Genomic DNA, 104,730 nt, shown 5'->3' with positions numbered 1-104,730 from the left:
TCGTCCGTGCGGGGTTGTAGGACCGGCATAAGTGATTCGCGAGTAGGCAGGGGAAGGAAGCTGGAAAGCTTTGCCAAAGCGGGTGAAAGCCCCGTACCCGAACCTGAAAGCGACGCGGCCGGCGCCTGAGTACTGCGAGGCACGTGAAACCTCGTGGGAATCCGGGAGGACCATCTTCCAAGGCTAAGTACTAACCGACGACCGATAGTGCACCAGTACCGTGAGGGAAAGGTGAAAAGAACCCCTGTCAGGGGAGTGAAATAGAATCTGAAACCTGATGCTTACAAGCTGTGGGAGCCGCCATGAGCGGTGACCACGTGCCTTTTGCATAATGAGTCAGCGAGTTGATCTGTACTGCGAGGTTAAGCGCAAGTGGAGCCGTAGCGAAAGCGAGTCTGAACAGGGCGAAGAGTAGTGCGGATCAGACCCGAAACCGGGTGATCTATCCATGAGCAGGTTGAAGCAAGGGTAAAGCCTTGTGGAGGACCGAACCAATAACGGCTGAAAACGTTTTGGATGACTTGTGGATAGGGGTGAAAGGCCAATCAAACCCGGTGATAGCTGGTTCTCCCCGAAATATATTGAGGTATAGCCTTGTGAATTGTCTGCCGGAGGTAAAGCACTGACAGAGCTAGGGGTCCTACCAGATTACCAAACTCTTTCAAACTCAGAATGCCGGTCAGATGTATCACAGGAGTCAGACGGCGGGTGCTAAGGTCCGTCGTCGAGAGGGTAAGAGCCCAGACCGACAGCTAAGGCCTCCAAATGCATGCTCAGTGGTGAAGGTGGTGACGTTGTGTAGACACCCAGGACGTTGGCTTAGAAGCAGCCATCGTTTAAAGAAAGCGTAACAGCTCACTGGTCTAATGACGTTGCGCCGAAAATGTAACGGGGCTAAGCATGCTGCCGAAGCTTCGGATTTCCCGCAAGGGATCTGGTAGGGGAGCGTTCTTCTTGGGCTGAAGGTGTGGCGTAAGCCATGCTGGACTGAGGAGAAGTGATTATGCTGACATGAGTAACGATAAAACGGGTGAAAAACCCGTTCGCCGTAAACCCGAGGTTTCCTGGGTAAAGGTAATCTTCCCAGGGTTAGTCGGCCCCTAAGGCGAGGCTGAAAGGCGTAGCTGATGGGAAACGTGTTAATATTCACGTACTTGTGTATTCGCGCGATGGAGGGACGCAGGAGGATAGACGGTCCGGGTGTTGGATCCCGGTGTAAGCGAGTAGGCTTGTGTGCAGGCAAATCCGCACACTTCAAGGCTGAGACGCGAGTCCGTGACCGCAAGGTCTGAAGCCGTTGAGTCCATACTGCCAAGAAAAGCTTCTAAGTATAGGATACGCAAACCGTACCGCAAACCAACTCAGGTGGGTGGGATGAATAATCCAAGGCGCTCGAGAGAACTCTGGCCAAGGAACTCGGCAAAATAACCCCGTACCTTCGGAAGAAGGGGTGCTCCTTCAGGTGAAGCGATTTACTTGACGAGCTTGAGGGAGCCGCAGAGAAATGGTGGTGGCGACTGTTTACTAAAAACATAGGTCTGTGCGAAGTCATAAAGACGCCGTATACGGACTGACGCCTGCCCGGTGCCGGAAGGTTAAAAGGAGAGGTCAGCGCAAGCGAAGCCTTGAATTGAAGCCCCGGTAAACGGCGGCCGTAACTATAACGGTCCTAAGGTAGCGAAATTCCTTGTCGGGTAAGTTCCGACCTGCACGAATGGCGTAACGATCTCCACACTGTCTCGGCCAGAGACTCGGTGAAATTGAAGTCGCGGTGAAAATGCCGTGTACCCGCAGAAAGACGGAAAGACCCTGTGCACCTTTACTATAGCTTGACATTGGGATTTGGACCTGCATGTGTAGGATAGGTGGGAGGCTGTGAACCCTGTACGCCAGTATGGGGGGAGCCGTTGTTGAAATACCACCCTTGTTTTTTCAGGTCCCTAACCCGACGCCGTTATCCGGCGTGGGGACAGTGTCTGGCGGGTAGTTTGACTGGGGCGGTCGCCTCCTAAAGAGTAACGGAGGCATGCAAAGGTTCCCTCAGGCTGATTGGAAACCAGCCGTTGAGTGCAAACACAGAAGGGAGCTTGACTGTAAGAGAGACATCTCAAGCAGGTACGAAAGTAGGTGTTAGTGATCCGGTGGTCCCGTATGGAAGGGCCATCGCTCATTGGATAAAAGGTACGCCGGGGATAACAGGCTGATCGCATCCAAGAGTTCACATCGACGATGCGGTTTGGCACCTCGATGTCGGCTCATCACATCCTGGGGCTGAAGCAGGTCCCAAGGGTACGGCTGTTCGCCGTTTAAAGTGGTACGCGAGCTGGGTTTAAAACGTCGTGAGACAGTTTGGTCCCTATCTTCTGTGGGCGTAGGAGAATTGCAAGGGCCTGTCCCTAGTACGAGAGGACCGGGATGGACGCGCCCCTGGTGGACCTGTTGTCGTGCCAACGGCACAGCAGGGTAGCCAAGCGCGGAAGGGATAACCGCTGAAAGCATCTAAGCGGGAAGCCTGCCTTAAGATAAGTTCTCCCTGGAGCAATCCCTGAAGGGCCGAGGTAGACCACCTCGTTGATAGGCTGGGTGTGGAAGCGCCGCGAGGCGTGGAGCTGACCAGTACTAATAGCCCGTGAGTCTTGTTTGAAAGAAACTCCTTCCTTCCCTGTCAATTATATATGGCCGAGCTTTTGGCAGCCATGGAGAAGAGGGTACACCCGATCCCATTCCGAACTCGGCAGTTAAGCTCTTCATCGCCGATGATACTGCATGCTTTTTGTGGGAAAGTAGGCCGCTGCCAAATTGTTTGAGAGCCCCCGTACAACGCCGGGGGCTTTTCTTTTTCTCCCCTCTCCCTCCATAACATGCCTCTGCAAAAATACCTGTCAATTGCGTTTTGCAATGTAATTGTATACACTTCCCTGTAAAGGGTTTCTCAGCAGTGTGGAAGCAGTGTGGAAAAGGAATACATATGGCAAGGCGATTATTAATTCTCGCGTTAATAGGCTGTTTGATGGCGCTATTCATCAACTTTGCGCCGGCGGCTGGACAAAGTATTAAAATAGGCTTTCCCATTCCGCTGACTGGCGAAATCCCCATGGTGGGCGAATCCACCAAATACGCGGCGGAGATGTTTAAGGATGAAGTGAACGCCGCTGGCGGGCTTCTGGTGGGCGGCAGGCGTTTTCCGCTGGAATTCATTTACGAGGACAACGAGTCCAAGCCGGAATCTGCGGTAAACGCGACCCTGAAGCTCATTGACCGCGACAACGTTATCGTCATAGTCGGGCCGCAGTCTTCGCGTCAGGCTGTTCCGGCGGGCGGCGTGGCGGATGACAATGAAGTCCCCATGATTACCCCCTGGTCCACCAACCCGGAGGTCACCAGAGACAGGCCTTGGGTATTTCGGGCCGCCTTCCTGGATTCCTTCCAGGCTCCGGTGGCTGCCAATTTCGCGGCTAAAAAATTCAGCGCTAAAATCGCTGCCGTCATGTTTGAGATTTCCAACGATTATTCCAAAGGTCTGGCCGATAATTTCAAAAAAAGCTGGGAAAGTCTGAACGGTGCCGACTCCATTATCGCCATGGAGTCGCATGGCCCCAAAGACCAAGATTTTTCCGCCCAGTTGACCAAGATTATTGCCATGAAACCGGACTTTATTTTTCTGCCGGAAAACTACAATTTCGTAGCTTTGATTGTGCGTCAAGGGCGGGAGCTGGGTTACAAGGGGCCGTTCATGGGCTCTGACACTTGGGGTTCCGCCGAATTGATGAAACTCTGCGGCAAGGACTGCATCGGACAGTTTTTTTCCACTCACTACGCCGCTGCCAGAGCCACCGGCGCGACCAAGGCCTTTATCGACAAATATAAAGTTAAATACGGCTATGTGCCAGACGACGTGGCCGCCCTTACTTGGGACGCAGTGCTGATCATCACTCAGGCCATCCAGAACGGCGGCAAAGTGGACAAGAATGTCCGCACTATGCGTAAACTCATCCGTGATAACTTGGTGTCCATGAAAAATTTCGACGGCATCACCGGCAGCATGCACTTCGACGCACAGGGCGACCCCGTAAAATGCGCCGTTGTCGTGGAAATTGACCAGAGCAGCCAGTTTTCCTTCGTGGAATCCGTTTGCCCCCGGTAATGAGTATAAATCCACAAGACTGAAATCAGCCTGGGCACGGCCGTGTTTGCTTACAGCGGTTCAATGCATTCCACGCCGCCCATATAGGGAACGAGAATTTCGGGCAGACGCACGCTGCCGTCTCTTTGCTGGCCGTTTTCCAGAATAGCGGCCATGGCGCGTCCAGCGGGCAGGCCGGAACCGTTAAGCGTATGGACAAAAGCGGCTTTGCCGCCTTTGGGCTTGAAACGTATGTCAGCCCGTCTGGCCTGAAAATCCGTGCAGTTGGAACAGGAGGATATTTCACGGTACACGCTCTGCGCGGGCAGCCATACTTCCACATCATACGTTTTTGCGGCGCTGAAGCCCATATCTCCGGTGCAGAGCGTGACAACCCTGTAGGGCAGTTCCAGAAGTTCCAGCAGCGCGCATGCGTGGCCGAGCATGATTTCAAGTTGATTGAAGCTGTCGTCAGGGTGGGCAAAGCGCACCATCTCAACCTTGGCGAACTGGTGCATCCGTATAATGCCTCTCGTGTCCTTGCCCGCCGCGCCTGCTTCGGAACGAAAACAAGGCGTGGCCGCGCAGTAGGCGCACGGCAGGTCCGCCTCGTCAAGGCTTTCGCCGGAGTGCAAATTTGTCAGCGGCACTTCTGCGGTGGGAATTAGATAATAATCCCTGTCGCGCAACGCAAAAAGGTCTTCCTCAAATTTGGGCAACTGGCCTGTGCCTGTCATGGAAGCACGATTAACCATAAGGGGAGGGCATATCTCAATATAACCGCAGCGCGCGTGCTGATCCAGAAAAAAATTAACGAGCGCCCGCTCAAGACGCGCTGCCCAAGCGAAAAAAAATACAAAACGGCTGCCGGTGATCCGCCCTGCCCGCTCAAAATCAAAACCGCCAAGGCGCGCGCCCAGATCACCGTGTTCCCTGACCGGGAAATCAAAATCACGCGGGCGCGCCCATCGGCGCAGTTCCACATTTTCCGATTCGTCACAACCGGCCGGCACGGAGATAGCCGGAATATTGGGCACGCGCAAAAGCCAGGCCTCAACATCGGCTTTGGCCCGCGCAGTTTCAACATCCAGCGCCTTGATGCGGTCAGAAAGCCCGCCAAGCTCCGTCTGCATGGCCGAAATATCCTGCCCTGCGCGCTTGAGGACGGCAAGCTCGGCAGATGTGGTATTGCGCCTGTTTTTCAAAGCCTCTACCTCGGCGAGCAGAGAACGGCGACGGGCGTCCAGCGCAAGAAATTCACTTACATGAATGGCAGAATGCCGGTCAGCCAGAGCTTTTGCCAGCACTTCCGGCTGTTTTTGCACAAGCTTGAGATCAATCATGGTCGTCCCGCAGTTGGATCAACCCGCGCTTGATGAGGTTGACATTTTCAATGCCGATCTTCACCCGGCAACGCAATGACATGGTGCGGGCTGTATACCACGGGCAATAACCCCTTGCAAGACGACTGTTTTCAGGTTAGCATCAAGTATTGTATATTTTTTACAAATCTCTCAAACCTGCACGAGGCCGTCATGAATTACGTTCGCGTTGTTCTTCCTCTTTCTCTGCTGGTCACACTGCTGCTCACGGCGTGCGGGCCAAGCAACAACGTGCGGCTGCTGAATCAGCCGCCGCTGGACGCAGCCGTGCTTCCCGCTCCCAACGCCGTACATGTATGCGTAGTGACTTTTGCCGACAGTCGCTCTGACATGACGCGCCTTGGCGTGCGGCGCGACAACAGCGTCTTTGTCACCGGCGACAATATTGCAGACTGGGTCAGCCGTGCGCTGGCTGACGAACTCGCGCGCAACGGCGTGCAGGTTTCGTATTCCACAACGGTAAAACAGGCGAGCAGCGGCAATCCGGACTATCTCGTCACAGGCGAACTGAGCGTCCTGTGGCTGCGTGAAATCTCAGCCACAGACCTTGCCACAGAGCTGAGCATTAACTATACGCTGGCCAATCGTCAAAATCGTATTTTGCGCGACGCGTATCATTCTTCACAATCGCGCAGCGGTCTTCCCTCATCTTCTGCGGCGGAAAATCTGCTGCTGGACACCCTGTGCGATCTCGTGAAACCCGTAGCCCGCAAAATAGTCCAGACTATTGAAGGCAAAAAGTAGTTTTTTCGGGCGATTGCCGCTCTGTCTGATCCTGCTTTTGTCGGTATTCAGCCCTGCGCGCGTCTGCATCCGACTAAGGTGAAACTCTCCGCATTCGAAATCAGAGAGGCATGAGCCATGAAATTGTGTATTATCGGCACGGGGTATGTTGGTCTTGTGAGTGCCGCATGTTTTGCTGAAATGGGCAATACCGTGACCTGTATCGACGTTAATCCCGCGGTTGTGGAAAAGCTCAATATCGGCACAGTTCATATTTTTGAGCCTGGTCTCGAAGACATGGTGCGGCGCAGTCATGCAGACGGCCGTCTGTTCTTCACTACCCGACTCGCAGAGGGCATTGCCGGTTCGGACTGCGTTTTTATTTGCGTGGGCACGCCTTCTCTGCCTGACGGTTCGTGTGATCTGAGTTATGTGCAACAGGCTGCCCATGACATCGGTCGCGAGATGCAAAATGAGCTTATTGTGGTGGACAAGTCCACTGTGCCGGTAGGCACGGCCGACATGGTGCGTGAAATCATAGAAAATGGCCTTGCGGCGCGAAAGAGAACTGATATCGTCACGGTGGTTTCCAATCCGGAATTTCTTAAAGAGGGCGCTGCAATAGCGGACTTTATGAAGCCGGATCGCGTAGTGCTCGGCACGAATTCTCAGAAGGCTGCTGCTTTGTTGCGTGAACTGTATGCGCCTTTTGCCCGCACAAGGGACAAAATTTTGATCATGAGCCCGCGCAGCGCAGAGATGACAAAATATGCCGCCAACTGCATGCTGGCGACAAAAATTTCTTTTATCAATGAAATAGCAATGATATGTGAACATGTCGGCGCGGATGTGCGTGATGTGCGCACCGGCATCGGCTCGGACACACGCATTGGGTATCAGTTCATTTATCCAGGCCTTGGCTATGGCGGATCCTGCTTTCCAAAGGATGTCAAGGCATTGATTCATACTGCCGGCAATGCCGGCGTAGTGCCTCTGCTGCTCAATGCGGTTGAGGCGGTCAACGCCCGTCAGAAACAGCATATGGCGGTGCGCATTCAGGAATACTTTGCTCCGCAGGGCGGCGTGAAAGGCAAAACCTTGGCGCTTTGGGGTCTAGCTTTCAAAGCCAATACCGACGATATGCGTGAAGCCGCGTCAGTGAGCATTGTCGGGCTGTTGACTGCAGCGGGCATGCGGGTGCGCGCTTTTGATCCTGTGGCGAGCGGAAATGCGCAACGCATATTTAAAGAGAACAGTCTTGTTGAAATATTGGATGATCAATATTCTGCCTGCGACGGTGCCCAAGGCCTACTTGTGGCAACTGAATGGAATCAGTTCCGTAATCCGGACTTCGAGCGCGTCAAATCCCTGTTGACAGCCCCCCTGCTTTTTGACGGACGTAATCTCTATGCGGCTGCATCCATGGCGGAACGTGGTTTTGCCTATTTTTGCATCGGGTGTTCGGCGGAACTTTAAAGCAATTTATCTTGCTGTTTCTGCCATATGTTTTTTGCTGCAACAGGCAAGCGCGTGCAGGTGCGGAATCGTCAGGCCGGTTCCGTCGCGGGGCTGATGCCGCGGCGGGCCAGTTCATCCATCGTCTTGCGGCAGAATTCCGGCAGGCGGGCTTGGGCTTGCGGGGTCAGTTCCACGCCCATTGTTCTGCAGTCAAAGGGCTCCATACCGATGACAAGCGCGTCCGGCTTATGTCCGGCGAGTTCACAGGTGATGAGCGTGTCCAGCAGGTCTGTCTGGTGCATGGAATCACGAAAACTCAGACTTTTCCGCAGGTCTTCGCCTTTCAGCAGATACACCGTGCCGGGGGCTTCTCCAGCCAGCACTACATCCAGCACGACGAGCAAGTCGCAGTCCTGAATTTCAGGCATGAGCATCAGCCCCTGCGTGCCGCCGTCCAGCAGGCGTATGCGTACCGGCCAGGTGTAGTTGGCCTGCAGATACTCAACAGCCCGCACGCCAAAGCCTTCATCTGTCAATAAAATATTGCCGACGCCCAGAATCAGAATTTTTTTGTTGGCATCCATAGGTGAATCTCGCGAAGCTGAGTTTCGCTGCCCATCTCACCGCATTGTGACAGTGACAGCACGTGACAGGGCAACGGACCTTCCAATGCGCGCGGCCCTTAAGAGAATCTTTGCGCTGACGCCGGATATCCAGGAGCCGCTCCCGAGATGAGCATTCGTTAAAATGCTCAGAGATAATCCTCTCTGCCGGGCATGACCTTTATTTAAAATGGAATCAAGGGGATAACGGACGATCTGAATGCGGCGGCGTTTCACTGTAGGAGACGGGATTTGAGCCCGTGACTTCAACCTTGGCAAGGTTGCACTCTACCACTGAGTTGCTCCCGCGTTTGCATGCAGCGACGAAACGCAAGATTGCGCTGGAGGCGGCATCCAGATTTGAACTGGAGATGGAGGTTTTGCAGACCTCTGCCTTACCACTTGGCTATGCCGCCTTTATGCATTGAAAACGTTGGAGCGGGAGACGGGATTTGAACCCGCGACTTCAACCTTGGCAAGGTTGCACTCTACCACTGAGTTACTCCCGCTCAGAAGTTGCCTTTTTACGCCGCGCGCATGCCTCTGTCAAGAGGTTTCGCGTTGTTAGACAGGCGGACCATCTAAATTTCTTGAAGCCGCAACAGGCCATGCTTTTGAACCGTTCGTTTTATGGCTGTCTGAAATCGGGCATGATGGAACGAGCCGTTACGTGGAGCTAAAATTTGAGATGCGTCCTGCTTTCCGTTCGCAATGCCGCTTGACAGCCACCGCGTTTTGTGTGTAAAAGTAGCAACTACTTCACCGGACTGTTTTTGCATTGTTCGGCTTGGTTTTCTTAAAGGACGTAAAGGCATAGTGCATGTGGTCAGGGCAAGGACAAATTTTCCCGCGCGGAGCGGAGAGAGATTCGGGCGAAGCTGACGGTTTCGGCCCGATTCTTGCTACACACACACTAACTCCGCAGTGCCGCGCTGTCCGCCGCAAGGTTCAGCGCGGCTTTCGGCGTTTCCTTCGGACATGGTGAATTCAGCATTATCGTTTACATATAAAAACAGGGGAAGGAATTTATGAAAAGAAACTACGTAAAGCAGTTTATGGTTACTCTGATAACCATAACCATGTTTACAGCGTATCCGTTTTTTACCCGGGCGGAAGATCTTAATGGTGGTGGAAAGTTGCCTTCAGACTTGTCCACCGGCTTGATTGATCTAGCAAGAGGGGAAACGGGCGGTTTGAAAAAACTTATTTCTGATGCTGTAGAGCTTGCTATAACCAGTTTTGGTGGTACAGCTTTTCCGTCAGATGCGATGATTGAACCAACAACAAATCTTGGTGGATACCATTTCAAGGATTATGCTGGTAACAATGCTGTACTATATGGCAATATCGGCAATCTTAGTGAAATTGTGTTCAACAATAATACAGTAACCTTTGAGGTGGGCGACAATCTACGAGGCGGCGGCGTATTAAGAGCTGGTGAGAATCAACAGATAGGCGCCATCGACAATGCTATTTTCAGTAATAACACAGTAACAAAAAATGGAGACGGCGATTTCCAGGGTGGCGGCATTATCGGAGCCTATCGGGGAACTATAGGCGATATCAGCAACAGTATATTTAACGATAACATCGTAACAGCCACCGAAATAATGCGTGGTGGTGGGATAGTTGGTGTTTATGGTGTTCAGGAAGCTTCAGCCATTGGTGCCCTTAAGAACAATATATTCAGCGGCAACACGGTAACAATCGCCGACACTATGGCAGGTGGTGGGATAGTTGGTGTTCATAGTAGTCAGGAAGCTTCAGCCTCTATTGGTGCCGTTAAGAACAATATATTCAGCGACAATACGGTAACAATCGACGCAGTAATTCGTGGTGGTGGGATAGTTGGAGTTTACACTGATAACCTGCAAAGTGCCGATGGGACATATATAGGAGATATTACAGATAACATATTCAGCGGTAATACGATCATTGCTTCTGGAGTTGTTGGTGGTGGTATTGTTGGTGCTGATACATACAGCACAATAGGCGATATTGTCAATAATGTTTTCGATAACAATACTGTAATTACCACGGGCTCACTTTGGACAGGTGGTATTGTTGGTGCTTTAAATCAGAGTACTATTGGCGATATTATTGATTGTACGTTCACCAACAATGTTATTTCTGCTATAGATATTAATGGCGGTATTGTTGGTACTTTAACAAGTACAATAGGCGATATCAGTGGCAGTATATTTGCTGATAATACAATTACAGCAAGAGGTAATATACGTGCCGGAATACTGTATCTTGAAGATAGTTTGACAGTCACTGATAGTCAGTTTACAGATAATATATTTACTTCTTTGCAGACGTATGATTCGGGTCGTGTATACGGTGGTGCCATTACACTGGATACCGGCACCGACATCGCCGCTTCTTCTGGGACTTTGTCCTTAACTATAGTTGCAACTGCCGGCAACACAACGATTTTCCGGAACAACGAGATTAATGATATTGATGGAAAACGGACCAATTCCATCTCTATCCGATCGACGACACCGATAATCGAACCCCATAGCAATGCTGACGCGACTCTTGTCATTTCCCCATTCTCGGGTGGTGATGTATATTTGTATGACCCCATCTATGTGGAACAGGACAACGGTAAAACATTCGGAATGGAAGTTACTCAGGATGGATACTTTTACTGGGGCGGCGATAACAAGTTTATTGTAGACGCGCCCGATGCTGAAAAAAATATTGTCAATTTGCGTCAGTATACTAATACATCGTTAATGAGCGGTTTCAATTTGGATGCGCCCAATCACGATTTTAATATGAGTCGTTATGCAAATCTGCATATATATCCTGGAAGCAGCATGACTGTGCATGCGGCCGATTTAAGAGGAATGTTAGCATTTTATCTGCGAGGTATTCCAGTCAATAATCAAGATAATCCAGTGTTAACTGTTACAGCGGACAGCATCAGTATTGATGGAATGTGGCCACAACTAGATTTCTCTGGCGATGTTGAACCATTGCAGTTTGGCGACAAATACTATCTGCTTCGCGGAAGTACAGAATTGGCAGGTAATATTAAAGACAGCGGAATTCAAACAATACAACACGGTTCTCTTCTTGAATTCACTTTTCAGTTGAGGAAAGACGGCGACAACGACTTCGTTGCTGAACTTATTGAATCTGACGGCCCAGGCGGCGGTGGTACTCCTGTTGTACCCGGTGCCAAATCGATAACCGAAGGAGCCTCTGTTGGGGCAGCTCTTGCCAATCAGGGTGCGGACCTTGCGGCAGGCGCAGGTATGGGAAGCGCAATCAATTCTGCGAAAGAAGATGCCTGGGGTGCTTTCGCTGTTGTTGATGCAAGCAGCATGCGTTATAACACCGGTTCATATATTGACACAAGCAGTGTAAATTTGATGGCCGGTATTTCACGTAATATAAATACGGAAATCGGTAAACTGACTGCCGGTGCCTTTTTTGAATATGGTGGAGCTTCATACGATATTCATGGAAGCGGCAACACTTCCTATATTGGTGGCGGTTTGCTGGGTCACTTAAAGTTCAATGATGTCGGCCCGGGTCACTTCTATACAGAAGCCGCGGCCCGCATCGGTGGACTCAATAATGATTATGAATCCACCAGACTGAAGGATGTTTCCGGACGCAAGGCCTCGTTTGATACGGAATCGACGTATTACGGTATTCACGCCGGTGTGGGCTATGTGTGGAACATCACCGAGGAAGCCTCTCTTGATGTGTACGGCAAATACTTCTGGTTGCACCAGGACGGCAATGACGCAACAATTTCCACAGGCGAACCGGTAAGTTTTGATCCGATTGATTCTCATCGTCTGCGTGGCGGAGCTCGATTTGCCTATGCAATCAACGAGTATATCAGCCCTTATATCGGTGCGGCCTTCGAATATGAATTTGACGGCAAGGCAAGAGCGTCTGTATGGGGCTATGATCTCAAGGCTGCGAAGTTCGAAGGAGAGACGGGCATTGGTGAAGCGGGTTTGGTTTTTAAACCTTCCAGCAAATCTCCGTGGCTCGTTGATCTCGGCGTGCAGGGCTATGTCGGCAAACGCGAAGGCGTGAGCGGTTCCCTCCGCGTGGGACTGGAATTCTAGGCGTTAACCGCCAACGTCACCAGATGCGGCGCGGTGTCGGCCCTTACGGGACGGCCCGCGCCGCATCTGTTTTGCGCCTCAACTGCCGTGTGCGCTACCCATTGTATGTACTTTCATGTCCATGACCAGCTTTCTGTCAGAGCGGCTTGTCCATAAGATCGTGTAACTCCGTGAGGGAATTTCTCCGTCCTGTGAGCTTTGAGCTGACCCGCCTGCTTTGACACTCTGCGCGGCAATCGGCAATACAGGACTTTACAAAAATGCCCTTGCGCGACTATGCTGCCGGTCAGTAAAATGCGCCGATGGGAGAAAACCATGGAAGAATTTCCACGCATTCAACGCCTTCCCCCCTATGTTTTCGCTGTAGTCGGGGATCTCAAAATGCAGTTGCGCCATCAACATATTGATATCGTTGATTTCAGTATGGGCAACCCCGATATCCCCACCCCCGCGCATATTGTGGACAAACTGACGGAAGCGGCGAAAAAACCGGTCAACCACCGCTACTCGCTTTCCAAGGGCATACCCAATCTGCGCAAGGCCGTGTGCAACCGATACGTCCGCCTGTACGACGTGCATCTTGATCCGGAAAGCGAGGCCATTGTAACCATGGGTTCCAAAGAGGGACTTGCTCACCTTTCCCTTGCCATGCTTGATCCGGGCGATGTGGTACTGTCACCGGACCCCACCTATCCCATACACAAATACGCGCCCATTATTACCGGCGCGGACGTGCGAAGTGTGCCCATAGGCCCTGGGCGGAATTTTTTTGAAAACCTGACAACGGCGACACGTCAGGCATGGCCAAAGCCGAAAGTACTCTTTCTCTGTTACCCGCACAATCCCACGACAGAAGTGACGGATCTGGATTTTTTTCAAAAAATTGTTGATTTCGCAAAAGCAAACAACATCTGGGTCATTCATGATCTGGCCTACGCCGATCTTGTGTTTGACGGCTACAAGGCGCCGAGCTTTTTACAGGCCAAGGGGGCAAAGGACGTGGGGGTGGAATTTTACACCATGTCCAAAAGCTATTCCATGCCCGGCTGGCGTGTTGGTTTCTGCCTCGGCAATCCGCGGCTCATCCATGCCCTTTCCCGCATCAAGAGCTATCTGGATTACGGCATCTTTCAGCCGGTGCAGATTGCAGCCACTGTGGCGCTGAACAGCCCGGACGACTATGTGCATGAAATATGCGATATTTACCGTGAACGACGCGACAGACTTATTGAAGGTCTTGGACGTATAGGCTGGGAAATCCCTTCGCCCCAAGCCACCATGTTCGTCTGGGCGCGTATTCCTGAAGCGTTTCGCAAAATGGGTTCGGTGGAATTTTCAAAACTCCTCCTGCAGGAAGCGCATGTGGCCGTTTCTCCGGGCCTTGGTTTCGGTTCCTACGGCGATGAATATCTGCGCTTTGCGCTGATAGAAAACGAGCACCGCACCCGGCAGGCCGTGAGCGGCATACGCCGCCTGCTTTCCGGCGCGTAACGCGGGATCTGTAGGCGCGGTCGCGCCGCGTATATCTTATTTTGGACAGAGCATGAAAAAAAGTCCTGCAAGCAAACCGCTTGTCGTCGGTTTGGCCGGTTTCGGCACAGTGGGCGGCGGTCTGGCGCGCCTTGTCGCCGAAAATGCGGATTTGAACCGCCAGCGTTCCGGCCGCGATATTGTTATAAAACGCGTGCTCGTGCGCAACCCGCGCAAAGCCCGTGGTGTGCCCCTGCCTGAAGGCGCGGAATTGACCACAGACCCGGCCGCGCTCTCTGACGACCCGCAGATTGACGTGCTTGTGGAGCTTATGGGCGGCATAAAGCACGCCCGCGCGCTTATTGACAGGGCGCTTGATCAGGGCAAGCATATTGTCACGGCCAACAAGGCGTTGCTGGCGGAAGAAGGTATTGCCCTGTTCAAAAAGGCTGAACGCAAAAAGCGCATACTGCGCTACGAGGCCGCCGTTGCCGGGGCCATACCCATTGTGCAGGTGCTGAAGGAAAGCCTGACCGGCAACCGCATTGTCTCGCTCATGGGCATTTTGAACGGCACAAGCAATTATATTCTTTCAGAAATGACCACAAACGGCCTCAATTTCAACGTGGCTCTTAAACAGGCGCAGGAGTGCGGCTACGCGGAGGCTGACCTTACGCTTGATATTGACGGTCATGACGCGGCGCATAAGCTCATTTTACTGATACGTCTCGCGTATGGCGTGCACTATCCGTATACGGCCCTTTCCGTGCGCGGCATACGGGGTCTTTCCGCCATGGATATATGCCTTGCGCGGGAATTCGGCTACAGGATTAAACTGATAGGTCAGGTCAGGAAAATTCCGGACACCGGGAGCACGGCCGTGACGCGTCTTGAGGCCGGCGTTTTTCCGGCGCTGCTGCACCATCACCATCTGCTCGCCAAGGTCGGCGGCGTCTACAATGCCGTCAGGGTAGAGGCGAACGCCTCGGGATCGTTGTTTTTTCATGGGCGCGGCGCGGGAGGCATGCCCACGGCCGGCGCCGTGCTCTCTGACCTGTTGGCCGTAGCGCGCGGAGAATTGGCCAATAATACGGGTTTTGTCCGGCAGGAGCTTCCCGGGGCTGTCGTTGTTCCTCACGAAGAGTGGCGGTCATGCTGTTATGTGCGGCTTACTGTGGAAGACATGCCCGGTGTGCTGCGCGACCTCGCCGGCTGCATGGCCGTGGAAGGCATAAGCGTGGCGCAGATGATACAAAAATCTGCAGAAGGCCGCGGCGTGCCCTTGGTGTGCATGACCCACGAAACCACGACGCGGGCCATGCATAACGCTTTAAAACGCATGGCCGACGCAGGTCTGCTTATGGAACCTGCCGTGTGCTATCGGGTGCTGTAGACACACCGTCATGTGGAGGATTATCTTATGCAGATTTCCGAACGTCTTCGCAACGTCAAGCCTTCCCTGACTCTTGCTCTCAACGCCAAAGCTATGGAACTTAAGGCGCAGGGAATCGCGGTAGTAAGCCTTGCTGTAGGCCAGCCGGATTTTCCCACGCCCGCGCATATCTGTGACGCGACCAAGGCAGCCATTGACGCCAATTTTTCAAAATATACGCCCGTGCCCGGCATTCCGGAGCTGCGCGAGGCTGTCGGCGGCTATTTTAAACAACAGTACGATGTGCCCGTGCCGAGGGAATCCGTTATTCTCTCGGCCGGGGGCAAGCAGGCCCTGTTCAATTTTGTGCAGGGAACCATCAATCCGGGTGACGAGGTGCTTGTTCCCGCACCCTGTTGGCTCAGCTATCCGCCAAATGTGGAGCTTGCCGGCGGTGTTCCCGTGCTGGTGCACCCCGGCGTGGAGCATGCCTTCAAAGTCACGCCGGAGATGCTGGAAGCGCACAGAACCCCAAAAACGCGGCTGCTCATTCTCAATTCTCCAAACAACCCCACAGGCGCTGTCTACGCCAAGGCGGAACTCGACGCCCTTGTGGACTGGGCCGTCAGCCACGGCCTGTCTGTGCTGAGCGATGAAATCTACGATCAGCTCGTCTGTGATCCGGCGAAGCCGACCAGCGTCATTGATTGGTTTGTAAAATTTCCGGAGCAGGTAGCCGTGCTCGGCGGCCTTTCCAAAACCTTTGCCATGACGGGCTGGCGCGTGGGCTATCTTGTCGCGCATCCGGATCTCATCAAAAAATTTTCCACCCTTCAGGGGCAGAGCACGGCCAATGTCTGTTCCATTGCCCAAAAAGCCGCGCTAGCCGCGCTGACAGGTCCGATGGACTGCGTGGAAACCATGCGCGCCGCCTTTCAGCGGCGTCGGGACGAGGCCATGAAGGTCATCAAATCTTGGCCTTTTGTCGTCTGCCCGCAGCCGGACGGGGCGTTTTACCTGTTTATAGACGTCCGCCGGTGTTACAATGCAACGGTGCAAAACTCCACGGACATATGCGCGTACCTGCTTGACAAGGCCCGCGTCACGCTTGTGCCGGGGGTCGCCTTTGGCGATGACAACTGCATCCGTCTGTCTTACGCTGTGGCGGACGAAGTGCTTGCCGAGGCGCTTGACCGCATTGGTGCGGCACTGGCGGAACTTGTCCGTCAATAACGTTTCAAGGGCAAATGTGGCGTCAAAATGCTTTCTTGCTAGAATTCATACAACGCGCCTCCCGCCGATCCAATGGCCTTTGACGCGCCCGTGCAGGTTTTGTCCCAAAAAAGGCGTGTTGCGGCTTTTGGAGTGCATGGTGTCCGGGCCGGGCGTCCAGACCTCATCAGGATCGAACAAAAAGAAATCCGCAGGATCGCCGGGCGCGAATCCATTCCAGGGCAGACGGAAAATTTCCGCAGGCCGCTTGCACCAAAGGCGGTGCATGTCCGCCTCGGCAAGCATGTTTTCGCGCACGAGATTCCAAGTAAGGCTCAGAGCAAGATCAAGGCCTGTTATGCCGCAGGGGGCTTCATCCAGCGTGCCGTCTTTTTCATGGGCAGCGTGCGGCGCGTGGTCAGTGACGAGAATGTCTATGAGCCCTTTCTTCACTGCGCGGCACAGGGCCTCGCGGTCTGTCGCGCCGCGCAGGGGGGGGCTCACCTTGGCCGCCGTGTTGTAGCCCGCAAGGGCGCTGTCGTCGAGCAGCAGATAATGGGGGCAGGTCTCGGCACTCACCTGCACGCCGCGCGCTTTGCCCCAGGCTATCACATCCAGGGTAAGGCCGGCGGAAACATGCGCGATATGCACGGGCAGACCCAGATATTCAGCCAGCATGATGTCGCGCGCGGCCTGCGCGGCCTCGCTCACGGCCGGCTGCCCCTTTACACCTAGAAAGCCGCTGACCTCGCCCTCGTTCATCAGCCACCCTCCGGCCAGACGCGGGTCTTCACAGTGATCAATAAAAATCAGGCCGAGATCCGCCGCGTATTCCATGACGCGCCGCACCAGTTCCGCATTTTCCACAGGGCGGCCATCGTTGGAAACGGCCACACAGCCCGCCTCCTTCAACTCCGCCAGAGGGGCCATTCCCTCGCCGTTCAGGCCTACGGTGGCCGCCGCGACGGGATGCAGACGCGGCCCGAACGGGTGGCTTTGCGCGGCGCGCTCCAGCATAAAGCTGGTGACAGATGCCGTATCGTTGACGGGTTTGGTGTTCGCCATGCACAGCACGGCGGAAAAGCCGCCGTGTGCCGCCGCCGCCAGGCCGGAGGCAATGTCTTCCTTATATTCAAAGCCGGGCTCGCGCAGATGAACGTGCGCGTCAATAAACCCCGGCATCAGAACAAGACCGACGGCGTCGAACACTTCACAGCCGTCAGGTGCGGGATGCTGCCCCGCAGGTGTCATTGTCCGTACCCTGTCCCCGTCCACCAGTAAATCTACCGGTGCGCCCAGATGGCGTGCGTTTGTGATGCACAGCGTCATAATTCCCCCCCGATCCCCAATATGTTTGCACCCAGGGCGGGTACTTATGTCGGTTTGCCGTCTCTGCGCGTCGCAAGCAGATAAAGCACCGCCATACGCGTGGACACGCCGGCGGCCACCTGATTGAGCACAAGGCTTGCGGGCGCGTCGGCAATGTCATCGGCAATTTCGAGCCCTCTGTTCAGCGGGCCCGGATGCAGCACCTTGACATCCGTCCCGGCCATAGCAAGATGCGCAGATCCCAGACAATACCGCCGCGAATACTCCGCCAGATCCGGCAAAAGCCTGACCTGCTGGCGCTCCAGCTGCAGGCGCAGGCACATCACCGCGTCCACATTGCGCGCGGCGCGCGAAAGATCGGAAAAGATCTCCACAGGCCAGTTCTCCACACCGGCGGGCAGCAGTGTGCGGGGCGCGCACAGGCGCACGCGCGTTCCAAGCATGGAGAACAAATGCACGTTTGATCTGGCAACGCGGCTGTGGGCTATGTCGCCTAAAATCAACAAGGTGCGGCCCGCAAAACGGCCTTCCCACGCCTCGCGCAGGCTGAAGCAGTCGAGCAGGGCCTGTGTGGGGTGGGCATGCCAGCCGTCACCGCCGTTGACAACGGCGCAGGAGAGCCCCTTCGCCAAATAGGCGGCCGCGCCGCTGCTCGCGTGACGCATGACAATCACGTCCGGCCCCATAGCCTGCAAGGTCAGTGCCGTGTCCTTGAGGCTTTCTCCCTTGTTGAGACTGGAACCGGATTTTGTCAGGGAATACGTGTCGGCCGAGAGCCGCTTGGCGGCCACATCAAAGGATGTTTTGGTACGTGTGCTGTTTTCCACAAAAAACAGCACCACTGTTTTGCCCTTGAGCGTCGGTACTTTTTTGAGCGGACGGCGGTTGATCTCCTGAAAACTGGCGGCCAGATCAAGCAGATGCAGGGTGTCCATCCCGCTTAATTGGGTCACGTCCAGTAAATCCTTGTGAGGCCAGTAATAGCGATTGTCGGCGTTCATAGCTGCTGCGTCTGAAGAGTAAAAAAAACCCCCGCTGAAACCAACGGGGGCGGGAAAAATCCGAAACACTGCTGCAGTTGTGTGGCAATGAGCTTCATGTGTAGCCGTATACAGCGCGCAAACCGTTTTTGTAAAGTAAAAATTGATGCTCGCCGGCGCGGCCCGGCAGGATGCAAACCTGTTTCGGCGCGCGCCGGGTCAGAGGCGCAGGGTCAACTGCGAACATCTTCACAATGTGCCGGATTTTTATCTCACCAATTTCTGAACGTGTTTTTCCCACATGCGGCGGTCAATCTTTATTTCGTCAATGCCTGGGCTTCTTCCGAAAGGGTTGCGACCATAACGGCTTTAATGGTGTGCAGGCGGTTTTCCGCTTCTTCAAATGCCATATTGCGGGGGGATTCAAAGACCTCGTCAGACACTTCCATACAGTCAAGGCCGAAACACCGGTATATGTCTTCGCCGATTGTCGTATCGCGGTTGTGGAAGGCCGGCAGGCAATGCAGAAATTTACAGTCGTCATTGCCGGTTTTTTTCATAACAGCCATATCGACCCGATAGGGCGCAAGCAGGCGGATGCGTTCTTTCCACGCCTCGTCCGGTTCACCCATGGAAACCCAGACGTCGGCATAAAGAAAGTCACAGCCCCTGACTCCCTCATCAACATTTTCCGTGCGCGTGATGCACGCTCCTGTTTTTTTCGCTGTTTCGCAGGCCAGAGCAAATACCTCATCCGACGTCCAGAACTGACGGGGGGCCACAGAGCGGAAATCCACGCCTAATATGGCAGAACCCATCATCAGGGAATTGCCCATATTGTAGCGTGCGTTGCCAAGATAAGCCAGCGTCTGGCGGTTCAGAGGCTTTATACAGCCTTCGCGCATTGTCAGCATGTCGGCCAGCAGTTGCGTCGGATGCCACTCATTCGTTAAACCGTTCCATACCGGCACAGAAGCGAATTGCGCAAGAGATTCCACGCATGACTGGGCGAAGCCGCGGTATTCTATGCCGTCAAAAAAACGGGAGAGCACGCGGGCTGTGTCGGGTATGGATTCCTTTTTCCCCATCTGTGAACCTGACGGGCCAAGGTATGTGACGTTGGCGCCCTGATGGTGCGCGGCTGTTTCAAAAGCGCAGCGGGTGCGCGTGGAATCTTTTTCAAACAGGAGGACAATATTTTTATCTTTCAAAAATTTTTGTTCTCGTCCCGCTTTGCGCGCTTTTTTTAGTTCGGCCGCAAGGTCAAGCAGTTGTGTGAGTTCTTGGGGCGTAAAGTCGTTTTCTTTCAGAAAATCCCTGTTGGGCAGTGTATTCACGTGGAGCTCCGTTTGGGGTATTGCATTTGTCTGTATACATGTTTCGACAAAATATCTCAAGCCTGTCGCGGGAAGGACTGACTGCATGCATGTTGACGTCGCCTTGTTGAGCCCTCCATACAGTGAGTTGTGCTATGAAATGCCGCCGGAATTCCCTGTGGAATTTTGGCGATTCGGCCTGCGGGCGGCGGTGCCGCTTGGCCGGGGAGCGCTCAGGGCCGCTGTGATTCTCGCGCTGCGGCATGAATCCGAACTGCCTGAAGGCATAACCTGCAAGCCCATTTGCTGGCCGCTGGAGGCCGACCCCCTGTTGCCGCCTGACCTGTTGTCGCTGGTGCAGGACATGGCGTTGCGCCAGGGCGTGTCTGTCGGCTGTATTTTGGGGCACGTTTTGCCGAAAGGCCTGCGTTCAGCGAGAATGCGTCTTCGTCGTCTCGGCGCGGGAGGAGCGGAGTCGCTGCCCTTGCGCCGCATTCAGGACGCCGCCCCGGCAGAACGCGCGGAATTTGCGCGGGAAATGTGTGCGGGCAATGCCCGCATTCTGGCGCCAGGCGCGGACGCGGCGAGCGAGGAATATTGTTTTTTGCGCGCAGACCCTCCTTGGTCGGTCAGACCATCGGCCGCACGTCAGCTTGAGGTGCTCGAATATCTGCACGAACATGGAGCCGTGAGCCGCCGCCGTTTGCTGCAACGGTTCGGCAGATATGCCTCATCCCCGTTGCAGGCGCTTGTTGCGGCCGGGCATCTGGCGTTCATGCGCGAAGAAGCAGGAGAAACGGAAGAAGCGATTCTGCTGCCACCGCCGTCCCCTCTCACGCTCAATGCAGATCAGGCCGCAGTGCTTGTGGACCTGCGCGCTGCCCTTGCTCTCGAACGGCCTTCTTCCCGCCTGCTCTTCGGGGTTACGGGCAGCGGCAAGACAGCTGTGTATCTGGAGCTTGCCAAAGCATGCCTTGATTGCGGCAAAAGCGTTATGCTGCTCGCGCCGGAAGTGGCTCTGGCCCACAAGCTGCGCCGTGACGCATCTTGCGCTCTGCCCGACGCGTCTCTCTTTTTTTATCACGGGTATCAGTCTCCGGCACGGCGTGAAGCCGTTTTCCGCTCCCTGGCCGGCAGGGACAAGCCCTGTCTTGTTGTGGGAACACGCTCGGCATTGTTTCTTCCAGTGCCGCGTCTCGGCTGCATTGTGCTTGATGAGGAACATGACGCATCCTTCAAGCAGGATGAAATTCTGTCGTACCAGGCCAAGGAACTGGCCTGGTACAGAATGCGCCACAAGCGCGGTCTGTTGCTGCTCGGATCTGCCACCCCCGACATGAAAACGTGGCATGCGGCGCAAAACGGCAACTTGCCCGTGCTGCGGCTGTCGCGCCGTGTGGGGAACCGGCCTTTGCCTCCGGTGGACATGGTGGACATACAGCATGCGCACATGTTTGCCGCAGCCGGAGGGCTTCTTGCTCCGGAAAGTGAGACGGCACTGCGTGAAACACTGGCGAGGGGTGAACAGGCCGTTGTTTTGCTCAATCGGCGCGGGTACGCTCCGCTTATGTACTGTCTTGATTGCGGCAAAACCCTGCGCTGCCCGCAGTGTGAAATCGGTCTTGCCTACCACAAGGGGCGCGAAAAGCTGATTTGCCACTATTGCGGCTACGCGCTGCCTTTTCCGTCGCCCTGCCGGCATTGCAAGGGCATGAACTACCTGCCTCTTGGCGAAGGCACAGAGCGTCTGGCGGAGCGGCTCGGCACGCTCGCGGGAAGGCCCGTTCTGCGTCTGGACAGGGACAGCACGCGCCGCCCCGGACAGATGGAGGGAATTCTGGCAGCATTTGCGCGGCAGGAGGCCTCTATATTGGTGGGTACACAAATGCTCTCAAAAGGGCATCATTTCCCTCAGGTGACGCTTGTCGTGGCTGCTGACGGAGACCTGGGACTTAATTTGCCGGACTACCGCGCGGCAGAGCGCACGTTTCAGCTGCTGGTGCAGTCCGCAGGCCGTGCAGGGCGCGGCGAAAAACCGGGCCGCGTCCTGATTCAGACGCGGGATGTGCGTCACTATTGTTGGCAATACGTGCGCACCGGCGATTATGAAGGCTTTTATCAAGAAGAGCTGGAACGTCGCCGTCTGCGGAGCTATCCGCCTTTTGTGCGCCTCGCTCTCATACGCATATCCTTTGCCGTTGACGACAAAAACGGGCTTTGCGCCCTTGGCGGTCTTGCAGCCGTTTTGCGCGGGCGGGCGCAGGCCCTCGGCGTTCGCATGCTTGGCCCGGCGCCGGCACCTTTATCCGTTTTGCGCGGGCAGCGTCGCTACCAGTGCTTGCTTAAGGCCGAGGATTGGCCTTCGCTTCGACATGTCTTTTTATTCGCGCAGGCGCAGAAAAAAAACGCCGCCTTGCGTCTTTTTCTTGATCTTGACCCCGTTAACATGCTGTAGGCGGCAACCGATAAAATAAGGAAAACGCGTCAAGATCTTAAAGAATAATGCCGCCAAAAGCAAACCCAAAAACAACTGACAAGAAAATAGTCAATATTCCCGGTATAATGAAAGGATGGTTGAACACATACTTGCCGATGCGGGTAGAACCGGTGTCATCCATTTCCACAGCCGCGAGCAGTGTGGGGTATGTGGGTAGAATGAACAGGGCCGACACAGCGGCAAAGGAAGCCACCAAGGTCACGGGGCTTGCGCCGAGGGCAATGGCCATAGGCATCAGCGCCTTGGCTGTGGACGCCTGAGAATAGAGCAGCATGGCAGCGAAGAAGAGCGTGACAGACAGCAGCCATGGCATGGTTTGCAGCACGCCGCCGGCCAGAGCCTTGATTTCGGCTTCGTGCGCGGCAACAAACGTAGTGCCCAGCCAAGCGACACCCAAAACGCAAATGCAGGCGCTCATGCCGGACTTGAACGTGGGCGCATTCAACACCTTGGTGGCGCCTATCTTGCACAACAAAGCAATGGAGGTAGCCGCAGTCATCATAAAGACAATAATGGCGTTATCGCGGGAGAGAATGATGTTCTCCTTGGCAATGAAACCGACCTTGTCGCTGATGAGGGTTGCGTAGAGCATGACCATAACGATGGCGACAGCAAATATGCAAACAGAACGAAGAGCATGAGGCAGAATTTCAATCTTTTGCGTACCGCGGAGTTTCACCAGACCCGCCTCCAGGCGCGCCTGATAAACGGGGTCGTCCTTCATCTCCTCGCCCAGAAAGTTGGTGACGAAAGATGTCAGGATAACGGCCAGCAGCGTTGTGGGAATACAAATGAGCAGAACCTGGAGATAATCAACGCCGAGCGGCTCCATGACACCGGAAAAGAACACCACCGCTGCGGAGATGGGGGATGCGGTGATGGCGACCTGCGAGGCCACAACGGCAATGGAGAGTGGGCGTGAAGGCCGAATACCCTGCTCTTTGGCCACTTCAGCGATAACCGGAAGCGTCGAGAAGGCAGTGTGCCCGGTGCCTGCCATGACCGTCATAAAAAAGGTCACCAGAGGCGCAAAATAGGTTATATACTTTGGATGTTTCCGCAACAGCTTCTCGGTGGCCGCCACAAGCAGATCCATTCCCCCGGCTACCTGCATGGCCGCAATAGCCGAGATTACCGACATGATAATCAGTATCACGTCAATGGGCATGCCGCCGGGTTTGACGCCCACCAAGGCCAGCAGCAGTACGCCGAAGCCGCCTGCAAAACCGATTCCGATACTGCCCAGGCGGGCACCCAGGTAGATTGCTCCAAGTACTATCAGAAGTTCCAGTACAATCATCATACACCTTTCCCGTTGATGTATTGGGGGTTGATTAAATTCTCAAAAGAAAACACTTCATCCCACTTGTCCTGCGTAATCAGCTTCTTTCCCTTGACAGCGATGTCATGTACGGATTTATTCTCCAGGAAAGCCTCGCGGGCAATCTCCGCACATTGTTTATAGCCCAGAATCGGAGAGAGCTGGGTAACAATTCCCACAGAATTCATGACATAGTCTTTTGTGCGTTCCGCGTTGGCCTTAATGCCGGCCACACAGTTCAGCGTCAAACTGCGGATGGCGTTTTGCAGAGTGCCGATGGACGTAAACAAGGAAAAACCAATCACCGGCTCCATGACATTCAGTTGCAACTGACCGGCGGAAGCGGCAAGCGTTACCGTTGTATCCAGCCCGATAACCAGAAAACAGGTCTGGTTGACCACTTCAGGGATAACAGGGTTGACCTTGCCGGGCATAATGGAAGACCCCGGCTGGAGCTGCGGCAAAAGAATTTCATTCAGTCCGCAGCGCGGGCCGGAAGCCAGCATACGCAAGTCATTGCAGATTTTTGTCATTTTAACAGCCGTGCGTTTCAAAACACCGGAAAGTTGCACATAGGCACCGGTATCGGATGTGGCTTCAATGAGGTCGCTGGCAAGGACAAAGTCAATACCGCTGAATTCAGAGAGGTATTTGGTTACCAGGTCAGGATAATTGGACGGCGTATTGACACGGGTGCCGATGGCTGTCGCGCCGAGGTTGATTTCACGCAACAGATTGCGTGATTCCATGACTCTTTCAATTTCTTCACCGATGGTTGTTGCAAAGCCATTGAACTCCGAGCCAAGAGACATGGGCACAGCATCCTGCAAATGGGTGCGGCCCATTTTCAACACACGGGAAAATTCCTTGCCTTTGGCGGCGAAGGCTTCCTGCAGGGCTTTCAGTGCCTCGGCAAATTCTCTCAACCGCATAATCAGGGCAAGGCGAAAAGCTGTCGGATAAGCGTCATTGGTGGACTGCGAGCAGTTCACATGGTCGTTGGGACTGACAGTTGAGTATTCCCCTTTGGGTTTACCCAAAATTTCCAGAGCGACATTCGCGATAACCTCATTGGCGTTCATATTGATGGAAGTGCCGGCCCCTCCCTGGATGAGGTCTGTAACAAACTGATCCGCATATTCACCGGCAATCAGTTTGTCGCAAGCCTTCATGACGGCATCGGCGACAGGATTCTCCAAAGAACCGCATTCCATATTGGCCCTGGCAGCGGCTTTTTTTACAAAGCCGAAGGCTTTTATCAAGGCCTTTTCATGCGAAACAGTAATGCCTGTAATGTGAAAATTTTCTTTGCCGCGCAGTGTCTGCACCCCATAATACGCGTTATCCGGCAACTCTCTTTCACCCAAAGAATCTTTTTCTTTACGACTCATGATTTTCCTCCGGTTTTACCCGCCTTGACGTAAATCTGTTCCGCCATCCGATTTTTCGCGAAAACGGTACACTCCAAAAGCGTTCTCCAGCCAGAGATACAGAAATTAACCAGTCTTCTTTCAGTCCGGCATCAAGCTTGTTACTGTCATAAGCCTTATCACCTAATCAGCCGCATAGGCAATTCATTTGTAAACGTACAGTCAAGAGTATCCTCGACCAAGGTCATTTCATGAGGCGACGCGCTTGCCACGTAAACGGCGAGAGGAAAACCGGCAGCGTCTGCCACTGCTATATGGCATGTCTGGTATGGCGGATACCGCTCAGGTAAATCTTTGCCATGGTGTGCCGGTACGAAGTATCCACAGTGCTCCGTTTAAAATGGAACGTGGATCATTCAGTGACGGCCTGCCTGTCTTGCCCTCTCGGACCTTTTTGTGTGGCGGAAAGCAAAGGTTCATTGGTAATGTCCATTCCTTACTTAATGCAGGAGTCAAACAGAAAAGTCTAGAGTTTTTATAGAGATTAAAACGTTTTGATTATGAGATGGCTTCTAGTATCATATACAGCCCACGCTCCCAACCTCTTACCAGTCGCCACTTAGTCGAATAAATATGCTGGAGGACACATCGGCAAAAAATTCTTTACAACGGGCGTAATGGCGACCGGCAGCCAACGGATCAGCCGGATTTTTGCCGCGTCCGGACCAGCAGTGTCATGCCGCTGTGGAATAACGGGGTGCATGCGGATCCGTCCACAGCGGATACCGGCACGGGGATCGCCATGCCGGAGAATGGCGGGAACAGGAGCCTGATTCCTGAGCCGGTTAGGGAATGATGATTCCTATCAGCGCAGAAAAAGTCCTTCAGCCGGCAGGCGTCTGCCTTGCAGTTCGGCGGCCCGGCCGACAAGCGTTTCTATGGCTGTACTGCCAATCTGCCCGAGATCAAGGCTGAAATCAGTAACAAATGTTTTAATATGCGATGCAATCACATCTGCCTCCATTTCCTGGGCGTAGGCGCGTACAAAATTTTTGGAAGCCTTGGGCGTTGCCAGTGCGTAGGCGAGGCTGGCGGCAATGGCTGTCTGAACAGATCCGGCCGTCGCAAAGGGAATGTCACGGCGTATCGCAATGACCCCCAACGGCAACGGCATGTGAAAGAGAGTTTCCCACCATTCCCCCAAGTCAAGAATTTTTACGAGCCCCATACGTTTGTAGGTGAAGCGGCCCTCATGTATGATCACGCCCATGCCAGTCTCTCCACGCTGCACGGCGGGCATGACATCGCTGAAAAGCATTTCCTTGCGCTGTCCTTGAAAGTCCCCATGCAGATCGAGAAGCAGATTTGCCGTCGTCATCAGACCAGGTATCGCAACGCTTGCCATACGCCTGTCCTGTTGCCGCAAGGCTGCGCGCGCCACTATGAGCGGGCCGCATCCCCAGCCGAGGGCGGCGCCTGAGGAAAGAAGGGCATAGTCGTCCATAATGTGTGCAACAACTCCCAAGGATATCTTGGTTACATCTAGCTGTCTGTTTCGCGCAAGTGTGTTGAGCTCCTCCACATCGGCAATGTGTGCTTTGGTCTTGAACGGCGCGGGCGTCAGCCCGTGCAACAGAGCGTGAAAGATATACGTGTCGTTCGGGCAGGGCGAAAGCCCGAGGGTCAGAGCATTGAGCGGGGAATTCGGCATTTTTCCCTCACATTGACAGTGTGCGTCGGCGGGTTTATCTTACCGGGCGTTGATGCGACCGCCATTCAACGCTCAGGATTGGGCCCATGCTTGACGCAGTATATTATGCCGACCTCGGCCTTTCGTCCATATACGATAAAGTGCTGACAGGGCGCCGTCTGAGTTATGACGATGGCCTTGAACTTTTTAATTGTCCAGATATTACGGCCGTAGGAGCTCTTGCTTTTCATGTGCGCTGCCGCCTGCACGCAGACGCTGCTTTTTATGTCGTAAACAGGCAAATCAACTATACCAATATCTGCGTAAGTACTTGTGTATTTTGCGCTTTTCATAGAAGTGCGGCAAGCGACGCCGGCGCGTTTACCTTGAGCAGGGAAGAGATACTGGCACGTTTGCGTAAGGCTGATCAAAGTCCGTTGCGTCTTGATGAATTGCATATTGTGGGAGGCTGCCACCCGGAATTACCTCTTGCCTGGTTTGAAGACCTTCTGCGCACGGTTCTGGATTTGAATCCACAACTGTCTGTCAAGGCGTTTACCCCTGTTGAAATAGCGCATTTTGCAAATATTGAGGGCGTGAGCTCCCTGGAAATTCTCAAACGTCTCAAGACGGCGGGTCTTGTGATGATGCCGGGCGGCGGCGCCGAAATTTTTGACGAAACGTTGCGTCCGCAGATCTGTCCGCATAAAGCCGACGCAAAGACCTGGCTGCGGATTTCCGGCGAGGCCCACTCTCTTGGCATAAAAACCAATTGCACCATGCTTTTCGGGCATCTTGAAAATTTTGCACAGCGTGTGGATCATTTATGCCGCTTGCGTGAGCAGCAGGATAAAAGCGGGGGCTTTACCTGCTTTATTCCCCTGCCTTTTTTAACGGAAAACAGTGCTCTTAAATTGCCGGACGACAAGCTGGGACCGCAGCGCGGGCTTGATCAACTGCGCACTGTTGCCGTCTCAAGGCTGATGCTGGACAATATACCGCATATCAAGGCCTATTGGATCATGCTGGGACCAAAGCTTGCGCAGACTGCGCTCTGGTACGGAGCTGATGATCTGGACGGCACAATTATTGAGGAACATATCGGCCATATGGCCGGAGCGGCTTCTTCCCGGGGGCTGACCATACAGAATCTGGAAGCCATGATACGAAGTTCCGGTTTCAGAGCGGTGCGGCGCAATGCCGTTTTTGACTGTCTGGGTCCGTACAATGCTGAGGCGCAGCCATGATGTTTGATCGCGCGCGCAGTCCTTTTGGAGAAGACGCCGATGTAGGGGAAGCGGCTGATCTTGCGGCGCGCGGGAAGCGCCTTGATCGACGGGCGGCGGATATCTTGTATTACAGAGCAAGTCCGCACACGCTGGCGTCTCTTGCCCACTCCATGCGTTTGCGGCTGCATCCGAAGGCTTTTGTGACGTACGTTGGGGACCGCAATATCAATTATTCCAATGTGTGTGTGTGCGGTTGCCGTTTTTGCGCGTTTTTTCGGCCGCCGGAGAGCAAGGAAGGCTATGTGATCAGCCGTGAGGAAATGGCGAGCAAGGTCGAGGAAACACTGCGACTCGGCGGCACGCAGATTTTGTTGCAAGGCGGTCATCATCCGGGTTTGCCCCTTGAATGGTACGAAGATTTGTTACGCTGGCTGCGCACCACCTGGCCTGGCCTGCATATCCATGCCTTTTCACCGCCGGAGATTTTTTTCTGGTCACAAAAGTTCAAGCTTTCCGTGAAAGAAATTTTGTCTCGTTTAAGGGCAGCGGGTTTGCATTCCTTGCCTGGGGGCGGCGCGGAAATTCTGCATAATGATGTGAGAGCGCGGGTTTCCCCCAACAAATGTTCAGCCGACCAATGGCTTTTCGTGATGGAAGAGGCGCATAAACAGGGCCTGCGCACTACGGCGACGATGATGTTCGGTCATGTGGAAGAGCCGTCACATCGCCTTGATCACCTTTTTGCGGTGCGCTCGTTACAGGATCGCACTCAGGGATTTACAGCTTTTATTCCCTGGACATTTCAGCCCGCGTACACCCGTATCCGCTGCACTCCGCTGCCGGCACCGGCGTATCTGCGACTGCTGGCGCTTTCCCGACTGGTTCTGGACAATATTTTGAATATCCAGGCATCCTGGGTGACAATGGGCCCGCAGGTTGCCCAGCTTGCCCTGTATTATGGCGCGAATGATTTCGGTTCACTCATGATTGAAGAAAATGTTGTGGCTGCCGCAGGCGTGTCTCACAGCCTGAGCCGTGCCGAGATACACAAGGTCATACGCGCGGCCGGCTTTGCCCCCGTGCAGCGCACTATGGACTACACGCCCGTGGAACCGCAGCCCGAGATGTGATTTCACCACACGGGCAATCTTTTGCAGGGAGGCAGCATGTCCGTGAAACGAGGGGATACCGTAAGAGCCCATTACACCGGCACATTGGCGGATGGCACTGTTTTTGACTCTTCTAGGGAGCGTGAGCCTCTGGAATTTACCATGGGCCGGGGGATGCTGATCCCCGGCTTTGAGGCAGCGGTTGAAGGGCATGAGCACGGAGAAACTGTGACTGTCACCGTGCCGTCGGATCAAGCTTACGGCGACATGGATCCTGAACTTGTCTTCACCGTGTCGCGTGCCCAAGTTCCGGGGCATATTCCTCTGGAGGTGGGCACAGCTCTTCAGCTTTCCAATGAGCAGGGGCAGATGGATGTGGTTATTACGGATGTCGGGGAAGATGAGATCACGCTCGACGCCAACCATCCTTTAGCCGGCGAGGATCTGACGTTTGAAATTGAAATCGTCAGTGTGGGGTGATATGCCGCGGCTGGTGTAAATTTTTCATGGCAAAGCGCGTCCAGTTGCAGCAAAGTACAACATAGAGCATGATGCATGTTTGCAGACATTGTGAACACAGCATAGCCAAAAATACGCCTGCTGCTGTACCCCAGAGGATGTGCCCCAATAACCAGCCGAGCGGAAGACGTACTATCCAAAATGTGCCGCCAAAAATTATCAGGTTGTATCTTGTAGCGCCGGCCCCCACCATAATTCCGCCCATGACAGTGCTTGCGATGGAAAAGGGCGTGGACAGCAGGTTATACGTCAGGTAGCTGATAATCTGTGCTTGCGTACCGGGCGCATGGGAGAGCATTTGCGCTATTTCCTGACGGAAAGGCCAGAGCAGCGCGGCAATGAGGCTCATGGCAAGTGTGCCCGCTCCCACCATTTGCAGCCCCACGCGTTTTGCCTCGCCCGGGTTGTCCGCCCCCAGACAGTTGCCCACTAAAACGGCAACGGACATATTGAACGCCATGCCGGGCAGAAAGAGCAGCGCTTCCATCCGCAGGCCGGCAGTCAGGCCGGCCAGCGCGTTCACACTGTCTAACGGCAGTGCCGCCACCAGCACAAACAGCGTGAGATAGCCTGATTGCCAGACAATATGCGCAGCGCCCGCGGGCAGAGCCACCCGCAGCAGATAGGGCAGGCCTGCCCCGAGCCAGCGTAAAGACGGCAAGACATGGCGTGAGAGATAGCCAGAACGGACAAGCAACAGGCAATTGCAGACAGCTCCCAGCACCTGTACGCTCAAATTTGTCCAGACAAGACCCATATAACCGCATGCGGGCAGGCCGAAATAGCCGAGACCAAAGCCAAGGCAGGCCAGCAGATTGACGGCGCAAACCAGCGCCGCTACCCGGAGCGGCTGCAGAACCTGCCTCGTAGCGCGAAACATGGTGCCCGTGGCGGCGTACAAATACTGAGCCGGCAAAGCAAGCATGGTGACTTGCCATATTTCGTGCACGACCGGCATGATTGTGTTCGGCACCATGAGAAAAACAAGAATGTGATCTCCAAAACAATAGCCTGCAACAGCTACAAAAATGCCGAGGATAAGACTGCCCAGCACCGTCGTGGCTATATAGCGTTGAGCGCGGCAGGTTTTTCGCGCGCCGAGAGATTGTGCGATCGCGGCTGTAGCCCCGCTTGCAAGAGCCATGGCAACAACCATAAGGAAGATGGAAGATTGCGTCACCATGCCGAGAGCAGCCTGCACGTCGGCGCTGATTTGTCCCGCCACCCAGACCATGATGAAACCCATGAAGAATACAAGGTACATCATAAGCATCTGGGGCCAGGTAAGCCGCCAGATTGCGCCTGGCGACGTGCTGAGGTCAGGATTGTTCATTCGAGGCGCGGCTGTCAAAACAGCGGGCAAGATCTTCCAGCGTTTCACGGCGGCGGATCAGATCAGTCGTGCCGTCATGGCGAATAAGCACTTCAGCGGGGAGGCAGCGCTGGTTATAATGTGACGCCATAACAAAACCGTACGCGCCGGCATCCAGTATGCCCAGCACATCTTCTTCCTCAATAACAGGCAACAGACGGTTTTTGGCCAAAATATCTCCGCTTTCACAGATATTGCCTACAATGGTCTGCAACATCGGCGCGGTGTTGCTGCCCCGCCTGTCTGAGGGACGGTAAATTTCCACATCATGAAAAGAGTCGTACATGGCCGGACGCACCAGAACATTGAAACCCAGATCTGTTCCGACATACCGTTTGTCGCCGTTGTTTTTGACAGCGTGCACCCTGCCGAGCAGAATGCCGCATTCGGCAACAATATAGCGACCGGGTTCAATCAAAAATCGACCTTGATACCCTGATTTTTCCGACCAGCTGTTGAGCATGGCGTGCAGACGCCTGCCGAGCTCGATCAGATCGAGTCTTGGTTTTTTTTCATATTTATGATAGGGAATGCCGAAACCCCCTCCAAAATCGATCAGTTCCAATTGTGCAAAAATATTGTCCGGCAGGGCTTCCGCCAGATGTAGCAAAATTTGTGCCGCGTTCAGATAGCCGTCCGATTCCATAAAGAGTGAGCCGATATGCTGGTTGATGCCAGCGAGCGTTAGATGATGGTGTTGGAGCAGGGCAATAACGCCATCCGTCTTGTCAGGTGTAATGCCAAATTTTGTTTCCTTGCCGGCGGTGATGACTTTGGCGTGATGGCCGGCGCCTATGCCCGGATTAAAGCGAACCATCACTTTTCCATGCCGGTTGAGACGGCCCAGCGTATCCAGTTGAGAGAGGGAATCCACACTGATGAGCAGGTTATGCGCCAGAGCGTTTTTCAACTCAGATTCAGAATTATTGTTGGAGATATAAAGTATTTCGCTGGACTGGAATCCTGAGAGCTTATCCAGATAGAGCTCTCCGGGGCTCATGGCGTCGACTACGAGACCTTCCTCACGTATAATTTTCAAGAGAACGGGATTGGTATTTGCCTTGACTGAATAATTGACTCCAAATCCCGGGTGGCGTGAAAGATTCAGTAAATCCCGGCAGCGCTCCCGCAGCAGGTTTTCGTTGTAAACATACAAGGGCGTGCCGTATGTTGCGGCGAGTTCGCAAGGCGTGTAAGAACCGTAGAAGTTCAGATTGTCGGTGTATGCAGATCTGACTTGAGACATAAGACACTCCTATAGAATACCGGCAGCCTTAAAAAAATGAAATTACACTGCGCCTCATTGCCGTCCGGTTAAGGGGTAAAGAAAAATGTCCAAAACCTCTCTGATTTGTGGTATGAATTTGTTGCACAACTTTCTATCACTTAAGGAGATTTTGAACATGGTTCTTACTATCGCACTCTTCTCGCAAACGCTATCTCTCATTCCCGGACATGTTTTTTAAAAAGTTGAGCACAGGCGCACAAAACAGGACAATTCTTCACGCAAATTCTGATTTAAAGAGCAGGCCACAATCCGCGATGGCGAAAAATCCAGAATGATAATCAATTTAACTTGTTATCCCTGCCAGCTTAACTGGGCAGCAGTGTACAAAAAATACAAAATATCGTCCACAAATCAAAGTATACAAAGCGCATTGCTCTTCCTTCTGCTTTGGTATAAAGGCAAGACATGGAAGCAACACTGCCGCAAAAGCGGACAACGACTCCGGCGGAGAAACTGGACGACCTGAAACGTCTGCTTGAAGAACGCAAAGCGGAACGCATTGTCTGCCTTGATCTTGCGGAACAAGGCTTTTTTACCGAATCGCTTGTTGTGCTTACCGCAAATTCCGCGCGGCACGCGAGAAGCCTGGCGGACGATATCGCCGCCTTGTGCCATGAACGCTCCTGGGAATTTCTGCGCGCGGAAGGCTATGTGGTCGGCCGGTGGATTCTGGTGGATTTGAACGATATTGTGCTGAATATTTTTCTTGAGCCCGTGCGGGATCTTTACCACCTGGAATCCCTCTGGGGCTTCGTCAAAGAGTCAACAACATGACTCCCGCACTGCTTCTGATTCTCGACGGCTGGGGCATTGCCCCGCCCGGACCCGGCAATGCAATATCCCTTGCCGACACGTCTCATCTAGATGTGCTCTCGGCACAATGCCCGCATTCCCGTCTTGCCGCTTCCAGCCTTGATGTGGGCCTGCCCAGAGGATATATGGGCAATTCTGAAGTCGGCCATCTGAACATCGGCGCAGGCCGTGTGGTCTATCAGGACATGACGCGTATTGAATTCGCACTGGAAGACGGCTCCCTTGCCGCCAATCCGGTACTGAACAATTTGTTTGCCGACGTTGTGCGTAGCGGCGGCAGGCTGCATCTGGTCGGCCTGCTTTCCGACGGCGGCGTGCACAGCCATATCCGGCATCTCAAAGCCTTGTGCACATTGGCAGCTGAAGTCGGCATGCCTGTGCGCGTGCACTGCGTGACAGACGGCCGCGACACAGACCCCCAAAGCGGCGCCAACTTTATGCGCGACCTTGAGGCGCATATTACGCCGCTTGACAATGTGCGCATTGCCGACATAGTGGGGCGTTTTTATGCCATGGACCGTGACAAGCGCTGGGAACGCGTCTCCATTGCGTGGAATTTGCTGGCACATGGCGCGGGAGAGCCGGCGCAGAATCCTGCGCACGCGCTTGAGATATCTTATCATTCTGATATTACAGATGAATTTATTAAACCCATGTGTTTTGACACGGGCGATGAGTCGGGCATGGCTGATGGCGATGCCGTCTTTTTTTTCAATTTTCGGGCAGACCGCATGCGTGAGCTGACGGAAGCCTTTATTACGCCGGACTTTGCGGCCTTTGATCGGGGCCGTGTGCCCGTGCTGTCCGGGACGGCTTCCATGACGGCATACGATGAGCGTTTTTTTCTACCCGCCGCTTTTCCCAAGGATGTGATACGACTGGGTCTTGGCGAAACGCTTTCGCAATGCGGTCTGCGCCAGCTGCGTCTTGCGGAAACGGAAAAATATGCCCATGTTACCTATTTTTTCAACGGCGGGCTGGAAGATCCCTTTGACGGAGAAGACCGCATTCTCATTGACTCACCGCGTGACGTGTCCACGTATGATCTGAAGCCGGCCATGAGCGCCCGCGCTGTGACAGACGCTTTTGTAACAGCTTGGAACAAAGGCATTTATGACCTTGTGGTCTGCAATCTGGCCAACGGCGACATGGTTGGACACACCGGCGTGCTGCCGGCCGTCATTGAAGCCTGCAGCGTTGTGGACGAGTGCGTGGGACGCATGGCGTCAGCCGTGCGGGCGCGCGGCGGGCGTATGTTCATTATCGCCGACCACGGCAATTGCGAAACCATGCTTACAAAAGACGGCCGCCCACAGACGGCACACACTACCAATCCCGTTCCTTGCATTCTGCTGGAGCCCGGCGGATCCATCACACGCCTTGCCGACGGCAGGCTGGCCGACGTGGCGCCCACCCTGCTGGCGCTCTGGGGCATTGACGCCCCGTCCATGACAGGTCAGAATCTGACTGCCGTCGGGTAAACGGCGAACCGCTGCATGTCCGCCATCGGGTGGATTATGGAAACCCGTTATCACATCATGACAGATTGAGGCAAATATGTCTGGAAAACTCAGACCGCTTACTCCTGTGCCTCCGGACGGCATGGAAATCATCTTTTTTTACCGGTGTCCGCACTGCGGCAAACACGTGCCGCTGATCAACCCCACGGAACCCAAAATGGCCGCGTGTGACGCTTGCTCACTGGCCTTTCCCATTATCCCTGTGGACGAACACGGACTGCAGTATCTGCGCACCATGCTGGCGGGCGGCAAGGCGGCTTCTTCGCCGGATTTTTTGTGACGCCGCAGACGCCAGACCTCCTATAGACTTTTTAGATGTGTCTGCCTTGGGGTTGACCGCCCGCGCTTTTGACAAGCGTGCCGTACGCGGGCATTATTTACAAACGTGGGGGAGCGCCATGCCTCCGGCCTGTCTTTCCCCCCCGCTGTTCCTGTTCGTTGTGGCTTCGGTGGTATGTTCAGGAACATCAGGCCGTTGTGAAAAAAAGGCCTTGTGGAACTTGTGCAGACGAGCAGGCCGCCTTGGCAGTGGGGCCGCCAGCGCTGCCTTTTGTCCGCCCGTTGTGTGAGAATGGAAATGGAAAAGGAGCCGTACCGGTATAATGAGTGAACGATCGCACGTCCTTATCATGGACGACGAAAAAAATTATCTTCTGGTGTTGCAGACTCTGCTGGAAGACGCCGGGTATGTGGTCACCGCCATCAGCGACCCGGAAACCGCGCTGGCCTTTCTGGACGAGAGCGAGGTGGACGTTGTTGTTACAGACATGAAAATGCCGAAGGTCACAGGCCGGGATGTGCTGCAAAGGGCCAAAAAAAAGTGGATCCACATTCCCGTGCTGATCATGACTGCCTTCGGCTCCATTGAAAGCGCTGTGGAGGTCATGAAACACGGGGCCTTTGATTATATCACAAAGCCTTTTTCCAATGATGAGCTTTTGCTCTCCATTCACAACGCGGTCGAGCTTTCGCGAGTGCACCGGCAATACCGTCTTCTGCAGGAAGCCATGGAAGACAGGTACGGCGTGCACAAAATTGTGGGGCGCAGCAGGGCCATACGTGATGTGCTCGTGATGGTCGACCGCGCGGCGCCGAGCCGTTCCACCGTGCTGATCACGGGCGAATCCGGCACCGGCAAGGAGCTGGTGGCGCGCGCCATTCATTATTCAAGCCACCGCAAGGACAAACCCTTTGTTTCCGTCAACTGCATGGCTTTGAACGCGGGCGTGCTTGAAAGCGAGCTTTTTGGCCATGAAAAAGGTTCTTTCACCGGTGCGGTGGCCATGCGCCGGGGACGTTTTGAACAAGCGGACGGCGGCACGCTGTTTTTGGACGAAATTGGCGAACTGACGCAGGACTTGCAGGTCAAGCTTCTGCGTGTGCTGCAGGAGCGGCGTTTCGAGCGCGTCGGCGGCAGTGAGCCCGTTGATGTGGATATTCGCGTTGTGGCGGCCACCAACAAGGATATTGCGGAGCTTGTGACAAATGGCCTGCTTCGCGACGATCTGCACTATCGCCTGAATGTGGTGCAGATTCCCCTGCCGTCGCTACGCGAACGGAGGGAAGACATTCCTTCCCTAGTGGCTTGGTTTGTTGAAAAAGTTATTTCAGAAAACAGTATGCCGTCAAAGTCTTTCAGCACCGAAGCCCTCAATTATCTCACAGGTTATGAGTGGCCGGGCAATATCCGCCAGCTGGAAAATGTGGTGGAGAGCTGCCTTGTGCTTGTGCCGGGGCCGGTTATCAGCGTGGACGACCTCCCGCCAGATATTCGCGACGAAGAGGCGCAATTTAAAAGCGCTGTTGATTTACTGCCGGTACAGCTGGATCTGGCCGGCACGCTGGAAAAAATTGAGGCCGCGCTCATACGCCGCGCCCTGGTGCGAGCCGAACTTGTGCAGGTGAAGGCAGCAGAATATCTGGGCATCTCCAAAAGTCTCCTGCAGTACAAGTTGAAAAAATATGGCATTACAGGTCATTAGATAAAACAGCGGGGGGCCGGAGACAGACCTTCATAATCGTTGCCGTCGAGTCAACCTGCCGCTTCCTCATGCGGGAACAATTCTTTTTCTGACGCGCCGTCAAAAATTTTCTTCCAAGGGCGGCCAGACGAACCAGTCTCCGTCGGATCTGACGCGCCGCTCGTTGCCCGGCGCAAGAAAGACCTGCCTGCCAGCTCGCGTAATGCGCCCCTGCGCCAGCCATTGCAGGGCTTGTGGGTAAATGCGGTGTTCCATGGCGTGCAGGCGCTCCATCAGGCACTCAATATCTTCTCCCGCGTTCACCGGCACCGCAGCTTGAATGATAACAGGGCCGCTGTCCATCTGTTCTTCCACAAAGTGCACGGTACAACCGGAAATGGACACCCCGTACGCCAGAGCGTCAGCGCCGCCGTGCAGTCCGGCAAAACTCGGCAACAGCGCTGGATGAATGTTGATGACGCGTCCCTCAAAGGCTTTGAGGAAACAGGGCGACAAAAGGCGCATATATCCCGCGAGCGCGATGACCTCCGCTCCGCTTTTCCGCAGAACTTCGGCAAGCGCGCCGTCATAGGCCGCGCGGTCCGACCAGGCTGTGTGGTCAAGCACAAGGTGCGGCAAACCGACCTTGCGGGCGCGATCAAGCACGCCGGCACCCTGTCTGTTGCTTACGACAAGGCGTATGTTCACGTCAAGCGTTCCTGCGGCGGCTTTGTCCATCATGGCTTGGGCGTTGGAGCCGTTGCCGGAGGCGAGTATGGCGATATTCAGGGGCATAATGTCCTTTGGCTCATTGCGGCGTTGCAGCCTGAATCTGTACAAAAAAATATTAAAAATTATCCTGTGACCGCAACTTGGCGCGGATTCAGCTTACAGCGCCGAATAATATTGCTTCACCGCCTCAACCAGTGCCGGAATGGTGTACTCCGCGGGCGAGATATGGCAATCAAGCCCATGCTTCTGCAGTGTTTTTTTCGTCACAGGCCCTATGGCGGCAAGACGGATTTCCGGATGTTTTTTCAAAAGCTCCGCCGGAATCAGGGCCAGAAAATTCTCCACCGTGGAGGAAGAAGCAAAGGTCACACAGTCAAGCGCGCCTATCTTAATGCGTGCTAGCATCTCGTCTTTGCGGCTTGCTGCGGGCAGGGTTATATAGGCTTTTGCCATGTCAACCAGCGCGCCCGCTTTGGCGAGTTCTTTGGGCAGCACGTCACGGGATTTTGCCGCGCACGGCAGCAGAATACGCACGCCGGCAAGCGAACCGCTCGTTGCAGTATGCAGACCCTTCAGCACACCTTCAGCCACATAGTGTTTTGGCACAAAATCAGCCGTTATGCCGCAACCCGCTAGGGCAATGGCCGTTGCGGGGCCTATGGCCGCCACCTTGCAGCCCGCCAGGGCACGGCTGTCTTTACCTGCAGCGGCAAGCCGCATAAAAAAATGCCGCACGCCGTTCATTGAAGTAAAAATCACCCAGCCGTACTCGGACAGCCGGGCCACTGCCGCGTCCATCTCCGTGAAGTCTGGCGTGGGACGTATTGCAATAGTAGGAAACTGTATGACTTCCGCACCCAGGCTGCCCAGCGCATCGGCAAGCCCGCTCGCCTGTTCGCAGGCGCGCGTCACCACCATACTTCTGCCGAACAACGGTTTGTGCTCAAACCAGTTGAGCCTCCCGCGCAGTTCAGCCACCCTGCCCACCACAATCACCGAAGGATTTGTAAAACCCGCCTTCCGCACGGCGCCCGGCAAATCCGCCAGCGGACAGGCAAGGCTTCTCTGCCGGGGAGTTGTGCCCCTGTACACGACAGCTGCTGGGATTTGTGGATCCATGCCGACGGCAAGCAGATTCTTCACGATATGCGGCAGATTTTTCACGCCCATCACAAAGACCAGTGTGGAGGCGCTTGCGGCAATGGCGGACCAGTTGTGCGCGGCCGAGCCCTTGTCCGGATTTTCATGGCCGGTGACAATGGTCACGGAAGAGGCGAAATCGCGGTGCGTCACGGGAATGCCCGCATACGCCGGCGCCGCTATGGCGCTGCTTATGCCCGGCACTTCCTCAAAGGGCACGCCGGCTTTTGCCAGCACTTCGGCTTCTTCGCCGCCTCGCCCGAAAACATAGGGGTCGCCGCCTTTCAGGCGCGTGACCACCTTTCCCTTTTTGGCCTTTTCAACCAGCAGGGCGTTGATTTTGTGCTGCGGCAGGGCATGGTCTCCGGCCACCTTGCCAACATACACAAGCTCCGCGCCGGGTTTGGCATATGACAACAGGCCGTCACAGGCCAGCTCGTCGTACACCACCACGTCCGCACAGGCCAGCGCGTCCCGCCCCTTGAGGGTCAGAAGGCCGGGATCCCCAGGCCCCGCGCCCACAAGATACACTTTCACAATGTTTCCTCCAAAAAACACGCCGTTCATAACGGACGGCCGCTGATTCAACTTGCTTTCTTATACTGATCTTGCCAGTTCCAGCAGGGTGCGCACGCCAAAGCCCGATGAGCCTTTGGCGCAGAGCGGCGTTTCCCTGTCCGCCCAGTCCGCGCCGGCAATGTCCAGATGCGCCCACCGCACGCCGTCAGATACGAAATGACGCAAAAAAAGCGCGGCGGTTATAGCCCCGCCTTCCTTTGGGCCTGTGTGGCTGATATCCGCTACTTCGCTTTTGAGGTATTCCTCATAGGGTTTCCAGAGCGGCAGGGGCCAGAAATGTTCGCCGCACACTCCCCCGCAGGCCTGTATGCGCTCGGCCAATGTTGCATCGTCGCAGAAAAGACCGGCCATACCCGTGCCCAACGCCACGGCGCACGCGCCGGTGAGGGTGGCGATGTCTATGATCGCCGCAGGCGTCCACTCCTGCTGGGCGTAAGCGAGCGCGTCGCACAGCGCGAGGCGGCCTTCCGCGTCGGTATTGACAATCTCTACCGTGTCGCCGTTTGCCGCGCGCGCTACATCGCCCGGCCGCATCGCTCCGCCGCCGGGCATGTTTTCCGCACAGGGCATAAGGGCCAGCACCCTGCGCGGCACGCCTTCGCGCGCCAGCGCGGCCACAACGGCAAGCACCGCGGCCGCGCCCGTCATGTCGCATTTCATCTCGTGCATGCGGGCAGCGGGTTTGATGCACAGGCCGCCGGAATCAAAAGTGACGCCCTTGCCGATCAAAATCAGCGGCTTTTCCTGCTCGTGCCCCAAGGGCGCGTGTTCCACGATGACAAGACGCGGCGGTTCGGCCGAACCCTGCCCCACGGCCAGCAAGGCGCCAAGGCCCTTCCCGGCGAGCAGGGTTTCGTCCAGCACAGTGCAGGTGAAGCCGTATTCGCGGGCAAGTTCTTCAGCTCTGGCGGCCAGCGCCGCAGGCGAAAGCAGATTGCCGGGCGTGTTCGCCAGATCGCGGGCAAGTATCACCGCGTCGGCCGCGGTTTCACCGCGCCGCGCCGCGGCGTGCAAAAAATCCTGTTCGGATTTGCCGTCAAAACCCAGCGCCAACCACTGCGGATCGTGTCTGGCGTCGGCCGTCGGCTTTCTCATGGCCGTATAACGATACAGGGCCAGCTTTGCCGCACACACGCTCTCTTCCACAAGACGCTCACGGCCGCCGGGCAGGCGCGCAAGCGCCGGTTCAGGAAGCAGCAGAGAGGTAAAACCCAGCTTGCGGCAGTGCCGCGCGGCGCCGGCTACGGCTTTGCGAAAAACATTCATGTCCAGTTTTTCGCGCGGACCGAGGCCGACAGTTAGCACACGCGGAATGGGCAGCTCAGGATGGCCGTGCAGCAGGGCAATCTCTTCCCGCCCGCCGGTGACGTCGCGCATGCCCGGCGTTACGGCAAGCCAAGGCGCGGCAACGTCCAGCTCTGGACATTGCTCAAGTATATTCTCACCCCCGCAAAGGGGGGCCAGCAGGATATCGGCCTTCCACTGCTCCGTGCCAAAATTTTGGAAACGTATCTCCATGCTTCTCCTCATCATACTTCTTGTACTCCGTGCAATCAGATATATCGGTTGATTGTACCAATAGTCGCCGGAGCGCACAAGCGCGATCCACCATCCTGCCCAGGCAATCGAATGAATTTCCAGATTATATCTGGAAATATGAATATATCTCCGGTATAATAAGGGTTAAACTTGTTGGAGGAATATGTCTGAACGCTTGTTGATGCCATCATTGAGCATTTTGAGGATATGCCGGTCCAGAGCAACAGGCAGTGCTCTATACCGAGGAAGAATTGCGAAATCTGTAATCACCGGAAAACAATTTCGCTATGGCTACCCTGTTCAAACTCGCGTCGATTCTGGACTTCAAGCCGGTAAGGCTTATTGCACAATATGAACGGGATGCTGCTGACAGGTGACTAACACCTGTCATTCTGCCAAAACGGAAACTACACGATACACGGTTTCCAGTTTGCCGGCAGGGAGGTTCTCCGAATTTCGGCATCATCTCGTAAATGTTCAAAGTGAGGGGGACGTTGAACAAGTCACAATTTTCACGTTGTTATTGGCTTGATTTCAGGTTGATCTTTCGCTAATGTTAAGAAATTTCCATGTTGTTCAACGGTGGAGAGATTTTAATGAGAAATTTTTTTGTTTTGATTTTCGCCATATTACTTCTTGCTGCATGCACAGCATCGCAACACCGTGACGCTGTTCGCGACGATACCAAAGACAGAATTTCAGTTGGGACAGTCCAGCGGGAAATCCGTGTCGGCATGTCTGGCGCAGCTGTAGTGGCGACCCTTGGTTCTCCAAATATGGTTACGACCGATGGACAACGCAGGGAGACTTGGGTGTATGATAAAATAGCTACTGAACGTGTCTATTCTTCATCAAATATGGGTGCCGGCGCCGGTGCTGCCGGCGCCGGTGTGAGCGGCAATGGCGGAAGCATTCTTGGTCTTGTTCTTGGCGGTTCAACCCAATCCGGTGCTGCCTCAACAAGTCAGCGGACTCTGACCATTATTATCAAGTTCGATAATGCCGGTCTAGTGCGCGATTTTTCATACCGTCAGTCCAGCTTCTAGGGGAAGTCCATGAAAAAAACTTATCTTCTCTTCCTCTGTGCCTTGCTGATGCTTGCCTCTTGCGCCACCAAGGTTCCGAAGGATGCTCTGACATTGAGCCCAACAGCTCTTGCCGACCGACAAATGCAAACCCGTAGTTTTGAAACGACAAATTTTGAAACAATGCTGTCAGCAGCCTCGGCAGTTTATCAGGACTTAGGATTTAATCTGGACGAAGCCGAATATAAACTTGGTTTGTTGGTTGGTTCGAAGTCGCGTTCCGCCGTGAATGCAGGGCAAGTAACCGGGGCAATTTTTCTGGCCATTCTCACCGGTGTCGCCACACCTGTTGATAAAGATCAGGTTATAAGGGCGTCATTGGTTATGCGGGAACTTGAACCAGGCGACAGTAAAAAAGGCAAGGACGGAAGGTCAGCTGTAAGGATAACTTTTCAACGGATGATTTCTGACGATCACGGACAAGTGACCAAATTAGAGGGTATCAAAGATTCTCTTATTTATCAGGATTTTTTTGACAAACTTTCACAGGCTGTCTTTCTGGAGGCGCACGAGATATGAAGAAATTTTTTCCACTTTTTTTGTTTGCTGTTTTTGTGACCGGCTGTGTCGCTTCAGCGCGCCAGGGCGTGATGGATACAGGCGGTGAATCCCAACTTAAAATCCGTCAAATGCAGACACGGTATTTTGAAACAACGGACAAGAAGAAAATGATGGACAGCGCTATGGCAACTCTTCAGGATTTGGGATTTGTCATAGACAAAGCATCCTTTGAACTGGGCTCACTCAGCGCAACAAAACTTTCAGGGTACAATCTGCGGATGACAGTTAACATTTTCCCCAGAGGCGGCAACAGGATGATGGTGAGGGCAAACGCCCAGTACAACGTCCAGGTGATAGATGACCCAATTATATACCAGCAATTTTTCGATGCGCTTTCAAAATCGGTCTTCTTGGATGCCCATTTGGACGGGTGATTTTCATGGTGAAATTTTTTTGATTTATCGCTCTCGGAGAGCGGCATATGCGGCGCATTAAATTTATTTCCTGGAATGTTAACGGCCTGCGTGCAATATCCGCCAAACCGGACTGGTGCTGGTTTTCCGAGACAGACGCGCAGCTGGTTGCGTTGCAGGAAACCAAGGCAAACCCCAATCAGCTCGCAGACGATTTGATCAGGCCTGCAGGTTGGGAGTCGTATTGGGCTTCGAGTTATGTTAAAAAAGGCTATTCCGGTGTCGCTGTTTTCAGCAGAAACCTGCCGCTTGACGTGCAGGTGGAATTACCTGATGAGGCATATCAGGGTGAGGGGCGACTCCTGCATTTGGAATTTCCTGATTTTCATTTTTTTAACGGCTACTTTCCTAACGGAGGAGCAGAGGAACTGGATGAAGAGGGCAGACCGACAGGGAGCTTCAGACGGCTGTCCTATAAGATGGCATTTTTTGAAACATTCTTGAAGCATCTGGAAGAATGTCGGCAAACAAAACCTATTGTTGTCTGTGGAGATTTTAATATTGCGCACGAGCCGGTTGACTTGGCGCGCCCCAGGCAGAACATAAAAAATACCGGCTTCCTGCCGCAGGAGCGCGCATTCTTGGATCGTTTCATCGCACTGGGATATCTGGACACTTTTCGGCATGTCCATGGCGATGCGGGCGGGCATTATTCCTGGTGGTCATATAAAACGAAAGCGCGTGAGAAAAACATCGGCTGGCGTATAGATTATTTTTTTGTCTCTGACGAACTCAAACAAAATATTCGCGACGCATGGATTGAGTCCGACGTTTATGGCTCAGACCATTGCCCGGTAGGGCTGTTACTGGAATTATAGACCTGTCAAAAAACTTTGTCCTGGAGCTGATTCATTCTGGAACGCTCCCTTCGGTGCTTGACGGCGAAACACGGTTTTGCCTGCGCCCCTGGAGCGGGCGGCGGTTCCGCCGCCGGAGTATTTGCATATTTTAAATGTGAAAGTGCGATGGTCTTGACAATGGCGGCGCTTCAGTGTATCCTTTTAAAAATATTTTGCTTTTGAAGTCAGTTATTGCGGCTGACACATTGGGTGATTTGAAAGCAGGTGGATATTCTCAACAGCAAAATGTTTTAAGACTTGGCTACTGATTAAAATGGTAGTAGATGACAGTATGTTTCTTCCCCCGTTGACGACATATGTTGCTTTTTCTGCTTGGCGGCGTGTGAATATCTGCAAGGGAGACGTGCGGCAATAATTTTCTGTGCCTTCAATATGCTCAAGCGCCGTCTCTCAAATGAGGCGGCGTTTTTTTTGTAAAGTCTAACACAAAAGGACGGCAGAGATGGAAGAAGATACTGTGTTGCCTCCCCTCTTGACGCTGCAACAATCCGCACGTTGGCTGTCTGCTGATATGGACACGCCTATCAGCCTTTTTTTGGATGTTGTGGGCACGGGCAACGGCATATTATTAGAGAGCGCCGAGGTCGACGGGCGCTGGGGGCGTTACAGTGTTTTGGCTTGTGAGATGGCCTTAATTGTTTCGTGCCGTGAAGGCAAACTTGCCATCACTGTTTCAGATGAGCGCACAGCGCCTTTAAAACGTTTTGAAGGGCTTCCTTTTGTGGAGGGACTGCGGGCACTTATGGGGAAACTGCTGATAATTCCGCCATCAAATATTCGAAATTTGCCTCATATCACAAGATCTCTCTATGGGTATATGGGTTTTGGCATGGCCGGACTGTTTAACGCCAGATTGGGAGCAATCATGCCGCCCGGTGAGGCGGATTGTCTCTTGGCACTTCCCGGCGTCGTGCTGTTATTTGATCATCTGTACAATCGTCTTTGTCACATCAGTCTTACAAACCCTGGCCCTTTGCAGAGGCATTCCAAAAAATCCGAACTACCTGCGTGCTGGCAAAGCGAAAGTGGGTTTGATCCGGACGCCGTATGTATGGAACCGGATGAGCTTGGCTATAAAGACTATGTTGTGCGCATTAAGGAGATGCTGCGTCAGGGAGAGGCCATTCAGGTTGTGCCTTCTGTTCGATTTTCAATGCCCTTTGCCGATCACCCTTTTGGCCTGTATCGCCGCATGCGGCGTTTTAACGCCTCGCCCTATATGTTTTTTATGTGTTTTCCTGAACTGACGCTCTTCGGTTCTTCGCCTGAGATCATGGTGCGCTGTACTGACGGTTACTTACAGGTAGCACCGATCGCTGGAACCCGTAGACGGGGCAAAGATGATATTGAAGACGCGCTTCTTGCAGCTGAACTGCGCGATGACCCCAAAGAACGCGCTGAGCATGTAATGCTGGTGGATTTGGGCCGAAACGATCTCGGTCGCATTGCGAGGCCCGGCAGCGTCAAGCTTGAACGATATATGGAGGTTGAACGCTTCTCCCATGTTATGCACCTGGCAAGTCGTGTGACCGCCCGTCTTGCAGATGGATTGGACGCGCTGGATGTTCTCGGAGCGACATTCCCTGCGGGTACAGTTTCCGGCGCTCCTAAAGTGCGCGCAATGGAAATCATTCGAGATATTGAGGGCCGGCCGAGAGGACCTTATGCCGGTTGTATCGGCTGGATTGGTCTTGGTAAAGAAGGCGTCAATCTGGACATGGGCATCACCATCCGCAGTATGTGGACGCGTAACGGCGAGCTTTTCTGGCAATCCGGCGGAGGCATTGTCCACGACTCTGACCCTGTGCTGGAATGGAAGGAAGTTTGTAATAAGTCTGCCATCATGCGTATGGTCATACGGTCGGAGGATGAGGAATATGTTTCTGATTATAGATAATTACGATTCCTTCACATACAATCTGGTGCAGGCCTTTTATGTTTTGGGACAATCCCCTGTAGTGTTCTACAATGACGATCCGACCATTCTGCGCGTCGCGACAGATCCGAATCTCTCTATGGTTTGTATCTCACCGGGGCCCGGTCATCCTGCGAATGCAGGCCTGTGTCTGGAATTTCTGAAACGTCTTGATCCGAGCGTTCCGGTGCTCGGCGTCTGCCTTGGGCATCAGTTGCTGGGCATGGTTGCCGGCACAAAAGTGGATGTGGCTCCCTGTATCATGCACGGCAAGCAAAGTGAAATCGTACATGACGGCACAGGCCTGTTCACAGGTTTGCCCAATCCGATGACGGTAGGCAGGTATCACTCTTTGGTGGTGCGGTCTGATCACGATGTCTTCAATGCCCGTTTTACCGTGACGGCCCGCGCTCCTGAAGGTGAAGTAATGGCCTTGCGTTTCAATGATCGTCCTTGGGTCGGGGTGCAGTTTCACCCTGAGTCTGTACTCACGCCCGATGGTTTGAGACTGTTGGGCAATTTCCCGCATGTTCTGTGCAACGCCGTTGCAGATTCCTCTGATCTTACTGTTATTCTTGAACGATTGAGCAAAAGGGAAGACCTCACAGCGGAGATGGCGTCCGCCGGTTTTGCCGCGCTCATGGATGGGAAGATGACGTCGGCGCAAGCCGGGAGTTTTTTAATGGGCCTGCGTATGAAGGGTGAAAGCGTTCTGGAGCTTGCTCACGCCACGCGTGCTGCTCTTTCACGCGCTGTGCGGGTTGACGGCATATCCGGAACTTGTATTGACGTTGTTGGAACCGGCGGCGACAAACGCTTTTCTTTTAATTGTTCCACAGCAACATCTCTTGTCTTGGCCGGTATGGGATATAAAGTGATAAAACACGGCAACAGGGCGGTCTCTTCAAAGTGCGGCAGCGCTGATGCTCTGGAAGCTCTGGGCATACCTTTGGACAACAGTCCGGATTCTGTGGCAACAATGCTTCAACAAAACAATTTTGCCTTTCTGTTCGCGCCGCGTTATCATCCATCATTTAAAAACATCGGCTCGTTGCGTAAGGAACTTGGATTCCGTACACTTTTCAACATCCTCGGGCCCATGATCAATCCTGCCCGGCCAAGCCATTTGCTCATGGGCGTTGCAAGACAGGAAATGGTTCCCCTGATAGCGCAGACTCTCCTGCAATCCCCGCTCTATCGTGCTGCGGTTGTTTGCGGAGCCGGCGATTATGATGAAATAACCCCTATTGGACCTGCAAAAGCCGCCATTTTGCATAACGGCACAGTAAGCCCAATGGAGCTTAACCCGGCGGATTACGGCATCGCGCCGTGTACCCCGGAAGATTTGTCCGTTACTGACAAGGAACAGGCTGTGACTGTCCTCAAAGAGCTGCTCATGGGGGATGGTCCTCAGCCGATGCGTGATATGGTGACGCTCAATGTAGGTCTGTCTCTGTATCTTTTGGAAGAAAGCCCGGATATGTCCGTGTGCATGGCCTGCGCCCGTGAAGCGGTTGTCTCCGGCGTCGGCAGGAAGGTACTGCATGCGGCTTGAGCGGTTTTACAAAGCCAAGCTGGCAGAAGTCGAAAGTCTGCGTCGAGCGGCAGAGCAGGGCTTTTTGCCGGAAATTTGCAGCGAACCGCGACCTGATTTTTCAGATGCCTTACGTCGGCCTCAACATGGGCGCCCGCTTGCGATTGTGGCAGAGTACAAACGGGCATCTCCTTCGCATGGAGTAATTTGCGAAAAGATTTCTGTGGAAGAAGCAGCACGTCAGTATGCCGCAGCAGGCGCCGCCGCTTTGTCTGTTCTGACGGAAGAAATGTATTTTCACGGCAATATGAATTTTCTGAAACGTGCGGCAACGGTGCAAAACGATTTAGTAAAGCCCTTGCCGCTGCTTCGCAAAGATTTTATTTTCGATTTGCTTCAAGTGCGGGCTACCGCCGCAACACCGGCGTCTGCCGTACTGATTATTGTAAAACTGACGCCCGATGTCCGGTTTTTGCGTCAATTGCGGGAAGAGGCCGAAAAATTCGGCATGCAGGCGGTGGTGGAGGTGTTTGATAAGGAAGACCTGCGGCGCGCTCGTGAAAGCGGAGCGCGTATAATTCAGGTGAATGCAAGAAATCTTGACACGCTTCAGGTTGATCGTATCTCCTGTTGCCAATTGGCTGAAGAAAACACGCCGATGGACAATGAACTGTGGATTGCCGCGAGCGGCATTAGCCGCGCGGAGCACCTTGTCCAGGCAGCAGAAGCAGGCTACAATGCAGTCCTGATAGGTTCGGCGCTTATGCGTCAGGGCAGACCGGGTGTTGCGTTGCGTGCGATTTTGCAGATTGATTTCCCAGCGCGAAGGAATAATCATGCTGATTAAAATCTGCGGGATAACACGTCAGGAAGATATTGATATTGCTTCACAGCTCAACGTGCGTTTTTGCGGCTTTATTTTTCATCCGCAAAGCAGACGTTGGGTCACGCCTGTACAGGCGGCTGCTCTGCGGAGCGACAGTATGCTTAGAGTAGGTGTTTTTGTAAAGCAGCAGGCAGAGGAAATTCTTCGCGTCATGGATATGGCCTGTCTCGATTTCGCGCAATTGCACGGGGAACAGAGTGTTGAATGCGCGCTTGCCGTCGGGGCGCAACGCGTTATACGAGTTGTCCGGCCTGACCGTCATTGCCACCGTGCGTTACTCCACAAAGCGCTGCAACAGTACGCAGCTTCCTGTGCCATGTATCTGCTGGATGCGGGACTGTTCGGCGGCGGCAGCGGCAATTGCTTGGAATGGCAGGATTTGTCCGGCCTGCGCGCTCCGCATCCCTGGATGTTGGCAGGGGGCCTTAACGCCGTAAATGTGCATAATGCCCTCAGCCGGTGCAAGCCGGACGGCGTGGATTTCAATTCCAGCATTGAAGACGCGCCGGGTGTAAAAAATGCCGCAAAAATGCGCGCGGCCGTATATGCAGCGCTAACATACAGCGATGGCGGTGACGGGGTATGAAGGAAAGTTATTTTGGTGAATTCGGCGGCTGTTTTGTTCCGGAATTGCTTATGCCCCCTCTTTTAGAGGTTGAGGCTGCAATGCGTGATATCCTGTCGACACCCGGCTTTCAAACAGAACTTGAAGATTTGTTGGGCAACTACGCAGGACGTGCAACACCTTTGACATATTGCGCCCGTCTTTCAGAAGAGACCGACTTTCATCTTTGGCTCAAACGTGAAGATTTACTGCACACCGGGGCTCATAAGATTAACAATACACTGGGTCAGGCGCTGCTGGCAAAACGCATGGGAAAAACAGCCCTTGTCGCAGAGACAGGCGCCGGCCAGCACGGCGTTGCCACTGCCGCCGCCGCCGCACGGCTGGGCATGGATTGCGTTATTTATATGGGCAGCGAAGACGTTGCGCGACAGTCCCCCAATGTTATGCGCATGAAACTCTTGGGGGCTGAGGTACACGCTGTGCGAAACGGCACACGCACCCTTAAGGACGCCATTAATGAAGCCCTGCGGGCTTGGATCTCTTCTCAGGAAACAACCCATTACTGTTTCGGCACCGCAGCCGGACCACATCCTTTTCCTACACTCGTGCGGCGGCTGCAAAGTGTAATCGGCCAGGAGACGCGTTCACAATTATTTGAAAAAACAGGTAGGCTGCCAGATGCTGTCGTAGCCTGCGTCGGCGGCGGCTCCAACGCCATTGGAATATTTTATCCATTTCTGGAGGAGACGTCAGTGCGCCTCATCGGTGTCGAAGCAGCCGGCACCGGCGAAACAGGTTGTTTCAATTCCGCTCCGCTTAACCTGGGTTCACCGGGGGTGCTGCACGGCAATTATACCATGTTGCTGCAAAACAATGACGGTCAGATAGAACCGTCACACTCCATTTCCGCCGGGCTTGATTATCCGGGCGTCGGCCCTGAGCACGCATGGCTGCACAAGACAGGTCGCGTGCACTACGGGATGGTCAAAGACGCCAATGCTCTCGCCGCGTTTCATCGGCTCTGCAAAACAGAGGGCATACTGCCCGCGCTGGAATCCTCGCACGCGCTGGCTTGGGTGCTGGATCATCCGCAGAAATTTGCCCCCGGGTCGCATGTCGTTGTCAATCTGTCAGGCCGTGGCGACAAAGACATGGAGATTGTCAGCAACTTTCCGCACAGAGAGGAACCGCATGAACACGCTTGAAGAAAAAATCAGCTCGGCTGCGGCTGCCGGACGTACTGCGCTGATTCCCTTTTTGACAGCAGGTTTTCCCGATAAAATACGTTTTTGGCCGACAATCATGGAACTGGATGATAACGGCGCGGATATCATTGAAATCGGCGTACCGTTTTCAGACCCGGTTGCGGATGGTCCTGTTGTGGCGGAGGCATCGCAAAGGGCATTGAGCGACGGTGTGCATTTGCGTGAAATTCTGGCCGAGATGAAGGAACGCAAGGGCCTGATCAAGGCGGGTGTCGTGCTTATGGGTTATTTAAATCCTTTTTTGCAGTATGGCTTTGAAAAACTGGCCGTTGACGCTGCCGCTGCCGGTGTTCATGGTTTTATCATTCCGGACATGCCTTTTGAAGAATCTGTATCCTTACGCGCTGCATTGAAAAACCAGGGGATAGCGTTGATCGCGCTGATAGGCCCCAATACCGGCGAAAAGCGGATGCGTCTGTACGCCGGAGAAAACGAGGGTTACGTGTATGTCGTGTCTGTAATGGGAACAACAGGAGAGCGGACCGCTTTGGCGCCGCAGATTGCTTTTGTAATACGCCGGGCGCGTTCTGTTTTTTCTGTGCCGCTGGCGTTAGGCTTTGGCCTGGGGGATCCCTCCCAGCTGACGATGCTGCCGCATGACGCTCAGCCGGACGCAGTGGTTTTCGGCAGCGCTCTGCTCACGCATCTGGATGCCGGAAAAAGCGCTGCCGCATTTCTGAACCGCTGGCGTTAATAGACTGCAACGCCGTGCCGGCTATCAGACATTGAAGAGAAAATGCACCACGTCTCCGTCATGCACTGTATATTCCTTGCCTTCAATGCGCAGGAGGCCGGCAGATCTGCATGCGGCTTCACTTTCATGCTCCATGTAGTCATTGTAGGAAATAACTTCGGCTCTGATGAAGCCATGTTCAAAATCCGTATGAATCACGCCGCCGGCTTGTGGAGCCTTCCAGCCCTGTTGGATGGTCCAGGCGCGCACTTCATCCGACCCTGCAGTAAAATAGCTGCACAGCCCCAGCCTGGAATAGCCGGCGCGAATAATACCGGTTAATCCGCTTTCCATGATGCCGTAAGAAGCCAGCATTTCCTTTTGTTCGTCCTCGGGCATTCCTTGAAGTTCTTCTTCGAGTTTTGCGCAGATACAGGCAAAACCAGCGTCACGTTCTGCAGCAAATTTCCTCAGCGTTTCCACAAAAGTGTTGCCGTCAGCAATGGATGGTTCATCAATATTGGCGCAATAAATAACAGGTTTCGCGGTAATCAGCCCCAATTCGCGCCAGGAAGACAAGAAAAGCTCATTGTCCGGCAGTACAAAATTTCCAGCAGAGTTGCCTTCGTTTAAAAAAAACAACAGGCCCTGCATCATGTCAGCTGTTATCCTGGCGTCCTTGTCGGCTTTTGCAAGTTTTTGCAATTTTTCAAGACGTCTTTCTACGTTCTGAAAATCGGCCAGCAGCAGCTCTGTTTCAATAGTCTCCACATCACGCAGAGGATTAACTGCACCATCGACATGGGTTATGTTGTCATCCTGAAAACAGCGCACAACATGGACGATTGCCGGGCATTCACGGATTGTTGCCAAAAATTTGTTGCCGAGGCCTTCCCCCTTGCTCGCTCCGCGCACAAGACCGGCAATATCTATAAAATCAACCCTGGCGTAAATTGTTTTTTTAGGGAGCACTTTGGCTGTTAAAGCGTCCACGCGTGCGTCAGGCACCGCTACTGTGGCCCTGTTGGGTTCAATAGTGCAGAAGGGATAGTTTGCTGCCTGAGCGTTTTGAGCCTTGGTGAGTGCGTTGAACAGAGTGGACTTGCCGACATTGGGCAAACCGACAATACCTATGCTTAACGACATGAATCGTCTATAACCGTAAAATGCTTCAGATGCAAGACGTGAACACGTAACGCAAGCAATATGATTGTAAGCAACCAGTGCATGTTCCGGGAGCATAATGGAGATATGCGCTTGGCTTGCGTCTGATAATAGCTTATGTATATTGAACTGTTTGCCTGTAACTATGTGTTGAGGCAGGAATTATGTGTACAATAAAAAACCGCGCCATTCACCTCGGCAGCCTGGTTGTGGGGGGCGGCGCGCCTGTTATGGTTCAGAGCATGACAAATACAGACACCAGAGATGTGCCGTCCACATTGGCCCAGATTGAACGACTGCAGGCTTTCGGCTGTGAAGCCGTGCGTCTGGCGGTGCCCGACAATGCCGCCATAGCGGCGCTTGCTCACATTCGTCAAAAGGTTGTGCTGCCGATCATAGCAGATATCCATTTTGATTATCGCCTTGCGGTCTCCGCAGTGGAAGCCGGCGTAGAGGGATTGCGCATCAATCCGGGCAATATCGGTACCAGGGCGCAGATATTCAAGGTTATAGACGCGGCCAAAGCGCATAAAGCCGTTATTCGTGTGGGCGTCAATTCCGGCTCTCTGGAAAAATCACTGATGCGCAAATACGGCAGGCCTTGCCCGGAGGCCTTGGTGCAAAGCGCGCTCAGATATGTTCATTTGCTGGAAGCGCGTGGTTTTTATGAAATCAAAATTTCGATCAAATCATCCTCCGTGACGGATACTATTGCCGCGTACCGTCTTCTGGCAAAATCGTGTGATTACCCTCTGCACATCGGCATTACAGAAGCAGGCGGCCTGTTGCGCGGAGCTGTCAAATCTGCTGTTGGGTTGGGAATCCTGCTGTACGAAGGGATAGGCGATACATTGCGGGTTTCGTTGACGGCTGATCCGACTGCAGAAATCATAGCCGCCTGGGAAATTTTGCGCTCGCTCGGCCTCAGATCGCGAGGCCCGGAAATTATTTCCTGCCCTACCTGCGGCAGAACAGAAATTGACATTTTTGCGCTTGTGCGCGCAGTGGAGGATTGCCTTGCCGAATCGACAGCGTCTATCAAGGTGGCTGTTATGGGCTGTGTGGTCAACGGTCCCGGAGAAGCGCGAGAAGTAGATATTGGTCTTGCTGGCGGTCGTGACAAAGGCATCATTTTTCGTAAAGGCAGGGTAATACGTTCAGTCAAGGGGCAAGACGCCTTGCTGGACGCTTTTATGGAAGAACTGCAAACTCTGTTGAATGAACAGAAGGACAACAGTCATGCGCTATAGCTCCTGTTATATCCCAACCCTCAGGGAATCGCCATCTGATGCGGAAGTTATAAGCCATAAGCTCTTGCTCCGGGCAGGCATGATGCGTCGGCTGACTTCAGGCATCTATATTTACCTGCCGTTGGGACTTAAAATCCTGGATAAAATTTCAGCAATCGTGCGTGAAGAAATGAATGCCGCCGCTTTTCAGGAATTGCTGATGCCCATGGTTCAGCCGGCTGACCTCTGGAAAGAAACAGGCCGTTGGGAATATTACGGCCAAGAACTGCTGCGTTTCAAAGACCGCAATGAGCGGGAGTACTGTCTGGGCCCAACACATGAAGAGGTGATAACCGACATGGTGCGCGGTGAAGTACGCTCCTACCGGCAATTGCCCATCCGCCTCTATCAGATCCAAACAAAATTTCGTGACGAAATCCGTCCACGCTTCGGCCTGATGCGGGGCCGTGAGTTTATCATGAAAGACGCCTATTCCTTTGACGCGGACGCCGCTGGAGCGGAAAGCAGTTACAAGAAGATGTTTAAGGCCTACATGAGAATTTTTAGGCGTCTGGGCCTTAAATTCAGAGCGGTAGAGGCTGACAGCGGCTCCATCGGCGGCAATTTTTCCCATGAATTTATGGTGGTTGCGGACACAGGTGAAGACACAATCGCTTTTTGTCACAGTTGTGATTATGCGGCAAATGTGGAACGTGCCGAGGCTGTCTGGAGGGGGGAGACCGTTCAGGGCGATTGCCTGCCGTGTGAAAAAACAGGAATGCCCGGCGCGCGCACTGTGGCGGATGTCGCGGCGCTGCTTAACGTGCCGCCCGCAAAAATTATCAAGACCCTCATTTTTGTTGTCGACAACACGCCGGTGGCGGTGTTGGTGCGTGGCGACCGTGAAGCCAATGAGATAAAACTCAAGAATCTGCTTGACGCAAAAGTTATACATCTGGCAGGCCCCGATATTGTGAAAAAAGTCACGAATGCGTCTTGTGGTTTTGCAGGTCCTGTTGGGCTGAATTTGCCGATTTATGCCGATCTGGAATTACAAGGGGCCACTGACTACATAACAGGCGCAAATGAAGCAGACTCCCACAATACACATGTTGATCTGCGACGCGATGTTCGAGTTGCGGCCTTTGCGGATTTGCGCGCCATAACGGCGGAAGATATTTGCCCGCGTTGCGGCGGTAAGATAGCGTTCACCAAGGGAATTGAAGTGGGACATGTTTTTATGCTCGGGCTGAAATACAGCGAAGCGATGCACGCGACTTTTCTGGACGAGAACGGTAGTGAGCGACTCATGATTATGGGATGTTACGGCATCGGCGTGTCACGCATTGCCGCTGCAGCCATAGAACAGAATCATGATCGGTATGGCATTGTGTTCCCTCCTCCGCTGGCGCCCTTTGAGTGCGTTCTGATAAATCTTGACCAACATAACGCCGTAGTGACGGATACTGCGGAAGACATATACAGCTTGCTGCGGAGTATGGGTATTGATGTGCTGTATGACGACAGGGACGAACGGCCCGGTGTAAAATTTAAGGATGCGGATCTGCTCGGCGCGCCTATGCAGCTTGTGCTCGGCAATAAAGGTTTGGCGCGCGGTGTTGTGGAGTGCAAAGATCGTCGCAGCGGTGAACGCTGTGAACTCGTCATAGAGAATTTGCGTGAAAATTTTTCTTTATGGGCCAGGCAGGTGCGGGAGCACTGGGAAGCATTGTATGCCCGGCAATAATCTGCTCCAGTTTGCAGATGAGCCAGCAGGCTCGTTGAATATGCAGGACAGCATACTGACAGTGCGGCAGCTTACAGAAAAGTTGCGCAAGAACCTGGAAGGGCGGTTCCCATTCGTCTGGGTGCGTGGTGAGGTGAGCAATCTCTCGCGTCCGCAATCAGGGAACATCTATTTCAGCCTGAAGGATCAGGATGCCCAATTGCAGTGTGTCTGGTTTTTGAATCAACAACTCCATCTTCGGCAAGGACAGATATTCGATCCGCTTACGGGCGAGATTTTTGACGCGCCAAAACCGGCGCCCTCCGACATACTGCGTGACGGCCTGACTATGTTGTGCGCCGGACGAATAAGCGTCTACGCCGCCCGCGGACAGTACCAGTTGATTGTTGAACTGGCTCAGGAGGCCGGGCAAGGTCTTCTCGCACAGGCATTCGAAGCACGCAAGCGCAAGCTTGCAATGCTCGGGTATTTCGCGCTTGAACGCAAACGCCCGTTGCCGTATGATCCCAAACGTATTGCCCTGATCACATCTCCTTCGGGGGCGGCGCTGCACGATTTTCTGCGATTAGGCAAAGACCGCGGCACCGGGGCGCAGATTCGACTTTTTCCGTCGTTGGTGCAGGGCGATGCCGCTGTGTCGGAAATTGTTGCCGCATTACATCTTGCCGACGCACAGAATTGGGCTCAAGTTGCTGTACTGATCCGCGGTGGGGGTTCGTTGGAGGACTTATGGGCATTCAATGAGGAACCGGTTGTCGATGCAGTTTTTCGCTCACGTATTCCGGTGCTGGCCGGCATCGGGCATGAGGTGGATGTCACACTGACGGATTTGACAGCGGATGTGCGGGCGGCAACGCCGTCCCATGCGGCGCAAATGCTCTGGCCGTTGCGCGCTGAACTGTTGCAGCGCCTTGATGAGGCGAATGCCGGTTTGCATCAGGCAACGACAAACTTTCTCAATATTGCCGGACGATGTCTTCATGAACAGGAGAAGGCATTGCACTGGCTGTCGCCCGCGCGATACCATGTACGTTTGGTGGAACGTCTTGCAGGACTTTCCCTCTCGCTTGAGCACGCGATAAGACAATGGTTGATGAGCAAACAGCATGCGTTTGAGAAACTTGAGACGGCGCGACAAGGCGCGTCAAGCCCCCAAAAACTTATGGGGAGCGCAGGTCATCTCAATCTGCTGATTTCGGCTTTGCACAGGGCCTTTGCGCGTGTTTTGTCAAACGCGGAATCTGATTTGGCGGTACAGTTACATTTGCTGCGCATCAATATCTCCACTTTGCTTGAGAACCGCATCAACATGTATAATTATCTGACGCTTGCCCTTAAGGTCTGCAATCCGTCGGCGCCGCTTGTGCGGGGCTATGCTCTTGCGTTCACGTCAGAAGGAGATATTTTGCGCTCAATAAAACAGACTATGACGGGCCGGGAAATAGACGTGCGCTTGGGAGACGGTCGGCTGACTGCTGTTGTCCGCGCGGTAAAACCACGCTGAGTTTTAAGCCGTTCATATGTATCAATTTCAGGAGTTGTATTGAAATGACCGAGAAAACAGAAGATCTTTTTGAAAAAAAAATGTCGCGTCTCCAGGCAATTGTCAAATCTCTCGAAACTGAAGATTTGCCCCTAGAGAAAGGTATGGCTTTATATAAGGAAGGCGCCGCGTGCTCGCATTTTTGCAGGGAGCAACTGGAAAAAGCCCGTCATGAGCTTGCCCTCTGGCAGGACGGCGAATCAAAGGATTTGAGTCTGACAGCCGCATTGCCTGACGACACGACGGAATAACAGTGACGACAGCCGCACCGGATATGGAAGCCCGACTGCAGCAATATGTAGCAGATGTTGAGGGATATCTTGCGACCTGTCTTGATGATTTTTCCATGCCCCCCCGGCTTAAGCAATCCATGCTGTACAGTCTGCTGGCCGGCGGCAAGCGGCTGCGCCCTGTATTATGTATGAACTGCGCGTTACTCTGCGGCGGTACGGCTGCTATGGTACTGCCCTTTGCTGCGGCGATTGAAATGGTACACACATATTCTTTGATTCACGACGATCTGCCAGTCATGGATAACGACGACCTGCGGCGTGGAAAACCGGCCAACCACAAGGCTTTTGATGAGGCTACCGCTGTTTTGGCCGGAGATGCTCTGCTTACGGACGCATTTGTCATTATGTGCAGAACACCTGTTGCTTCGGACAGGCTGCTCAGCGCATTGTCCCGTTTTGCTCTGGCCGCCGGCTCGTCAGGAATGGCAGGCGGTCAGGAATGGGATATGATTTATACCGGCCAACCCGCAACCAGCTTGCAGGAACTGCAATGTATGCACGCCATGAAAACCGGAGCGCTGATACGGGCGTCATGTGTTTGCGGGGCGATGCTGGCCGGCGCTGACGAAAGGGCATTGCGCGCGATCGACAGTTACGGGACGGCGCTGGGCGCCGCTTTTCAGATAACAGACGATATTCTGGATGTAGTTGCGGATACCGCAAGCCTTGGCAAACCGTCAGGGAGCGATGTGGCCAATGGAAAAAATACATATCCCGTTTTGCTGGGACTTGAAAAGAGTCGTGAGCTTGTCTGCGAACAGTCTGAGGCCGCCAAAGCGGCGCTTATGGATTTTCCCGCTCAAAAAGCTGATTTTTTGTTGGCTCTGGTTGATTATCTCAATAATCGTGCCAAGTAATGACACAGACGACAAACCGAACACTGCTGAACACCCTTGCATTCCCCGCACAGTTGTCGGGCTTGACCGACCTTCAAATGCTCCATCTGGCAGATGAGGTCCGGCAGCGCATCATTAATGTCGTGTCGCACAATGGCGGGCATCTGGCGCCGTCACTGGGCGTTGTGGAGCTCACACTGGCCTTGCTTGCGACTTTTGATATGGATAGGGACAAGCTTATCTGGGATGTTGGACATCAATCCTATGCTTTCAAACTGCTTACAGGCCGTGCCGGCACATTTCATACCCTGCGTTTGTTCGGCGGGCTGTCCGGTTTCCCGAAGATGTCTGAAAGCCCGTGTGATCATTTCGGCACCGGGCATTCCTCAACATCTGTTTCCGCTGCGCTGGGCATGGCTACGGCGCGGGATCTTGCAGGGCTCAAACATCATGTCGTGGCGGTTATTGGAGACGGGGCGCTGACGGCGGGCGAAGCCTTTGAGGGACTTAATCTGGCGGGGCATATGGGCAGACGGCTCATTGTGCTGCTTAATGACAATGCGATGTCCATTTCATCCAATGTCGGCGCGTTGTCGCTTTTTTTAAGCCGCACTCTTTCGAGAAGATGGGTACGTCAAGCCCGCAAAGATGTACTTAAATTTTTACGATCCGTCCCAAAAGTCGGACAAAAACTGGCCACTTACGCCATACGGGGCGAATCAAGCTTTAAATCCTTCTTTACACCCGGAATGCTGTTCGAAGCATTCCGCTTCAATTATATAGGGCCGGTAGACGGGCACGACATTCCTGCACTGCGGCGACATTTACAAACGGCGGCCGCTGTGGATGACGGCCCTGTGCTCCTGCACGTTCGCACTCACAAGGGCAAAGGCTACGCGCCGGCGGAGGCAAACCCCACACAGTATCACGGTGTCGGTTTGTTTGCTCCTGAAACCGGTTTGCCTGTTCCTTCATCTGACACTGTGCCGTCGTTCACACATGTTTTCAGCACAACTCTTGTGCAACTGGCTGAGCAGGACGAACGGATTATAGCCATTACCGCAGCCATGCCCGAGGGCACAGGCACAAATTTGTTTAAGGAACATTTTCCTGATCGCTTTGTGGATGCCGGCATTTGTGAACAACACGCCGTCACTTTTGCCGCGGGTCTGTCCAGCCAGGGTTGTCTGCCTGTTGTGGCAATATATTCCACATTTTTACAGCGCGCGTATGATCAGATTGTTCATGACGTCTGCCTGCAAAATCTGCCGGTGACATTCTGCGTGGACCGTGCAGGCCTGGTTGGAGAAGACGGCGCAACACATCACGGTTATTTTGATATCGCCTACCTGCGGCATATCCCGCAAATGCGCCTGCTGGCTCCGCGGGATGAGAACATGCTTCGTCATTGCCTGTTTACGGCGCTATATGGCGGCTCTCCTTGCGCCCTGCGCTATTCGCGCGGCGCCGGATTTGGCGTGCCGCTTGTCTGGCCGCCGCAAAAACTGCCGCTCGGCGTTGGAGAAATTATGCAGCAGGGCAGCAACATCGCCATACTCGCGTTAGGCAACCGCGTGTATCCCGCATTGGAGGCAGCGAGTTTTGTTGAAAAAAAATTGGGTTTCCTCCCATTTGTTTTTGACCCTGTCTGGATCAAGCCTTTGCCGGAAAAACAACTGGCCGAGATAGCGGAGCGTTTTGATCGCATACTTATTGTTGAAGAGGGGGTACTGGCCGGCGGATTTTCTTCCTCTGTGCTGGAGTTTTTGAACGATCACGGGCTGCTGCGTGGTCACTGCATTCAGCGCCTTGGACTGCCGGACACATTTGTCGGGCACGGCACGCAATTACAGCTGCGTGAGATGCTGGGACTGCGCAGTAAAGGTATTGCGGAAGCTGTCTTCAGTCTGGCAAACAGCAATGGAAGTAAAAGCGAAACTAAAATTTTTGAGACTGGCTAAGGATAAGGCCAGCAGAAAGCTTTGTCCAATCACTAGATGCCAGGAGCTTTTGCCTTTGCCCATACCTGACTCACACCAGATCGGCAAATTCTGGAGCCAATCTATATTTGCGCGCCCGCTTGGAAGGGTCTGCCACAGACAGAAATCCGGCATTGACCCACTTTCGGCAGAGCACGGCGGCATTGCGGGCAGAAAGCCCCAACACCTCGCCGAGTTCAGCGGCAGTGATATTCTGCTGCCTGGCAAACAGCGTCAGAGCCAGACGCTGACGGCTATCCAGTTCACGCAACTGATTGTTTTTATCCCGTCCGCCCCGTTTGCGCTCAGCATCAGCGACCTTTTTCACCTTTTCAAAAGCTTCGGCAACACCAGTGCAAAAATAATCCAGCCAATTTGTGAGATCAGCGCCCGCTCTGCCGAAATAGTAATTGTGGTGCGGATGCGCGGCAACAGCCGCATAGTAGGCAGCCGGATCGCGGGCATAGTATTCTTCCAGCGCGTACACGCCCTTCAGGCCGTACCCATAACGCCGCATCACAAGCGTTGCCGCCAGACGGGCGGTGCGCCCGTTGCCGTCATAAAAGGGGTGGAATAATGGACGGAAAGCAGGCGGGCGCTCTCGCGCAATGAACGCAAAACATGGAGAGTAACCGGCAAAGACTCAAAAACAGCCTTCACGGCTTCAATGCGCAGCATACTTTTTGCTATGTTCGGCGTAATTGTATACTGTGGGGCAAAGGGCATGGGCGCTCCAACAAAATGCTGATTAATGTGAAAAATAATTGCGAATAACATATCATTAAAATGTGATTAACGCAAGATGATAATGCCGAAAATTTTGTTGCCGCTGATATGCGCAAGCTGCAGCAAGCTCAGCCTGGCCCAGGATACCTTAAACAAACGGTATTCGCGAACGCTTCTACAAAACCATCTTACAGGAGTTTTACCGGGTTGCATTCCGGGGGTGGGAACCATATCATTCTCTGGACGGAGCCGCGGACCGACACGGACGCTTGGACAGAGCGCTGCAACACAGAAAGAGCGCATCAAGGGAGAATACGCCGGGGGCAGGGCGTCCATGCGGACACTCCTTGATGGCAAACAACTCTGGGAGGGAAGGTTCGAACTTCACAGCCATACAGCCATTGCAAAATGAAAGTTTTTTACTGATGTACACTTTGTTTTGGCGCCACAGCCCAGGGAAAAGAGATACTGAAGCTGCCGCCTGAAGGCGAGGGATTTTATCCTCCCAAAGCGGGACAATAAAAAATTACATGGCTTCTCTCAATGTTTAATTGGCAAGAAATTTTCAGTAAAATCGCTCTTCCCTCACAAGACGCAGACTCTGTCCGGTCCGAACCCCTTGCTGTTGCTTCTCTTGGTGAACTCAAACGCTTTCTGGACGGTGTGCATATTCGATACTGTCTTGTTAAACCGTATCAGGAAAACAAAAATTATCCACTGGTCGAGGCGCGTGAACTGTTGCCTTCCTTTGACAGCGACATGTTTGAATATAAAGAGTTGCCCGGATTTGCCATGGTGGCCTTTGCCCGTCAGCTGGACTACTTTTCTGAAATTTTTCAATTCGATAAACTTCATCCTGTGATTGCCGAGGTGGACGGAGCCTGTTGCCCCTTGGAAAATCAAATCATGGAGCAAAACCTGCAGACGCTTGCTTCCCGTTTGCCGCGCATCCATCAGGAAGTATTTCGCCAGCAATTCCGCAACAACGGCACTGTTCTGCTGGAGCACTACCCCGCGCTCATGCCTTACCTGCTCAATATGGACAGAGCGCATGTGCTGGCCCTTGATTCTGAAAATCTTTTTCATCTTGCAGGTGTATTTGCCTCCTTTCCGTCTGATATTGACAGTGAACTCAAACGATTCGGCATTCGAATCGGCAAATTTGTTTACGGCGACAGCGATATGTACGAACGCAACCGTATGTTCGTTTACCGATATCTCATGGAACTTTACGGTTTCCCCATTGTCTCTGAACGCCGGACGTCAAGCGCACTTTTTGCGCGCAAACTTCACAAAATGGGCGAGCATTTTCTTTTGCGCGTCATCGGTCAGACAGACCGCACCATTACAACATACACATCTGCAGGGGAAAACCGCCGTTATCCCTTACTGGAAAAAACAGCTCTGGTTGCGGTGGATACAGATCAGGAAGAAACGCTAAAAATTATTGATGATAAAGGTTTTTTTTTGGACAAGACAAAACGCGTTGTGATCGCCCGGATAACCTACCGCCAACACCGATATGATCCTGCGAACCTGCGTCAGGATCGCGCTCTTTCCATTGCGGGGCAGGAGATTTTACATCCACTTACCGGCGAATCTTTACCCGGGCTGAATATTATAAAAGACAACACCAACATGTTGTTACGTTTAAATGACATTGTACGGGGTGAATATGCAGGTCGCGTTATTTATAAACGCACCGAGATTGTGGAAAATACGGATAACGATGAAAAACGTCTGAAAGTGCTTTACTATTGGCTGACAAAGCACCAACGTCGCATGATAGGCTACAGTGATGAATTCTTCTCGAATGTCAGCAAAGTGTTGGCAGGCTATCTCTACGCGCCGCAATATGATGAAATTTTTGACAGCATGCGTGAACTGCATCATGAAGTCCGCTCGCGATTCAGTTATATTCAACAAGCGCGTCGTGTGCGCACTCTGGAAGACATCTGCCATCGCACCTTCAAGGGAGCGCGCATAAGCTACAGGCAAATGGTGGGTGACGCCGTTATTTTGCTCAATGATCTTAAATTTGAAATCGTCAATTTTTTCCCGATGCTTATAGACGTAATCATTGACTGTGTGGAAAAAATTTTGCGTGATCGTTATGTGAGGCGAAAATATCTGGATGTTCCCGAAGAATCCTTGGGCAAAGCCGGCATGGAGTTACGTAAAAATTATGGCAAACTGGTTGCCTTGCAGGACGGTTTTAAAGCGGTGCGGAAAGCGCGTCTGGGCAGAAAATAAAAGGAAGACCTTGCGGTATGAACAAAGCGTGTTTTTATCTTCCGCCGACCTGCTGGGGACAGGATGTTCAACTGGAAGGAAAGGAGGCGAAGCAACTTATTAATGTTTTGCGACTCGCTCCAGGCTGTGAAGTCTGTCTGCTGGACGGGCAGGGGCGTGTCGGCCGCTTTGTGATCCGCAAAATCCGCAAAACAGACGTATTGCTGGAACGATTGGAAGAGCGGCTTGTTCCACGCCCCGCATCCCGGGCCATACTGGCACTTGCTTTCAGTAAGGCTGTACGATGCGGCTTTTTCATAGAAAAAGCTGTGGAACTTGGCGCGCACGCCATCTGGATCTGGCAGGCTGATCACAGTCATGGCAAATTGTCGCATACTCCACGGCAATCACTGCTCTCTCAATTGACGGCAGGCGCCAAGCAATGCAGAAATCCCTGGTTGTCTGAGATCCGTACACTCCATGCAGGCATTCATGAAGTTGTTGCATTGTCTACAGGTGCGGAACATCGCATCCTGCTTTGGGAAATGCAGGAAAATGTACAGATGCTTCCACAGGATGCAGTTGGCCAACAAGGCCTTTCCGTCTATATTATTGGACCGGAGGGAGGTTTTTCACAAAGAGAGCTGACCATGTTGCGCACAGCAAAATTTAAGACGTTCAGTTTGGGCGCGCGCATCCTGCGTTGCGAAACAGCGGCGATACTGTGCCTCGGCATTCACTGGTGGGCTGCGCAGCTGCACAACAATTCCGGAAAATATACCGGAATGCCGTCATGACTGTCGGTATGCCCCTGCCTGAACGCATGCGGCCCGACGATCTGGCCGATTTTTCAGGGCAGGGCCATCTTGTGGAAAGTCTGCACTCGCTTATGCAAACCAGCAGGCTGCCAAGTTTATTGTTGTTTGGCCCCCCGGGATGCGGCAAATCTACCTTGGCGCTGATGCTGGCCAAATCAGCCGGAAAACAATATCTGCGTCTGAGCGCGCCGGAGGCTGGTTTACAGCATTTGCGCCGTTCTCTGACAGGGACAGAAATTTTGGTGCTGGATGAACTTCACCGTTTTTCCAAAGCGCAACAAGATTTTTTTCTGCCCTTGGTAGAATCCGGAGATCTTACTCTTCTGGCCACGACGACGGAAAACCCTTCATTCAGCGTAACACGACAGCTGCTTTCGCGTCTGCATGTTTTGCGGTTGCGTCCCTTGGGCCGCAGTGAACTTGTACAGTTGGCCCGACGGGGCGCAGAGAATATTCAGGTACAATTGCCGGATGACGTGCTGGATCTCCTGGCCGGCGTTTCGCAAGGTGATGCCCGGACGCTGCTCAATCTTGTAGAATATGTGGCCGCCTTGCCCCGGGAACAGCTTGCGCTTGAGTCAGTCAAAGCTGTTCTGCCCGAGATGTTGGCGCGGCATGATAAAGATGGAGACAGCCATTATGAATTGGCCTCGGCCCTGATCAAGTCCATACGCGGCAGCGACCCGGATGCGGCGCTGTACTATCTGGCTTGCCTGCTTGAAGGAGGCGAAGAGCCGCGTTTCATATGTCGCCGTCTTATTCTGTCTGCTTCAGAAGATATCGGACTGGCGGACAGAAACGCCTTGCCGCTTGCCGTAGCCTGCCAGCAGGCTGTGGAATTTGTCGGCATGCCGGAATGTTTTATACCTCTTGCAGAAACTGTAGTCTATCTGGCGCTTGCGCATAAAAGCAACTCAGCCTATGCCGCCTATCTCAATGCTGCACGTGAAGTAAAACTCAACGGCGTACGGCCGGTGCCGCTGCATTTACGCAACCCATCGACACAATTACAAAAAGAATGGGGATATGGCAAAAACTATCAATATCCTCACAATTATCCGAATTCTTGGGTAAAACAGCCATACCTGCCGACAGAGCTGACAGGCCGACGGTTTTATCAACCGCGTGACAACGGCGAAGAGCCGCGCCTCTCTCAATGGTGGCGTAAAATGCATCAAATAAAAGATTTTGATATATTAACATGAACCAGCACTTTCATACTGTGTTTGACGGTAAATTTCTTACCGGCAACAGCTACCGCAGCCCGGCCATACAACCAGACGCCATAAGCAGGCTTTTACCTTCACTTTCGTTTTACAGCCGTCTTTTTTTCGGCCCGGTACGCCGCCTTTGCTCTCTGGCCGCCAAAGGCCGGTGCAACGACACGGCCTGGGTGCATGCCAGCGTTCAAGTAGCCGAAATCATAGAACAGACAGGATGTCTTATCAACGTCCAGGGTATGCAGGCCATTACCGCCACAGATGGTCCGTGCCTCTTTGTCGCCAATCACATGAGCACACTGGAAACATTTATGTTGCCGGGTATTATACGGCCCCGTAGAGCTGTCACTTTTGTGGTAAAAAAAAGTCTTGCAACTATGCCCTTCTTTGGGGCCGTCATGCGTTCACGCGATCCCATAGTTATAGAGCGGGCTGATCCCCGTGCGGATCTGACAACTGTTCTGGAAGGCGGCACACAACGTCTGAACAAAGGCATTTCAATCATTATTTTCCCCCAAAGCACGCGATCTGCAGTTTTTGACGCCCGTCATTTCAACAGTATCGGCATCAAGCTGGCCCGTCGCGCGCAAGTGCCGATTGTGCCGCTGGCACTCAAAACAGACGCTTGGGGGCAGGGTAAAAAAATCAAAGAACTGGGGAAAATCAGACCTGAGCTGGCTGTACGTTACCGCTTTTCCAATCCCATATGGGTCGCCGGGAAAGGGAAAGAGGAACACGTCGCTATTTGCGATTATCTGGCGCATACGCTTGAAACCTGGCAGAGGGAAGACAATGGCGGCAGCTAGATAAACAAGGCATTGGCTAGGTATTCCATTGTTAAGTTAAGGATGGCGTAAATAATCCATGGTCATGAAAGAGTTGATTGACACTTCTTTTAATAACAGTAATATTTATTAAAGGGGAGATGTCATGAGTGCCCCGGAAACAAGAATGACACGCCAACGTTCCGTGATTCTTGAAGAATTGAGAAAGATAAGGTCACACCCCACAGCAGATGAACTTTACGGCATAGTGCGGAACAGATTGCCCCGCATAAGCCTCGGCACTGTCTATCGTAATCTGGATTTTTTGGTCGAAGTCGGGGAAATTGTACGTTTGTCCTCAGCAGGGCACGCAATGCGCTTTGATGGCGATATTTCGAGGCATCAGCATGTGCGGTGTATTCACTGCGGGCGTATTGCTGATATTGTATATCCGTTGCCTGCGCCTTCAGTGGATGGTATACAGGAGGTGGAAGATTTCGCCTCAATTTTTGCCTCAAGAATTGAGTTTGACGGCGTGTGTCAACCGTGTGCTGTCGCTGGTTAAAGGATTATGGCGAACTGGCTCCCAAGTGGTCAGCCTTCACAGTACTCAAGCTTGACAACTCGTACCTCTTCCCGTGTTTCATTGATTTTTTTGCGGAAGCTCTGCCGCCGGTCTTCGCCGTCAATGAGCCCGGCCAGCCATTCGGCCGTGTGCAGCACGGGGCGCTTGTCGCCCATGTTGATCAGGCAGCGGCCTATGCCGATTTTGCAGGAGGGGCAGCCCACGAGCACAGGCGTGGCGTCATTCCCGGCCAGATCTGCTTGCAGCCACGCCTGTTTGCGTTCCCGCAGCACATTGAATATCTGCGGCGAAGTCATGGCGCCCATGCCGGACTCGGCGCAGCATCCGAGGCTTAAAGAAACAGCGGCGCCGCTGAAGTCAGTGAGGGCGTCCGCTATCATCTGACGTCCCTTGACTTTGTGCACGCCCGCCCATTCGCAATGGCAGGCTGTGTGGCAAACAATGTTTGTTCCTGCTTCAGGCGCGTTGCGCATATTTTTTTTGTCAAGCAGCGGCAGTGCGAGCTGGGTTACGTCCTGCTGGACAAGATTGGGGAACTGTTCAGTGAGTTCATGCCGCCCAAGACTGTCCCGGCATGTGCCGCAGGCTGAGACCAGAGAGCGGCAGTCAAAGCCGAGACGATCGAGATTGCGCAGCATGGTGGCGAGATACAGGCGGTTTTGGGCCATATTGTCTTCAAAGGCCGTGTCCATGCCGGCTGCCAGCAGCGGGTAACCACAGCACATGTGCCTTGATGGCACAGCCACGGCCAGACCGGCCTTGAGCAACAGCATGATGGAAGAGACGGATATGCGGTCGTAAAAAAGCGCGCCGCCGCAACCCGGGAAATAGAGCGCGCATGGCATGCCCGGGATCGGTTCGGCCGGCGCGAAAATAGAGCCCCTGTGCAGTTTGAGCGTTTCATACAGGTTGCTATAGCCGATTTTGGGGCCGTGGCCGGAAAAGAGCGGATTTTGCATGCGCTTTTTCCATATCTGCGGTACAAAGCCCATTGCCCTGTTTTGCATTTTTTGCCCCAGAGAAGCCATTTTTGCGGCCTTTGGCACGCGGTGGCGCACGTCACGAGCCATCCATTCCAGAGCGTGCGTTTTCAGGGGGTGGCCGCCTGCGCCTTCGTGCTCCAGCAGAGCGCGCAGACTCAAGGCCACCTCGCCGGAAGGGATGGAGATGGGGCAGTTCGCCGTGCAACGACCGCAGGAAGTGCAGTGTTCCACAAGGTCGCGCAGTGCGGCGAGCAGATTTTCGTCAATGCGGCCTTTGTTGACCTGCGAGTAATAAACAGCCTCCAGCAACATGCCCAGCACCATATTTTTGTTGCGCGGGTGGTAGTGCATGGAGCGTTCAGGGCAGGACATGGGGCAAACCTGCTTGCACTTGCCGCAACGTGTACAGATTTGCACTGAAGTCAGCAGGCTGATGAGTTTTTCTTTGTCAGACAAACCGCTGTCATGAATATCGCGGATAAGGCGGTTAAAGGAAAAGGTAAAAGGCCGTACAGGCAGTTCCCGGTAGACGAGTTTGGCGGGATTCATTACGTCGCGCGGGTCAACGCGCTCTTTAAATGCGCGCAGGGCGTCCATTTTGTCTTTGCTGAAGAAAGCGATCTTGGTGATGCCTATGCCGTGTTCGCCTGAAACCTCGCCGCCCATTTCCTGGCACGCGGCCATCACCTTGGCTGCGGCTTCCTCTGCTTCTTCCAGCATGCGCGCGTCGTTGGAATTGACGGGAATATTGACATGCCAGTTGCCGTCTCCTGCGTGCATGTGGCTTGCCACAACAATGCGGCTTGCCTCCATATATTCTGCAACGGCATCAATTTTTTTGGCCAGATGTGGATGCTTCCCCGACAGGTCGTTTAAAAAGCGCGTTGCCTTGTCAAAAAGCTCGGTGTCGGAAAGATCCGTGGCCGGCACATCGCCTGAAGCGGCTTTGGATGCGAACGAAAACTCCCTGTTAAAATTTTTGTCTTCCATGGGGAAGCCCGGCAGGCGGCCCACTTCCTGCAGAGCGTGGCGAAAGGCCGCCGCCGTGTATTCCAGATTGAGCTGTTCCAAAAACAGGGCGAAATCTGGTATGCGGTCTGTGGGCATGACCACATCTTCATTAAGTTTGAAGCCCGAGGTGCGTTTGGCGATGGCGGAGAGCCGGTGGCGGTCTTCCCAGAAGCGGTCGGCCTCCTTGTCGTCCGCCGCCACGACAATATCCACATTTTCCTGATTTTCCACAACCTTCACGATGTCGCCTACACATTTGTCGAGCAGGTAGGGGTCGTCGCCGTCCACCTGCAGAATAATGACGGAAATGGGCAATCCATTGAATTTATTTGATTTACGTTTGTATTCTATGGCCTGCACGTATTTTGCACTGAATTCTTCCAGTGCAGAAAGAAGAGCGTAATCGCCTTCTTCACGGATACGGTTGCGTAAATTGACCAGTTCGCGTACTACCACCGCCGCCGGGTGCATGGAGCGTCCAAAAAATTCCAGCACCATGACGCGGTTGTACAGCGGTTTTTTGTGCAGAATGAACGCTGCCTCGGTGACAATGCCGTCCACGCCCTCCTTTTGCATGCCGGGCAGACCGCCGAGCGCCTTGTTGGTGACATCCTTGCCAAGGTCGGGCAGGCGTATTTCGTCGCCGCGTAGATGAATCACATTGCGTACGCCGCCGCTTACGTCCTTGACCACAAACACCGCTGTTTCGTCAGGCAGAATTTTGTGGCGCGGGTGGTCTTCCCGCTCCACGGTAATGATTTCCCCGGTGGGCGTCACCATGCGCCACCAGAGCAGATTGTCGAGCGTGGTGCCGTATTCAAAAGCACTGGGGCCTCCGGCGTTTTCCGAAATATTGCCGCCGATGGACGAAGCCTGTTTTGATGCCGGATCTACGGTAAAAAGCGTCTTCGCCTGTCCCGCTGCATTGATCACATCCTGGGTGATGGCGCCGGCTTGGGCGACCACCGTCATTCCGTCAAGGTCAATGTTGCCGATGCGCGTGAGCCGCGTCAGGCTGACAATAACCGTGCGCTTGCGCGCAGGCACAGCCCCGCCTGTCAAGCCGGACCCGCCGCCGCGCGGAATCAGGGCGAACTTGAGCTCGTTGGCGAGTTTGACTATTGCTGCCACTTGTTCGGTGCTGTCCGGCTCCACGACGAGCAGCGGCAGTTCCATGCGCAGGTCGGTGGCGTCTGTGGCCGCGCTCACCAGTGCCGAAGGTGTGCTGAGCACGCATTCCGCCGGAAGAATGTTGCGTAGCGCCTCAATGAGTTTGTCGCGGAATTCCAACTCCGCCTCATGCGCGGACCAGAACATGGTTATACCTTCGCCGACGGCCGTCGCGTAGTAGTGGGCAAGCGCAAGCGATTCGCGCTCAAAGCGTTCCTGCACGCTTTCGCGCACAATGTCGACGTCTATAAAGGGGTTGCAAGCCACTAAAAAAAGTTCTTCTGCAATGGCGATGGCGAACAGACGTACAGACTGCGGCCATTCGGCGAAGTCGTCTATATTGATGCGCAGAATGCGGTTGACAACATAATTCGGTGGAATAGAGATATGCGGACCCTTGTGGGGCATGGTGTTTCCCTTTGATGAAATTTCAGGCGCGAAAAGCCTCTTTTATGTGTATCGCCGCCGGAAGGCAAGACGTGTTCATAATTGAGAGATTCACTTCATCCAGCATACTGCTGCATCCACAATGTAATCCGCACCATATCCCTTGTCAGCCATTACAGCACCTGCATTTTCATTTTCAAGCCGGGGCAGAGCTTATAAATCAACCTGTTCTCCCTAGGTCAGAACGAATTTTATTGGATTGCCAGGGGCATCGGAGGCCATACTCTTGATAATATATTGATTTTATTGCTTGCAGCGAGGCCATAGCGCATAAAATAACTATGACAAATAGATATAAAATGCTGTGATTGTGTCAGGCGCCTCCTGTTTGACGCGGCGCGGCAGGGGCATATATACTTTGCGGCTCTGGAGGTATTAGAGACTATGTTGATTGATAAATTACAACAGATTACAGATATTTTTGACTGGATTCAGCATGTCTGGGAGCATCCTGTCACACAACGGCGCGTTGCCTTGATAATTCTCTGGGTATATCTGCTCGCGCTGGCCTGCGTGGAGCTGAACTGCCGCGGTCTGCTGCCGCCGCAGCTTGCCGCGCTGACGCCGTACAGTCATTTTGCCGCCATTCAGCTCGCCTTGACCCTGATTCTCAGTATAGAGATTATGGGGCTTATTTTGTCCATTTCCAATTCCATTTCGCGTGCCCTGGGCAAACAATTCGAGATACTTGCCCTGATTTTGCTGCGTAACGCTTTCAAGGAACTTTCTTCTCTGACGGAACCTGTGAGTATGGCCGGCAATCTTGAGCCCATTGTTAATATCGCCGTTTCCGGAGTGGGTGCACTGTGCGTTTTTGCCTGTCTGTGCCTGTACAAGCGCCTTTTCAGGTCGCAGCATTTTATACAGACGCCGGAAATGCGCATGCGCTATGTGATGACCAAAAAAATGTTGGCGTTGAGTTTGTTTATCATTTTTTTCTGCCTAGCCGCGCACAACGTTTTTTGCTTTATCACAACCGGCGGGGGAGAGCAGTTTTTTGCAACCATATACACAGTGCTGATTTTTTCAGATGTCGCTTTGGTACTCATCGCCCAGCGCTATATGCCGACATTTCACGCTGTGTTCCGTAATTCCGGCTTTGTGATAGGCACACTGCTCATGCGGCTGGCGCTTTCAGCTCCGTCGCCTTGGGACAGTGTTGTCAGCGTTACCGCCGCGCTCTATCTAGTGGCCCTGACCTGGATGATCAATTATTTTATATCCTCACCCCCCGCGCAGAACGGGGCAAAGGCGAAGCGCCCCCCGCGGCATGACGGAGGACGTTCTGTGTGCGGGCGAGAAAAAACGACGGTATGAACTGACAGGAGAAAAATAATCAGGCATTGGCGGTCTTGAGCAATTCTTCCATCATCGAAAGCGTAGGAGTTGTGCCGGTTTCCAGCCCGCATATGCCGCGTACAGCCAGCATGAGCGCGTCAAATTGCAGGGAAATTTCAGAGGAGCCGTTGAAGATACGGCAGTTGTCTCCATTGACGGAAAGACGGTAAGCATGGCGGCTGTGTTCGTCGCCGCTGGAACGCACAATATAATAGACTTGTTCGTTGTTGTCCGTCACATAGAGCTTTTGGCGGGTGAACATACCGGTTTCATCGTCATACCAGGAACATTCTGAAAAAAGACGGCCACAGAATTGAAGGTCGTTGCCGTTGTCGTGTTTCAGACAAATGTCTTCCATGTTTTGTTGCGAATTCATTGAATTCCTCCGCCTGATGGGGCAAGCCGTGCAAGGAGAGAACACTTCAGCGAAATGAAAGCTAGCACCAGCGGCAAAGGCTTGTCAATAACCGCATGCTCATTTTTATGCCGCCGGAGCGAGCCATGGTGGCAGGCGCGTGATTAAATTGCCGCTGTCTGTCGGAAAACAGCGTTATATGTGGTAAGACAGGTTGTAATATCTCGTATGATTGTTTAAAAGTTTTACTTTAATTTATGGCCATTTGTTTTTATCTCATATCTGGCTAAATAACCAAAAACGGCTAAAAGCCAAGTATGTCGCTGTCGAGCCGGCTTCCCATATTGAAGTTGAGAAACAGTTATGTAGTGAATAAGTAACCAAAATGCGAATATGTTAACTGTAACTGTCTGATATTACTTGGTGCCGGAAGAGAGATTTGAACTCTCAAGGGGCTGCCCCCGGCGGATTTTGAGTCCGCTGCGTCTACCAATTCCACCATTCCGGCAATTGTGAGGCATAATTGCGATAAAATTTTATCCCGGTTCAGGGTTGCGCGTCAAGTGTGTTGAGCAGAGAAACGTATGCGGCAGAGGGAATTGGGGTGATTCCGCGCCACAAGAAAACCTTACGGCACGGTCGGCCAGAAGAGGCATGTTCTGGCAGGTGCGTATCCGGCCAGAAATGCGTCCATTAATGTGCCGAAATATATTTTGTTGCGCGGTTTGATGTGTTGCACTTCCGGGCAATCGGCAGGGAAAAAACGCAAAGAGTTCCGATTGCCGGTATAATTGCCGCGGGCCAGCGGCAAAGAGAGCAAATGCGCCCAAAATCCTCGCCGTTTTGCGATAGCATGTTGCTGCAGGGAGAGCATTTTTTTTTGAAAGGCCGCGTTCTGATTCTTATGAGGATAAAAATAGGCGCAGCCGCGGCTGATCATCAGTGCGCTCAATGATTGTCCGTCCTCACGCTGAACATCGGCCACAATGCGGCCGTGACTGTCCTTGGGCGCGTTTTCAACAGCAACAAGACGCACTTTATGGCGTTTAGTCAGGCGAATGAGTTCCTGACGCGCCTCCCGCGCGTAATATTGCGTCCGTGCAGCGCCGTGGGCCATTTCGGGGGCGTCAATGCAGGCGATGCGCACAATGCGTCTGTCTGTCAGCTTCAGGGTGTCCCCGTCAAAGCAATAGGCCGCAACGCCTTCAGGATGGGGTATGCCCTGTTTGCCGGGCAAGGCCTTGATTGCGGGAGATCGGACGGCTTCCTTGCCCATGGCGAAGGCAGCCGTTAAACAGCACAATAACAGGACGCAACCCGATATCGCCAAGCGCCGGCGTCTTTTGCAAGATGCGAAAAAAGCGCGCATTATTTGCTCATTGCTGATTAATTTTCGTAATAGGAACGCAAAGGCTGGCTGCGCACAGGGTGACGGAGCTTGCGCAAGGCCTTAGCTTCGATTTGGCGAATGCGTTCACGTGTTACATTAAAAAGTTTGCCTACTTCCTCAAGCGTGTGGTCACTTTTTTCAGCGATGCCGAAACGTTTGCGCAAGACCTGTTCTTCCCGTGTTGTCAAATCCGCAAGAACTGCGGCCAACTGTTCGGAAAGCTTTGTGTTGATTACTTCTTCAGCCGGAGCTATGGCTTTTTTGTCTTCTATAAAATCACCGAGGCTGGAATCTTCCTCATCCCCGATGGGGGTTTCCAATGAAATTGGCTCCTTGGCAATTTTCAGCACTTTTTTTACTTTTTCTAGAGGGTAGTCCATACGTTCGGCAATTTCTTCCGGGGTGGGATCGCGCCCCAGATCCTGTACCAGGTAGCGCGCTGTTCTCATTAACTTGTTGATTGTTTCAATCATGTGCACGGGAATGCGTATCGTTCTTGCCTGATCAGCGATGGCGCGCGTAATGGCTTGGCGAATCCACCATGTTGCGTATGTCGAGAATTTATACCCTCGCTGGTATTCAAATTTGTCCACAGCTTTCATCAGGCCGATGTTACCTTCCTGAATCAGGTCAAGAAACTGCAGACCGCGGTTGGTGTATTTTTTGGCAATGGAAACCACAAGACGCAGGTTCGCTCTGATCATTTCCTGCTTGGCACGCATGGCCGCGGTGTTCCCGTGTTTGATGCGCCAGAGCACCTCTTCTAGATCCGTCACATTATGACAGCATTTTTCTTGGAGGCGGCTCAGGATTTCAATCTTGCCTATAATCATTTCCTTGAAAGAAAAAAGCTCATCCACGCTGAGTTTAAGATCTTTGGCAGCGTCAACCGGATTGATGTCACGCTTTTCAAGACCTGAGAACATGGCCTGGATTTCAGCCTGGGTACGTCCGGTGGAGAGGATATAGGCCGAAAGATCGCGCTGGCAGTTGTGCATCTGTCGCACATAGTCCTCAACCGTTTCGCTGATCCGGTCAATGAGTTTTTTTTCCAGTTTGATGTCGCGCAGGCGCGTGACGATTTTTTCCTTATAGCTGATTATTTCTTTTTGAATGGCCGTAACGCGGCGTTCCAAGGTGGCGCACTCATCAAGTTTTTTGTATATCTTACGTTTTTTCTTGAAAGTTTGCTTGATTTCATCCAGAAGCAGGATAACGCGGGTACGCTGGTTCATCTCGTCTTCACTGGGGTCGTCTTCTTCTATAGTTTTAACGACATCCTTGAGCTTGATGCGATTCTGCCGCAGGTCTTCACCAACATTGATCAATTCTTCAACAGCAACAGGCACTTCCGCCAAGGCATAGAGCACCTCCTGCTCGCCCATTTCAATTTTTTTGGCAATGACCACTTCCCCGTCGCGATCAAGCAGGGGCACAGCGCCCATTTCACGCAGATACATCCGCACGGGGTCAGTGTTGCGGGGAGAATAATCGGCGGAGTCTTCATCCTCTGATAAATCTAGGGATCCTTCGACAATACCCTCAGTAGTCTCGGCAGCAGGGGATGCAATTTTTTTGCCTCCCTTGTCAGGAGTAACAATATCTATTTCCAGTTGTTCAAAAATGCCTATGATCTCTTCCAAAAGTTCAGGCGTGCTCATTTCCATGGGCACCGCCTTGTTTACCTCATCAAAAGTCAAAAAGCCGGCGCCTATACCTTTTGCAATCAGAGATTGTATTTGAGGAATATTTTTAAGATTACCCATTCCCTCGCTCCAAGGTTTTTTGCAGTGCGCGAAGATAATCCAAATCAGATGCAAAATCACCTGTGCCGGTGTTTTGACGTAACACGGCGGAAACAGATGTTTTTTGTGAAAAATCGTAATACGTGTTAAGATGACTGCTTAGAGATTCTAATTCCTTGTCGCCATTGTCCCGGGGAGCGGCTTCGGCCCCCCTGTAAAGAGACCAGAGAATTTTTTCCTGTTCATCCAGATGAAAATGCGCTTCCTCTCCCCATTCCTCAATTTTTTCCCAAAGGCTGCGCGCAGTGGCAGACTGCAAAGCCATATCCGCGCCGAGCGAGCGCAGATCTTCAAGACGGTCCGGGTAGCGAACAGCGTACATCATTATTTGTTTGTCACGCATAGTTTGTCGCGTTAGTTTCTCGTCGCTGCTGTTTGCGCCTTGCGCCTTGCGGGCTGGCCTGTTCTGATCATGCCAGTCGGCCAGTCCTTCGCGCAGAACGCTCTCGGAAAGCTGCAGGTGCGTGGCCAGACGTGAAATGTAGGGACTGAGCAATTCCGGCAGAAGCAGATGCCGCAAAAAAATTTTTGCCCATTCCACAGTCTCGCGCGGTGCCAAAGCCTTCAGCACGTCTATGCAGAACCGCAGGCCGTCGGGTGCGTGCTTTTGCAATGTCTCAAACGTCTGTACGCCTTTTTTTCTCAGTAAACTGTCAATATCTTCGCCGTCCGGCATAAGCGCCACGTTGCAGTTCAGGCCACGCGCCAGCATCATTTCGCAGCTTCTAAAAGCCGCCTTTCGTCCCGCGCGGTCACCGTCGAAAAGGAGGGTAAACTCCGATGTGAAACCGGAAAGCCGTTTAAGCTGTTCAGGAGTCAGTGCCGTTCCCAGCACTCCTACCGCATTATCGTAGCCGAACTGATGCAGAGTGAGCACATCAATATACCCTTCTGTCAACAGTGCCCGTCCGTTAGCGGCGATGCCGCGTCTGGCTTGGGACAATCCGTACAGATGTTCGCCTTTTTTGTAAATGGGGGTGTCGGCACTGTTGATATATTTCGCTTCATCCTCTTCTAAGGTAATAATCCGACCGCCAAAAGCAATGACCTGATTGGCAAGATTTTTAATCGGGAAGATCAAGCGGCCGCGAAAACGATCAAAAACATGCCCTTTGGCAGATCGGTTCAACAGACCGGCGTCAACAGAAAAATGCGCGTCAAATCCGGTGCGGCGCAGTGTTTCTGCAAGGGCGCCCCATTCCCGGCTCGCCCATCCCAGACCAAAGCGTTGTACAATTGCTTTGTCAAGACCTCGTTTTTCAATATACGCGCGACATTGAGCCGCGTCCTGTTTTTTCAGGGCCGCCGCAAAGTGGGCGGCGGCGGTTTCATACATGCGCAGCATCTGCCGCCGCGAGAAAAGAGGTTTGTCTGCTTGCTCTCTGTCGCGGTGGCTGCCCGACGAGCGTTCGAGGCTGACACCTGCCTCTGCCGCTAATTGTTCAAGTGTTTCTTTAAAATTCAGCCCGTTGATCTTACTGAAAAATTCAAAGATGTCGCCGGAAGCTTGACATCCGAAGCAATAAAACTGTCCCTGTTCCTCATTGACGAAAAAGGAGGGTTTTGTTTCCTGGTGAAAAGGGCAGGGTGCCGTCCATCGTGCGCCGTTGCGTTTTAGTTCAACATAGCGGCGAACAATGTCTACGATATTCAGTCGTTCCTTGATGGCGCGCACAGTGTTTCTTGACTGCATGTCAGTAGCTCGGATTGTTGTGTTTGCGGGCGGAGCGCCGTCAGGACAAATGGACAATAGTTATGCCGTCGCCGCAGCAATCTTCCGTCGTCGTGGCAAAGCCGCCCACAGCAGGCAGCGTGCGCAGAAAATCATGGACTGCACGCCGCCGCAATGCGCCTGTTCCCCGTCCATGAATAATTTCAACTTCAGAAAATCCGGCCAGCAGGGCTTTATTCAGGCAATAATCTGTCTCACCCAGCGCGTCATTGACGCTCATTCCACGTAAATCCAACCGTAGGGCGGTGTTTTCGCTGTTCTGATGTTGAACGGCGGGCAGCCAATTCCCAAGACGGCGTTCAGGGGTGGACGGGTTCTGTTCGCTCGCGCGCACACCCTTCATTCGAGCCCAAATGAATCATGGCATCAGGCGAGGCGGGCTTTGACCGCTTCGGCAAGCGTTTTGCCGTCGACGCGTCCTTTGTATAGCGCCATGATGGCGGACATGACCCTGCCGGTGTCTTTTGGTGAGACAGCCTGAAGCTCGGCAATGGCGGTTTCAACGAGCGAGTCAATTGCCTCACGGTTGAGCGGTTGGGGAAGATATTTCTTCAAAATTGCGAGCTCTGCCGATTCTCTGTCTGCGAGTTCAGCGCGTTTTGCTGCCGTGTACTGCTCAATGGAGTCCTGACGTTGCTTTGCTTCTTTAAGAACGACATCCAGCATTTCGTCGTCAGACAGCGCACCGCCGGGACGGCGCAATTCAACCAGCCGGTTTTTGACAGCGGTTTTGACAAGTCGCAAAACGTTCAGCCGTACGGAGTCTTTTGCCTTATAGGCCTGCACGTATTCTTTTTCAATCTGTTCAGATAGGCTCATGGCGGCGGCACACAAAAACTACGGGAAATCCCTAGGGGCTTCCCGTAGTCCGGGGTTCAGGATAAGGAAGCGACACAAATCACGACCGCACAAAACGAAAAAGCGTTTTGTTCTGTCAGGCCATATTCATTTTTCTGATTTTTTTCATCAGACGCTTCCGGGCAGCGGCTTTTTTCTTTTTGCGCATAACGCTGGGTTTTTCGTAATGCTGGCGTTTTTTCATTTCAGATAGAATACCGGCTTTTTCCACCTGTTTTTTAAAGCGTCGCAACGCAATATCAAAATTGTAATCATCTTCGTTGAGAAAAACTCCTGGCAAAAATATCACCCCCTTTTTGGGCATACAGTCACAGAAAGGAAAATACTCCATGACCATGGAAAAATCAAGCCCACCTTGCAAAAGTGGCCGTGGCTCGCTCAAACAGCCCGTTTTCGGGATTTATGAGCGCAATGGTTGTGTTTAGCACTTGTCGCTGACTGCTTGGCAAAACGTGCCAAGGGATCATCCGGAGAAAAATATCTCCGGAAAGTGTCCATTCATTTCGATGGATGAAGGGCTGTGACTGCCTTATGGATATTGTCTGCAACAAACATTCTTGTGTCAACGCCGGGTTGCCGCTAACGGCTGGTGTCGGCCAGAGGGCCGAAGGCCAGCCGCGACACCCGGAAAAAGTCCGGCGTGAGGCCTGTGTGCAGCCAGAATCCTTCGCAACCGGGGGAGAGGGCCAGTGAGTCCGCGTAATGGGGGCCGTCATGGTGAAGGCGGCAATGGCCCAGCGCCGCTTTGTCTGCAAGATACAGGGCAGCCGGTGTGACGGGATGGGCCGGTTCAAGGGTATGTTCCAGCGCCGAGCCCTGAGCAAAGGCAAGAACATTCATGTCAAATGCGTCAGGTTCCGGCAGCACAAGAGAGGGGGGACGGCTTTCTTCATAACAGGGTATGCCGAGAGCGCGGGCCGTCTGCCGTGCGCCTGACAGCTCGCCGGTATGCATCAGGACAAGACGTCCGGGACTTGGCTGTACTTCTTCCAGCAGGGCGAACAGACCGGCCGTGTCCAGCATGAAAATATCTTCCACCCCGGAAAGCTCAAGGCTGACGAGCGCTTGCCGCGAAGCTTCCCCGTCCACGCACACCGCACCAAGCAAAGGCACCCCGGCGAGCTGCGCGGGAACACAGGCCGCTGCCAGCCGCGCCGCGGCCGTGAAGCCCGGCGTAAAAGCCACGAGAGCCCAAGGCGCGGGAAAGGCGGTCGTGTGCAGCCAGTAGCCAAGATGATTGTCGCGGCGCTCCGCGCGCAGACACCCCAAGCTTTGGCCGAAGTGCATAAAAGCAAGCGCCAGCCCTGTCTTCAACGCCGCGCGGCACTGCGGGGAAGTGGCGTTATACGCCTGTTCCGCAAATGCGTCGTCAATGCGTTTATCTTCCGCCCATTCCGGCCAGGCTGCCGCGCGGCCTGTCCCGGCAAGGGCATGCTGCAGATCATGGGCGGGCATGACTGTCGCCGTCAGCAATGGCGCTGCTTGTTGCATGGTGTGGCGTTTGCATTGCCGCAAGCCAGCGGTTGATCTGGTTGATCTGTCTGGCTACCGAGCGCGGTCCGGTGCCGCCGGGGGTTTCACGTCGTCGCACCGCTGTTGTGTAATCCAGAGCCGCGTGAACGTCTTTTTCAATGTGCGGGTCAATTGCCTGCAGTTCTTGCAGCGACAGGTCTTCAAGCCCCTTGCCCCACCGTTCGGCCAGGGACACAGCCTTTCCCGCAGCATGGTGCGCCTCGCGAAAGGGCAGTCCTTTGCCAACAAGGTAGTCCGCCAGTTCCGTAGCATTGAGAAAGCCGCCCTTGCAGGCCGAGCGCATACGTTCCGTGCAGAAGCACAGTTCTTCCATCATCCCGGCCATGACGCGCAGGGAAGAATCCACCGTGCTGTCGGTGTCCAGAAATGCCTCCTTGTCTTCCTGCATGTCGCGGTTGTAAGCGAGCGGCAGGCCTTTCATAACCGTGAGCATGGTTGTCAGCGCGCCGTAAACCCGGCCTGTTTTCCCCCGTATAAGCTCGGCCACGTCCGGATTTTTTTTCTGCGGCATGATGGAAGAGCCGGTAGCGTAGCCGTCCGGCAGGCGCACAAAGCCAAAGGCCGGGTTTGCCCAGAGAATGATTTCCTCGCACAGCCGCGAGAGGTGCATCATGACGGCAGCAGCGCAGAACAGAGCTTCCAGCACAAAATCCCGGTCGGAAACAGCGTCCATTGAATTGCCGTAAATTTCTGAAAAACCCACTTCTTCAGCCACGCTTTGCGGATCAAGGGGGTAGGTTGCGCCGGCGAGCGCCGCCGCGCCCAACGGGGAAACACGTACCCGTTTCAAGGCGTCTTCAATGCGTTGAACGTCACGGCGGAACATCCAGGCGTAGGCCAGGAGATGCTGTGCAAGGCTCACGGGCTGCGCTGGCTGCAGGTGCGTACAGCCTGGCAGAATGTCTTCGCAATGCTCCGCTGCGCGTCGGGCCAGCACGGCGCAGAGGGCGGCGACATTTCGTCGCCACACGGCTATTTTGTCTGCAACAAAGAGGCGGAATGTCAGACCGATCTGATCATTGCGGCTGCGTCCTGTATGCAGTTTTTTACCCACATCGCCCAAAATTTCGGTAAGACGGGCCTCCACATTCATGTGCACATCTTCCATCTCCGGCTTCCAGACAAAGGCGCCGGACTCAATTTCCGTCAGAACGCGTTCGAGACCATCCGCCAGTTTGCGCGCCTCCGTAGGCGTGATGACGCCCTGACGGCCGAGCATTTTCGCGTGAGCCTGCGAGGCGCGGATATCCTGCGCATAAAGCGCCTTGTCGTAGCGCCAGGATTGCGTGTATGCGACGGCGGCCTCGCGGGGTCCCTCGTCAAATCGTCCACCCCAGCTCTGATTTTTATTCATGCCGGCCTTTTTTGCTGTGTGTCGCCATGCGGCCTGTGCCGGCCGCATGCAGGCGCAGGCGCAAGGCGTTCAGTCGTATAAAACCTTCCGCGTCTTTGTGGTCGTAGTCGCCGCCTTCCTCAAAGGTGGCCAGTTCCGATGAAAACAGTGAGTTGGGCGAAACGCGGGAGAGCGGCCATACGCCTCCCTTATAGAGCTTGGCGCGCACTGAGCCTGTGACCGCTTCCTGAGACTTGTCCATGAAAACCTGCATGGCTTCGCGCTCCGGCGAGTACCAGAAACCGTTATACACGCATTGGGAATAGCGCACGGCAAGAGTGTCGCGTATGGCGAGCAGCTCGCGGTCCATACATATTCCTTCCAGATCGCGGTGAAGTTTATAGAGCAGCGTGCCGGCGGGGTTTTCATAAACGCTGCGGCACTTCATCCCTACAAAACGGTTTTCCACCATGTCGTCCCGGCCTATGCCGTTGCGGCCGGCGACCTTGGAAAGAGTGCTGATGACGGATGCCGGCGAGAGTTGTTTGCCGTTGACGGCCACAGGATTGCCGTGTTCAAAGTCAACGCTGACGATTTCCGGCGTCTCCGGCGCCTCTTCCACAGGCACACACCGTTGGCGACAGGAAGCGTGCGGTTCGTTGCCGGGGTCTTCCAGTTCGCCGCCTTCAAAACTGGTGTGCAGCATGTTGGCGTCCATACTGTAGCGTTTGGCCTTATTGGAAATGGGTATGTCGTGTTTTGCGGCAAAAGCGGTGAGGGCTGTGCGCGACATCAAATCCCATTCGCGCCAGGGTGCGATGACTTGCAGATCCGGAGCCAGGGAACTGACGGCAAATTCAAAACGCACCTGATCGTTTCCCTTGCCTGTGGCGCCGTGGGCAACCGCGTGCGCGCCTTCAGCGCGGGCCACATCGACAAGGGCTTTCGCTATCAGCGGGCGCGCGATGGAAGTGCCGAGCAGATAGCGGCCTTCGTATCTGGCGCCGCTGCGCATCATGGGAAAAACGAAATCACGGGCCATTTCCTCGCGCAGATTGAGCACAAAAGCCTTGGATGCTCCCGTGCGCAGAGCTTTTTCCTCCACGCCGGAAAGATCTTCAGGCTGGCCAAGATCGGCGGTAACGGCTATGACATCGCACCGGCGTTCGGCAATCAACCATTTGAGGATCACAGAGGTGTCCAGCCCGCCGGAATAGGCGAGCACAACTTTTTTTACGGTCTTCATGGGGTAGAGCCTCTTGTTTGAATCCGGCGTAGTATTGCCCAGAAGACTCTGAATCGCAAGCTTTTGGCGAACGGCAATTTATGTTTTGAGCGTTTCGCCTTGGTGCTGATATTGGAGATTTTTTGGTAAATAAAACAATAAATTATGTACATAAAATGATTGTGGAAGAGAGATTTTCCATGTTTTTTTGCGGTTGACAGCAGAGCCGATATGGCGGAAAATTTTTTTAAGGTAAACGTTTTTCCACGCGTTGGACGCGGCTGCGCTTATGCCAATATTCGGACTGCGACTCGGCCCCCCTTGTCAGACATGTTATTATTCCGGCCCTAACGGACTCAATGCGGGGGACTGTGTTTTGGTTGACGCCGAACAGGGACTTACGTTCGTGCAGGTGGCGTCAGGCCCGATCAGTGCGCTGTCCGGCGTGGATGAGCAGACCTTACCTGCTATTTTACGACAGGCCAGTCCGGAGGATATGGAAAAGAATCTGGAAAACGCAAATCTGGCCCGTGATGCCGATGCGTTTTGTCGCTGTTGCATACAAGAGCGCCGTCTAGATATGAAGCTTGTTGATGTGGAAGTGTTCTTTGACCGCAGCAAGTTCGTTTTTTATTTCACGGCGCCCGCCCGTATTGATTTTCGGGATCTTGTCAAGGATCTTGTGCGTGAATACCACGCCCGCGTAGAGCTGCGCCAGATCGGCGTGCGCCATGAAACGCAGATAGTAGGCGCTGTGGGCAATTGCGGCATGGTGTGCTGCTGCCGGCGCTATCTGCGCAAATTCGCTCCTGTAACCATACGTATGGCGAAGGAGCAGAATCTCTTTCTCAATCCGGCCAAAATTTCCGGCATATGCGGCCGTCTGCTCTGTTGCCTCGCGTATGAACAGGATCATTACGATCGCTTTCACCGCCAGTGCCCGCGTCTCGGCAGGAAATATCAGACAAGCCGGGGGAGCATGCGGGTGGTGCGGGCCAATATGTTTCGCAATTCGCTTTCGGTGCTGACAGAGAATAATGAAGATGTTGAATTGACGCTGGAAGAGTGGAAGGAGCTTGATCCGCGCCGGCCGGAAAGGGAGTACGATTCAGCCTGTGACGACGACGGACAGCAAATGCCGGCAACGCGGTGTGTTGAGGCAAGCGGTACCTTACCCGCCGCCGCGGCCGAAATTTTCCGCAAGCGTCGGCGCAGAGCAACGCGTCACGAGAATGCCTGATTTTCATCCTTCGGAGCCTGACGTGAAAAGTTTTTTCATTACGACCCCCATTTATTATGTGAACGCCAAGCCCCATCTCGGGCATGCGTATTCAACCATTGTAACAGATGTAATGGTCCGTTTTCACAAAATGCTTGGCGAAGACACACTTTTTTTGACCGGCACGGACGAGCACGGCGATAAAATTGTGCAGGCCGCCGAAAAACAGGGGCAGACACCCAAGGAATTTGCGGACGCGGTCAGCGCTCGGTTTCAGGCTCTCTGGCCGGTGCTCGGCGTCGCAAACGACCGTTTTGTGCGCACTACGGATGAGGCGCACAAGCGTGTGGTACAGGCTTTTCTGCAAAAGGTGTACGATGCGGGCGACATTTATTTCGGCGAGTTCGGCGGGCATTATTGCTATGGCTGTGAACGTTTTTACACGGACAAGGAACTGAAAAACGGTCTTTGTCCTCAGCATCGGAGCAAGCCAGAGTTCATCAGCGAAAAAAATTATTTTTTCAGAATGTCAAAATATTTGCCCTGGCTGCGGGAGTATATCACTCAGCACCCTGACCTTATAAGGCCGCAGCGCTATCGCGCTGAAGTGCTTTCCATGCTGGAATCAGATGTGCTGGAAGATTTGTGCATTTCCCGTCCCAAGACGCGTCTGACCTGGGGCATTGACCTGCCGTTTGACCACAATTACGTTTGTTACGTCTGGTTTGACGCCCTCATCAATTACGTCAGCGCGATCGGCTGGCCGGCCGGCGCGGATTTTGACCGTTATTGGCCCGGTGAACATCTTGTGGCCAAAGACATTTTAAAACCTCATGCTGTTTTCTGGCCGACCATGCTCAGAGCGGCCGGTCTGCCGGTGTACGGCCGTCTGAATGTGCATGGCTACTGGCTTGCGCGTGACGCGAAGATGTCAAAATCTCTGGGGAATGCTGTGGATCCGGTGGAGATGAGTCAACGTTTCGGGCCGGACGCTTTCCGATATTTTTTATTGCGCGAAATGCATTTCGGATCTGACGCGAGTTTCAGCGAAGAGGCGCTGACAGGCCGGTTCAATGCGGATTTGGCCAATGATCTCGGTAATCTTTTCAGCAGGGTGCTGTCCATGGCGGCCAAGTATTTTGGAAGTCGCACGCCGCAGCGGGGCCGGCTGTCCGCGGACGATGAGGCTGTAGTGGAGCACTGCCTGCACTCTCTGCAAAATTTTATTCAGCTTTTCGGCAACGTTCAGTTCGCGCATGCCCTGGAGTCTCTCTGGGAGACTGTGCGCGCCCTTAACAAGTATGTAGACAGTCAGGCGCCATGGGCGCTGTACAAGCATGGGAACACGGAGCGGCTTGCCGCCGTCATGTATGTGCTGCTTGCGGCCATGCGCAAAACGGCGCTCTTCCTCTGGCCGATCATGCCCGCCGCGTCGCGCAGGATGCTCGAACAACTGGGTTGTCCCGTGGAGAAAAATGCGCCTCCCGTGGTGTCTCTGAAAGAAGAAGCAACTTCTTTTGACGGACTGGCGTCGGGAACAGCGCTGGCCGCAGCCTCAAACCTGTTTCCACGCGTGGAAAAAATGTAATATTTTCACGGAGGAGGTGTCGCCGCGCCAGATTGGTCAACATCGAACAGCCGTTCCAGGGCGGCTGTGTCAAGCGGCGTCAGGTTAAAACGCATACCGGCTTCGTCCAGCAGCGCGGCCAGACTTTTGCCGGTGGCGTTCGCGCCTTGTTCCTCAATATATGCCAAGGCCTTGCGTACGAGCTCGCTTTGGGGAATGATGGTGGACAGTTACGCCTCCTTTGTTTCAATAGCATAGCTGTTGTGCAGTATTTTAGCAAGAGCGCGCAGCCTCAGGGCGTGTTATGGACAATTTGCTCACAGCGTTTACTTTAAGCATTGTGGAAGGGCTGACAGAATTTTTGCCTGTTTCTTCTTCCGGCCATCTTGTTCTGGCCGGTCATCTGCTGAATTTTATTGAAGCGCGCGCGGCTACGTTTGTGGTAGTCATCCAGCTGGGGGCAATTCTTGCCGTCGTTGTTTTATACTGGAAGCGTTTTTGGGGGCTTGTCCGACCGCAGCCTGACATGCGTTTCTCCGGCATGCGCGGCATCTGGTTTTTGATGCTGACTTCACTGCCGGCGTGCGTGCTGGGTCTTTTGCTGCACCCGCTGATCAAGTGCTGTCTGTTTAAGCCCTCCACGGTGCTGATTGCCCTAGTGGTCGGGGCGGTCTGCATGATTTGGATCGAACGCCGCAAATTCAGACCGACCAGTACAAATCTAGATGAAATGACGCCCAGGCTTGCTCTCGGCATCGGCTGTTTTCAATGTCTGGCGCTCTGGCCGGGGTTTTCGCGTTCGGCAGCCACCATTATGGGGGGCATATTTTTGGGCGCAAGCCGGCCGTTGTCGGCGGAATATTCTTTTATCGCGGCCGTGCCGATTATGGTGGCGGCTACCTGTTTTGATCTGATCAAAAACCTGAGCCTTTTCAGCACGGCGGACATTCCATTTTTTCTGGTGGGTCTGGCTGGCGCCTTTGTTTCAGCGCTGCTGGCTGTCAAGGTTTTTGTGGCTCTGGTAGGGCGTATGAGCCTGCTGCCTTTTGCTGCGTACAGGCTGCTGATCGCGGCTGTCTATTGTTTTATGGTGTGAACGGCCGGCGTCGGTTGCGCATATTCCACGCGTACAAGGGCAAGCCCGCCGGCCGGCGCCGTCACTGAAGGCAACGCCTGGCGATCTCGGACATTGAGCAGCTCCGTTACCGAGTGTTGGTCAAGCTTTCCCCGGCCGCACGCAACCAACAATCCGGCTATATTGCGGACCATTTGCTTGAGAAACCCGTCAGCCGTTACGGAAAGCCGCAAAAGGGGCTTGTGCTGTGGATAATCTTCCATTTGCGGCAATTCTGTTATTGTTGCGGCAAAGATCGTGCGGCGCGTGTTTTTGATGTCTGTGCCGGTGTTTTGCAAACCGGCGAAATCGTGTTCGCCGAGCAGGCGCGGCAGTATCCGGCGTATGGCGTTGAGGTTGAGGGGGCCGCAGTTCCAGACAAAAGGCGCGAGTTCCGGCGGAATGAAGCTTCTTTCCTGCCAGAACTGGTAAGCATACGTTTTACATGCGACGTTGTTGCGGGCGTGAAAATCAGGTGCCTCCGGCCCGGCCATGAGCACACGGATTTCAGACGGCAGCAGGGCATTGAGGCTGCGGCGCCAGTCAAGCCCGGCTCTGGCCTCGGGCACGTCACAGTGCGCGACCTGACCGCGGGCGTGCACACCCGCATCGGTGCGGCCGGCGCCGTGCACCCGCACAGGGCCGCCGACAAGGGTGTGGAACGCCGCTTCCAACTCGCCCTGTATCGTTGGCGGCTGGTTCGGTTTTTCCTGTATCTGCCAGCCGCTGTAGTGTGAACCGACATAGGCCAGCAGCAGTTTGAGGCGCATCACTCAGTCATCCTTATGCGCATTCAGTTCTGGGAGTTTGACGGTTTTTTCCGGATTTGTAAAGGGCATTGGCATGGTTGGCGAAGCATGCCCAGGACGGTCGATCTTTTCGGCGTTGCAGACGACGCTGGCAAGTAGAACGACTTTCTGCCAGACCGCATAATTTTCGCAGAGTTGTTGTAGGATAGAAATTTCACCCTGAAAACTCCTTGGCTATGGTGCAACTTATTATATATTCTTAATCTTGCTCAGATTGATTAGTGAGACAGCTTTTAGCCATAACCCTATTATAATAAGTTATCGTCACTCTTGGCTGATTTCACAAAAAAGATTCACTGCCGCAATAATTTGACACTAGTAATCAATTGTTTTTGTATGTTAAAAATATTAAAAAACATCACAAAGGTGAAACTCGCTTTCGCAAAACTGCCTTGACGCGTTTTTCTAAACAGGTTAATGCAAACCCCAATTAAACTCTCTCGGGCGTAATTTTTTTAGGACTGCCTGTATGCAAAAGGACAAGCACATGAGGAATGGCACACCACTGCTTCTGCTGGCGGCGACAGCCCTGGCCTGCGTTGCGTGTCTAACGACATGGGGGGCGGGGACAGCGCCAGCGGCCTCCCCGGAAGCCACTGACAGCGGCGCGCCTTCGGCCATGGTTATCTTTCCTGTCGGCGCAAAGCCCAACTTCGAGGGCACCGCGATGAAACCCGTGCTTTTCAACCATCTCGTTCATGAGAAAAAAATTGAAAACTGTGAATCCTGCCACCACACCGGCGAGCCGGCCGCCTGTACATCCTGTCATACGGTGGAAGGCACGCCCGACGGCAAGTTCGTCACCCTGGAAAGGGCCATGCACGCCGACAGGCCGGCAAAGCGCGAGCAGGGCAACACGCCGCAAAGCTGCGTGAGCTGTCACACAGAGCAGCTTGCGCGGCGGGAATGCGCCGGCTGCCACGCTCTTGTCAAGCCCGCGCGCAACGAGGCATGGTGCAAGACATGCCACAACGTGACGTCGAACATGACCAAGAACGACATGCATCAGGGCGCCGCCGGCAAACTGGCTTCCGAGAGAAATGAGGCTCTGGCGGCCGAGACGGTGCTCGACCGCAGGGACGTGAGCCACCTCACGCCCACGGACGGTCCCTACAAGGTCAAAATAGATGCCGTGGCCGAAAAATACGAGCCCAGCCTCTTCACCCACCGCCGCCATGTGAACTCGCTCATGGAGCGCATCAAGGACGACAAGCTGGCAAAGGCCTTTCACACCTCTCCGGAGACGCTGTGCTCGGTCTGCCACCACAAAAGCCCTCTCTCGGCCGCCCCGCCCAAGTGCGCAAGCTGCCACTCCCCGCGCATTGACCCTGGGCATCCCGAGCGTCCGCAGCTCAAGGCCGCATACCATCTGCAATGCATGGGCTGCCACACGGGCATGAAGGTCGGACGTCCCCTGAACACTTCGTGCACCACCTGCCATAAGGAACGTGCCCCGCAGAGCGCTGACCAGCTCGGAGGAACGAAATGAACCGCAGAAAATTTTTGACTATTCTGGGCAGCGCCGGCGTGGCTTCGGCGTTGAGCACGGCCCGCGTGGCCAACGCCTCCGGCGGCACACCCACCTGGCCCTATTATGAAAACAGCTACGGTGTGTTGCACGACACTACCCGCTGCATCGGCTGCCGCCGCTGCGAAGAGGGCTGCAATAAGGTCAATGGCCTGCCCAAGCCAAAAAAGCCCTTCAGCGACCTTTCCGTTACGGAAACGCGCCGCCGCACCTCGGCCTATGAATGGACGGTTGTCAACAAGTATGAAGTGAACGGCAAGCCGGTGTTTCGCAAGCAGCAGTGTTTCCACTGCAATGACCCGGCCTGCGCTTCCGCCTGTTTTGCCAAGTGCTTTCAGAAGCAGCCCGACGGCAGCGTGACCTATGACGGCTCGCAGTGTGTAGGCTGCAGGTACTGCATGATAGCCTGCCCCTTCTATGCGCCGGGCTTCCAGTACGACGAGGCGTGGGATCCTCTAGTGCAGAAGTGCACCTTCTGCGAGCCGCGTATGAAAGAAGGCAAGCTCCCCGGCTGCATTGAGGCCTGCCCCATAGACGCGCTGACCTTCGGCCGGCGTAGCGACCTCATCAAGATTGCGCGCGTGCGTATGCATGAAAACCCCGGCAAATACGCCGATTACATCTACGGCGAATGGGACGCGGGCGGCACCGCATGGATGGTGTTGGCCCCCTCGGTCGAAGCTGCTGCGGCCTCCGGGCATGAATTTGCTGATCTGGGGCTTGACACACATCTCGGCAACAGGCCCATAGGCGAGCTGACGTACGGCGCCCTCAGCGCTGTGCCGATGATTGTGGCTTTCTGGCCTGTGCTCTTCGGCGGGGCCTACGCCATGACAAAACGCCGTGAAGTCATGCACAATGCCGAGCAGGAGGCTATCGTCAGGGAGGCCGGGGAAGACGTGGCCGCCGCTGTAGACGCTGCCGTGCGCAAAATTGAAGAAACCCAGGGCCGGAGCGCGGCAGACACGGCCCGCACGGCCATGGCCGACGCACTGAAAGCCAGGGAAGCGGCCTGTGCGCAGTGCGGGCATGCGGTGGAGGATAAATAAATGGCACACCACGACATTGTCATTCCTACAAAAGACAGGCTCTTCCACTTCGGCGAGTTTTCATTGCGCACGACGGGCAACAAAATAACCGCCGTCATACTGGCGGTCGGCCTGATTCTGACCATCATACGTTTTACCCAGGGCATCGGCTCGGTTTCCAACCTTTCCGACACCCAGCCTTGGGGCTTGTGGATAGGCTTTGACCTGCTCTGCGGCGTCTGTCTGGCGGCCGGCGGGTATTTTACCACTGTGGCCTGCTACGTCATGGGCATGAAGCATTTCCACTCCGCCGTACGCCCGGCCGTGACAACGGCCTTTCTGGGCTATGGCTTTGTGGTGGTGGCGCTTCTGTATGACCTCGGCCATCCGCTACGCCTGCCCTATATGTTCTTCTTTCCCGGCACCACGTCCGTTCTTTTTGAAGTCGGCCTGTGCGTCGCCACCTATGTCACTGTGCTCTTTGTGGAATTTTCTGTGGCGCCCTGCGAATGGCTGGCGGCAAAATTCCCTTTTCTGCTCAAATGGCGCAAGCTGGTGAACGCCACCAACATTCTGCTGACAATCTTCGGCGTCACACTGTCCACCCTGCATCAGTCCTCGCTGGGGGCGCTCTATCTCATCGCGCCGGCAAAACTGCACCCGCTCTGGTATTCGTCCTTCATTCCCATGTTCTTCTTTGTCAGCTCCATGATAGCGGGTGGGTCGATGGTTATTTTTGAAGGCATGTTCGCCCACAAGGGCGTGCACTACTATATGGACGCCACCCACATGAAGGAAGCTGACGAAATCGTCTTCAGCTTTGCCAAGGCCGAGGCATTCATTATGTTCGCCTACTTCATGATCAAGCTGATCGACATGCTCGTGCAGGCCAACTTTCCCTATCTTTTCTCAGGGTACGGGTTCTGGTGGATTGTGGAAATGTTCGGCTTCGTGCTCTTCCCGGCCCTCGTCTACGCCAAAGGCGCACGCACGCGCGACATTTCCCAATGCCGTTTCGCGGCGGTTGTTGCGGTGGCGGGTATTGTGCTCAACCGATTCAACGTCTCCATGATCGCCTTCAATTATGCCCTGCCGTCATCCGAGCGCTACGTCCCGAGCATATGGGAAATTTGCATTTCCATGTTCGTGGTGACCATGATTGTGACGGCTTATCGCTTTATTGTGTACCACATGCCCGTTCTGTACGAACACCCCGATTTCAAGGATGCCCACTAGTGCGGGAGGAGAACAGAGATGGAATTTCACACTTTTTACAGCTATTTTCTCTACACCAAGGACTGGGCGTACATTATGATGTTTCTCGTGTTGCCCATCTATGTGGTGTATTGGAACACGGTGCTCAATCCACGAAAAAAACAGCGCGGCAACAGCCCGCGCTGACGTACAGCCGCTTGCACACCTGACAGACGGCCCGTCCGGCCCCGTCTGTTTTGCACCGGAGGCGTTGTGGCTTGGCATCTTTTATGACGGCGTTCGGAAGGGTTCACCTTTGTGGTGTTTTTGTTAAACAAGAACAAGGGACTACCGGCATCAGCTCATTGAAAAAGTGAATCTTTCGTGTTCGCGCCGGCTTGACAGGAGTTGTGCTTGCAAGTATGATTGATAACTTGCCGGGACGTTAACTCAGTAGGTAGAGTATCTGCCTTTTAAGCAGAGAGTCGCAGGTTCGATCCCCGCACGTCCCACCAAATCAAAGTCTCATCTTCGACTTGAACCGGAATTTATGCCACGGAGCATGGGGGTGACAAAGGCTACATTTCGGCGAACAGGTCTTTGAAAAACCAATATGTCGGCATCAGCGAAGGTGGTTCGCAATAATTAGACACTAGTCCTTGAACGGAGATATGGCCCGCAATGTTTCTATAACGCCGGGCAGGTGTTCAATAACATAGTCCACTTCTTCTTCGGTGGTATAGTGTGAGAGTGAAAGGCGCACAGAACCGTGCGCGTAATTGAAGGGCACGCCTATGGATCGCAGCACGTGCGACGGTTCAAGACTGCCGGAGGTGCAGGCAGAGCCGGAACTGGCGCAGATGCCGAGTTGGTCGAGCATCAGTAATATGGCTTCGCCTTCCACATTTTTAAAGGCTATGTTGCTGGTGTTGGGCAGGCGGTTTTCCGGATCGCCGTTGACCATGCAGTCGGGAACGCGCGCAATAATGCCGTTTTCCAGTTTGTCGCGCAGTTGTGCCACATACACACGTTCATCCTGTATATGTTCCCCGGCCAGTTTTGCGGCCATGCCGATCCCCGCGATACAGGGCACATTTTCTGTGCCGGCGCGGCGCCCGAGTTCCTGATGTCCTCCGCGCAAGAAAGGTCTGAAACGTACGCCCTTGCGCACATAGAGTGCGCCTATGCCCTTGGGGGCGTGGATTTTATGTCCGGAAAGCGAGAGCATGTCTACCGGCAGATGTGACAGATCAATAGGCATTTTTCCCACAGCCTGCACGGCGTCTGTGTGAAACAGCACGCCGCGTTCCTTGGCCGTTTCGGCCATGCACTGAATGGGGTAGATATTGCCCACCTCATTGTTTGCAAACATGATGGAGACCAGAGCCGTGTCATCGGTCAATGCCCGCGCGTATTCGTCCAGATCAAGGCGGCCCTTGGCGTCAACGCTCAAATAGGTGACGCTATAGCCTTGCTGTTCCCAGTACTGCGCGACATTGAGAACAGCGGGGTGTTCCACCCGCGTGGTGATCAGATGGCGTTTTTCCGGTTGTGTCCGCAATGCGGACCATACAGCAGTGTTGTCGCTTTCCGAACCGCAGGAGGTGAAGATGATTTCCTTAGGGCTCGCGCCCAAAAGCGCGGCCAGACGCGCTCGTGCTGTTTCCACCGCATCGCCCACCTGACCGCCGAAAGTGTGCATGCTTGAGGGGTTGCCGTACAGATCGCGCAGATAGGGAAGCATGGCGTCAAGCACTTCCGGATCCACGGCCGTTGTGGCGTTATTGTCCAGGTAAACGGTTTTCATGTTTTATGCCTCCTCTACCGTCAGATCAGGTTCTACATGCTCACGCAGGAGCCGTTCCACAAGATTGCGTATGGTCACGTCACTGGACCGGCATTGCGCGCATCGTCCGCGCAGCGACACCACCACGCGGCGGTCGTCAACATCCACCAGTTCAATGTCGCCGCCGTCAACCGCGAGTTGCGGGCGTATTTCTTCGTCAATGGTTTTGAGTATCTGCTGCATGCGCTGCACATTCGTCATACGCGGCCGTGGCTTGAGTTCGGCAAGCGGCTTCTGTTTCAGCTCAGTGGCGAGTATTTCCGCAATTTTATTCAGGCAGTCTCCGCAGGCACCGCCGGCCTTGGTGTAGTTGGTGACCTCCTCAAGTGATTTCAGACTGTTTTCACGGATGGTCCGAATGATTTGAGCATCCGTCACGCCAAAGCATTTACAGACGAGCTTGCCTTCTTCATGCGCCTGTGGAACCGGCGACTCGCCTTTCCACTGGCGTATGGCCGCCTCAAGCGCCTCCTGGCCCATGACGGAACAGTGCATTTTTTCTTTCGGCAGTCCGCCGAGCGCGGCCGCAATGTCCTTGTTGGTTAATTTAAGGGCCTCGTCCACAGTCATGCCCTTGATCATCTCTGTCAGCACAGAGCTGGAAGCGATAGCGCTGGCGCAGCCGAATGTTTCGAATCCCGTTTTTTCAATTACGCCCTGAACGCTGATTTTCAGATAGAGTTTAAGAGCGTCGCCGCAGGCAAGGCTTCCCACCTCGCCTACGGCGTTGGCGTCTTTGAGAGGTCCGGCATTGTGCGGCTGTAAAAAATGATCATGCACGGTTTGCGTATAGCTCCACATGATGATGTTCCTCCTGAAACAAGGATGAGATGCACAGTGCGCGTTCAGTCCTGGTCGTCCCTATCAAAGGATGTGAGGATGAAGGGAGTTTCCTGATATACATAATAATTGAGCCAGTTGCTGTAAAACAGATGGGCGTGCGCCCGCCAGGTCATCAGCGGCGCGGCCTCCGGGTTGTTGCCGGGGTAATAATTTGCGGGAACAGAGGGATTGAGCCTCTTGTTTAGATCGCGCCGGTATTCGGCGTCCAGCGTGACGCGATCATATTCAAGATGGCCTGTCATGAAAACCTGGGTATGGTCTGTTCGTTCCAGCACGGTGAGCCCCGCCTGATCTGACTGCGCCAGAATACGCAGATGGGGCGTTTTGAGCACATCTTCAATGTTGATTGCGGAATGGCGTGAATGAGGCGCCTTGAATTCATCGTCAAAGCCTCTGAAGAGACGACATTCAGGATGCAGCACAGCGTGGCGGAAAACGCCGAAAATTTTGGCGGGCAAGTCGTGTCTGGGCAAATGATAAAAATGGTAGAGCGCCGCCTGCGCCGCCCAGCAGAGGTAAAGCGTGGAATAGACGTTCTGTGCGGCGTAGCCCATAATGGCCAGCAGTTCCTGCCAATAGTCCACATTTTCAAAAGGCAGATGTTCCAGCGGTGCGCCGGTGACGATCATGCCGTCAAAACTGCGGTGACGGATTTCCGCAAATGTTTTGTAAAAGCGTTCCAGATGGTTCCGCGGCGTATTTTTGGACACATGCGCCGCCGTGCGCAGCAGGGTAATATTGACATGAAGGGGAGTGTTCCCGAGCAGGCGCAACAGTTGTGTTTCTGTGGCGATTTTTGTGGGCATCAGATTGACGATCACGATTTCAATCGGGCGTATGTCCTGTCGGACAGCGCGGTCTTCCGTCATGACAAATATGTTTTCGCTTTCCAGGGCGGTTCTGGCCGGGAGGTCAGCGGGAATTTTAATCGGCATGTATGTCCTTTTTGGCTGCGGGCTAGTTTGTTTCTGTTGTGTCTGGATGCAAGAGCGTCAATGATAGCAATTCCGCCCGGGATGGGCAAATTTCATGCAAATGTCCCGGACCATCTGTAAGGGATGGTCGGATCGTCCGGCGGCCGGCGTTCGCTTTCGTCCGGGGCATGGGGCATGTCCGCACAGTTGCAGACGAGCGCCGGGTTTTGCCCCAGCGCGGCAAAACCGTACCAGATGCCGCGGGGAATGTGCAGCAGACCGTAATGGTCCGGCCGTCCAAGAATCAGTTCGTGCAGCAGGCCGCACGAAGAAGAAGCGGGTCGGCCGTCGTAGAGCGCGATCGTTAGACGTCCGCACGGCACGGCAAAGAGCTGCGTCTGGCGACGGTGGCGTTTCCATGCTTTGACTGCGCCCGGCAGGGCTTCGGAAAAATATATTTCACCAAAGCCGCTGGTGAAATCCGGAAGTAGGGGAGAGTCCGGCTTTAAAAAATGCAGTACCGGGCCTCCGTTTGCGGCAATGACCCGCAGCGGCAGAAAAAACGCGCCCTCAATGCCAAGGGCTTCCGGCGCCGGTTCGCCGGCGGAAGCGGGCGGCCCGGCCATCACTGCGTCCATATCTGGCCGCACTGTTCCGCGGCGCTGACGTAGGCCGCTATCTGTCCGAGGGTGAAGTCCAGCATGTTCCGCGGCTTTTTGCCCCCCTCGCCTCTGTAAAAATACTGATACCACTCCGCAGTGTGGCGGACGGTTTCTTCAAAGCCGAGCGTGGCCTTCCAGTTGAGGTGTGCGAGCGCCTTGTCGCAGCAGAGTTTGAGCAGGCTGCATTCTCTGCCGCCGGTCTGCCCTGTGGCGTCCATCTGTACGGCAAAGCCGGGCCAATGGCGTTTAAGCGCCTGTGCGACTTCGTTCACCGTGTTGTTCACGTCTGCCGCCGGGCCGAAGTTGTATGCCTGTCCGTGCACCGTGGAAGGATTGCCGTGATTGTCAAGCAGGCGCGCTCCAAGCCACAAATAGCCGGAAAGCGGTTCCAGCACGAGTTGCCATGGGCGGGTTGCCGCGGGGCTGCGTATGACGGCGGGTTGACCGGCGGCCCATGCCCGCGCGCAGTCCGGAACAATGCGGTCCAACGCCCAGTCTCCGCCGCCTATCACGTTGCCCGCGCGGGTGGTGGCGCAGGCCGGGCCTTTTTGGAAAAAACTTTGAAAATAGGAATGGGCAATGATTTCGGCGCAGCCCTTGGAGGCGGAATAAGGGTCTCCGCCGCCCAGATGATCTGTTTCCCTGTAACCCCAGACCAATTCGTCATTGCGGTAACATTTGTCTGACGTGATCAGCACAAGTGCCCGTAATGAGGGGCAGCGGCGCGCGGCTTCCAGAACATTGAGCGTGCCGAGCATGTTTGTTTCAAAGGTCTCTGCCGGAGCCTCGTAAGATTTGCGTACCAGCGCTTGTGCGGCCAGATGAAAGACAACTTCCGGCCTGAAGTTGCACATGGTCTGGGCGAGTGTTTCCCGGTCGCGGACGTCGCCGCGCATGTCTTCAATATGTTCGCCGATGCCCATGGCCGCAAAATGGGAAGGTTCCGTGGGGACGGAGTCGGCATAGCCGCCCACGGCGGCTCCCAGGCGGACAAGCCATGCCGCCAGCCAGGAACCTTTAAAACCCGTGTGACCGGTTATAAAAACGCGGCGCCCGTTATACACGTCGGCGAACATGCTGTTTCCTTTTTATCCGTCAGGACAGTCAGGTGTATTTTTGGTGGTATAAAACGATACTGGGGAGCATGATGCCCCTGCGGCGGAGCACGGTTATACCCAGAACGCCCCGCCGGAATTCCAGAGTTCGTTGAGAAGGATGGAATCACGCAGTGTGTCCATGCACTGCCATTGTCCGCTGTGAGGATACATGGAGAGCTCTCCGTCGGCCGCTAGTCGCTGCAGGGGCTCTTTTTCCAGATCACAGGATTCGTCTTCGCTCAAATAATCCAGGAAGGCGCGCTTGAAAATAAAAAAACCGCAGTTGATATATTCATTGAGCACCGGTTTTTCTTCCCAGGAGAGTATTTTGCCTGCCGTATCCGTGCGCACGGTGCCGAAGCGCGAGGGCATGCGCACACCGGTGAAGGCGCCGATTGTTCCGGACTCTTCATGAAATTTCAGCAGATTGTTCAGATCAATATCAGCAAGCCCGTCACCATAAGTAACCATAAAACGTTCGCTGTCAATGTGCCGCGCGACGCGTTTGATTCTGCCTCCTTTGAGGGTTTCTTGGCCTGTGTCGCAGAGCGTGACGCGCCAGTCTTCAATATGGGTCGGGTGCACGGTGACATCGCCGGTTTTGAGTTCCACAGTGAAGTCTGTATGATGGATATTGTAGTCGTGGAAATACTGCTTGATGACCTCGCCCCTGTAGCCCAGCGGAAGGATAAAATCTCTGAAGCCGAATCGGGCGTAAATGGACATAATATGCCAGAGCACGGGCCGTCCGCCGATTTCAACCATCGGCTTTGGTTTGGCGGCAGTTTCTTCACGCAGACGCGCGCCTTGGCCGCCGCACATAATGATCACTTTCATGCTGCCTCCTCATTCGTGCTGTGCGCTGTTCACAGGAATAGACTGTCTTTAACAGAGGGCGGCGTAAAAAAAAAGCCCTTGCATATGCCGGAATCAGCCACAAGTTTTTTGCCTCTGAACGAGAGCGCCGTTGTGGCAAAAGTGACCACGCAGGCGAAAATGACAAGCTGGCTTGCCCTGCGAAAAAAGAGTGACCGCTGGATCGTCTCGGGCAGGCTCTTTCAAAGCCCCATGCCTGCGGCTCACTGGATTATGAACCTGCAGGGAAACGGGCAGCCGGGTAATAAAATTTTCATTTGTGCTTGACAGTTTTCGTATTTTGTTTGTATAGAGAGAAAAACCTCATGGTTTTTTGCATTGTAACGTAAAGGCATAGTGCATGTGGTCAGGGCAAGGACAAATTTTCCCGCGCGGAGCGGAGAGAGATTCGGGCGAAGCTGACGGTTTCGGCCCGATTCTTGCTACACACACACACACACACACTAACTCCGCAGTGCCGCGCTGTCCGCCGCAAGGTTCAGCGCGGCTTTCGGCGTTTCCTTCGGACATGGTGAATTCAGCATTATCGTTTACATATAAAAACAGGGGAAGGAATTTATGAAAAGAAACTACGTAAAGCAGTTTATGGTTACTCTGATAACCATAACCATGTTTACAGCGTATCCGTTTTTTACCCGGGCGGAAGATCTTAATGGTGGTGGAAAGTTGCCTTCAGACTTGTCCACCGGCTTGATTGATCTAGCAAGAGGGGAAACGGGCGGTTTGAAAAAACTTATTTCTGATGCTGTAGAGCTTGCTATAACCAGTTTTGGTGGTACAGCTTTTCCGTCAGATGCGATGATTGAACCAACAACAAATCTTGGTGGATACCATTTCAAGGATTATGCTGGTAACAATGCTGTACTATATGGCAATATCGGCAATCTTAGTGAAATTGTGTTCAACAATAATACAGTAACCTTTGAGGTGGGCGACAATCTACGAGGCGGCGGCGTATTAAGAGCTGGTGAGAATCAACAGATAGGCGCCATCGACAATGCTATTTTCAGTAATAACACAGTAACAAAAAATGGAGACGGCGATTTCCAGGGTGGCGGCATTATCGGAGCCTATCGGGGAACTATAGGCGATATCAGCAACAGTATATTTAACGATAACATCGTAACAGCCACCGAAATAATGCGTGGTGGTGGGATAGTTGGTGTTTATGGTGTTCAGGAAGCTTCAGCCATTGGTGCCCTTAAGAACAATATATTCAGCGGCAACACGGTAACAATCGCCGACACTATGGCAGGTGGTGGGATAGTTGGTGTTCATAGTAGTCAGGAAGCTTCAGCCTCTATTGGTGCCGTTAAGAACAATATATTCAGCGACAATACGGTAACAATCGACGCAGTAATTCGTGGTGGTGGGATAGTTGGAGTTTACACTGATAACCTGCAAAGTGCCGATGGGACATATATAGGAGATATTACAGATAACATATTCAGCGGTAATACGATCATTGCTTCTGGAGTTGTTGGTGGTGGTATTGTTGGTGCTGATACATACAGCACAATAGGCGATATTGTCAATAATGTTTTCGATAACAATACTGTAATTACCACGGGCTCACTTTGGACAGGTGGTATTGTTGGTGCTTTAAATCAGAGTACTATTGGCGATATTATTGATTGTACGTTCACCAACAATGTTATTTCTGCTATAGATATTAATGGCGGTATTGTTGGTACTTTAACAAGTACAATAGGCGATATCAGTGGCAGTATATTTGCTGATAATACAATTACAGCAAGAGGTAATATACGTGCCGGAATACTGTATCTTGAAGATAGTTTGACAGTCACTGATAGTCAGTTTACAGATAATATATTTACTTCTTTGCAGACGTATGATTCGGGTCGTGTATACGGTGGTGCCATTACACTGGATACCGGCACCGACATCGCCGCTTCTTCTGGGACTTTGTCCTTAACTATAGTTGCAACTGCCGGCAACACAACGATTTTCCGGAACAACGAGATTAATGATATTGATGGAAAACGGACCAATTCCATCTCTATCCGATCGACGACACCGATAATCGAACCCCATAGCAATGCTGACGCGACTCTTGTCATTTCCCCATTCTCGGGTGGTGATGTATATTTGTATGACCCCATCTATGTGGAACAGGACAACGGTAAAACATTCGGAATGGAAGTTACTCAGGATGGATACTTTTACTGGGGCGGCGATAACAAGTTTATTGTAGACGCGCCCGATGCTGAAAAAAATATTGTCAATTTGCGTCAGTATACTAATACATCGTTAATGAGCGGTTTCAATTTGGATGCGCCCAATCACGATTTTAATATGAGTCGTTATGCAAATCTGCATATATATCCTGGAAGCAGCATGACTGTGCATGCGGCCGATTTAAGAGGAATGTTAGCATTTTATCTGCGAGGTATTCCAGTCAATAATCAAGATAATCCAGTGTTAACTGTTACAGCGGACAGCATCAGTATTGATGGAATGTGGCCACAACTAGATTTCTCTGGCGATGTTGAACCATTGCAGTTTGGCGACAAATACTATCTGCTTCGCGGAAGTACAGAATTGGCAGGTAATATTAAAGACAGCGGAATTCAAACAATACAACACGGTTCTCTTCTTGAATTCACTTTTCAGTTGAGGAAAGACGGCGACAACGACTTCGTTGCTGAACTTATTGAATCTGACGGCCCAGGCGGCGGTGGTACTCCTGTTGTACCCGGTGCCAAATCGATAACCGAAGGAGCCTCTGTTGGGGCAGCTCTTGCCAATCAGGGTGCGGACCTTGCGGCAGGCGCAGGTATGGGAAGCGCAATCAATTCTGCGAAAGAAGATGCCTGGGGTGCTTTCGCTGTTGTTGATGCAAGCAGCATGCGTTATAACACCGGTTCATATATTGACACAAGCAGTGTAAATTTGATGGCCGGTATTTCACGTAATATAAATACGGAAATCGGTAAACTGACTGCCGGTGCCTTTTTTGAATATGGTGGAGCTTCATACGATATTCATGGAAGCGGCAACACTTCCTATATTGGTGGCGGTTTGCTGGGTCACTTAAAGTTCAATGATGTCGGCCCGGGTCACTTCTATACAGAAGCCGCGGCCCGCATCGGTGGACTCAATAATGATTATGAATCCACCAGACTGAAGGATGTTTCCGGACGCAAGGCCTCGTTTGATACGGAATCGACGTATTACGGTATTCACGCCGGTGTGGGCTATGTGTGGAACATCACCGAGGAAGCCTCTCTTGATGTGTACGGCAAATACTTCTGGTTGCACCAGGACGGCAATGACGCAACAATTTCCACAGGCGAACCGGTAAGTTTTGATCCGATTGATTCTCATCGTCTGCGTGGCGGAGCTCGATTTGCCTATGCAATCAACGAGTATATCAGCCCTTATATCGGTGCGGCCTTCGAATATGAATTTGACGGCAAGGCAAGAGCGTCTGTATGGGGCTATGATCTCAAGGCTGCGAAGTTCGAAGGAGAGACGGGCATTGGTGAAGCGGGTTTGGTTTTTAAACCTTCCAGCAAATCTCCGTGGCTCGTTGATCTCGGCGTGCAGGGCTATGTCGGCAAACGCGAAGGCGTGAGCGGTTCCCTCCGCGTGGGACTGGAATTCTAGGCGTTAACCGCCAACGTCACCAGATGCGGCGCGGTGTCGGCCCTTACGGGACGGCCCGCGCCGCATCTGTTTTGCGCCTCAACTGCAATACGGGACGGCCTGAACATGCAAGATTATTTGGCGGATGTGCGACTGAATCCGTCCTCAATGAGGCGGCGTGCGGTCTCATCGCGCGCCGCCCTGCTCCTGCCGCCCAGCACAACGGCCAGCAGACGCGTTTTTCCACGAACGGCCGTTACAATGATGTTATAGCCGGAGGCAACGGTAAAGCCGGTTTTCAGGCCGTTGACGCCGGGCACGACGCCGAGCAGCGCGTTTGTGTTCTGCATGGTGAGGCCGTTATGCGCGAATACGGGCGTGCTGTGAAACCTTCCGGCTGTCGGGTGGGTGCCCAGATACGTCTGCGCCAGCAGCGCCATGTCGCGGGCTGAAGTTTTTTGGGCGCCGGCGGGCAGGCCTGTGGGGTTTTGAAACATTGTGCGGCGCATGCCGAGCGCGCGGGCTTTGCGATTCATTGAAGCGACAAATTTCGGCATATTGCCGCGGGCGACGCACAGGGCGATGGTCGTGGCCGCGTCGTTGCCCGATGTCACGGCCATGCCTGTGAGCAGAGTCGCAAGGGGTACGCTTTCGTCGGCGCGCAAGTGCATGGACGAGCCGCCAGCGGCGACGGCAAGCCGGCTGATTTTGATTTTTTTGTTCAGTGAAAGCCAGCCCGCTTTGACCGCGTCGAGGCAGAGAAACATGGTCATGACCTTGGTCAGCGACGCAGGGGGAACGACGAGGTCGGCGTTGTACTCATGCAGCACGCGCCCTGTGTTCATATTGAGCACTATGGCGGCGCGCACGGGCAGTGCCGCCCGCGCTGCGGCAGGGAGAACGAGGGAAAAAACAAGGCAGAGCAGGCCGGCGCGGCAGCGGATGGGCAGGGGCATCAGTCGCGCTGTCTGTAAAAACGGTTGCCTTCTTCCACAGCTTGAATGGCGAAGGCTAGCAAAACGGGGCCGACAATCAGGCCGACAGGGCCGAATCCCGTCAGCCCGCACAATATGGCGGTGATAAGCACAAAAAACGGCGCATGAATGCCCTGACGCAAAAAGAGGGGGCGCAGCAGGTTGTCCACCGTCGCCACAGCCAGCGCGCCCCACAGGGCAAGACCGACGGCGGCTACCGTTTTGCCGGTAAACCACAGGGAAAGGCTGAGCGGCAGCCACACGATCGCTGTGCCTACCACGGGAAGGGGTGCGGTGAACGTGGTGAGCATGCCCCAGAACGCGGGCTGCTTGAAGCCTGCGGCGGCAAAAGCGATGCCGCAGAGCAAACCCTGAATCATCGCCACCAGCGCGATGCCGAGCATCACCGCGCGCAGGGCGCGGTGGATGGCGGCTGTAAAACGCCGCAGCAGCGCCTGCGGCCAATGGAATATACGGCCTGTTATCTTGCGGATGCGCCGGGAATACACGGTAAAGAGCACTGTGAGCGTGAAAAAGAGAAAGAGGCTCCAGAGCACATCCATAGTGCCGCCCAGTACGTCAAGTACGTCAAACCCCCGGCTGAAGAGCAGGCTCACCGTATCGCTCAACAGCGTGTCCAGATTACGGAAAAAATCGTAAACCATTTTTTCAAGGCGCGGGTATTCCCCAAGATACGTCCGCACCTGCTGCAATTGGTTCACCCACTCCGCAGGGAGCTGAAAATTGTTGGCCTTCAGCTCGCGCAGGCGGGCAAGGCCGGCGCCCGCTTGGGGCGAAACCAGCAAAATGAGGGTGGCCAGCGGCGTGAAGACAGCGGCAAGCAGGGCGACCGTATAGACGTAAATCGGCGCATGGTCTGACAAAAAGCGAGGCAGGCGCAGTTTGCGCTGAACGGCTGTGTGCTGTCGGCATTTTCGTCGAACGCGCATGTTGTGTCTGAGCCTGCGGTAAAGCGGCTGGGTCAGGCAGGCAAAGCAGCCGGCCAGAAAGATGGCTATCGGGTGACGCCAGAGCAGCAGGTACCAGGCCAGCGCGGCAGTCAGATAAAAAAAGCGCGGCAGCAGTGTCGTCATGGCTGAAGGCCGGAGCTTCCTTCAAAGCTGACGGAAAGTATTTCATAGGTAACGCGTCCGCGCGGAATATCCACCGTCACTTCATCGCCCGCCTCCCTGCCGAGAAGCGCTTGGCCCACAGGCGAGAGAAGGGAAATGGAACCCTTTGTCGGCGCGGCTTCGTCCGGGCCAAGAATGGTAAAGGTTTTGCGCCCGCCGCTGTCGATGTCTTCCACTTCCACTGTGGCGCCGAAAATCACCTTGTCGCCGGAAAGCCTGTCCAGATCAATCACCTGATAAAGCGCGAGGCGCGACTCAATGTATTTGATGCGCGCTTCAGCCATGCCCTGACGTTCGCGCGCGGCGTCGTAGCCGGCGTTTTCGCGCAAGTCTCCTTCTTCCCGCGCCTCCCTGATGGCCTGGATAATGGCGGGCCGTTCGTTTTTCAGACGAGCGAGTTCCTCTTCCAGTTTTTTATAGCCCTGGGTGGAAATGGGAATGTTTGACATGTCTGACCTCACAATATAAAAATCATAATCCACCCGTGGTGGATTATGGGCGGCGGAACGCGGGATTTGCCGGATTCCGTTTTTTCTGTTTGGCGACGCTTGCGCAGTCGTCTGTATAAACTAGCCATTGCCTTCTTTTCGGTCAAGTCCTGAAAAATTCTCTGTGCTGTTAGGACAACGCGTTCTTGAGACCATGAAAAAATATCTGCGTTATCTTGGTTCGGCGCTGGTTGCCGCTATTTTTTTGCTGGCAGCGTATCTGCTGCATCATAAGCTCAAGGCTTACAGCATAGCCCAGATACGCGCGAGTTTGAGCAGCATTTCTTACGCGCGCGTCGGCTTGTCGTTTTTGCTCATGATTGTCAATTATCTGATTTTGGTGGGCTATGACTGGTTGGCGCTCAAAGCCATCTGCAAAAAATTGCCCTTGCCGCACGTGGGACTGGTTTCCTTTGTCGGGCAGGCCGTCAGCTACAATTTCGGCGCGCTGCTGGGGGGCACAACCGTGCGCTGGCGTTTCTATTCGGCCTGGGGCTTCACGCTGGCGGAGATTGTGCGTCTGGTGCTCATGCTGGCCGTGACGTTCTGGGTGGGTGCGCTCGGGCTGTGCGGCGCCATTTTTATGTTCGCGCCGCCCATTATTCCTGAAGAACTGCTGGCGAAAATGCCCATTTCCGACGTGCGCGTCCTCGGGCTGATACTCTTTTTGTTCGCCTGTTCGTATCTGGCGCTCTGTGGCGCCATGCGCAAACCACTGCATGTCTTCGGCAGGGAATTTGTTTTTCCCGCGCCGCGCATCGCTGCGGCTCAGGTTGTTGTGGCGGGGGTGGACATTATTGTCGCCGCGTCCTGTATGTATGTGCTGCTGCCGGACAGTATCGGCGTGAGCTTTCTGGACTTTCTGCCGGGCTATCTCATGGCCCAGATAGCTGTGGTTCTCACGCATGTTCCCGGCGGCGTGGGGGTGTTTGAGCTGGTTATTCTGCACCTCACGCACACCGTGCATGAGCAGGTTGTTTTTGCCGCCGTGCTTGTGTTCCGGCTTGTATATTACATCATTCCCCTTTTGGCGGCCGCCGTGCTGCTGGCCGTGTACGAGGCGCGGCAGGCCCGTGGCGTCTTGCGCGAGGCCGGCCGCCGCTTCTCTGTGTTGTCGCATTCCATCGCGGCCCATGCCGCCTTTATCGGCGGAGTTATTCTGCTCGTTTCAGCCACGCTGCCCGCGTTGCCCGGCAACGTGGCACGTCTGAAGGCCGTGTTTCCCGCGTTTGTGCCGGACGCGGCGCATTTTGTCTGCGCCTTGTCCGGAGCTGCCCTGCTTTTCGTCTCCTGCGGTCTGGAACGGAGGCAGACCGGAGCTTATACGCTGGCGGCCGTTTTGCTGGGGCTGGGCATGTTGGGGGCTGTGCTCAAAGGCCTGTCTTGGGAAGCGGCCCTGATGGTTAGTGTGGTTCTGCTGGCCGTTTGTCTGGCGCGGCGACGTTTTTACTGTTCTTCCTTTTTTTGGGAAGAACCTCTCCCCGTTTATTGGCTGGTCGGCGCGCTGGGCGCGCTGGGCGCGGTTTTTTTGCTGGGTTGGTGCATTTATCATCCGGCCTGGGACAAAATCGCCAGCTGGGGATTTGAACACCCGCTCAACGCGTCGCGCGTTTTCCGCGCCTATGTCGGCATCGCGGCGGCGCTGCCGTTCTGCTGGGCATGGCGCGCGATCCGCCGCCGGGGCAGGCGCGGCGCCTTGCAATAACATCCGGTCTGTCCGCTCTTTTATTGTAACACGGCGGCCGTACACACCATAATGGTTCAAATTTTTTGCTGTTTGCTTTACTAATGACAGAATTACGGCAAGCAGTCACCGCAAAAACATCTTGGAAACGCAGTCTGTTTTGCGGGCTTCTATGCCTGATTTTTTTTATTCAGGCATTCTTCCAGAAATCTCTTGAAACTGTCCTGAAATTTATTGCGGGAAAAGCGTTCTGCCTCCAAGGTAAGCCTGTCCGGTTCAAAAACATGCCGTCCGTTTTCAAATTCTTCTATCGCAGCGCATAAGGCAGATGATGTCTGTTCAGAAAACAGTAAGCCTGTTTTCCCGTGCTGAATGGTCTCCAGCGCGCCGCCCGCGCCGAAAGCAATAACAGGGCGGCCTGCCGCCAGGGCTTCAACGGGTATGATTCCGAAATCTTCCTCGCCTGGAAACAACAGGGCGTTGCAGCGCTGCATGTGGCGACACAGGGATGCCTCGTCCTGTTTCCCGAGAAATGTCACTGTCGGCCCGGCAATGGATTTGAGTGCTTTGTGCTCCGGCCCGTCGCCGATGATTATGAGCTTTCTGGCAAGCTGATTACAGCTTTGTATTGCCAGATCCGCCCGTTTATACGCTACAAGCCGGCCAACATATAAATAATAGCCTTCAGGTGCCGGGTAATCTCCCTTTTTTGGCGCAAAGGCCCGCACATCCACAGGCGGGTAAATAATTTCAGCCGTCCGGCGGTAATGTTTGGCAATCCGGCGTACTGCGTTATGCGAATTCGCCGCAAAAAAATCCACCCTCTGAGCGGTGAGCGCGTCCCACATGCGCAGATATGGGGAGAACAGGCGCAGGGCCAGCCGGCTTACCGTCCCCGCTTTTTCCAGATAGTGCTGATAGCAATCCCAGAGATAGCGCATAGGGGTGTGGCAATAGCAGATATGTACTGTGTCCGTCCCTGTCAGTACTCCCTTGGCCGGGCCGGATTCCGAGCTGATGACAAGGTCATAGCCCCGTAAATCAAGCTGTTCCAGAGCCAGCGGCATGAGCGGCAGGTATTTTGGGTAAGCAGTGGCCGCAAACGGCAACTTCTGTATAAAACTGGTTGTCACCTTGTGTTTGCGTATGGTCGGAGAAACGGCGTCGGGCACATAGACATGTGTAAAAATATCCGCTTCAGGGAAAAGGTCAAGGATGGCCTCAAGCACCTTTTCACCGCCACGCATGCCCACAAGCCAGTAATGTACAACGGCGACACGCATATGCCTCTCCAATATTACATATTGCGTCGGGAAACAGGA

At 53.8% G+C, this 104,730-nt stretch carries 85 protein-coding genes, 5 tRNA genes, 2 rRNA genes and 3 pseudogenes (1 of these 95 only partly in view); 51 read left to right on the top strand and 44 right to left on the bottom strand.

Annotation, left to right across the window (positions count from 1 at the left end; translation table 11 throughout):
* The 3 genes from RSDT_RS03550 to RSDT_RS03540 form a co-directional block, all read left to right on the top strand.
* Positions 1–2,644 (top strand): 23S ribosomal RNA (locus RSDT_RS03550); it begins 285 nt to the left of the window's first position.
* Between the two features lie 42 nt (positions 2,645–2,686).
* Positions 2,687–2,800, top strand: a 5S ribosomal RNA gene (gene rrf / locus RSDT_RS03545).
* Positions 2,801–3,010: 210 nt separating this feature from the next.
* On the top strand, positions 3,011–4,144 hold the full coding sequence (locus RSDT_RS03540; protein ID WP_231941759.1) for an ABC transporter substrate-binding protein: 1,134 nt from the start codon (positions 3,011–3,013) through the stop codon (positions 4,142–4,144).
* Between the two features lie 50 nt (positions 4,145–4,194).
* On the opposite strand, the gene serS is transcribed toward RSDT_RS03540, so the two are convergent.
* Positions 4,195–5,466, bottom strand: a complete 1,272-nt coding sequence (gene serS, locus RSDT_RS03535; protein WP_096399585.1) for a serine--tRNA ligase — start codon at positions 5,464–5,466, stop codon at positions 4,195–4,197.
* A 192-nt stretch (positions 5,467–5,658) separates the two neighbouring features.
* Here serS and RSDT_RS03530 point away from each other — a divergent pair, with 192 nt between their 5' ends.
* Positions 5,659–6,249: a hypothetical protein gene (locus RSDT_RS03530; protein ID WP_096400484.1), complete on the top strand. Its 591-nt coding sequence runs from the start codon at positions 5,659–5,661 to the stop codon at positions 6,247–6,249.
* Between the two features lie 117 nt (positions 6,250–6,366).
* Positions 6,367–7,704 carry a UDP-glucose dehydrogenase family protein gene (locus tag RSDT_RS03525; RefSeq protein WP_096399584.1) on the top strand — a complete coding sequence of 446 codons (1,338 nt, stop codon included), beginning with the start codon at positions 6,367–6,369 and terminating at the stop codon, positions 7,702–7,704.
* Between the two features lie 71 nt (positions 7,705–7,775).
* On the opposite strand, the gene RSDT_RS03520 is transcribed toward RSDT_RS03525, so the two are convergent.
* The 4 genes from RSDT_RS03520 to RSDT_RS03505 all read right to left on the bottom strand — a co-directional run bounded on the left by RSDT_RS03520 (position 7,776) and on the right by RSDT_RS03505 (position 8,797).
* Positions 7,776–8,270: a HyaD/HybD family hydrogenase maturation endopeptidase gene (locus tag RSDT_RS03520; protein ID WP_096399583.1), complete on the bottom strand. Its 495-nt coding sequence runs from the start codon at positions 8,268–8,270 to the stop codon at positions 7,776–7,778.
* Positions 8,271–8,525: 255 nt separating this feature from the next.
* Positions 8,526–8,597: transfer RNA gene (locus RSDT_RS03515), tRNA-Gly, on the bottom strand.
* Positions 8,598–8,630: 33 nt separating this feature from the next.
* A tRNA-Cys gene (locus tag RSDT_RS03510) sits at positions 8,631–8,704 on the bottom strand.
* Between the two features lie 18 nt (positions 8,705–8,722).
* Positions 8,723–8,797, bottom strand: a tRNA-Gly gene (locus tag RSDT_RS03505).
* 519 nt (positions 8,798–9,316) lie between these two features.
* Between RSDT_RS03505 and RSDT_RS03500 the strand changes: the two genes are divergently transcribed.
* The 4 genes from RSDT_RS03500 (at position 9,317) to RSDT_RS03485 (ending at position 16,463) form a co-directional block, all read left to right on the top strand.
* Positions 9,317–12,388, top strand: a complete 3,072-nt coding sequence (locus tag RSDT_RS03500) for an autotransporter outer membrane beta-barrel domain-containing protein (RefSeq protein WP_096399248.1) — start codon at positions 9,317–9,319, stop codon at positions 12,386–12,388.
* A gap of 315 nt (positions 12,389–12,703) precedes the next feature.
* On the top strand, positions 12,704–13,879 hold the full coding sequence (locus tag RSDT_RS03495) for an aminotransferase class I/II-fold pyridoxal phosphate-dependent enzyme (RefSeq protein WP_096400482.1): 1,176 nt from the start codon (positions 12,704–12,706) through the stop codon (positions 13,877–13,879).
* A gap of 52 nt (positions 13,880–13,931) precedes the next feature.
* Positions 13,932–15,251, top strand: coding sequence for a homoserine dehydrogenase (locus RSDT_RS03490; protein WP_096399582.1), 1,320 nt, complete (start codon positions 13,932–13,934; stop codon positions 15,249–15,251).
* 27 nt (positions 15,252–15,278) lie between these two features.
* Positions 15,279–16,463 carry a pyridoxal phosphate-dependent aminotransferase gene (locus RSDT_RS03485; RefSeq protein WP_096399581.1) on the top strand — a complete coding sequence of 395 codons (1,185 nt, stop codon included), beginning with the start codon at positions 15,279–15,281 and terminating at the stop codon, positions 16,461–16,463.
* 45 nt (positions 16,464–16,508) lie between these two features.
* Here RSDT_RS03485 and RSDT_RS03480 read toward each other — a convergent pair whose 3' ends face one another.
* The 3 genes from RSDT_RS03480 to argF all read right to left on the bottom strand — a co-directional run bounded on the left by RSDT_RS03480 (position 16,509) and on the right by argF (position 20,088).
* A complete protein-coding gene (locus RSDT_RS03480) occupies positions 16,509–17,771 on the bottom strand; it encodes a dihydroorotase (RefSeq protein ID WP_096399580.1) in 1,263 nt (420 codons plus the stop codon).
* Positions 17,772–17,815: 44 nt separating this feature from the next.
* Positions 17,816–18,772 (bottom strand): aspartate carbamoyltransferase catalytic subunit, encoded by a 957-nt coding sequence (locus RSDT_RS03475; protein ID WP_096399579.1) that lies wholly within the window; start codon positions 18,770–18,772, stop codon positions 17,816–17,818.
* A 296-nt stretch (positions 18,773–19,068) separates the two neighbouring features.
* Positions 19,069–20,088: an ornithine carbamoyltransferase gene (argF, locus tag RSDT_RS03465; RefSeq protein WP_231941757.1), complete on the bottom strand. Its 1,020-nt coding sequence runs from the start codon at positions 20,086–20,088 to the stop codon at positions 19,069–19,071.
* 85 nt (positions 20,089–20,173) lie between these two features.
* Between argF and priA the strand changes: the two genes are divergently transcribed.
* Positions 20,174–22,522: a replication restart helicase PriA gene (priA, locus tag RSDT_RS03460; protein WP_096399576.1), complete on the top strand. Its 2,349-nt coding sequence runs from the start codon at positions 20,174–20,176 to the stop codon at positions 22,520–22,522.
* A 37-nt stretch (positions 22,523–22,559) separates the two neighbouring features.
* On the opposite strand, the gene RSDT_RS03455 is transcribed toward priA, so the two are convergent.
* The 4 genes and pseudogenes from RSDT_RS03455 to RSDT_RS03440 all read right to left on the bottom strand — a co-directional run bounded on the left by RSDT_RS03455 (position 22,560) and on the right by RSDT_RS03440 (position 26,966).
* The gene (locus RSDT_RS03455) at positions 22,560–23,867 is read right to left on the bottom strand and encodes an anaerobic C4-dicarboxylate transporter (RefSeq protein WP_269457521.1); all 1,308 of its coding nucleotides are present in this window, start codon (positions 23,865–23,867) and stop codon (positions 22,560–22,562) included.
* The gene (locus RSDT_RS03450; RefSeq protein ID WP_096399575.1) at positions 23,864–25,276 is read right to left on the bottom strand and encodes an aspartate ammonia-lyase; all 1,413 of its coding nucleotides are present in this window, start codon (positions 25,274–25,276) and stop codon (positions 23,864–23,866) included. Before RSDT_RS03450 ends, RSDT_RS03455 begins: the two co-directional genes overlap by 4 nt.
* A gap of 314 nt (positions 25,277–25,590) precedes the next feature.
* Positions 25,591–25,735, bottom strand: a pseudogene (locus tag RSDT_RS07390) (transposase); the annotation flags it as partial.
* A 385-nt stretch (positions 25,736–26,120) separates the two neighbouring features.
* Positions 26,121–26,966 (bottom strand): 1,4-dihydroxy-6-naphthoate synthase, encoded by an 846-nt coding sequence (locus tag RSDT_RS03440; protein ID WP_096399573.1) that lies wholly within the window; start codon positions 26,964–26,966, stop codon positions 26,121–26,123.
* 86 nt (positions 26,967–27,052) lie between these two features.
* On the opposite strand from RSDT_RS03440, the gene mqnE reads away from it, so the two are divergent.
* Genes mqnE through RSDT_RS03425 form a run of 3 tightly spaced genes read left to right on the top strand, consistent with a single transcriptional unit; the run spans position 27,053 to position 29,763 of the window.
* Positions 27,053–28,192, top strand: coding sequence for an aminofutalosine synthase MqnE (mqnE, locus tag RSDT_RS03435; protein WP_096399572.1), 1,140 nt, complete (start codon positions 27,053–27,055; stop codon positions 28,190–28,192).
* On the top strand, positions 28,189–29,304 hold the full coding sequence (mqnC, locus tag RSDT_RS03430) for a cyclic dehypoxanthinyl futalosine synthase (RefSeq protein WP_096399571.1): 1,116 nt from the start codon (positions 28,189–28,191) through the stop codon (positions 29,302–29,304). Before mqnE ends, mqnC begins: the two co-directional genes overlap by 4 nt.
* A gap of 36 nt (positions 29,305–29,340) precedes the next feature.
* On the top strand, positions 29,341–29,763 hold the full coding sequence (locus tag RSDT_RS03425; protein ID WP_096399570.1) for an FKBP-type peptidyl-prolyl cis-trans isomerase: 423 nt from the start codon (positions 29,341–29,343) through the stop codon (positions 29,761–29,763).
* On the opposite strand, the gene RSDT_RS03420 is transcribed toward RSDT_RS03425, so the two are convergent.
* Positions 29,750–31,069, bottom strand: coding sequence for an MATE family efflux transporter (locus RSDT_RS03420; RefSeq protein ID WP_231941915.1), 1,320 nt, complete (start codon positions 31,067–31,069; stop codon positions 29,750–29,752). The genes RSDT_RS03425 and RSDT_RS03420 overlap by 14 nt on opposite strands.
* Before the next feature lie 52 nt (positions 31,070–31,121).
* Positions 31,122–32,420, bottom strand: coding sequence for a diaminopimelate decarboxylase (lysA, locus tag RSDT_RS03415; protein ID WP_096399568.1), 1,299 nt, complete (start codon positions 32,418–32,420; stop codon positions 31,122–31,124).
* A gap of 447 nt (positions 32,421–32,867) precedes the next feature.
* Here lysA and rsfS point away from each other — a divergent pair, with 447 nt between their 5' ends.
* The 4 genes from rsfS to RSDT_RS03395 all read left to right on the top strand — a co-directional run bounded on the left by rsfS (position 32,868) and on the right by RSDT_RS03395 (position 36,777).
* The gene (gene rsfS, locus RSDT_RS03410; RefSeq protein WP_096399567.1) at positions 32,868–33,236 is read left to right on the top strand and encodes a ribosome silencing factor; all 369 of its coding nucleotides are present in this window, start codon (positions 32,868–32,870) and stop codon (positions 33,234–33,236) included.
* Positions 33,233–34,756 carry a 2,3-bisphosphoglycerate-independent phosphoglycerate mutase gene (gpmI, locus tag RSDT_RS03405; protein WP_096399566.1) on the top strand — a complete coding sequence of 508 codons (1,524 nt, stop codon included), beginning with the start codon at positions 33,233–33,235 and terminating at the stop codon, positions 34,754–34,756. The genes rsfS and gpmI overlap by 4 nt, the downstream gene beginning before the upstream one ends.
* 76 nt (positions 34,757–34,832) lie before the next feature.
* A complete protein-coding gene (locus RSDT_RS03400) occupies positions 34,833–35,075 on the top strand; it encodes a hypothetical protein (RefSeq protein WP_096399565.1) in 243 nt (80 codons plus the stop codon).
* A gap of 322 nt (positions 35,076–35,397) precedes the next feature.
* The gene (locus RSDT_RS03395) at positions 35,398–36,777 is read left to right on the top strand and encodes a sigma-54-dependent transcriptional regulator (RefSeq protein WP_096399564.1); all 1,380 of its coding nucleotides are present in this window, start codon (positions 35,398–35,400) and stop codon (positions 36,775–36,777) included.
* A 99-nt stretch (positions 36,778–36,876) separates the two neighbouring features.
* Here RSDT_RS03395 and purN read toward each other — a convergent pair whose 3' ends face one another.
* The 3 genes from purN to RSDT_RS03380 all read right to left on the bottom strand — a co-directional run bounded on the left by purN (position 36,877) and on the right by RSDT_RS03380 (position 40,725).
* A complete protein-coding gene (gene purN / locus RSDT_RS03390) occupies positions 36,877–37,551 on the bottom strand; it encodes a phosphoribosylglycinamide formyltransferase (RefSeq protein WP_096400478.1) in 675 nt (224 codons plus the stop codon).
* A 93-nt stretch (positions 37,552–37,644) separates the two neighbouring features.
* Positions 37,645–39,165 (bottom strand): uroporphyrinogen-III C-methyltransferase, encoded by a 1,521-nt coding sequence (gene cobA, locus RSDT_RS03385; protein ID WP_096400476.1) that lies wholly within the window; start codon positions 39,163–39,165, stop codon positions 37,645–37,647.
* Positions 39,166–39,225: 60 nt separating this feature from the next.
* The gene (locus RSDT_RS03380) at positions 39,226–40,725 is read right to left on the bottom strand and encodes a leucyl aminopeptidase (protein ID WP_096399563.1); all 1,500 of its coding nucleotides are present in this window, start codon (positions 40,723–40,725) and stop codon (positions 39,226–39,228) included.
* A 590-nt stretch (positions 40,726–41,315) separates the two neighbouring features.
* Between RSDT_RS03380 and RSDT_RS03375 the strand changes: the two genes are divergently transcribed.
* The 10 genes from RSDT_RS03375 (at position 41,316) to trpA (ending at position 50,527) form a co-directional block, all read left to right on the top strand.
* Positions 41,316–41,792 (top strand): hypothetical protein, encoded by a 477-nt coding sequence (locus RSDT_RS03375; protein WP_197702131.1) that lies wholly within the window; start codon positions 41,316–41,318, stop codon positions 41,790–41,792.
* 9 nt (positions 41,793–41,801) lie between these two features.
* The gene (locus RSDT_RS03370) at positions 41,802–42,350 is read left to right on the top strand and encodes a hypothetical protein (RefSeq protein WP_096399561.1); all 549 of its coding nucleotides are present in this window, start codon (positions 41,802–41,804) and stop codon (positions 42,348–42,350) included.
* Positions 42,347–42,766 (top strand): hypothetical protein, encoded by a 420-nt coding sequence (locus tag RSDT_RS03365; RefSeq protein WP_096399560.1) that lies wholly within the window; start codon positions 42,347–42,349, stop codon positions 42,764–42,766. Before RSDT_RS03370 ends, RSDT_RS03365 begins: the two co-directional genes overlap by 4 nt.
* 47 nt (positions 42,767–42,813) lie before the next feature.
* Positions 42,814–43,623, top strand: coding sequence for an exodeoxyribonuclease III (gene xth / locus RSDT_RS03360; RefSeq protein WP_096399559.1), 810 nt, complete (start codon positions 42,814–42,816; stop codon positions 43,621–43,623).
* A gap of 484 nt (positions 43,624–44,107) precedes the next feature.
* Positions 44,108–45,562, top strand: a complete 1,455-nt coding sequence (locus RSDT_RS03355) for an anthranilate synthase component I family protein (RefSeq protein WP_096399558.1) — start codon at positions 44,108–44,110, stop codon at positions 45,560–45,562.
* Positions 45,543–47,135: an anthranilate phosphoribosyltransferase gene (gene trpD, locus RSDT_RS03350; RefSeq protein ID WP_096399557.1), complete on the top strand. Its 1,593-nt coding sequence runs from the start codon at positions 45,543–45,545 to the stop codon at positions 47,133–47,135. The genes RSDT_RS03355 and trpD overlap by 20 nt, the downstream gene beginning before the upstream one ends.
* Entirely contained in the window at positions 47,125–47,961 is an 837-nt protein-coding gene (locus tag RSDT_RS03345) for an indole-3-glycerol-phosphate synthase (protein ID WP_096399556.1), read from the top strand. The genes trpD and RSDT_RS03345 overlap by 11 nt, the downstream gene beginning before the upstream one ends.
* On the top strand, positions 47,951–48,586 hold the full coding sequence (locus tag RSDT_RS03340; RefSeq protein WP_096399555.1) for a phosphoribosylanthranilate isomerase: 636 nt from the start codon (positions 47,951–47,953) through the stop codon (positions 48,584–48,586). Before RSDT_RS03345 ends, RSDT_RS03340 begins: the two co-directional genes overlap by 11 nt.
* Complete coding sequence (gene trpB, locus RSDT_RS03335) at positions 48,583–49,773, top strand: tryptophan synthase subunit beta (RefSeq protein WP_096399554.1); 1,191 nt, start codon at positions 48,583–48,585, stop codon at positions 49,771–49,773. Before RSDT_RS03340 ends, trpB begins: the two co-directional genes overlap by 4 nt.
* Complete coding sequence (gene trpA / locus RSDT_RS03330; protein ID WP_096399553.1) at positions 49,760–50,527, top strand: tryptophan synthase subunit alpha; 768 nt, start codon at positions 49,760–49,762, stop codon at positions 50,525–50,527. The genes trpB and trpA overlap by 14 nt, the downstream gene beginning before the upstream one ends.
* 24 nt (positions 50,528–50,551) lie before the next feature.
* Here trpA and ychF read toward each other — a convergent pair whose 3' ends face one another.
* Positions 50,552–51,652 (bottom strand): redox-regulated ATPase YchF, encoded by a 1,101-nt coding sequence (gene ychF / locus RSDT_RS03325; RefSeq protein ID WP_096399552.1) that lies wholly within the window; start codon positions 51,650–51,652, stop codon positions 50,552–50,554.
* A 182-nt stretch (positions 51,653–51,834) separates the two neighbouring features.
* On the opposite strand from ychF, the gene ispG reads away from it, so the two are divergent.
* The 6 genes from ispG to dxs are packed head-to-tail and all read left to right on the top strand — an operon-like array spanning position 51,835 to position 59,279.
* Positions 51,835–52,920, top strand: coding sequence for a flavodoxin-dependent (E)-4-hydroxy-3-methylbut-2-enyl-diphosphate synthase (gene ispG, locus RSDT_RS03320; RefSeq protein ID WP_096399551.1), 1,086 nt, complete (start codon positions 51,835–51,837; stop codon positions 52,918–52,920).
* Positions 52,910–54,646 (top strand): proline--tRNA ligase, encoded by a 1,737-nt coding sequence (locus RSDT_RS03315; RefSeq protein WP_096399550.1) that lies wholly within the window; start codon positions 52,910–52,912, stop codon positions 54,644–54,646. Before ispG ends, RSDT_RS03315 begins: the two co-directional genes overlap by 11 nt.
* On the top strand, positions 54,633–56,150 hold the full coding sequence (xseA, locus tag RSDT_RS03310) for an exodeoxyribonuclease VII large subunit (RefSeq protein ID WP_231941914.1): 1,518 nt from the start codon (positions 54,633–54,635) through the stop codon (positions 56,148–56,150). The genes RSDT_RS03315 and xseA overlap by 14 nt, the downstream gene beginning before the upstream one ends.
* A 44-nt stretch (positions 56,151–56,194) precedes the next feature.
* A complete protein-coding gene (xseB, locus tag RSDT_RS03305; RefSeq protein WP_096399549.1) occupies positions 56,195–56,440 on the top strand; it encodes an exodeoxyribonuclease VII small subunit in 246 nt (81 codons plus the stop codon).
* A 23-nt stretch (positions 56,441–56,463) separates the two neighbouring features.
* Positions 56,464–57,339 carry a polyprenyl synthetase family protein gene (locus tag RSDT_RS03300; protein ID WP_096400472.1) on the top strand — a complete coding sequence of 292 codons (876 nt, stop codon included), beginning with the start codon at positions 56,464–56,466 and terminating at the stop codon, positions 57,337–57,339.
* Entirely contained in the window at positions 57,339–59,279 is a 1,941-nt protein-coding gene (gene dxs, locus RSDT_RS03295; protein WP_096399548.1) for a 1-deoxy-D-xylulose-5-phosphate synthase, read from the top strand. The genes RSDT_RS03300 and dxs overlap by 1 nt, the downstream gene beginning before the upstream one ends.
* A 70-nt stretch (positions 59,280–59,349) precedes the next feature.
* On the opposite strand, the gene RSDT_RS03290 is transcribed toward dxs, so the two are convergent.
* Both RSDT_RS03290 and RSDT_RS03285 read right to left on the bottom strand, forming a co-directional pair.
* On the bottom strand, positions 59,350–59,907 hold the full coding sequence (locus tag RSDT_RS03290) for a Fic family protein (protein ID WP_145954803.1): 558 nt from the start codon (positions 59,905–59,907) through the stop codon (positions 59,350–59,352).
* The gene (locus tag RSDT_RS03285; RefSeq protein ID WP_145954802.1) at positions 59,814–60,023 is read right to left on the bottom strand and encodes a hypothetical protein; all 210 of its coding nucleotides are present in this window, start codon (positions 60,021–60,023) and stop codon (positions 59,814–59,816) included. The genes RSDT_RS03290 and RSDT_RS03285 overlap by 94 nt, the downstream gene beginning before the upstream one ends.
* Positions 60,024–60,566: 543 nt before the next feature.
* On the opposite strand from RSDT_RS03285, the gene RSDT_RS03275 reads away from it, so the two are divergent.
* From RSDT_RS03275 to RSDT_RS03255, 5 genes are all read left to right on the top strand, one after another.
* Positions 60,567–62,276: a hypothetical protein gene (locus tag RSDT_RS03275; RefSeq protein WP_096399544.1), complete on the top strand. Its 1,710-nt coding sequence runs from the start codon at positions 60,567–60,569 to the stop codon at positions 62,274–62,276.
* 17 nt (positions 62,277–62,293) lie between these two features.
* Positions 62,294–63,052, top strand: coding sequence for a 16S rRNA (uracil(1498)-N(3))-methyltransferase (locus RSDT_RS03270; RefSeq protein WP_096399543.1), 759 nt, complete (start codon positions 62,294–62,296; stop codon positions 63,050–63,052).
* On the top strand, positions 63,049–64,278 hold the full coding sequence (locus tag RSDT_RS03265) for a replication-associated recombination protein A (RefSeq protein WP_096399542.1): 1,230 nt from the start codon (positions 63,049–63,051) through the stop codon (positions 64,276–64,278). Before RSDT_RS03270 ends, RSDT_RS03265 begins: the two co-directional genes overlap by 4 nt.
* On the top strand, positions 64,275–65,099 hold the full coding sequence (locus RSDT_RS03260) for a lysophospholipid acyltransferase family protein (RefSeq protein WP_096399541.1): 825 nt from the start codon (positions 64,275–64,277) through the stop codon (positions 65,097–65,099). The genes RSDT_RS03265 and RSDT_RS03260 overlap by 4 nt, the downstream gene beginning before the upstream one ends.
* A gap of 124 nt (positions 65,100–65,223) precedes the next feature.
* On the top strand, positions 65,224–65,622 hold the full coding sequence (locus RSDT_RS03255) for a Fur family transcriptional regulator (RefSeq protein WP_096399540.1): 399 nt from the start codon (positions 65,224–65,226) through the stop codon (positions 65,620–65,622).
* Positions 65,623–65,651: 29 nt separating this feature from the next.
* Here the strand turns inward: RSDT_RS03255 and RSDT_RS03250 are convergent, their stop codons facing one another.
* Positions 65,652–69,215, bottom strand: a complete 3,564-nt coding sequence (locus RSDT_RS03250; RefSeq protein ID WP_096399539.1) for an FAD-binding and (Fe-S)-binding domain-containing protein — start codon at positions 69,213–69,215, stop codon at positions 65,652–65,654.
* A gap of 423 nt (positions 69,216–69,638) precedes the next feature.
* Here RSDT_RS03250 and RSDT_RS03245 point away from each other — a divergent pair, with 423 nt between their 5' ends.
* Positions 69,639–70,571 carry a hypothetical protein gene (locus tag RSDT_RS03245; RefSeq protein WP_231941912.1) on the top strand — a complete coding sequence of 311 codons (933 nt, stop codon included), beginning with the start codon at positions 69,639–69,641 and terminating at the stop codon, positions 70,569–70,571.
* Between the two features lie 19 nt (positions 70,572–70,590).
* Here RSDT_RS03245 and RSDT_RS03240 read toward each other — a convergent pair whose 3' ends face one another.
* The 8 genes from RSDT_RS03240 to rpsU all read right to left on the bottom strand — a co-directional run bounded on the left by RSDT_RS03240 (position 70,591) and on the right by rpsU (position 77,012).
* Positions 70,591–70,968, bottom strand: a complete 378-nt coding sequence (locus tag RSDT_RS03240; protein WP_096399538.1) for a hypothetical protein — start codon at positions 70,966–70,968, stop codon at positions 70,591–70,593.
* Between the two features lie 400 nt (positions 70,969–71,368).
* Positions 71,369–71,455, bottom strand: a tRNA-Leu gene (locus tag RSDT_RS03235).
* 120 nt (positions 71,456–71,575) lie between these two features.
* Entirely contained in the window at positions 71,576–72,223 is a 648-nt protein-coding gene (locus tag RSDT_RS03230) for a thermonuclease family protein (RefSeq protein ID WP_096399537.1), read from the bottom strand.
* 110 nt (positions 72,224–72,333) lie between these two features.
* Positions 72,334–74,103: an RNA polymerase sigma factor RpoD gene (gene rpoD, locus RSDT_RS03225; protein ID WP_096399536.1), complete on the bottom strand. Its 1,770-nt coding sequence runs from the start codon at positions 74,101–74,103 to the stop codon at positions 72,334–72,336.
* Complete coding sequence (gene dnaG / locus RSDT_RS03220) at positions 74,096–75,835, bottom strand: DNA primase (protein ID WP_096399535.1); 1,740 nt, start codon at positions 75,833–75,835, stop codon at positions 74,096–74,098. The genes rpoD and dnaG overlap by 8 nt, the downstream gene beginning before the upstream one ends.
* 40 nt (positions 75,836–75,875) lie before the next feature.
* Complete coding sequence (locus RSDT_RS03215) at positions 75,876–76,208, bottom strand: Smr/MutS family protein (protein WP_231941911.1); 333 nt, start codon at positions 76,206–76,208, stop codon at positions 75,876–75,878.
* Positions 76,209–76,240: 32 nt separating this feature from the next.
* Entirely contained in the window at positions 76,241–76,693 is a 453-nt protein-coding gene (locus RSDT_RS03210; RefSeq protein ID WP_096399533.1) for a GatB/YqeY domain-containing protein, read from the bottom strand.
* A 115-nt stretch (positions 76,694–76,808) separates the two neighbouring features.
* The gene (gene rpsU / locus RSDT_RS03205) at positions 76,809–77,012 is read right to left on the bottom strand and encodes a 30S ribosomal protein S21 (RefSeq protein WP_012624720.1); all 204 of its coding nucleotides are present in this window, start codon (positions 77,010–77,012) and stop codon (positions 76,809–76,811) included.
* A gap of 73 nt (positions 77,013–77,085) precedes the next feature.
* Here rpsU and RSDT_RS07860 point away from each other — a divergent pair.
* Positions 77,086–77,299: pseudogene (locus tag RSDT_RS07860) on the top strand (IS1595 family transposase); the annotation flags it as partial.
* 12 nt (positions 77,300–77,311) lie between these two features.
* On the opposite strand, the gene RSDT_RS03200 reads toward RSDT_RS07860, so the two are convergent.
* From RSDT_RS03200 to RSDT_RS03190, 3 genes are read right to left on the bottom strand one after another with little or no spacing between them, the layout of a single operon-like run.
* Entirely contained in the window at positions 77,312–78,187 is an 876-nt protein-coding gene (locus RSDT_RS03200) for a hypothetical protein (protein WP_096399532.1), read from the bottom strand.
* Complete coding sequence (gene argH, locus RSDT_RS03195) at positions 78,174–79,619, bottom strand: argininosuccinate lyase (RefSeq protein ID WP_096399531.1); 1,446 nt, start codon at positions 79,617–79,619, stop codon at positions 78,174–78,176. The genes RSDT_RS03200 and argH overlap by 14 nt, the downstream gene beginning before the upstream one ends.
* The gene (locus RSDT_RS03190; RefSeq protein WP_096399530.1) at positions 79,612–80,844 is read right to left on the bottom strand and encodes an argininosuccinate synthase; all 1,233 of its coding nucleotides are present in this window, start codon (positions 80,842–80,844) and stop codon (positions 79,612–79,614) included. Before RSDT_RS03190 ends, argH begins: the two co-directional genes overlap by 8 nt.
* A 355-nt stretch (positions 80,845–81,199) precedes the next feature.
* On the opposite strand from RSDT_RS03190, the gene RSDT_RS03185 reads away from it, so the two are divergent.
* Positions 81,200–82,063 carry a PSP1 domain-containing protein gene (locus RSDT_RS03185; RefSeq protein ID WP_331712866.1) on the top strand — a complete coding sequence of 288 codons (864 nt, stop codon included), beginning with the start codon at positions 81,200–81,202 and terminating at the stop codon, positions 82,061–82,063.
* A gap of 22 nt (positions 82,064–82,085) precedes the next feature.
* Positions 82,086–83,621, top strand: a pseudogene (metG, locus tag RSDT_RS03180) (methionine--tRNA ligase); the annotation flags it as partial.
* A gap of 14 nt (positions 83,622–83,635) precedes the next feature.
* On the opposite strand, the gene RSDT_RS03175 reads toward metG, so the two are convergent.
* A complete protein-coding gene (locus RSDT_RS03175; protein WP_331712865.1) occupies positions 83,636–83,797 on the bottom strand; it encodes a hypothetical protein in 162 nt (53 codons plus the stop codon).
* 116 nt (positions 83,798–83,913) lie between these two features.
* Here RSDT_RS03175 and RSDT_RS03170 point away from each other — a divergent pair, with 116 nt between their 5' ends.
* Positions 83,914–84,705: an undecaprenyl-diphosphate phosphatase gene (locus RSDT_RS03170; RefSeq protein WP_096399528.1), complete on the top strand. Its 792-nt coding sequence runs from the start codon at positions 83,914–83,916 to the stop codon at positions 84,703–84,705.
* Here the strand turns inward: RSDT_RS03170 and truA are convergent.
* A complete protein-coding gene (truA, locus tag RSDT_RS03165; protein ID WP_096399527.1) occupies positions 84,687–85,493 on the bottom strand; it encodes a tRNA pseudouridine(38-40) synthase TruA in 807 nt (268 codons plus the stop codon). The genes RSDT_RS03170 and truA overlap by 19 nt on opposite strands.
* Positions 85,494–86,019: 526 nt before the next feature.
* Here truA and RSDT_RS03160 point away from each other — a divergent pair.
* The 5 genes from RSDT_RS03160 to RSDT_RS03145 all read left to right on the top strand — a co-directional run bounded on the left by RSDT_RS03160 (position 86,020) and on the right by RSDT_RS03145 (position 89,797).
* Positions 86,020–87,021, top strand: a complete 1,002-nt coding sequence (locus RSDT_RS03160) for a nine-heme cytochrome c (RefSeq protein WP_096400468.1) — start codon at positions 86,020–86,022, stop codon at positions 87,019–87,021.
* Positions 87,018–88,109, top strand: coding sequence for a sulfate respiration complex iron-sulfur protein HmcB (gene hmcB / locus RSDT_RS03155; RefSeq protein ID WP_096399526.1), 1,092 nt, complete (start codon positions 87,018–87,020; stop codon positions 88,107–88,109). Before RSDT_RS03160 ends, hmcB begins: the two co-directional genes overlap by 4 nt.
* Positions 88,110–89,324 (top strand): sulfate respiration complex protein HmcC, encoded by a 1,215-nt coding sequence (hmcC, locus tag RSDT_RS03150; RefSeq protein ID WP_096399525.1) that lies wholly within the window; start codon positions 88,110–88,112, stop codon positions 89,322–89,324.
* An 18-nt stretch (positions 89,325–89,342) separates the two neighbouring features.
* Complete coding sequence (locus RSDT_RS07040; RefSeq protein ID WP_172414406.1) at positions 89,343–89,489, top strand: hypothetical protein; 147 nt, start codon at positions 89,343–89,345, stop codon at positions 89,487–89,489.
* A 232-nt stretch (positions 89,490–89,721) separates the two neighbouring features.
* Positions 89,722–89,797: transfer RNA gene (locus RSDT_RS03145), tRNA-Lys, on the top strand.
* Between the two features lie 137 nt (positions 89,798–89,934).
* Here the strand turns inward: RSDT_RS03145 and nifS are convergent.
* From nifS to rfbF, 6 genes are all read right to left on the bottom strand, one after another.
* Positions 89,935–91,089, bottom strand: a complete 1,155-nt coding sequence (gene nifS / locus RSDT_RS03140; RefSeq protein ID WP_096399524.1) for a cysteine desulfurase NifS — start codon at positions 91,087–91,089, stop codon at positions 89,935–89,937.
* 3 nt (positions 91,090–91,092) lie between these two features.
* Positions 91,093–91,929, bottom strand: a complete 837-nt coding sequence (nifU, locus tag RSDT_RS03135) for a Fe-S cluster assembly protein NifU (protein ID WP_096399523.1) — start codon at positions 91,927–91,929, stop codon at positions 91,093–91,095.
* A 44-nt stretch (positions 91,930–91,973) separates the two neighbouring features.
* Positions 91,974–92,906, bottom strand: a complete 933-nt coding sequence (gene metA, locus RSDT_RS03130; RefSeq protein WP_096399522.1) for a homoserine O-acetyltransferase MetA — start codon at positions 92,904–92,906, stop codon at positions 91,974–91,976.
* A gap of 92 nt (positions 92,907–92,998) precedes the next feature.
* A complete protein-coding gene (locus RSDT_RS03125) occupies positions 92,999–93,523 on the bottom strand; it encodes a dTDP-4-dehydrorhamnose 3,5-epimerase family protein (protein ID WP_231941910.1) in 525 nt (174 codons plus the stop codon).
* Positions 93,511–94,623, bottom strand: a complete 1,113-nt coding sequence (gene rfbG / locus RSDT_RS03120; protein WP_096399521.1) for a CDP-glucose 4,6-dehydratase — start codon at positions 94,621–94,623, stop codon at positions 93,511–93,513. Before rfbG ends, RSDT_RS03125 begins: the two co-directional genes overlap by 13 nt.
* A gap of 93 nt (positions 94,624–94,716) precedes the next feature.
* Complete coding sequence (gene rfbF, locus RSDT_RS03115; RefSeq protein WP_096399520.1) at positions 94,717–95,481, bottom strand: glucose-1-phosphate cytidylyltransferase; 765 nt, start codon at positions 95,479–95,481, stop codon at positions 94,717–94,719.
* 84 nt (positions 95,482–95,565) lie between these two features.
* Between rfbF and RSDT_RS03110 the strand changes: the two genes are divergently transcribed.
* Both RSDT_RS03110 and RSDT_RS03105 read left to right on the top strand, forming a co-directional pair.
* The gene (locus RSDT_RS03110) at positions 95,566–95,787 is read left to right on the top strand and encodes a hypothetical protein (RefSeq protein WP_096399519.1); all 222 of its coding nucleotides are present in this window, start codon (positions 95,566–95,568) and stop codon (positions 95,785–95,787) included.
* Between the two features lie 291 nt (positions 95,788–96,078).
* A complete protein-coding gene (locus RSDT_RS03105; protein ID WP_096399248.1) occupies positions 96,079–99,150 on the top strand; it encodes an autotransporter outer membrane beta-barrel domain-containing protein in 3,072 nt (1,023 codons plus the stop codon).
* A 113-nt stretch (positions 99,151–99,263) separates the two neighbouring features.
* On the opposite strand, the gene RSDT_RS03100 is transcribed toward RSDT_RS03105, so the two are convergent.
* Genes RSDT_RS03100 through greA form a run of 3 tightly spaced genes read right to left on the bottom strand, consistent with a single transcriptional unit; the run spans position 99,264 to position 101,685 of the window.
* Positions 99,264–100,085: a D-alanyl-D-alanine carboxypeptidase family protein gene (locus RSDT_RS03100; RefSeq protein WP_231941909.1), complete on the bottom strand. Its 822-nt coding sequence runs from the start codon at positions 100,083–100,085 to the stop codon at positions 99,264–99,266.
* The gene (locus RSDT_RS03095; RefSeq protein WP_096399518.1) at positions 100,085–101,197 is read right to left on the bottom strand and encodes an AI-2E family transporter; all 1,113 of its coding nucleotides are present in this window, start codon (positions 101,195–101,197) and stop codon (positions 100,085–100,087) included. Before RSDT_RS03095 ends, RSDT_RS03100 begins: the two co-directional genes overlap by 1 nt.
* Complete coding sequence (gene greA, locus RSDT_RS03090; RefSeq protein ID WP_096400462.1) at positions 101,194–101,685, bottom strand: transcription elongation factor GreA; 492 nt, start codon at positions 101,683–101,685, stop codon at positions 101,194–101,196. The genes RSDT_RS03095 and greA overlap by 4 nt, the downstream gene beginning before the upstream one ends.
* A 193-nt stretch (positions 101,686–101,878) precedes the next feature.
* On the opposite strand from greA, the gene RSDT_RS03085 reads away from it, so the two are divergent.
* Positions 101,879–103,429 (top strand): putative bifunctional lysylphosphatidylglycerol flippase/synthetase, encoded by a 1,551-nt coding sequence (locus RSDT_RS03085; RefSeq protein WP_096399517.1) that lies wholly within the window; start codon positions 101,879–101,881, stop codon positions 103,427–103,429.
* 149 nt (positions 103,430–103,578) lie between these two features.
* On the opposite strand, the gene RSDT_RS03080 is transcribed toward RSDT_RS03085, so the two are convergent.
* Positions 103,579–104,691, bottom strand: coding sequence for a glycosyltransferase (locus tag RSDT_RS03080; protein ID WP_096399516.1), 1,113 nt, complete (start codon positions 104,689–104,691; stop codon positions 103,579–103,581).
* Between the last annotated feature and the right edge of the window lie 39 nt (positions 104,692–104,730).

The organism is Candidatus Desulfovibrio trichonymphae (assembly GCF_002355955.1).
In the GTDB taxonomy this organism is placed as follows: domain Bacteria; phylum Desulfobacterota; class Desulfovibrionia; order Desulfovibrionales; family Desulfovibrionaceae; genus Desulfovibrio; species Desulfovibrio trichonymphae.
This window is presented reverse-complemented; position numbering and strand designations above follow the sequence as displayed.

Bases quoted from the DNA above. Each gene is read 5' to 3' on its own strand.
- RSDT_RS03475 (WP_096399579.1), bottom strand. From the start codon at position 18,772: ATGAACGCCGACAATCGCTATTACTGGCCTCACAAGGATTTACTGGAC.
- rpoD (WP_096399536.1), bottom strand. From the start codon at position 74,103: ATGGGTAATCTTAAAAATATTCCTCAAATACAATCTCTGATTGCAAAA.
- greA (WP_096400462.1), bottom strand. From the start codon at position 101,685: ATGTCAAACATTCCCATTTCCACCCAGGGCTATAAAAAACTGGAAGAG.
- mqnE (WP_096399572.1), top strand. From the start codon at position 27,053: ATGCTTGACGCAGTATATTATGCCGACCTCGGCCTTTCGTCCATATAC.
- trpD (WP_096399557.1), top strand. From the start codon at position 45,543: ATGTTTCTGATTATAGATAATTACGATTCCTTCACATACAATCTGGTG.
- RSDT_RS03400 (WP_096399565.1), top strand. From the start codon at position 34,833: ATGTCTGGAAAACTCAGACCGCTTACTCCTGTGCCTCCGGACGGCATG.
- xseB (WP_096399549.1), top strand. From the start codon at position 56,195: ATGACCGAGAAAACAGAAGATCTTTTTGAAAAAAAAATGTCGCGTCTC.
- xth (WP_096399559.1), top strand. From the start codon at position 42,814: ATGCGGCGCATTAAATTTATTTCCTGGAATGTTAACGGCCTGCGTGCA.
- RSDT_RS03365 (WP_096399560.1), top strand. From the start codon at position 42,347: ATGAAGAAATTTTTTCCACTTTTTTTGTTTGCTGTTTTTGTGACCGGC.
- RSDT_RS03110 (WP_096399519.1), top strand. From the start codon at position 95,566: ATGCCGGAATCAGCCACAAGTTTTTTGCCTCTGAACGAGAGCGCCGTT.
- RSDT_RS03455 (WP_269457521.1), bottom strand. From the start codon at position 23,867: ATGATGATTGTACTGGAACTTCTGATAGTACTTGGAGCAATCTACCTG.
- RSDT_RS03375 (WP_197702131.1), top strand. From the start codon at position 41,316: ATGTTGTTCAACGGTGGAGAGATTTTAATGAGAAATTTTTTTGTTTTG.
- RSDT_RS03230 (WP_096399537.1), bottom strand. From the start codon at position 72,223: ATGGGCAAGGAAGCCGTCCGATCTCCCGCAATCAAGGCCTTGCCCGGC.
- priA (WP_096399576.1), top strand. From the start codon at position 20,174: ATGCATGTTGACGTCGCCTTGTTGAGCCCTCCATACAGTGAGTTGTGC.
- RSDT_RS03355 (WP_096399558.1), top strand. From the start codon at position 44,108: ATGGAAGAAGATACTGTGTTGCCTCCCCTCTTGACGCTGCAACAATCC.
- RSDT_RS03425 (WP_096399570.1), top strand. From the start codon at position 29,341: ATGTCCGTGAAACGAGGGGATACCGTAAGAGCCCATTACACCGGCACA.
- RSDT_RS03530 (WP_096400484.1), top strand. From the start codon at position 5,659: ATGAATTACGTTCGCGTTGTTCTTCCTCTTTCTCTGCTGGTCACACTG.
- RSDT_RS03265 (WP_096399542.1), top strand. From the start codon at position 63,049: ATGACTGTCGGTATGCCCCTGCCTGAACGCATGCGGCCCGACGATCTG.
- lysA (WP_096399568.1), bottom strand. From the start codon at position 32,420: ATGTCTCAAGTCAGATCTGCATACACCGACAATCTGAACTTCTACGGT.
- RSDT_RS03085 (WP_096399517.1), top strand. From the start codon at position 101,879: ATGAAAAAATATCTGCGTTATCTTGGTTCGGCGCTGGTTGCCGCTATT.
- RSDT_RS03285 (WP_145954802.1), bottom strand. From the start codon at position 60,023: ATGCCCTTTGCCCCACAGTATACAATTACGCCGAACATAGCAAAAAGT.
- RSDT_RS03480 (WP_096399580.1), bottom strand. From the start codon at position 17,771: ATGACGCTGTGCATCACAAACGCACGCCATCTGGGCGCACCGGTAGAT.
- RSDT_RS03495 (WP_096400482.1), top strand. From the start codon at position 12,704: ATGGAAGAATTTCCACGCATTCAACGCCTTCCCCCCTATGTTTTCGCT.
- RSDT_RS03500 (WP_096399248.1), top strand. From the start codon at position 9,317: ATGAAAAGAAACTACGTAAAGCAGTTTATGGTTACTCTGATAACCATA.
- RSDT_RS03095 (WP_096399518.1), bottom strand. From the start codon at position 101,197: ATGACGACACTGCTGCCGCGCTTTTTTTATCTGACTGCCGCGCTGGCC.
- RSDT_RS03240 (WP_096399538.1), bottom strand. From the start codon at position 70,968: ATGAATTCGCAACAAAACATGGAAGACATTTGTCTGAAACACGACAAC.
- dxs (WP_096399548.1), top strand. From the start codon at position 57,339: ATGACACAGACGACAAACCGAACACTGCTGAACACCCTTGCATTCCCC.
- RSDT_RS03125 (WP_231941910.1), bottom strand. From the start codon at position 93,523: ATGGACGCAGTGATGGCCGGGCCGCCCGCTTCCGCCGGCGAACCGGCG.
- RSDT_RS03525 (WP_096399584.1), top strand. From the start codon at position 6,367: ATGAAATTGTGTATTATCGGCACGGGGTATGTTGGTCTTGTGAGTGCC.
- ispG (WP_096399551.1), top strand. From the start codon at position 51,835: ATGTGTACAATAAAAAACCGCGCCATTCACCTCGGCAGCCTGGTTGTG.
- purN (WP_096400478.1), bottom strand. From the start codon at position 37,551: ATGCCCCTGAATATCGCCATACTCGCCTCCGGCAACGGCTCCAACGCC.
- xseA (WP_231941914.1), top strand. From the start codon at position 54,633: ATGCCCGGCAATAATCTGCTCCAGTTTGCAGATGAGCCAGCAGGCTCG.
- RSDT_RS03270 (WP_096399543.1), top strand. From the start codon at position 62,294: ATGAACAAAGCGTGTTTTTATCTTCCGCCGACCTGCTGGGGACAGGAT.
- RSDT_RS03440 (WP_096399573.1), bottom strand. From the start codon at position 26,966: ATGCCGAATTCCCCGCTCAATGCTCTGACCCTCGGGCTTTCGCCCTGC.
- dnaG (WP_096399535.1), bottom strand. From the start codon at position 75,835: ATGCAGTCAAGAAACACTGTGCGCGCCATCAAGGAACGACTGAATATC.
- RSDT_RS03340 (WP_096399555.1), top strand. From the start codon at position 47,951: ATGCTGATTAAAATCTGCGGGATAACACGTCAGGAAGATATTGATATT.
- RSDT_RS03250 (WP_096399539.1), bottom strand. From the start codon at position 69,215: ATGCCCCACAAGGGTCCGCATATCTCTATTCCACCGAATTATGTTGTC.
- RSDT_RS03260 (WP_096399541.1), top strand. From the start codon at position 64,275: ATGAACCAGCACTTTCATACTGTGTTTGACGGTAAATTTCTTACCGGC.
- RSDT_RS03255 (WP_096399540.1), top strand. From the start codon at position 65,224: ATGAGTGCCCCGGAAACAAGAATGACACGCCAACGTTCCGTGATTCTT.
- RSDT_RS03300 (WP_096400472.1), top strand. From the start codon at position 56,464: ATGGAAGCCCGACTGCAGCAATATGTAGCAGATGTTGAGGGATATCTT.
- trpB (WP_096399554.1), top strand. From the start codon at position 48,583: ATGAAGGAAAGTTATTTTGGTGAATTCGGCGGCTGTTTTGTTCCGGAA.
- RSDT_RS03170 (WP_096399528.1), top strand. From the start codon at position 83,914: ATGGACAATTTGCTCACAGCGTTTACTTTAAGCATTGTGGAAGGGCTG.
- RSDT_RS03395 (WP_096399564.1), top strand. From the start codon at position 35,398: ATGAGTGAACGATCGCACGTCCTTATCATGGACGACGAAAAAAATTAT.
- RSDT_RS03200 (WP_096399532.1), bottom strand. From the start codon at position 78,187: ATGCCCGCCCATGATCTGCAGCATGCCCTTGCCGGGACAGGCCGCGCG.
- RSDT_RS03210 (WP_096399533.1), bottom strand. From the start codon at position 76,693: ATGAGCCTATCTGAACAGATTGAAAAAGAATACGTGCAGGCCTATAAG.
- metA (WP_096399522.1), bottom strand. From the start codon at position 92,906: ATGCCGATTAAAATTCCCGCTGACCTCCCGGCCAGAACCGCCCTGGAA.
- RSDT_RS03160 (WP_096400468.1), top strand. From the start codon at position 86,020: ATGAGGAATGGCACACCACTGCTTCTGCTGGCGGCGACAGCCCTGGCC.
- hmcC (WP_096399525.1), top strand. From the start codon at position 88,110: ATGGCACACCACGACATTGTCATTCCTACAAAAGACAGGCTCTTCCAC.
- ychF (WP_096399552.1), bottom strand. From the start codon at position 51,652: ATGTCGTTAAGCATAGGTATTGTCGGTTTGCCCAATGTCGGCAAGTCC.
- hmcB (WP_096399526.1), top strand. From the start codon at position 87,018: ATGAACCGCAGAAAATTTTTGACTATTCTGGGCAGCGCCGGCGTGGCT.
- serS (WP_096399585.1), bottom strand. From the start codon at position 5,466: ATGATTGATCTCAAGCTTGTGCAAAAACAGCCGGAAGTGCTGGCAAAA.
- RSDT_RS03380 (WP_096399563.1), bottom strand. From the start codon at position 40,725: ATGGAGATACGTTTCCAAAATTTTGGCACGGAGCAGTGGAAGGCCGAT.
- nifU (WP_096399523.1), bottom strand. From the start codon at position 91,929: ATGTGGAGCTATACGCAAACCGTGCATGATCATTTTTTACAGCCGCAC.
- RSDT_RS03100 (WP_231941909.1), bottom strand. From the start codon at position 100,085: ATGCCCCTGCCCATCCGCTGCCGCGCCGGCCTGCTCTGCCTTGTTTTT.
- RSDT_RS03420 (WP_231941915.1), bottom strand. From the start codon at position 31,069: ATGATGTACCTTGTATTCTTCATGGGTTTCATCATGGTCTGGGTGGCG.
- RSDT_RS03105 (WP_096399248.1), top strand. From the start codon at position 96,079: ATGAAAAGAAACTACGTAAAGCAGTTTATGGTTACTCTGATAACCATA.
- RSDT_RS03080 (WP_096399516.1), bottom strand. From the start codon at position 104,691: ATGCGTGTCGCCGTTGTACATTACTGGCTTGTGGGCATGCGTGGCGGT.
- RSDT_RS03450 (WP_096399575.1), bottom strand. From the start codon at position 25,276: ATGAGTCGTAAAGAAAAAGATTCTTTGGGTGAAAGAGAGTTGCCGGAT.
- RSDT_RS03370 (WP_096399561.1), top strand. From the start codon at position 41,802: ATGAAAAAAACTTATCTTCTCTTCCTCTGTGCCTTGCTGATGCTTGCC.
- RSDT_RS03520 (WP_096399583.1), bottom strand. From the start codon at position 8,270: ATGGATGCCAACAAAAAAATTCTGATTCTGGGCGTCGGCAATATTTTA.
- RSDT_RS03190 (WP_096399530.1), bottom strand. From the start codon at position 80,844: ATGAAGACCGTAAAAAAAGTTGTGCTCGCCTATTCCGGCGGGCTGGAC.
- RSDT_RS03345 (WP_096399556.1), top strand. From the start codon at position 47,125: ATGCGGCTTGAGCGGTTTTACAAAGCCAAGCTGGCAGAAGTCGAAAGT.
- RSDT_RS03540 (WP_231941759.1), top strand. From the start codon at position 3,011: ATGGCGCTATTCATCAACTTTGCGCCGGCGGCTGGACAAAGTATTAAA.
- RSDT_RS03315 (WP_096399550.1), top strand. From the start codon at position 52,910: ATGCGCTATAGCTCCTGTTATATCCCAACCCTCAGGGAATCGCCATCT.
- rsfS (WP_096399567.1), top strand. From the start codon at position 32,868: ATGGAAGCAACACTGCCGCAAAAGCGGACAACGACTCCGGCGGAGAAA.
- RSDT_RS03275 (WP_096399544.1), top strand. From the start codon at position 60,567: ATGTTTAATTGGCAAGAAATTTTCAGTAAAATCGCTCTTCCCTCACAA.
- mqnC (WP_096399571.1), top strand. From the start codon at position 28,189: ATGATGTTTGATCGCGCGCGCAGTCCTTTTGGAGAAGACGCCGATGTA.
- nifS (WP_096399524.1), bottom strand. From the start codon at position 91,089: ATGAAAACCGTTTACCTGGACAATAACGCCACAACGGCCGTGGATCCG.
- trpA (WP_096399553.1), top strand. From the start codon at position 49,760: ATGAACACGCTTGAAGAAAAAATCAGCTCGGCTGCGGCTGCCGGACGT.
- argH (WP_096399531.1), bottom strand. From the start codon at position 79,619: ATGAATAAAAATCAGAGCTGGGGTGGACGATTTGACGAGGGACCCCGC.
- RSDT_RS07040 (WP_172414406.1), top strand. From the start codon at position 89,343: ATGGAATTTCACACTTTTTACAGCTATTTTCTCTACACCAAGGACTGG.
- RSDT_RS03485 (WP_096399581.1), top strand. From the start codon at position 15,279: ATGCAGATTTCCGAACGTCTTCGCAACGTCAAGCCTTCCCTGACTCTT.
- rfbF (WP_096399520.1), bottom strand. From the start codon at position 95,481: ATGAAAGTGATCATTATGTGCGGCGGCCAAGGCGCGCGTCTGCGTGAA.
- RSDT_RS03490 (WP_096399582.1), top strand. From the start codon at position 13,932: ATGAAAAAAAGTCCTGCAAGCAAACCGCTTGTCGTCGGTTTGGCCGGT.
- RSDT_RS03245 (WP_231941912.1), top strand. From the start codon at position 69,639: ATGTTGATTGATAAATTACAACAGATTACAGATATTTTTGACTGGATT.
- gpmI (WP_096399566.1), top strand. From the start codon at position 33,233: ATGACTCCCGCACTGCTTCTGATTCTCGACGGCTGGGGCATTGCCCCG.
- truA (WP_096399527.1), bottom strand. From the start codon at position 85,493: ATGCGCCTCAAACTGCTGCTGGCCTATGTCGGTTCACACTACAGCGGC.
- rfbG (WP_096399521.1), bottom strand. From the start codon at position 94,623: ATGTTCGCCGACGTGTATAACGGGCGCCGCGTTTTTATAACCGGTCAC.